Below are 112,825 nucleotides of genomic sequence, written 5' to 3' on the forward strand. Positions count from 1 at the left end.
CCTTGACCTTGAACGTCACCTTCACGTGGTCGCCGTCGAGGTCGACGCCCTCGACCTTGCCGACCTTGACGCCGGCGATCCGCACCTCGTCGCCGGGCTTGAGTCCGCCCGCCTCGGAGAAGGCCGCGTCGTACGTCTCGCCGTCGCCGATCAGCGGCAGGCTGTCGGCGTTGAACGCGGCGACGGTCAGCAGGGCGAGAGTCAGGAGGCCCACGGCACCGACCACGACGGGATTGCGCTCGCGGAACGGCTTCAGCCGTGGCCGGCGCAGCCGGATCGCGGGCAGCTTCGGCGGCAGGACGTGCACCTTCACCAGGGGTTCGGGGCCCCGGGTCCGGCGAGGCAGGGGGCGGGCCGCCCTCGGCAGCTTCGGGGGGAGGACCCGCACCTTCACGAGAGGCTCCGGACGGCTCGGCCTGCGGGGCAGGCGGACCGTCGGCAGCTTCGGGGGCAGGACCCGCACCTTCACCAGGGGCTCGGGACGCCGGGACCTGCCGGGCGTGACGGGCGTCCTCATGCGCCGCACCTCGCCTGCGCCACATGGAAGTCGGGGGTGATGATCTGCTTCGTCCTCGGCAGCACGATCCGGCCGTCGAAGTCGCACAGGTAGAAGTTGAACCACGAGCCGTACGACGCCGTCCCCGTCAGCGCGTTCAGCTTGTTCGGCAGCCGCTGCAGCACACCCTCCACGGTCTTCTCGTTCCTGTTCAGCGTTCCGGTGAGCCGGTTCAGCCCGGCGATGTCGTCCTTCAGCGGCGGACGCGCGTCCCGCAGCAGCCCGGAGGTGGCCTCGGTCAGGTCGCCGATGCTCACCAGGGAGTCCCCGATGGGCTTGCGGTCGGCGGACAGCCCGGAGATCACCCGCCGCAGCTGGGTGATCAGCGCGGAGAAGCGCGCGCCGCGCCGGTCCAGCGTGTCCAGCACGGTGTTGAGGTTGTCGATCACCGAGCCGATCAGCTGGTCCCGGTCGGCGAGTGTCGTGGTGAGCGACGCCGTGTGCGCGAGCAGGCTGTCGACGGTGGAGCCCTCGCCCTGCAGGGTCTGGATGATCTCGGTGGCGAGCTGGTTGACGTCGCCCGGGCTGAGCGCGGCGAACAGCGGCTTGAAGCCGTTCAGCAGCGCGTTCAGGTCCAGCGCCGGCTGGGTACGGGACAGCGGGATGGTGCCGCCCGGCCGCAGCCGGGTGCCGTCGCCCGCGCCCTCGGTCAGCGCGATGTACCGCTGCCCGACCAGGTTGCGGTAACGGAGGACCGCGTGGGTGCTGGTGAGCAGCGGCCGGTCCGCCTCCACGCTGAAGGTGACCTCCGCCAGCGTCCGGTCCTTGATCCGGATGCCCTCGACCTGGCCGACCCGCACTCCGGCCACCCGGATGTCGTCACCGTTCTCCAGGCCCGTGACGTCGCTGAACACCGCGTGGTAGGTGTCCTTGGGGGTGAAGGAGACATTGACGATGGTGGCCGCGAGCAGGGCCGTCGCCGCGATCGTCACCAACGCGAACAGGCCGAACTTGATCAGCGGTGCCGCGGTCTGCCGGGCTCCTGCGGTCCTCATGCGACGCTCACCGCCGTTCCGCGGGCCAGCGGCCCGAACAGCAGGGTCGCGACGGGCGGCACCTGGTCGGCGGGCACGCCCATGACGGGAGCCACGAGCGAGCCGACGGCCCGCTGTTCGGCCCGGGTGGCGGACACGTCGACACCTCCGGGAAGAGCGCCGCCGCCCGAACCACCGGACGACGTACCGTCGTTGAGCTTGGGTTTCGGCCCGGGCACCGCCGGATGGGGCAGTCCCCGGCAGTCGGGCCCCGACCGGTCCGCGTAGCGCGGCCCCTCACCGGGCCTGTACGCGCCCTGCGGACGGACGACCTCGAGGGTGATCCTCATCTCGCCGCCCCGGAACGCGTCCTCGGACACCTGCTCCTGATGGACCAGGCCCTGCAGCAGGCACGGGTACTCGGGGGAGTAGCGGGCGAACAGCTCCAGCGTGGGGCGGGACACCCGGCCGAGGGTGATCAGCCGGTCGCCGTTCTCGTCGAAGAAGTCCCGCCCGGTGTCCGCGACGGCCGCGGTGGTGCGGAGCGCGGCGGCCAGCTCGTCCTTCTTCTCGACGAGGGTGCGGCTGGTGGTGACGGTGTTGCGCAGGACCGCCATCAGGTCGGGTGCCGCGTCCCCGTACACCTGGGCGACGTCGGCGAAGCGCGAGATGTCCTCCCGCAGGGACGGCAGATGCGGATTCAGGCGGCGCAGATACGCCTCCACCCGGGTCAGGTTGTCGCCGATCCGGTCGCCGCGGCCCTCCAGCGCGGTGGCGAACGCCGAGAGCGTGGCGTTGAGTTCGCCGGGCTGGACCGTGCGCAGCAGCGGCAGCAGGTCGTTCATCAGCCGCTGCAGCTCGATACCGGTCTTCGTGCGGTCCTGGGTGATGACGTCCCCGGCGCGGATGGGCCGAGCCGACGACTGCGCAGAGCCGGCGGGCGGCACGAGGTCGACGTACTTCTCGCCGAACAGCGTCTTGGGCAGCAGCCGGGCATGCACGTCGGACGGGATGAACGTGACGTACTGCGGCTTGAGGGCGAGGTCGAGCGTCGCCTTCGTGCCGTCCGCGTGCACCGCGCGCACCTCGCCCACCAGCAGCCCGCGCAGCTTGACGTCGGCGCGCGGCTCCAACTGGTCGCCGAGGCTGTCGGCCTGGAGCGTCACGCGCACCACGGAGGTGAACGCCTGCTGGTAGACCGCCACCGCGAGCGACAGCAGCAGCGCCAGCACGGCGATGAACGCGACGCCGTACAACCTCAGTCTCAGTGCTCGCACCGGTTCACCCCGCGATCCGTACGGTCGTGTTGGCGCCCCAGATCGCGAGGCTGAGGAAGAAGTCCAGGACGTTGATCGCCACGATGGAGGTGCGCACCGCCCGGCCCACCGCGACACCGACTCCCGCCGGGCCGCCGCTCGCGTGGTAGCCGTAGTAGCAGTGCACCAGGATGATCAGCACCGCGAACACGATCACCTTGCCGAAGGACCACAGCACGTCGACCGGCGGCAGGTACTGGTGGAAGTAGTGGTCGTACGTGCCCGTCGACTGCCCGTAGTAGCCGGTCGTGATCGTGCGGGCGGCCAGGTACGACGACAGCAGCCCGATCACGTACAGCGGGATCACGGCGACGAACCCGGCGATCATCCGGGTCGTCACCAGGAACGGCAGCGAGGGCACGCCCATCACCTCCAGCGCGTCGGTCTCCTCGCTGATCCGCATCGCGCCGAGCTGCGCCGTGAAGCCGGCGCCGACCGTCGCGGACAGGGCGAGCCCGGCCACCAGCGGGGCGATCTCCCGGGTGTTGAAGTACGCCGAAAGGAACGCCACGAAGTTGGAGGTGCCGAGCTGGTTGAGGGCCGCGTAGCCCTGCAGGCCCACCTCGGTGCCGGTGAAGAACGACATGAAGGCGATCACGCCGACCGTGCCGCCGACGACGGCGAGCGCGCCCCGGCCGAAGCTCACCTCGGCGAGCAGCCGCAGGATCTCCTTCTTGTAGCGGCGCAGGGTACGGCCCGTCCACGCCAGTGAACGGCCGTAGAAGGAGAGTTGGGCGCCCAGGTCCTCCAGGGAGCGCAGGGGCCGTTCGAGGAGCCACAGGGGTCGTGGAGGTCGCATCGCTCAACCCCTCTGCGGGACGATCTGGAAGTACACGGCGGTCATCACGAAGTTCGTCACGAACAGCAACATGAAGGTGATCACCACTGACTGGTTGACGGCGTCCCCGACGCCCTTCGGGCCGCCTTTCGCGTTGAGCCCCTTGTAGGAGGCGACGATCGCGGCGATCGCCCCGAACACCAGCGCCTTGATCTCGGCCGCCCACAGGTCGGAGAGCTGCGCGAGGGTGGTGAAGGACGCCAGGTACGCGCCCGGCGTGCCGTTCTGGAGGACGACGTTGAAGAAATAGCCGCCGGCGACACCGACGACGGACACCAGGCCGTTGAGCAGGACGGCCACCACCATGGACGCCAGCACCCGGGGCACCACGAGCCGGTGGATCGGGTCGATGCCGAGCACCTGCATCGCGTCGATCTCCTCACGGATCTTGCGCGCCCCGAGGTCCGCGCAGATCGCGGTGCCGCCCGCGCCCGCGATCAGCAGCGCGGTGACGATCGGCGACGCCTCGCGCAGCACCGCCAGCACGGAGGCGGCACCGGAGAAGGACTGCGCGCCCAGCTGCCGTGTCAGGCTGCCGATCTGCAGGGCGATGACCGCCCCGAAGGGGATCGACACGAGTGCCGTGGGCAGGATGGTGACGCTCGCGACGAACCACGCCTGCTGGATGAACTCCCGTGCCTGGAACGGCCGTCGAGGCAGCGTCCGTACGACGTCCAGTGCCAGCGCGAACAGGTTGCCCGAGTGGCGCAGCGGCGCGGTGGGGGACAGGCTCATGCGCCGGCGGCCTCCTTCCGGTGCAGTGCGGCCTCGCGCCTGGCGATGGCGTCCCAGCGGGGCGGGCGGGTGATGCCCGGGCCGGGTAGCAGCCGGGGAGTCATCTCCTGGGGCGCGCTGTCGTCCAGACGCGCCAGCTCCTGCTCGACCTGGGCGGCGTCCTTCTCCTCCGCCATGCCGATGGGCCCCTGCATCCGGCCGTTGAGGAACTGGCGCACCACCGGCTCGTCGCTGGTCAGCAGCTTTTCACGGGGCCCGAACATCACCAGTTCGCGGCGGAACAGCAGTCCGATGTTGTCGGGGACCTGGCGGGCCGAGGCGATGTCGTGGGTGACGATCAGGAAGGTGGCGCCGGTCTGCGCGTTGAGATCGACGATCAGCTGGTTGAGGTAGGCCACGCGCACCGGGTCGAGGCCCGAGTCCGGTTCGTCGAACAGGATGATCTCCGGATCGAGCACCAGCGCCCGGGCGAGCCCGGCCCGCTTGCGCATACCGCCGGAGATCTCACCGGGCAGCTTTCCCTCGGCGCCGAGCAGGCCGACCATGTCCATCTTCTCCAGCACGATCCGCCGGATCTCGGACTCCGACTTACGGGTGTGCTCACGCAGCGGGAAGGCGATGTTGTCGTACAGGTTCATCGAGCCGAACAGCGCGCCGTCCTGGAACAGCACGCCGAACAGCTTCCGCACCTCGTACAGCTCGTGCTCGCGGAGCCTGGTGATGTCCCGGCCCGCTACCTTCACCGAACCGCGCTCGGGTCTGAGCAGCCCGACGAGTGTCTTGAGGAACACGGACTTGCCCGTCCCGGAGGGGCCGAGCATCACGGAGACCTCCCCGGCGGGCAGCGTCAGCGAGACGTCCTGCCAGATGACCTGGTGTCCGAAGGACTTGGTCAGCCCTTCCACACAGATCTCGACACCCATCCGCGCTCCAACCCTTCGCCCGCGTGAGCAGCTCCGACATCTGCTCTACGGGGAGGGGCGGGGAGTCCGTCGCGAGGAAGCGGAAATTTTTTCGGACGCGTCGGCAGCGCCCACGGCGGCGTTGCCGACGGGCCCTACGGCAGCTTCACGGAAGGCGTGCTCGGGGTGGGCACGGGCAGCGAGGCGGACGGCAGGGAGGGAGTGTTCGTCGGTACCGACGGAAGCGAGGGGACGGCGGTGGGGACCGGCAGCCTCGGCACCGTGGGCACGCCGGGGACCCCGGGCGCCGACAACGTCGGAAGCGGGGCCGACGAGACCCCCGGGAGGGACGGCACCGACAGGGGCAGCGGTGAGCCGGTGCCCGGTGTGCGGGCCGTCTCCCGGCCGGCCGGCGTCCGCGTCCCGACCGAGGCGGTGCGCGCTTGGGGCGGACGAACCCGGCCGGTGCTGGCCGTGCCGTCCGTCTCGAGCGGCTGGGTGCTGTGCGTCACCGCCGGACGCGGGACCGGCGCGTCGGTGGAGCCCCCGCCTCCGCCCAGCGTTTGCGGCAGGACGAACCCGGCCACCACCAGCGTCGCCGCCGTCGAGGTGACCGCCACCGTCTGCGCCTTGCCGGCCCCGCGCGGCCGTCCACGCCCGAGCAGGAAGAGCACGGCGCCGAGCGTCCCGGCCAGCGAGGCGCGCAGCGTCCGCCGGGCCCGGGCCAGCAGCGACTCGACGGTCCGGTAGCTCAGGCCCATCCGCACGGCCACCTGACCCACGTCCAGGTCCTCGGACTTCAGCCGCAGGGCCTCCGCCTGGCGCGCCGGCAACTCCCCGCTGCGCACGGCGAGCCACCGGGCCTCGGCCCGGTCGCACACCGCCTCGTCGACGGGCACCGGGCCCGGTGTGAGGAGCGTGGGGCTGCTGCGTACCTCGGCCTCCCGGTTGACCTGCCGGTACCGGTCCACGCACAGCCGCATGGTCACCGTGGTCAGCCAGGCGCCGAGGCGCTCGTCGTCGAGATCCGGGCGCTCCGCCGCACGCAGCATCGCCTCGTGCACCGCGTCCTCGGCGTCCTCCAGGCTCATCGACCGGCGCCTGGCCACCTTGAGCAGGTGCTCCCGGTGGCTCCACATGCGCTTCCAGCGGTCCTGGGCCGCCTGTGTCTCCGCGTCCCCGGCCTCCCCTGTCTCAGCAGGCATGTCCGTCGCCATGAGGGCCCCTTTGCGCTCACCCGCCGGTCCTGTGCACCCGGCGGGTGGCGACATTACCGCCCAGTATCCGGGGTTGGGGAGGGGGTGGAGCCCATCGTGTCCGCACCGTTGCTGGTCAGCGGGCCGCCACTGGGCAGCACCCCGGTGCCGGGCAGCCCGATGCTCGGGGTGGGCACGGGCAGCGACGGCGGGGCGTCCGTCTGCTGCGGCACCCCGGCCGTACGGGACGGGGACGGGGTGGGGGAGGGCGCGGAGACCGTGGCCGACGGAGCCGGGGACGGTGTCGCGCCCGGGTGGTGCCCCGACGGCTTCGGCGAGGGGTGCGCCGTACTGCCCTGCCGGGGCGGCTTCGGTCCCTGCGACGCCGCGGCGCCCCCGGGCAGGTCCGGCACCACGCGGTGCCCTGCCAGGAAGTACGCGTACCAGGCCCTGACCGTCCGCAGATAATCCTGCGAGGCGTTGTAGCCCAGGATCGCCCGGTCCAGTTGCGCGGGGTCCGACAGGTTCCGGCCGCCCGCGCACAGGTAGCGGCCCGCGGCGAGCGCCGCGTCGAAGACGTTGTTCGGGTCGTCCCTTCCGTCACCGTTGCCGTCCGCGCCCCAGCGGGCCCAGGTGGAGGGGATGAACTGCATCGGCCCGACCGCGCGGTCGTACACCGGGTCCCCGTCGTAGGCGCCCCCGTCGGTGTCCCGTACGACGGCGTAGGGCCCCCCGGTCAGCCGCGGTCCGAGGATCGGCGTCACCGTCGTACCGTCCGCCCGCACCCGGCCTCCCCACGCCTGCCCGGACTCCACCTGACCGATCGCGGCCAGCAGCTGCCAGCGCAGATGGCATCCGGGCGCGGTGCGCGCCAGCTCCGCCTCGGCGTGCCGGTAGGCGGCGAACACCGTCGCGGGCAACGCCCCTGCGCCGCCCGCCGCCGCCCGCCCGCCCTTCTGCGGCTCTTGCGTGCGCAGCGGTGGCAGTTGGGTGCGGTACGGGGTGTCGCCGGACACGCTCGGCCCGTGTTCGGCGGGTGCGTCCGGCCGCACCGGCTCGGAGGCCCGTGCCGCCACCGCGCCCGGCGCCTGGGAAGCCGTGAGCGCCGCCATGGCCGCCGCCGCGACCGCCGTCCCCCTGACCCCTCTGAACGCACCCCCGAACGCATGCCTGAACACTCGCCCTGCCACGGAGCACTCCCCTCCCTGTACGGATCCCTTCCTCTGCTCTACGCGGCAGGGAGGCGGGTCCGTCGCGGGAGGCGGGGCCGGCACCGGGCACCGTCAGGACGTATCGGCGGGAACCATCCCGAACCAGGTGAAACTCACGGTCCAGTACACGACGTACAGGGCGAGCAGCGCGAAACCGTGCCGGCGCCTGAGCCGTCCGGTGGAGATGACATACGCCCCGAGCCCGTTCACCACGAGCAGCGCGGGCAGGTGCCAGGTCAGGACGCTTCGGTCGATGACCACGCTGCCCGCCAGCAGCACGATGCCGAGCTTGCCCGTGACCGAGAAGACGACGCTGCCGATGACGTTGCGTGTTTCGGGTAACCGCCGCCGCATGACGAAAAACGCTCCCGGCCTATTTCAAGCGATTTCCCGAGATTATTGCGAATTCCCACTCGAAGGCCCATAACATGCAGCACGAATTCCGGGTCGGGCGGTGCTGCCCGGGGTGGTCGGCGCCGCCCCCGGAGTGGCGATCACGGTCTTCCGGCGGTGGATCTTCCCGCCTGGCGTGGGGGCCCGTGTCCCCTGGGTATCTCCTTTGCGGCCCATGTTTTCGATGTTGTGATTCGCGGCATAATGGGGCTACGGCAAACGGCTGGAAGCATGCCCTCCGTGAGGGAAGTGATCGCGGTGGCCGTCGCCTGGGACGACATCGGCGGTCTCGTCGATGCCCATGAGCGTTTCCTGGCCGGCGCACGAGTCGAGACAGACGTCCGGCTCTCGGTCCTCGAGTCCTGGAAGCGGTGCAGGTCCGAAGGCGTGCAGCCGCACCGCCTCCTGGTGCCCTACGCCGCCGACCTGTCGCTGGACGACCGGTTGCTGCGCGCGGCAGACCCCGTGCTGAAGGGCCTGACCGCGTCACTGGCCAACGTGAACATGGCGATCGCGTTCTGCGACGCGCGGGCCCACATGGTCCAGCGGCACGGCGGTGACCTGCAGTTGCGCCGACGTCTCGACTCGGTGAACTTCGCCCCCGGCTTCGACGCCTCGGAGCGGGCCGCAGGCACCAACGGCGTCGGTACGGCGCTGGCCGGCCGCAGCCCGATCTACGTGGTCGGCCGCGAGCACTTCGCCGACTGTCTGCAGCCGTTCGCCTGTGCGGGCTCGCCCATCCGCGACCCGCTCAGCGGGCGGATCGAGGCCGTCCTCGACCTCACCTGCCTGCGCGAGGACGGCGACCCCGCCATGCTGCGGCTGGTGCGGCAGGCCGCCCGCGACATCGAGGGGCGACTGCTGGAACAGGCCACGGAGCGGGAGCGGGCGCTCCTCTCCGCGTACCAGCGGACCTGCGGCGACACGGGCGGCGCACCCGCCTGGCCGCGGCAGCCCCAGCACGTGGGCGGCGAGTTCGGCTTCGACGGAGACACCCTCACCCGTATCGACCTGGCCGTGCTGCGGGAGAAGGCCGAGGAACTGATCGCCTCGCCGCAGCGCACCCTCGACGAAGTGGCCGTGTCCGGTGGGCGCGTCGCCACGCTGATGCGCCGCCAGGTCAAGGGAGCGGCCGGTGAGACCGGTGTGGTCGTGGAGGCCCGTGTCGCCGGGGGCCCGCACCTGCGTCATGTCGAACTCGCCCCGCCGGCGCAGTCGCTCGCACCACCGCCACCGCTGGCACCACCGCCACCGCTTGCACCACCGCCACCGCTCGCACCACCGCCACCGCTCGCACCACCGCCACCGCTCGCACCACCGCCACCGCTCGCGCCGGCGCCACCGCTCGCGCCGCCGCAGACCGTCGCGCCCGCCCTGCTCACCTCGCAGGCACCGCCGATCACCGCACCGGCACCGCCCCGCGCCCCCGCGGGACCGAACGGAACCCCTCCGGTCGTCCTGCGCACCGTGGCACCGCCGTCCCCGGCCACCGCGCCCGCGCCGCCCGAGGCCGCCCAGCAGCGCACCCGGCCCGAGACGACCGCGGACGACGGCGACAGTGGCGCCGAGGGCTGGCTGCTGCTCGTTGGTGAGCCCGGCGTCGGCCGCCTGGCGGTCCTGGCCCGCAGGCGCCTGGAGCTGCTGCACGACGCCGGCGTGCGCATCGGCACGACCCTGGACGTCACCCGCACCGCGGAGGAGCTGGCGGAGGTGACCGTCCCCCGCTTCGCCGACCTTGCGGTCGTCGACCTGCCCGACTCCGTGCTGCTCGGCGAGGAGCCGGGCCCGCTCGGCGGGCACACTCCGCTGCGACGGGTCGCTCTCGGCAGCGTGCGCGAGGAACTGCCCGTGTACGGCATCGGCGACCTCGTCCAGTACGTGCCCTCCACCCCGCAGGTCCGCTGCCTGGAGACCGGCCAGTCCGCGCTCGAACCCGTCCTGTCCGAAGCCGACGGTTGGATCGCCCAGGACCCGGCGCGGTTCGGGCAGGCACTGACGAAGGGCATCCACTCCCTGATCACCGTGCCCCTGCGGGCCCGCGGCACGATCCTCGGCGTGGTGAGCTTCTACCGTTCCGAGAAGCCCACCCCCTTCGAGGACGACGACCTGTCCCTCGCCCAGGAACTGGCCGCCCGCGCGGCGATCTCCATCGACAACGCCCGCCGCTACACGCGCGAGCACAACACCGCCCTCGCCCTGCAGCGCAGCCTGCTGCCCCGGGGCCGACCCGAGCAGAACGCCGTCGAGGTCGCCTACCGCTACCTGCCCGCGCAGGCCGGGGTCGGCGGCGACTGGTTCGACGTCATCCCGCTGTCCGGCGCCCGGGTGGCCCTGGTGGTCGGCGACGTCGTCGGGCACGGACTGCACGCCGCGGCCACCATGGGCCGGCTGCGCACCGCCGTACACAACTTCTGCTCCCTGGACCTGCCGCCCGACGACCTCCTCACCCACCTCGACGACCTCGTCGGACGCCTGGACCGGGGCGAGGGCTGGGCCGCGGAGCCCACCTACCCGGACGCCGGGATCGTCGGCGCCACCTGTCTGTACGCCGTCTACGACCCGGTGTCCCGGCGGTGCACCTTCACCCGGGCCGGCCACCCGGTCCCCGCGGTCGTCGGCCCCGACGGCAGCGTGGACTTCGTCGACCTGCCGTCGGGCCCGCCCCTCGGGCTCGGCGGGACCCCGTTCGAGACGGTCGAGCTGGAGCTGGCCGAGGGCAGCCAACTGGTGCTCTACACCGACGGTCTGATCGAGGACCGGGTCCGGGACATCGACACCGGCCTGGACAAGCTCCGCAGCGTCCTTGCCTGCCCCGGCCGGGCGCCGGAGGACACCTGCGAGGCCGTCCTCGACGCCCTGCTCCCGTCCCGGCCGAGCGACGACGTGGCCCTGCTCGTGGCCCGGACGCACGCGCTCGGCCCGGAGCGGGTCGCCGAGTGGGAGCTGCCCAGCGATCCGGCGGTCGTCTCCCGCGCGCGTGAGGCGGTCACCGGCCAGATGTCCGCCTGGGGCCTGGACGAACTCGGCTACACCGCCGAGCTGGTCGCCAGCGAGCTGGTCACCAACGCCATCCGCCACGCCACCGGCCCCGTCCAGCTGCGCCTGCTTCGGGACCGTGCGCTGATCTGCGAGGTCTCCGACGGCAGCAGCACCTCGCCCCGGCTGCGGCGTGCACGCAACGAGGACGAGGGCGGGCGCGGACTGTTCCTCGTCGCGCAGCTCACCGAGCGGTGGGGAACCCGCTACACCACCGACGGCAAGATCATCTGGACCGAACAGTCCCTGGAACAGCCCCTGGCCTGACCGCCCTCCGCGACCGCCGTCCACGGCGGCCCCGCTTCCGTTAGAGTCGCTGCCGGGCGTGCCTCCGCAACGGGCGGTCCTGGTGAAGGCGCAGGTCAGGCGCAGGTCAGTCGGTGGTTGGGGGCAGTATGCGTTTGAGGGTGGAGTTCACGACCGAGCCCTTCGACCTCGATGAGGCGCCCGCGCACGCGCTGGTGGCCCGCGATGTCCTCGGGGCCGCGGATCTGGACGCCGTGGACGTCGGCCCGTTCGGCAACACCGCGGAGGGCCGCGCCGACGCCGTGCTCACCGCCGTCGACGCGCTGCTGCGCAAGACCCTCCAGGCCGGTGCCACCCGGATCTCGCTGCAGGTCAACGTGATCGGGGAGGGCAAGTGACCGGCAGGTGGGACGAGCCGTTCATCACGGCCGTGAAACCGCTGGTCGACGCCATGGGGGGTGAGATGCTGCCCCCCGACCAGGCCGGCCCCGACGACGTGGTGCTCGTCTGGGAGGGCGCCGACGTCGTCGCCGTACGCCTGCCGCAGCTCGCCGACTCTCTGGATCACATCCTGGCCGCCATGGAGCGCAAGCGCGGCAAGCCCTTGTCCGAACTGGACCGCAAGGCCAAGCAGGAGGTCGTACGGGCGCTGGAGGCGCGCGGCGCCTTCTCCGTGCGCCACGGAGTGGAGACCGTCGCCGGCGCGCTCGGCGTCAGCCGGTTCACCGTCTACAACTACCTCAACCGCGAGAAGGAGTCCTGACGGGCCCTTGCGCCGGTGAGCGGGCTCGCCCCTTGCACCGCCGGTGAGCGGCTCGGCCCCTGCGCCGGGGGGTGGCTCACCCCGGCTTGGCACCCCGAATTTTCAACAAACTGTTGACCGCGTGCGGGTGGAGGGCGTTAGCTGTTCGCAGCCCGCTCAAGGACCAAGGCCACGGAGGCACCCGTGACGTCCACTCCCACGCCGCCGGGCCTCGCCCGCTTCAACGCCCTGGAAGAAGCCGCGGCCCGCCTCGCCCTTCACGAGGTGTGCACGTCCACGGCCTGGGCCGCACGGCTGCTCGCCGGGCGCCCCTACGCCACCGCCGAGCACCTCTACGCCTCGAACGACGCCGCCATGGCGGAGCTGACCACCGCGGATCTCGAGGAGGCCATGGCCGGGCATCCGCCGATCGGCCGGCCCGAGCCGGGTGATCCCGCCTCGGCACGGGAGCAGCGGGGCATGGCCGGTGCCTCCGACGAGCTCAAGGCGGAGATGCTCGAGCTGAACCTGGCGTACCAGGAGAAGTTCGGCCACGTCTTCCTGATCTGCGCGACCGGGAAGAGCGGCGAACAGATGAGGGACGCGGTCAAGGAGCGGATCGGCAACGCGCCGGAGCAGGAACGGGAGATCGTCCGCGCCGAACTGGGCAAGATCAACCGCATCCGGCTGGCACGCATCGTCGAAGAGGGCGACCACGCATGAGCAATCGCACCACCGCCTCCGTGTCCACGCACATCCTGGACACCGGCATCGGCCGCCCCGCGACGGGCGTCGCCGTCCGCCTCGCCGCCCGTCCCGGCCGGGACGCGGACTGGCAGGCACTCGGCGGCTCCGCGACCGATGCGGACGGCCGGTGCAAGGACCTTCCGGCCCTGCCGGAAGGGACGACCCACGTACGGCTCGACTTCGCGGTCGAGGCGTACTTCGAGAGGTCCGACAAGAAGCAAGCCGATGCGCAGCAGGACGCCCCCGCGAATCGGGACAGCGGTGCGCAAGGAGCGTTCTTCCCGGAGGTGACGGTCACCTTCGCCGTCGTGCCGGGCGAGCACTACCACGTACCGCTGCTGCTCACCCCGTTCGGCTACTCCGTTTACCGAGGGAGCTAGCACACATGGCAGCAGTCAATTCCCGCCCGGCCCGCCCCGTACTGGGGCAGAACCAGTACGGCAAGGCCGAGAACCGGGTCGTCAGGATCACGCGGGACGGCGCCACCCACCACATCAAGGACCTCAACGTCTCGGTGTCGCTGAGCGGGGACATGGACGAGGTCCACTACTCCGGCTCCAACGCCAACGTGCTGCCGACCGACACCACCAAGAACACGGTGTACGCGTTCGCCAAGGAGCACGGCGTCGACTCCGCCGAGCAGTTCGGCATCCACCTCGCCCGCCACTTCGTGACCTCGCAGGAGCCGATCCACCGGGCCCGCATCCGCATCGAGGAGTACGCCTGGGACCGGATCGAGCACTCGGGCAAGGGCGCGCACTCTTTCGTCCGCACAGGCCAGGAGACCCGCCTGACGCAGATCACCTACGACGGCTCGTCCTGGGAGGTGGTCTCCGGCCTGAAGGACCTGACGGTGATGAACTCCACCGACTCCGAGTTCTGGGGCTACGTCAAGGACGAGTACACGACGCTGCCCGAGGCCCACGACCGCATCCTGGCCACATCCGTCACCGGCCGCTGGCGCTTCAACTGGACCGATGACGCCCAGCAGACGCCGAACTGGGAGACGTCCTACGAGCAGACGAAGAAACACCTGCTCCAGGCCTTCGCCGAGACCTACTCCCTCTCCCTGCAGCAGACGCTGTACCAGATGGGCACCCGGATCATCGAGCATCGCGCCGAGATCGACGAGGTCCGCTTCTCGCTCCCGAACAAGCACCACTTCCTGGTGGACCTGGAGCCGTTCGGGCTGAAGAACGACAACGAGGTGTACTTCGCCGCCGACCGCCCCTACGGCCTGATCGAGGCCACCGTCCTGCGGGACGGTTGCGAGGCGCGGATCCCGGTGGACCTCACCAACCTGTGACGGAAGCGAGAACCACGAACCATGACAGCCCAGCGCATCGTCATCGAGAACTGCGCCCTCGCGACCGTCGACGCGCACGGCACCGAGTACGCGAGCGGACACGTCGTCATCGCCGGCAACCGCATCGAGGCGGTGGGTCCGGGCGCGGCCCCCGAGGGCCTGGAGAACGTCGTGCGCCGCATCGACGCGACGGGCCACCTCGTCACTCCGGGCCTGGTCAACACCCATCACCACTTCTACCAGTGGATCACCCGGGGCCTGGCCACCGACCACAACCTGTTCGACTGGCTCGTCGCCCTGTACCCGACGTGGGCCCGCATCGACGAGCCGATGGTGTACGCGGCGGCCCAGGGATCGCTCGCGATGATGGCCCGCGGCGGCGTCACCACCGCCATGGACCACCACTACGTCTTCCCGAGGGGCTCCGGCGACCTGTCCGGCGCGATCATCCGCGCGGCCCGCGAGATGGGAGTCCGCTTCACCCTCGCCCGCGGCTCGATGGACCGGGGCGAGTCAGACGGCGGTTTGCCGCCGGACTTCGCCGTCGAGACGCTTCAGGGCGCGCTGGCCGCCACGGAGGCGACCGTCGACGAGCACCACGACTCCTCCTATGACGCCATGACGCAGGTGGCCGTGGCGCCCTGCTCGCCCTTCTCGGTGTCGACCGAACTCCTGCGGCAGGGAGCGGAGCTGGCGCGCAGCAAGGGCGTACGGCTGCACACCCACGGCTCGGAGACGGTGGAGGAGGAGAAGTTCTGCCACGAACTGTTCGGCATGGGCCCGACCGACTACTTCGAGTCCACCGGCTGGCTCGGCGAGGACGTGTGGATGGCGCACTGCGTGCACATGAACGACTCCGACATCGCCGCCTTCGCCCGGACCAGGACGGGGGTCGCCCACTGCCCGTCCTCCAACGCCCGCCTGGCGGCCGGCATCGCCCGCGTACCCGACATGCTCGCCGCGGGTGTCCCGGTCGGCCTCGGTGTGGACGGCACCGCCTCCAACGAGTCCGGCGAACTCCACACCGAACTGCGCAACGCGCTCCTCATCAACCGCCTCGGCTCCCACCGGGAAGCCGCCCTGAACGCCCGCCAGGCGCTGCGCCTCGGCACCTACGGCGGCGCCCAGGTGCTGGGCCGCGCACGGGAGATCGGCTCCCTGGAGCCGGACAAGCTGGCCGACCTGGTGCTGTGGCGGATGGACACGCTCGCCCACTCCTCGATCGCCGACCCGGTGACGGCGCTGGTCTTCGGGGCGCCGGCGCCGATCACCGCCTCGTTCGTGAACGGCCGTCAGATCGTTGAGAACGGCAGGCTGCTGACCGCCGACGAGGACGCCGTCGCCCGCTCCACGCGGGACGAGGCCCGGCGCCTGGCGCGGATCGCCGAACAGGGCTGACCGGCGGTCTAAGACTCCGGCCGGGAGGGACGGCTCCCGTCCGGTGGCCGCGGACCGAACGGGGTCCACGGCGACCGTCCCCGGGGCGCGCAGGGACGTGCGCGCCCCGGGGACGGCATGTCGGGCGCCTATGCGGGGCCGGGCCACCTCATGAGGTTGGCGAGCAGTTCGGCCTGCTCGATGGCGTCGTCCAGGGCATGGTGCGTGTGGCGGCGCTTCGACAGCAGGTGCCGAGGCATCGTGCCCTTCGCCACCGCCCGCAGCGGCAGCCCGGCCTTCGCCGCGTACAGCGTCTTCATGTCGAGGCAGCCCGAGTGCCCGAAGGGACTCCCGCCGGTGAAGCGGATCAGGTACCAGTACAGGAACGTCCAGTCGTACGACGCCGGATACCCGCACATCACCGGCTGCGCGCCCGCGCTCACCCGTCGCACCCAGTCGCCGAACTCGGCGAGCGCGACGGCCGGTTCGGCCCCCTCCGTCGTCAGCCTGTCCCGGTCGAGGCCGCTCACCGCCAGCGCCTCGGGCACGAACTCCTCACTGATCGGCCGCAGCTCCCGGTAGAACGTGTCCCGCTCCGGGTCGGCGGCCGTGAACCCGTCCGCGTCCTGCACGCCGGCGACCGCCGCGCCGAGGCTCAGCATCGAGTACGGGCCCGGGATGGGGCCGTCCGCCTCGATGTCTACGGAGATGCAGAGGCTGGGCTTGATGCGTCGTGCGGCCATGGGCCCGCAGCATCCCAGGTCGCCGGACGCCTCGCATCCCTGTTCCGCCAGGACCTGGTGCTCACAGCCCGAACAACTCCGGCCTGCCCGCCAGCGCCCGGAAGCAGCCCTGCGGGTCGGCCACCAGCCTGCGCTCCCTGAGGTCCAGCAGACCGCCGACCGAGGCGATGTCGGCGGAGACCGTGCCGTCCGCCTTCCGGATCGTCTGCACCACCCGGAACGTCTTGCCCTCGCCCCACTCGAAGGCGCACGTCACGTCCACCTCCTCGCCCGCGCGCAGTTCCCGCTGATAGCGGATGGTCGTCTCCAGGACGACGGGACCGACCCCCTTGGACAGCAACTCGGACTGGCCCACCCCGGCCTCCTGGAGCACGCACCACCGGGCGTGTTCCGCGTACTGCAGGTAGACGCTCTGATTGAGGTGCCCCAGGGCGTCGGTCTCATAGCCCCGGACGGTGACGCGGACGGAGAACGGTTCGGTGACGTGCTCGGCCACGGTGTTTCCTCCACAGCGACGCAGGTGACGGCATCGGACGACATACAGATGTACGAATGTACGGCAGCGGTCGGCGCGCGATCGTCAACTCCCGCCCGGGCGCGGGACGGTGAGTGGAACAACTCATGACGCCTGCCGTGCACGGCCGCAGCCGCTGCCAAGGGCTCACGGCCGTCGCGCGCGTCAAGCACTCGCTCGAACCGCTGTGCAGGCGCGGCGACTTCCACCCGGAGAGCACTCGCACAGCGCTCATCGGTCTCGGCTACCGCAGCGCGCAGTCCTACGGCGACCTCGCGGTCCGGCGTCCGTCACATGCGTCTCGGCGACGCCAGCACGTACCGCTCCCGCGTCCGCGGCTCGGTGTGCTCGCCGACCTGCCAGCCCGTCCGCTCCAGCGTGGCCGCGCAGGCGCGCAGTGCGGCGAGGTCCGGCTCGTGCACCGCGACCGCCTCCGGCTGCGGGGTCGCGCGCACCCGGTAGCCGCTGCCCTGGCCGCCGGTCGCGGGCCGGTGCCCGGCCGCCTCCAGGGCGAGCGCGGCGGCCCGCACCAGATGCTGCCGCTCCCAGCCGCACGGGCGGTCCGAGGCGCCGCCCGGATTGGTCATCCGGCGCAGCTCCAGCAGCCCCTGCCAGGCGCTGTGCACCTCGCGCATCCGGGCGGGCCCCGCATCCGCGGTCTCCTCGCCGCCGACCCGCGCCGCGAACACGCCCGAGTCCGCCACGGCCGGGGCGCCCGGCGCCGATTCCTCGGCGGGTGTCTCCCGTATGCGATGCCCCGCCGGGGTCAGGAAGTGGTCGTGTGGCGGACGCGGATGCCGGAAGGCCAGCCCCCGCTTCACCAGCGCCGCCAACTGGGCATCCGTCCCCCGCAGCCGCCCGGTCACGGGATCGGCGGCCTCGATCAGGCGCCGCTGCGCGGCGGTCGGCGGTCGGATCACGGCCCCTCCCCTCAGCGTCTCAGTGCCCCTCGGACGGCCCCGCCTCCCCCGTGGGGAGGGACCCATGGGAACAGTACGCGTCGGGTCGGACATTCCAGCCGGCCACGACATGACGGCCGTGCTCCGTACTCAGCCGGCTCACCGTCCCCGTCGAGAGCTGGAACAGCGCCCCCGCCGAGGCGGGCAGCCCGAGCCGCCGCGCGGTCAGTACCCGCAGGAAGTGCCCGTGCGAGACGACGACCACGCTGCCCTCCGACTCCGCGAGCGCCGCGTCGATCTTGGAGAGCACCCGCTCCGCCCGCGTCCCGACCTCCTCCGGTCTCTCCCCGGGACGCTCGGGCGGCCCGGGCGCGACACCGTCCGTGAACAGGAACCACTCCGGCCGCGTCCGGTGGATCTCCACGGTCGTGACCCCCTCGTACCCGCCGTAGTCCCACTCCGACAGGTCCGCGTCGACCCGCGCCCCGCCGATCCCGGCCAGCCGTGCCGTCTCCCGGGCGCGCTGCATCGGGCTGACGAACGCGGCGGTCACATGATGCCGCGCGATCAGCGGAGCCAGCCGGCGCGCCTGCTCGCGGCCGCGTTCGGTCAGCGGGACATCGGTCCGCCCGGTGTGCCGGCCGGACAGGGACCATTCGGTCTCGCCGTGCCGCACGAGCAGGAGGTCACCCATCGCCGTCCCCTTTCCGTTCCTCGTACGGTGACACCTGCGGGCGGCGCCCGCACGACCGACCGCGTCGGCCGCCCCCACCCGACAACGGCCGGGGCCCGAAAACCGCACCGGTCCGCCGGTCACCCGGGCGGCCGTACGACGCCACCCCATCGGCCCACCCCGGCGGGCCGATGGGCGGGGAGCGCAGGAAGGCTCGCTGACGAAGTGACCCTCGGAAGGAGGACGCCCATGAGCGCCATCCGACGCTCCCGGTCCCCGCTGAAGCCCCTGTCCGGTCTCACGGCGCTGCTCACCACCGCAGCTGTCGCTGTCGTCCCGGCCCTGGCCACCCCGGCCGCCGCCGCCACCCCCAAGGCGCCCTGCGGCGACCCCAAGATGACCCTCGAGCCCGGCGCCCAGGCGTTTCTCGACAAGCTCGCCGCGGCGGACGGCCCGCCGATCCAGAACCAGACGCCCGCCGCCGCCCGCCAGTCGCTCCTGAACCTCCAGGCCGCCTACCCGGTGTCCAAGCTGCCCGCCGACATCACCACGCGGACCATCGCCGGCGGTCCCACCGGTTCCGTCTCCCTGCACATCGTGCGGCCGCACGGCATGACCGGCAGGCTGCCGGCCGTCATGTACTTCCACGGCGGTGGCTGGGTCCTCGGCGACTTCTCCACCCACGACCGGCTGGTACGGCAGATCGCCAACGGCGCCAAGGCCGCGGTGATCTTCGTCGACTACACCCGGTCGCCGGAGGCCAAGTACTCCGTCGCGAACGAGCAGGCCTACGCCGCCACCCAGTGGGTCGCCCAGCACGGCAACGACATCGACGTCGACGGCTCCCGGCTCGCCGTGGCCGGCGACAGCGTCGGGGGCAACATGACCGCCGCCGTCACCCTGATGGCCAAGCAGCGCGGCGGCCCCAAGCTGGCCCAGCAGGTGCTGTTCTACCCGGTCACCAACGCCGACTTCACCACCGCGTCCTACCGGCGGTTCGCCACCGGGTGCTGGCTGACCGCCGCGGGCATGAAGTGGTTCTGGGACCAGTACGCACCGGACACCTCGGTCCGCAGCCGGTCCACCGCCTCCCCGCTGCGCGCCACCAACGCCGAGCTGAGCGGCCTGCCCAAGGCGCTGGTCATCACCGACAGCGACGTGCTGTCCGACGAGGGCCGCCAGTACGCCGCCAAGCTGAGCGCCGCCGGCGTCCCCGTCACCGCCACCCACTACCCGCGGATGATCCACGACTTCGTGATGCTCAACGGCCTCGCGAACACGGAGGCCGCCAAGTCCGCCGTCGCGAAGGCCACCACGGCCCTGCGCCAGGCCCTGGGCAGCTGAGAGGCCGAGGGACTCGGACCGATGCTCCGCGTCCGGTGAAGAACTGGACGCGGGGCGCGGACCGTTCCCGTCCATGGACATTCGGCAGGGATGACGGACGCCATCCGCGAGCTGTACGACGGAGCCGCACAGGTGACGGCCGAGGACGGGTCCTTCACCGCGGTGCGGGAGCTGTTCGCGGAGAACGACGGGCTGCGGACGCCGAGGACGGTGACCTCCCTCGCCCCGTTCAACGGCCCGAGCGAGGTCACCCTCCGTGGCTGACGGTCGTCCGGCAGGAGAGCCGAAGCCCCCTGCCCGCAGGGCCGGCCGCGCTACTGCCGGTAGCCGCTGAGGAACCGTCCGATCCTGCTGATCGCCGTGTCCAGGACATCGGCGTGCGGCAGGGTCAGGATGCGGAAGTGGTCCGGGGTCGGCCAGTTGAAGCCCGTACCCTGGACCACCTGGATCTTCTCGCGCAGCAGCAGGTCCAGGACGAACTTCTCGTCGTCGTGGATCTTGTGCACCTTGGGGTCGAGGCGCGGGAACGCGTACAGCGCGCCCTTCGGCTTCACGCACGTGACGCCGGGGATCTCGTTGAGCTTCTCCCAGGCGCGGTCCCGCTGTTCGTGCAGACGGCCGCCCGGGGTGGTCAGCTCGTCGATGGACTGGCGGCCGCCGAGGGCGGCCTGGATGGCGTACTGGGCGGGCGCGTTGGCGCACAGGCGCATGGAGGCCAGCATCGTCAGGCCCTCCAGGTAGTCCTTGGCGTGCTGCCTGGGCCCCGTCACGACCAGCCAGCCGGAGCGGAAGCCCGCCACGCGGTACGTCTTCGACAGGCCGCAGAAGGTGAGGACCACGAGATCGGGGGCGAGCGCGGCGGTCGAGTGGTGGATCGCGTCGTCGTAGAGGATCTGGTCGTAGATCTCGTCCGCGAAGACCATCAGGCCGTGGCGGCGGGCCAGGTCGAGGATGCCCCTGAGGATCTCCTTCGGGTAGACCGCGCCGGTCGGGTTGTTGGGGTTGATGATGACCACGGCCTTGGTGCGGTCCGTGATCTTCGACGCCATGTCGTCCAGGTCCGGGTACCAGTCGGACTGTTCGTCGCACAGGTAGTGGACCGCCTTGCCGCCCGCCAGGGTGGTCACGGCCGTCCAGAGCGGGAAGTCGGGGGCGGGGATGAGGATTTCGTCGCCGTCCTCCACCAGCGCCTGTACGGCCATGGAGACCAGCTCGGAGACGCCGTTGCCGAGGAAGACGTCGTCGACACCGACCTCCAGGCCCCGCTCCTGGTAGCGCTGCGCCACCGCGCGGCGCGCGGAGAGGATGCCGCGCGAGTCCGTGTAGCCGTGCGCCTGCGGCAGCATCCGGATCATGTCCTGGAGGATCTCCTCCGGCGCCTCGAAACCGAACAGCGCGGGGTTGCCGGTGTTCAGCCGCAGCACGCTGTGGCCCGCCTCCTCCAGCGCGTTGGCGTGCTCGATCACCGGGCCGCGGATCTCGTAACAGACCTCGCTGAGCTTGCTCGACTGCCGGAACTCCATGGCCGCTTCCCCTCCGGTGATTTGTGTTGCTTGGTTTTACCAAGTGGCAGCTTGGAAAGTCCAACAACACGTCTAGACTGCGTCGCATGTCACCTCGCCGAAGCTACGACCAGTACTGCTCCACGGCCCGCGCGCTCGACGTCGTCGGCGACCGCTGGACCCTCCTGATCGTCCGCGAGCTGCTCGCCGGTCCCCGCCGCTACACCGATCTGCACGCGGACCTGCCGGGCGTGAGCACGGACGTGCTGGCCTCCCGGCTGAGGGACATGGAGCGCGACGGGCTGACCACACGGCGTCGGCTGCCACCGCCCGGTGCCGCCTACGTGTACGAACTGACCCCTCGTGGACGTGAGTTGCTGCCCGTGCTCCAGGTGCTCGGCACCTGGGGCGGCCCCGTGCTGGGGGAGCGCCGGCCGACGGACGCGGTGCGCGCCCACTGGTTCGCGCTGCCGCTGCTGCGCACGCTGGAGAACGAGAGGGCGGGGGAGGGCCTGGTGGAAGTCCGGCTGGAGGAAGGAGAGTTCCATCTGTGGCTCGGGGCCGAGGACGGCCCGGTCTACGGCGAAGGGGCCGCCCCGGAGGAGCCCGATGCCCGGCTGGTCCTCGACGCGGAGACGTGTTCCCTCCTGAGCCGGGGCTGCATGACGCTCCGTCAGGCGGTCGGTGACGGGCGCGTGGAGGTGTCGGGGGACGGCGCCCTCGCCAAGCTGCTGCGCGGGGACTGACGGCGGCGCGGCCGGGTGACAAGACAGCGGCCCGCCGCGCTGAGGGATTGCGCGGCGGGCGTCGGCCTTGACGGCGGCCGGTGACGGGGCCGGTTCTCAGGCGCCCGGCGGGACCCGGGACGGGCGGCCCGAGCCGCGGGTCAGCGCGTAGCCGCCGATGCCCGCGAGCGCTGCGAGGATGCCGCCGACTCCGGTCCACACCCAGCGGTCGGACCACCAGGCGGAGGCGTCGGGCCTCAGCTTCGAGAGTGCGGCCGTGTCCGTCTCCGAGTCCGACTTCTCGGACCTCGTCGCTATCCCCGGCACCAGCGGCTCCGCCAGCGAACCGTCCACCGCCGCCGAGCCGCCGATGTCCGTGGAATCCACCCGGACCTCGGCGTTCACCGGCTGCCCGAGGTCGGCGGCGCCGACCCCCACGACGGTGAGCCGTATGTAGTACGTGCCCGGCAGCGGGTCGTTGGCCCACGGCTCCGCCCAGGCGCGAACCGTGCGCAGCGTGCAGGACAGGTTCACCGACGACGCGTCCTGGGCGGCGGTCCGGGTCTGTACCCCGTACTGGCACGCCTGGCGGCGCCGCAGCCCGTCGTACACGTCCAACTGCCAGGTCTGCGCCGAACTCCGCGGCGACGACGGCAGCTTGACGGTTGCCCGCACGGCGGGCCGCTGCTGCTCCTCCGCCGGGAACTGCCAGTACAGGTAGTCGCCCGTGGAGGCGCTCGCCGTGGCCTGCTGCCCCTGCTGGATCTCCGTGGCCGTACGGAACGACGTGCCGGCCGAGGTGGGCGCGGCGCTGTCGCCGGACGGGCTCGCGGAGGGCGAGGAGTCGGCCACCGCCGGGGAGGCGGCGACGCCCAGCAGCAGGGCCGCCGCGGTGAGCACTCGTGCGATACGCATCAGTTGGTCCTCCAGACGGCGATCCGCCAGCGCGACAGCCAGCCCCACAGCAGACCCGCCAGGAAGCCGGTCAGGACGAGGGCGCCGAGCAGCCACCAGCCGCGCCCCAGGCCGAAGGCGGCCACGTCGCTCGCCGTTCCGGGGCCGTCGACCACGTCGACCGTCAGCTCCAGCGGCAGCCCGGGCGTGGTCTTCACACCGGCCGCCGGGGAGAAGGAGTTGGCCACCTGGAGACACACCGTCTCGGCGGGCGCCTCCTCGTCGTCGCTCTCGGCCTTCGGATAACGCAGGCCCGTCGACAGCACGTCCGTGCGGCCCGAGCCGGTGGCCTCGCCGCGCACGATCTCCCGCCCGTGCACCGTGACGGCCCGCAGCGTCACGCCGTAGTCGGGGTCGACCTGCCGGTCGTCGGAGACGCTGACGGAGGCGCGCAGTTCCTGGCCCGGCTTGACGTCCACACGGTAGAAGCGGTGCTGCCCGAACTCCTCTCGGTCGGTGTAGAGGCCGGACTTCAGCGAGGGCGCCGTCGCGCACTGGCCGGTGCCGTCCACGGCGACCGGGGTGACCGTACGGTCCGCCGTGCGGTTCACCAACTGGTTGACCTTGTCGGACAGTTGCTCCTTGTGCTGCACCGACGTGTACGTCCCGCCGGTCGCCTCCGCGATACAACTGAGCTGCTTGTTCAGCTTGGCGTCCGGCACGAGCCCCAGGGTGTCGATGGTGAGCCCGATGCCCTTGGCGGCGATCTCCCGGGCCACCTCGCACGGGTCCAGCGGGGCGCAGGTGTCCTCGCCGTCGCTGATGAGGACGATGCGCTTGGAGCCGTTGCCGCCGTCCAGGTCGTCCGCCGCCTTCAGCAGGGCGGGGCCGATCGGCGTCCAGCCGGTGGGCTGCAGCGTGGCCACGGCGGTCTTGGCCTCGGTCCGGTTCAGCGGGCCGACCGGGTAGAGCTGCGCGGTGTCCTTGCAGCCCGTCTTGCGGTCGTTGCCCGGGTAGTTGGCGCCCAGCGTCCGGATGCCGAGCTGCACCTCCTCCGGCGTCGCGTCCAGGACCTCGTTGAAGGCCTGCTTCGCCGCGGCCATCCGCGAACCGCCGTCGATGTCCCGCGCCCGCATCGAACCGCTGACGTCGAGGACGAGATCGACCTTGGGCGCGTCCTGGGCTGTCGTCTCGTCGGCGACGGCATCGGCCGGAACCGCGATCCCGGCCGCCAGGGCGGCGAGCAGGGCGCAGACTCCCGCCGCCAGCCGTTGTCTTGTGATCATCGGCGGATCTTATTGATCAATGGGGCCGTGCTTCAAAACGATCAAGGGCCGAGCGGATGGGACTGTGTGGACAGCGGGTTCGGGAGCCGTGTCCACAGGTCCCCGGACCGCTCGGGGGACAGCCACATCAGCGTCAACGCCTTGGTGGGCAGCGGCTCTTCGCGCAGAACCGCCAGATCGGGGGTGTCCGGCAGATCCCGTACGACGGCCTCCAGCGCCCCCCGCAGTGCGGGCGCCGAACCCGCCGTGGAGGCCAGCGCGCCCGCCACGAGCGAGCCGAAGAGCTTGCGGCGCAGCGTCGTCTCGTCGTCCGTGACGATCCGGTCGGCCACCTCGGGGGCCTTGACGCCGTGCCGGGCCAGCCGGGCCGGGCTCACCCGGATGTCGGCCAGGTCCCGGTAGACCAGCCGCACCGGCTCGCCCGTGGGCGCCAGCACCACCAGGAGGTTCTGTCCGTGCGCCTCCAGGGCCACCCCCAGGTCGAGCATCCGCAGGCCGACGGTGAGGGCGAGCCGGGTGAACCCGGCGAGCCAGGCGGGGGAGGAGGGCAGCCCGGTGAGCGGCAGGGCGGCCACCGGGACGATCCGCTCGCCGGCCGCCGTGTCCGCGTACGTCTCCGGAGGCTCCCGCAGCACGGCGGCGAGATCGGGGGAGTGGGCGCCGGCCGCGCCCAGGGTGCGGGTGACGTGCAGCAGACCGTCCGTGCGCGCGGCCATCGACTCCAGGAAACCGGACACCGCGAGGGCCGTCTCGATCGAGGAGACCGAGATGTCCCGCACGGAGGACGTCAGCCGCGCGCTGACCGCGGTCTTCACATGCGGACCGCCGTCGGGCAGCGCGAGGGTCCGCAGGGACATCAGCGGACGAGCGGCCGGACCGTCCTCGGCCGCCACACCGAGCACATGCGCCGTCTGCCAGGGGTGGACCGGGACCAGCACCAGCTCGCCGTCCCGCAGCCACGCGGGCCACTCGCCCCGTACGAGGGCGTCACCCACGGGGACGAGCCCGAGTCGTACCAGCGGCCGGTGCTCGGGCCCGTACGCCAGCTGCTCGGCCACCGAGAAGCCGGGGCGCGAACGACAGTTCGGGTGATAGGGGTGCCCGTCGACCACCCGCTGCTCCCACGCCCAGCTCGTCACCGGTACGGGAGCCTCACGGGGCTGGCCGGCCCGCGACAGCGCCAGCGAGGCGGTGCTGTGGCCGAGTTCGGCGGCGAAGGCGTCTCCGTGCGGCACGCCGAGTGCCGTGACCAGCGCCGCCGCGTGGTCGTGGGCCCGCCCGTCGAGCAGCACCTCGGTGACGTACGCGGCGGTCGTGTACGGGTCCGCGGGTGGGCCGTGCAGCCGCCGCCCGTCGCCCAGGCACAGGGTGAGCCCGTCGGCCGTCCGCTCCCGGCGTGCGATCCACGGCAGCGGCTCATGGGCCAGCGCCCGCCACAGACGCGTGAGGACGGCGGCCCGGGCGCCGGGGAGCGCCGCCGCGTAGGGGGCCGACAGATCGGGCCGCACGGCGTCCAGCTCGGCGGCGAGCGCGGCCTCGGCGGAAACCTCGGCAGGAGAGGAAGGGGGCACGGTCGGAGCTCCTCGGGGACGGGGCGATGCGTCGTGGCGCGGGTCCACGACAGACATACTGATCGCCAGTGCACCGTACGGAACGAATGGATCGCGTGGACCCCATGCACCCCAGGGACGACGTCCCCGCGCGCGCCGACGCCCACGCGGCGGCGCCGCTGCTGAACTGCCTGCTCCGGGAGGCGGCCGAGCCCGCCGGCGAGCTGGGCGTCCACCGCCTGCGGGCCGGCGGTCGGCTGCTGCGCGTGCGCGGCACACGCCGCCCCCGCGACCCCGAGCTGTACACGGGCGGCTCCTGGCACCCGCTCACCCACGCCGAGCTGGTCAAACTCACCGCCGACGAGCTGCGCCGCGCCACCGGCCTGTCCAACCCGGAACTGCCCGGCGAGATGCTCGACAGCCGCGACGCGGTGGCCGCGATCCTGGCCGCACGCGCCCGTCTGACGGCTCCGGACGACCCGTACGTACGCTCCGAACAGTCCCTGGTCACCGGGCACCCCCACCACCCGGCCCCGAAGGCGCGCGGCGGCGGACCCCTCGCGAGCTGGCTGCCGTACGCGCCCGAGGCGTACGGCCGCTTCCCGCTCACCCTTTTGGGCGTACGTGAGGACACGGTCGTCGAGGAGGGCGACACGACGGCACTGGACGCGCTCGGCACCGCCCCGCGCGGCTACCGGCTGCTGCCCGCCCATCCCTGGCAGCTCGCCCTGGTCGGCGCCCGCCCGGACATCGCGGAGGCGTTCGAGGACGGGCGCCTGATCCGGCTCGGCGAGACCGCTCGGCCCGTGTGGCCCACGGCCGCCATCCGTACGGTGTACGCCCCCGAGGACGACCTCTTCGTCAAGTTCAGCCTGGACGTACGGATCACCAACGACATCCGCCGGCTGTGGCGCCACGACCTGCTCGAGCTGCGCCGTACCGACGCGGCGGCGGCCGCCGCGTTCGCGGCGCACCGGGGTCCGGCGGTCTGGCTGAGCGACCGGGGCTGGCGCACGGCCGCCTTCGCCTTCGAGGAACTGGCGGTCCTGGTCCGCGACGGCCTGCGCCCGCACCTGCTGCCCGGCGCCACCCCGCTGCTCGCCGCCGCCCTGGTGGAGGGGTTCGACGGCAGCCCGCTCGACGTGCTCACCGACCCCGCCGCCTGGTGGACGGCGTATCTGCGCCAGGTCGTGCCCCCGGCCCTCGAGGCGTTCGAACGGCACGGTGTCGTCCTCGAGGCGCACCTGCAGAACACGCTGGTCGCGGTGGACGGCACGGGACGGCCCGTGCAGGCCCTGTTCCGGGACGCGGAGGGCGTGAAGCTCCTGGCGGACGTGTCCCGCGAGAAGGGCTGGGAGCGGCTGGTGTACTGCCTGGTCGTCAACAACCTCATCGAGGTGGCCGCCCTGCTGTCCGAACGCCACCCCGGCTGGAACCCCTGGCCCGCCGCCCGCGCCGAGCTGTCCCGCCACCCCGTGCCCGAGATCCCCGCCCTGCTCGCCTCGCCCACCCTGCCCGGCAAGACCAACCTCCTGCTGCGCTGGACGGGCGCGGACGGCGCGGACGCGCGCTATCTGCCCCTGCCGAATCCGCTGGCCTGCCGCTGAGAGCCGTTCAGCGAAGTGCTTCCAGTCCCTGCTCTTCGGAGACAAGGCGGTCGACGCCATCACCGCACCCCAGAGGATGACTCACTGCCCCTGTACGGGCCGTTCGATGGGCATGGAGCCCGGAGCGCGGCTGACACAGCACAACTCATACGCATGTGCGACGTGATCACTCGGACGTGAGTTCATCCCTTCATGTGCCCGGTGGGGCGCGATCCTGGGTCGGACGGCGCATGACCGGCGCCGCTCGGACGTGCTGTGGACGGGAGGGGGGACGGGCGTGACGCAAGGGGCGGGTCGCCGCGGGGGCCTGGACGAGCAGGCGGTGCTGCTGGTGGCCGGATTGGCCGATCTGGCGGTGAGCACACTGGGGTCGGCTCTGGGGACGGTGCGGGGGATGCTGCGCCGCTCGGACGCCACGGAGCTGGTCGCGGAGGCCGAGCAGGACCTGAGGGCGCGCGGGCGCCTGGTGCTGGACCGGTACGCGACTGTTCCCCCGGCCCATCTGGAGATCCTCGCCCGGCAGGCCCTGTCCCGGCGGGCCGCCGGCGATGTCTGAGCGGTGGGAGCCGGCCGCGTTCAAGAGCCGCGTCGATGAGGTCCTGCGCGACTTCGTCGCGCAGGAAGCCGACCAGTTGGCGGCGATCGACCCTGCCCTGGGGCCGGTGGCCGAGCAGCTGGAGGAGGCGGTCGCGCAAGGCAAACGGCTGCGGGCGGCGTTCTGCTACTGGGGCTGGCGTGCGGCAGGGCAGCCGGACAATGACGCGCTGGTGCGGGCCGCGGCCTCCATGGAGCTGGTGCATGCCGCTGCGGTCGTGCACGACGACCTCATCGACGACAGCCCGCTGCGGCACGGCAGGCCCACCGCGCACATCGCGCTGCGCGGAGCGGTACGTTGTCGCCCGCATGCCGTCTCCGCCGCCCGGTCGCTGGCGATGCTGGTCGGGGATCTGCTGATGTCGCTGGCCGGGCAGCTGTTCGCCACCAGCGGTCTGCCCGCGGCGTATCTGGCCCGGGCCCGCCCCTTTTGGTCGGTGCTGGCCCGGGAACTGATCGCGGGCGAGTGCCTGGAGATCCTGCGCACCGGAGCCGATCCGGACACCGCGGCATCGCTGAAGGTGGTCCGGTACAAGACCGCCAAGTACACCGTCGAGCAGCCCCTGCTGATCGGGGGCGTGTTGGCGGGGGCCGGCGGGCGGCTGCGCGAGGGCTACTCCGCCTACGGGCTGCCGCTGGGCGAGGCGTTCCAGCTGCGGGACGACCTGCTCGGTCTGTTCGGAGACCCGGAACGCACCGGCAAGGCCAACGCCGACGATGTGCGCGGCCACCGGCCCACCGCCCTGCTGGCGGAGACCTGGCGTATCGCCGGTGAGGACGAGCGTGAGCAACTGCGCGCCCTGCTCGGTCGACGCGACCTGGACACCGACGGTCTGGACGCGGTCCGCGAGCTGATGCGTCGGCTGAAGACGCCCGACCGCATCGAGGACATGATCACCGCGCGGGTCGAGACGGCCCTTGGTGCTCTGCACGATCTGGAAGCCCCCGCGCACGCCGTCACGGCCCTGACCGCGCTGGCGCATTCCGTAGCGGTCCGCCTGTCCTGACCCTCCCCCCGGGGGGGGCAGCCTGTGCGCTCCTCGGCCGCCGACTCACCTCGTGATATCCCGCCTCAGACAAGGAGTTCTCCCATGACCTGCACCGAGGCATCGATGAACCCTCTGCGACAGGCCGGTGACGACCTCGCCGATGCCGTCGTCGCCGAACTGTTCGAGCGCGGCGAGGTGGGCAAGTTCAACACCCTGATGCGCTACGTCTCCACCGCAGGCGCCCCCCTGCCGGACGGGCTGCCCGACGTCGCACGCGAGTACCTTCAGGCCACCAGCGCGCCACCGGCCTGGGTGAACTGGGCCGAGATGGAAAAGGCCCGGCTGTTCTTCATCGACAACAACGTGCACATCTCCACCGCGCTGTCCTTCGCCTCCATGCCCGCCTGCTACGTCGTCCCGCACGTCGCGAAGCTGCTGTCGGCCACCCACGGGCTGAACTACCCGTCCAAGCGGATGGCGGAGACCGGCCAGTTCACCGTCTACCTCATGCAGCCCGACGCCTTCGAGGCGAACAGCCGCTTCATCCCCGCCGCCCAGAAAGTGCGCCTGCTGCACGCCGCTGTCCGCCACCACCTCAAACGGGAGAACCGTTGGGACACCGAGACGATGGGGACGCCGATCTGCCAGGAGGACATGATCGGCGGGCAGATGTTCTTCTCCCTCCTGGTCCTGGACAGCCTCCATCGGCTCGGCATCCACATGAGTGTCGAAGGAGCCGAGGCGTACTTCTACGCCTGGCGTGTGGTCGGCGCGATCCTGGGGGTCGACCAGGACGCCGTCCCCAAGACCCTGGAAGAGGCCCGGCAGTTCCTCGACCTCTACATGGTCCGGCACATGGGCCCCTCGGAAGAAGGCGCCCACCTGACCCGGCAACTCATCGATCTCTACGAGGAGGTCGTGCCCGGCACCTTGTTCGACCCCATCGTCTCCGCCCTCATCCGCTACCTGATCGGCGACACCTGCGCCGACTGGCTTCGAGTTCCCCGTACCCCGTTCGACACCGTCGTCAAGACCGTGCCCCAGCTGCTCGGCGTGCTGGAGACCATCGAGGACCGCTCCCCCCTCGGAGCCTGGGCGCTGGACCGCCTCGGCCACCTCACCACCATCTTCGAGCTGTCCTCCCTCACCCGCGGACGCGTCATGCACTACGCCATCCCCGAACAACTGAAGAAGGACTTCGGCGTCAGCGGCACCGTGCCCCGCACCCACCGGTGGACACCGCCCGCCGCCACCTTCTCCCGGTCACAGCGGGGACGCAGCCAGGGCTGAACGGTTGACGTCCGTTCCGTTGCCCTCTGGGAATGCGGCGGGTCAGACGATCACGGTGACACGTACGCCGCACAGCGCCATGAGGTCCTCGGGAACCGAGGTGGGGACCGTGACGGGGCCCGGGGCGGCGAGGGCGGTGGCGCTGAGCATGGCGTCGATGGCGTATCTGCGGGCGTGCGGGTGGCTCGGGCACTCCTCCCCAGCGGTCACCCCCGGTTACTATGCTCACTTCATGCCGGAGGCCGGAAGCAAGGGGCGGACGGCCATCGATAAACCGTTGGGGGGAGAGAGGGAGATCCGCATGCCGGTCGAAACCCCCGGATTCTCCCCAGGGCTGACGATGGGCGATTCCCGCTGTTGTGTACCTCTGAGGCCGATCGTGGATTTCAAGGCTGAAGAGACGGGTGGCCTGGGAAAATGCTGAGAGAGGTCTTCGCAACCCGCTACATCGAGCCCCTGCGCTCCGGCGGCTCCGTCCCCGGAGTCGTCGAGGCCGACGACCTGGGGACGTACGTCGTGAAGTTCACCGGCTCCGCACAGGGCACGAAGGCCCTGGTCGCCGAGGTCATCGTGGGGGAGCTGGCGCGCCGGCTCGGGCTGCGCGTCCCCGAGCTGGTCCTCGCCCACTTCGACCCCGCGATCGGCGCGCAGGAGCCGCACCAGGAGGTGCGCGACCTGCTGAACGCCAGCCCCGGCCTCAATCTCGGCATGGACTACCTGCCGGGCGCCCGGGACTTCACGCCCGAGGTCGCCCAGGTCTTCCCCGTCGACCCGGTGGAGGCCGGCAGGATCATCTGGCTCGACGCGCTGACCGTGAACGTGGACCGCACGGTGCACAGCTCCAACCTCATGGTGTGGCCCACCTTCGGCATCGCACCGCCGCGGCTGTGGCTGATCGACCACGGTGCCGCGCTCGTCTTCCACCACCGCTGGGACGCCTCGGCACCCGAGAAGGCCTACGACTTCCGCCACCACGCCCTCGGCCACTTCAGCCCTGACATGCGGGCCGCGGAGGACGCCCTGGCGCCGCTCGTGACCGAGGAGTTGCTGCGCGAGGTCGCCGCGGAGGTACCGGACGCCTGGCTGGCGGACGAGCCGGGCTTCGCGACGCCCGGCGACGTCCGTGACGCCTACGTCGACTACCTCACGGCCCGGGTCAAGGCGTCCGAGGCATGGCTACCCACCGACTTCCCCACCCAGGAGGAGCGCGCAGCCGAGGAGGCCCAGCGCGCGGCGCGTACACAGCAAGGCCGGCCGGGCTGGCTCAAGCGGGTCCCGGACCTGCACGGCAAACCGGCCGCGGAACAGGATTGGTCGGTGCACCTGGGATGACCCACCGTGTCCAGATCGAGTACTGCACCCGGTGCCGCTGGCTGCCCCGGGCGGCCTGGCTGGCGCAGGAACTGCTGACCACCTTCGAGGCGGAGCTGACCGAGCTGTCGCTCAAGCCCGGTACCGGCGGTGTGTTCGTCGTCCGGGTGAACGACGAGGTGGTGTGGGACCGGCGGGAGCAGGGCTTCCCGGAGCCGACGGCCGTGAAGCAGCTCGTACGCGACCGTGTGGCCCCGGGAAAGCCCCTGGGCCATTCGGAGAAGTGAGAGTTCAGCCCTCCAGCTGTTCGTAGGCCGGAAGCGTCAGGAAGTCCGCGTAGTCCTCGTCCAGCGCGACCTTCAGCAGCAGGTCGTGGGCCTGCTGCCACTTGCCGGCCGTGAAGGCCTCCGCGCCGAGCTCCGCCTCGATGTTCTGGAGTTCCGCCGCGGCGACCTCCCGGGCGAGCTCGGCGGTGACCCGCTCGCCGTTGTCGAGGACGACACCCGCGTTGATCCACTGCCAGATCTGGGAGCGGGAGATCTCCGCGGTGGCCGCGTCCTCCATCAGGTTGAAGATGGCGACCGCGCCGAGGCCGCGCAGCCAGGCCTCGATGTAACGGATGCCGACCTGGACGGCGTTGACCAGGCCCGCGTACGTCGGCTTGGCGTCGAGGGAGTCGACGGCGATCAGGTCGGCGGCCTTCACGTCGACGTCCTCGCGCAGCCGGTCCTTCTGGTTCGGCTTGTCGCCGAGGACCTTGTCGAAGGACTCCGTCGCGATAGGGACCAGGTCGGGGTGGGCGACCCAGGAGCCGTCGAAGCCGTCGTTCGCCTCGCGGTCCTTGTCGGCGCGGACCTTCTCGAAGGCGACCTTGTTGACCTCCGGGTCCTTGCGGGACGGGATGAAGGCCGCCATGCCGCCGATCGCGTGCGCGCCGCGCTTGTGGCAGGTGCGGACGAGGAGTTCGGTGTACGCGCGCATGAACGGGGCCGTCATCGTGACCGCGTTGCGGTCCGGCAGGACGAACCTGGCTCCGCCGTCACGGAAGTTCTTCACGATGGAGAACAGGTAGTCCCAGCGGCCCGCGTTCAACCCGGAGGCGTGGTCGCGAAGTTCGTAGAGGATCTCCTCCATCTCGTACGCCGCCGTGATCGTCTCGATCAGGACCGTGGCGCGGATGGTGCCCTGCGGGATGCCGACGTGGTCCTGGGCGAAGACGAAGACGTCGTTCCAGAGGCGGGCCTCCAGGTGCGACTCGGTCTTCGGGAGGTAGAAGTACGGGCCCTTGCCGAGGTCGAGCAGCCGCTGGGCGTTGTGGAAGAAGTACAGGCCGAAGTCGACGAAGGCGCCCGGGACCGGCTGTCCGTCGACCTGGAGGTGACGCTCGTTCAGGTGCCAGCCGCGCGGGCGCATGACGACCGTCGCCAGCTCCTCGTCCGGGCGCAGGGCGTACGACTTCCCGGTCGCCGGGTCGGTGAAGTCGATGTTGCGGGTGTAGGCGTCGATCAGGTTGAGCTGGCCGAGGACCACGTTCTCCCAGGTGGGCGCGGAGGCGTCCTCGAAGTCCGCGAGCCACACCTTGGCGCCCGAGTTGAGGGCGTTGATGGTCATCTTGCGGTCGGTGGGGCCGGTGATCTCGACCCGGCGGTCCTCGAGCGCTCCGGGGGCGGGCGCCACCCTCCAGGTGCCGTCAGCGCGGATCGCGGCGGTCTCGGGCAGGAAGTCCAGCGTGGAGGTGCGGGCGATCTCGGCGCGGCGCTCGGCGCGGCGGGCCAGCAGCTCGTCGCGGCGCGGTGTGAACCGCCGGTGCAGCTCGGCCACGAAGGCGAGCGCCGCGTCGGTGAGGACCTCCTCCTGCCGGGGCAGGGGCTCGGCGTCGACGACGGCCGCCGGGGACGGCGCTGGTGCGGACATGAGGCTGTCACTTCCTTCGACGAGCTGGCATGAGGGCGTTGCGGCACCGCGTGCCAGGGCCCCGTACGCGGCCGGTGGCGCCTGGGGAGCGGTCGAGCGCTTCTGATCAGTGGATACTAGTTTCCTCATAGTGGAAGTTCAATGCTTTGTTGATGTCGAGAATCTCCGGATCGAGGCAAGGTGGCGCTCGGTGCCGCTCCGCTCACTCGAGGTGGGTCAGGTCCGCCGCCGTGTCGATGTCGTACGCCTGTGCCACGTCTCCGCACTCGACGCGCGTGATCGCGTCGTCGTGCGCCTTCAGATAGGCGCGTGCCCCACGGTCGCCGGCCGCGGTCCGGGCGACACCGGCCCAGTGGGCCGAGCCGAGCAGGACCGGATGCCCGCGTACCCCCTCGTACGCGGCCGAGGCGAGCGACTCCTCGTCCCGGAACGCACAGAGCACCCGAGCCGCCGCCTTGGGCCCGATGCCGGGCTGGTCGACGAGCAGGACCAGGGCCGCCCGCGCCCCCGTCCCGGCGAGCGATGCGAGTCCGACCCGCAGCGAGGAGCCCATGCCCTCTTCCCAGTCCGGGTTGTCCACCAGTACGCAGCCGGTGAGGTCGGCACGCTCCCGTACGGCGGTGGCCCCCGCTCCCAGTACCACGTGGACGCGGCCGCATCCGGCCGCGCGCAGCACCTCCGCCGCGTGCTCCACCAGTGGGCGCCCCCGGTGTTCGAGCAGTGCCTTGGGCTGCCCGCCGAGCCGCCGCCCCCCGCCTGCCGCGAGCAGCAGCCCGGCGATCCGCCCTTCGTTTCCTGTCACACGTCCTGCTTACCTGACCCGGTGCCGATCGCACGGTCTCCCGGGGCTGAATTTCCGTCCGCACGGTGGCGCCCGGCGCGCCCGGTGGCGTTTACTGGCCCGCGTCCCCGGCGCCCGACCACGCCCCGGGGCCCCGGGGGAGGTACGAACACAACGGCGTTTCGAGGGGGACGGCTGTGGTGCGGAGCTTGGGGCAGAGGCCGGTGACCGGCAGCGAAGAGGATCCGAGAGTGGCGGAACTGCGTACCGCCGTGTCCCGGTTGCGCCGTGAACTCGCCGCACATCCGGCCGAGTTCCCCGACCGGGCGATAGCCGAGGACGAACTGGCCGCACTCGCCGCGATGGCCACGGGTGGCGTCCCCGAGATTCCCCGCCTGCGCCGCTCCCTGCTGCTGATCGCGGGAGCGATCGGCTCGGTCAGCGCACTGACCAGGGGTTTGACGGAGGTCCGCAAGGCGGTCGAACTGTTCGGGGAGCCGCCGCGGGGCAGGCGGGAGCTCGACGGCAGGGCCTAGGGAGTGCCTGAGGGTTGGATCGGCCGAGGGGTGTGGGTGATGCCGGGTCGCCTCAGGCGGTGGGGCCGCCCGAGGCCGCCAGAGTCCGGGACAGTTCCGCCGCCACCTGCTGGAGCACCGGCACGATCCGTTCCGTGGCCGCCTCGGTGACGCGGCCCGCCGGGCCCGAGATGGAGATCGCGGCGGCCGTGGGGGAGTCGGGCACGGACACCGCGAGGCAGCGGACGCCTATCTCCTGCTCGTTGTCGTCGATCGCGTACCCGAGCCGGCGCACCTCCTCCAGCGCGGCGAGGAACGCGTCCGGCGTGGTGATCGTCTTCTCGGTCGCGGCCGGCATGCCCGTACGGGCGAGCAGGGCGCGCACCTCGTCATCCGGCGTGCTCGCCAGCAGAGCCTTGCCCACGCCGGTGGAGTGCGGCAGCACCCTCCGGCCCACCTCGGTGAACATCCGCATCGAGTGCTTGGAGGGCACCTGCGCCACGTACACGATCTCGTCCCCGTCGAGCAGCGCCATGTTCGCCGTCTCGCCGGTCTCCTCCACCAGGCGCGCCAGATGCGGACGGGCCCAGGTGCCCAGCAGCCGGGACGCCGACTCGCCGAGCCGGATCAGCCGGGGGCCGAGCGCATAGCGGCGGTTGGGCTGCTGGCGTACGTAACCGCAGGCCACCAGGGTGCGCATCAGGCGATGGATCGTGGGCAGCGGCAGGCCGCTGCTCGCGGACAGCTCGCTCAGGCCGACCTCGCCGCCCGCGTCCGCCATCCGCTCCAGCAGGTCGAAGGCGCGCTCGAGGGACTGGACGCCACCGCTCGCGGCGGACTTGGCGGGGGCGTCGCTGGCACTGGACGTCGACGGCGGCACGGCGCGTTCCTTTCGGCTGTGTTCTGTGTTTTGGAATTCTAATTCCGCTAGGCGGAAACGTCCAGGGTTCGCCGGAGCCGGTACAGCGAGGGGCGCCAGGAGGAATTGTGCCCTTGACGGCACGGGTGCGGGAGGGAAGACTCCTTCAACAGAACGTTGAATTCCGTTACGCGGATGTAAATCCCGTCATCCGGAAGTCGACCGGAGCGGGACGGCGGCAGAGAGGGGCCCGGGTGTCCGACGCTGAACTGGTGCTGCGCTCCAAGCGCGTGATCACCCCCGAGGGCACGCGCGCCGCGTCGGTCGCGGTCGCCGGGGGCACGATCACGGCCGTCCTGCCGTACGACGCCGCCGCGCCGGCCGGGGCCCGGCTGGAGGACCTGGGCGACGACGTCCTGCTGCCCGGCCTCGTCGACACTCACGTGCACGTCAACGACCCGGGCCGCACCGAGTGGGAGGGCTTTTGGACCGCCACCCGCGCGGCGGCGGCGGGCGGCATCACCACGTTGATCGACATGCCGCTCAACTCGGTGCCGCCGACCACGACGGTCGCCCACCTCCGCACCAAGCAGGAGGTCGCGGCCGGCAAGGCCCACATCGACGTCGGCTTCTGGGGCGGCGCGCTGCCCGACAACCTCAAGGACCTCAGGCAGCTGCACGACGCGGGCGTCTTCGGCTTCAAGGCGTTCCTGTCACCGTCGGGCGTGGACGAGTTCCCGCACCTCGACCAGGAGCAACTGGCCCGCGCCCTGGCCGAGATCGCCGGGTTCGACGGGCTGCTGATCGTGCACGCGGAGGACCCGCGCCACCTCGCCGCCGCCCCGCAGCAGGGCGGTCCCCGGTACGCGGACTTCCTCGCCTCCCGGCCCCGGCGCGCGGAGGACACGGCCATCGCGCACCTCATCGACCGGGCGAAGCGGTTCAACACGCGCGTGCACGTACTGCACCTCTCCTCCAGCGACGCGCTGCCCCTGATCGCCGCCGCCAAGGCGGAGGGCGTACGGATCACGGTGGAGACCTGCCCGCACTACCTCACCCTGACGGCTGAGGAAGTCCCCGACGGGGCCAGCGAGTTCAAGTGCTGCCCGCCCATCCGCGAGGCCGCCAACCAGGACCTGCTGTGGCAGGCGCTGGCGGACGGCGTGATCGACTGCGTCGTCACCGACCACTCCCCGTCGACCGCCGACCTGAAGACCGACGACTTCGCCACCGCCTGGGGCGGCATCTCGGGCCTGCAACTGAGCCTGGCCGCGGTGTGGACCGAGGCGCGCAGGCGGGGGCACGGCCTGCAGGACGTGGTCCGCTGGATGTCCGAGCGCACGGCCCGGCTCGTGGGGCTCCAGGGTCGCAAGGGCGCCATCGCGGCGGGCCACGACGCCGACTTCGCCGTGGTGGCGCCCGAGGAGACGTTCACCGTGGACCCGGCGGCCCTCCAGCACCGCAACCGGGTCACCGCATATGCGGGCAGGACCCTGCACGGCGTCGTCAGGTCCACCTGGCTGCGCGGCGAACGCATCGTGGCGAACGGCGAGTTCACCGGACCGAAGGGACGACTGCTCGGCAGGACCGACTGAACCGCCCGCATCGACTCCGGCGCCCGCAGTGGGCGACCCCGAAAGGAAGAACTGATCACCGTGACGGCGATTCCGAGTTTCACGGGCGACGCGAACCCCTACCGGGGCGGCGACCCCTACGCGGACTACCGCACCGCCGACTTCCCCTTCACCCGCTACGCCGACCTCGCCGACCGCCGGCTCGGGGCCGGGGTCATCGCTGCCAACGACGAGTTCTTCGCCGAGCGCGAGAACCTCCTGGTGCCCGGGCGCGCCGAGTTCGACCCCGAGCACTTCGGGCACAAGGGCAAGGTCATGGACGGCTGGGAGACACGCCGCCGCCGGGGCGCCTCGGCCGGGCACCCGTGGCCCGCACAGGACGACCACGACTGGGCCCTGGTGCGCCTCGGCGCACCCGGCGTCGTACGGGGCGTCGTCGTCGACACGGCCCACTTCCGGGGCAACTACCCGCGGGCGGTGTCCGTCGAGGGCACGTCGATCGCCGGCTCCCCGTCGCCGGAGGAACTGCTCGGGGACGATGTGAAGTGGACGACGCTGGTGCCACGCACGCCGGTCGGCGGTCACGCGGCCAACGGCTTCGAGGTGGACGTGGAGCAGCGCTTCACCCACCTCAGGCTCAACCAGCACCCCGACGGGGGCATCGCACGCCTGCGCGTCCACGGCGAGGTGGTGCCGGACCCGGCGTGGCTGGAGGTGCTCGGCACCTTCGACGTGGTGGCCCTGGAGAACGGGGGGCAGGTGGAGGACGCCTCCGACCTCTTCTACTCACCCGCCACCAACACCATCCAGCCGGGCCGCTCCCGGAAGATGGACGACGGCTGGGAGACGCGGCGCCGTCGCGACCGGGGGCACGACTGGATCCGCTACCGGCTGGCGGCGCAGGCGCGGATCCGGGCGATCGAGATCGACACGGCCTACCTGAAGGGCAACGCGGCGGGCTGGGCGTCGGTCTCGGTCAAGGACGGTGAGGACGGCGACTGGCGCGAGATCCTCCCGCGCGCCCGCCTCCAGCCCGACACCAACCACCGCTTCGCCCTCCCGGACCCGGCGATCGGCACCCACGCGCGCGTGGACATCCACCCGGACGGCGGCATCTCCCGCCTGCGCCTGCACGGCTCCCTGACACAGGACGGGGCGAACCGGCTGGCGGCGCGCCACCAGGAGCTGGGCGGCTGACACACGCCTCGCGCGCGTGGGGCGCACCGGCCACTGCTGGGGCTGTCGGGGCGCCTGGGGCGCCGCCGGGCTGACGACACCGGTGCGCGCCCGCGCCCCACACCGCGTGCACCTGTACGACCCCGGCCGGAGCGTCGGCGGGCCGGCGGCGAACGGGAACCGTCCTCGGGCGGCCGGAACTCTTCGCCCCGCCCGCCGCGTTCTCCTCGCGTGACTCTTCAGCAAGAAATCGTCGGCAACGCCATGCAGATGGCGGTCGTCAACCTGCACCCGGGCCAGACCGTGTACTGCGAGGCGGGCAAGTTCCTCTTCAAGACCACGAATGTCACCATGGAGACCCGCCTGTCCGGCCCGTCGAACGGCGGCGGCCAGCCCCAGGGCGGAGCCGGCGGCATGGGCGGGTTCCTGCGCCAGGCCATGGGCACCGCCATGCAGGTCGGTCAGCGCGCGCTCGCGGGCGAGTCGCTGGCGTTCCAGTACTTCACCGCACAGGGCGGCGAGGGCACCGTCGGCTTCGCGGGCGTGCTGCCCGGCGAGATGCGGGCGCTGGAACTCGACGGCAGGCGCGCGTGGTTCGGGGAGAAGGACGCCTTCGTGGCCGCCGAGTCGACCGTCGACTTCGGCATCGCCTTCGCCGGCGGACGCACGGGCATGAGCGGCGGCGAGGGCTTCATCCTGGAGAAGTTCACCGGGCACGGCACCGTGATCATCGCCGGCGCGGGCAACTTCATCGACCTCAACCCCGCCGACTTCGGCGGCCGCATCGAGGTCGACACCGGGTGCGTCGTCGCCTTCGAGGAGGGCATCGAGTACGGCGTCCAGCGCGTCGGCGGCCTCAACCGCCAGGGGATCATGAACATGGTCTTCGGTGGCGAGGGCCTGTCCCTGGCCACCCTGGAGGGCAACGGCCGCGTCATCCTGCAGTCCCTGACCATCGAGAGCCTCGCCAACGCCCTGAAGAAGGCGCAGGGAGGCGACAAGCAGGGGCCGACCGGCGGACTGTTCTCCACCCACGCGGGGTGAGCCCGGCCACCGGGCTCCCAGCGGGCGGCTGACCGCCGCTGTCCGCAATCGCCCACCGCCCCGAGAGCCCGGGGCGGCGGGTCGGCCCGGGCGGCGGGCGGCAGGTTAACTCGACGAAAACAGATGGCACTTGACGTGGAAATCTCGTTGATTGTCATTGACATGCCACGCTCTACGCGCGTCATCATGCCGCCATGAGAACCCCCACACGCGCCACCCGGATCGGCGCCGCAGCCGCGCTCCTGTCCGCCCTCCTCATGGGCGGTACCGTCTCCGCCACCACGGCGGACGCCGCCGCCACCTCGGTCGGCAGCATCTGCTACAGCAACCTGCCGTCCCAGGCATACGACACCCTCGACCTGATAGACCAGGGCGGCCCCTTCCCGTACTCGCAGGACGGCACCGTCTTCTCCAACCGCGAAGGCGTACTCCCCGGCCAGTCCTACGGCTACTACCACGAGTACACCGTCGTCACCCCCGGCTCCTCCACGCGTGGCGCCCGCCGCATCGTCACGGGCGAGGAGTACCAGGAGGACTACTACACCTCGGACCACTACGCGACGTTCGACCTGATCGACTTCGGCTGCTGACCGGAGCGGTCACCACGAGCCGGGGTCCGGTCCGCACTCGGCCGGACCCCCGGCTCCCCGGGGCGGCCGAGAGGCGGCCGCCACGGCGAGCGGTGCCGTAGGGCGCACGGTGCCCGGCGTGCGGGCCCCGGGAGGAGATCGCCGGGTGGCGGCGCGATCGCGGCCCGGTCACTGCGGCATCGCGTCGGACCGGGGAGGCGCGAGCGCCGATCACCGGGACGGCACCCAGCGCGCGGACCGCTTCCGCGGAGCGTTCGCTGCGGGCCAGTGCCTCGACGGCGTGTCCGTGCCGGATCAGCGCGGTGATCGTCGCCTTGCCCAGGTAACCGGAACCACCGGTGAGGAAAACCTTCATCGCCTTGCCTTTCGTTCGGTCCAGAGCGACGCGTTCAGCGTGCGCCGGACCCGAGACAGGCGTCCAAGACCTGTTCGGTCGGCTGTGATGCCCTACGGGTATCAGTGCGGCAGAGGCCGCCTCGGGCCCTGGTACCCGGCCGCGGTCGACTCGGCGCGGCGCGTCGCGGCCGGCGCCCCGGTCCTTGCCCGCCGTCAGCCGCCGGTCGAAGGCGCACACCGCCGGCGCCGGGCCCGACACCCGGCGCGCCACCGCACGCGGACGGGGCCCGGCCCGGCCGCCGGTCAGTCCCGGGCGCCCGGGATCTCCCCGAGACGCACCGGGCGGCGCTCCGCGCGGGACAGTTCGCACGCCTCCGCGACGCGCAGGGCCTGCAATGCCTCGCCGCCGTCGCAGGGGTTGGCGCGCTCGCCGCGCACCACCTCGACGAACGCCGCGACCTCGGCCACATACGCGGGCGCGAACCGCTCCAGGAAACCCCTCCACGGCTTGTCCGCGGCCGGCGGACCGGCGAGCTCCGTGGACGCGATCGGCGTACGGTCGTCCAGGCCCACGGCGATCGTGTCCAGCTCGCCCGCCAGCTCCATGCGCACGTCGTAGCCGGCACCGTTCGTACGTGTCGCCGTGGCCGTGGCGAGTATGCCGTCCTGCAGTGTGAGCACGACCGCCGCCGTGTCGACGTCGTTCGCCTCCCGGTACATCGCCCCGCCCGCGTCGGACCCGGTCGCGTACACCTCGGCCACCTCCCGGCCGGTCACCCAGCGCAGGATGTCGAAGTCGTGGATGAGGCAGTCCCGGAAGATGCCGCCGGAGAGCGGCAGATACGCGGCCGGCGGCGGTGCCTGGTCGGCCGTCAGCGCGCGGACCGTGTGCAGCCGTCCGAGCCGACCCGAGCGCACGGCCTCCCGCGCCGCCGCGTAGCCCGCGTCGAACCGCCGCTGGAAACCCATCTGCAGCACCGTCCCGGCGGCGTCGACCTCGGCGAGCGCGGCCAGCGTGCCCGGCAGGTCCACCGCGATCGGCTTCTCGCAGAACACGGGGAGCCCGGAGCGCGCCGCCCGGCCGATCAGTTCGGCGTGCGCCGCGGTCGCCGCGGTGATGACCACCGCGTCCACGCCCCAGGTGAAGATCTCGTCCACGCCGGGCGCCGCCGTCGCACCCAGCCGGTCCGCGAGCTGACGGGCCCGCGCGGTGTCGACGTCCGTGATGATGAGCGAGCCCACCTCATGGTGACGGCTGAGGGAAGTTGCGTGATATGTCCCTATACGCCCCGCTCCGATCAGTCCGATGCGCATGGGACCAACGTGGGGGTGTACTCCCCACTATGTCAATGCTTTGTCCGGACAACCGGACTACACAACTTCCCGTCAACAAGCGCCGGAGCTACGCTCGCCCCGTGCCGAAACCAGATGTGGACCCCACCGTCCCGCTCCAGCTCAGCGTCGACCGGAGCAGTCCGGTGCCGCTCTACTTCCAGCTGGCCCAGCAGCTGGAGGCCGCGATCGAGCACGGCGAGCTGACGCCGGGCAGCCTGCTGGGGAACGAGATCGAACTGGCCGGGCGGCTCGGCCTGTCCCGGCCCACGGTCCGGCAGGCCATCCAGTCCCTGGTCGACAAGGGCCTGCTCGTACGCCGCCGCGGCGTCGGCACCCAGGTCGTGCACAGCCAGGTCAAGCGCGGCCTGGAGCTGAGCAGCCTCTACGACGACCTGGAGGCGGCCGGGCAGCGCCCCGCGACCCGGGTCCTCGTCAACACCTTCGCGCCCGCCTCCGCCGAGGTCGCCGCCGCGCTCGGTGTCCCCGAGGGCATGGAGGTGCACCAGGTCGAACGGCTGCGCCTCGCGCACGGCGAGCCGATGGCGTACCTGTGCAACTACCTGCCGACCGGCCTGCTCGACCTCGACAGCGACCAGCTGGAGGCCACCGGCCTCTACCGGCTGATGCGCGCCGCCGGCATCACCCTGCACAGCGCCCGGCAGTCCATCGGGGCCCGCGTAGCCGGCCGGGGCGAGGGCGAACGACTCGGCGAGCCCGAGGGAGCCCCGTTGCTCACCATGCAGCGCACCACATTCGACGACACGGGTCGTGCCGTGGAGTTCGGCACCCACACCTACCGCGCCTCGCGCTACTCGTTCGAATTCCAGCTGCTCGTACGCTCCTGAGCCAGCCGGGGCGCACGGTCCCCCCGCCCCGCCACCCGCACCCCGTTCCTCCCTGCACTCCATCCCTCCCTGCCCCTTCCCCGGCCCTACCAGGCCCTGACCTGCGGCGTCGATCAGCGGTCGGCGATACTTGGTCATTCCAAGCAACTGCAGGGACCATGCAAGAAGGGCACGGCCACGTGGCACGGACCAGAACCTGGGCAACCATCGCGCTCGCAGGAGCGCTCGGCCTCTCGCTATCGGGGTGCAGCAGCCACGGCGGCAAGCGCGCCGAGGACGCCCGGGAGGCCGCGGCCCTGGGCAGGGCAGCGGTGAACACCCCCCGCTGGACCTTCGCGATGATCACTCACTCGGGTGATGGCGACACCTTCTGGGACATCGTGCAGAGCGGCGCCGAGCAGGCCGCCGTCAAGGACAACATCGACTTCCTGTACTCGCACAGCGCCGAGGCGCAGCAGCAGGCGCAGCTCGTGGACGCAGCCGTCGACCAGAAGGTGGACGGCATCATCGTCACGCTGGCCAAGCCCGCCGCGCTGAAGGCCGCCGTCACCCGGGCGGAGAAGGCCGGCATCCCGGTGGTCACCGTGAACTCCGGATCCGCTCAGTCCAAGGCGTTCGGCGCGCTCGCCCACATCGGCCAGGACGAGACCATCGCGGGCGAGGCCGTCGGCGACGAGCTCGACAGGCGCGGCAGGAAGAAGGTCCTGTGCGTGCTGCACGAGCAGGGCAACGTCGGCCACGAACAGCGCTGCGCGGGCGTCAGGAAGACCTTCCACGGCACGGTCGAGAACCTGTACGTCAACGGCACCAACATGCCCGACGTGCAGTCCGCCGTCGGCGCGCGGCTCCAGGCGGACCCGTCCGTCGACGCCGTCGTCACCCTAGGCGCCCCCTACGCCGACACCGCGGTGAAGGCCAAGGCCGACGCCGGCAGCCGGGCGGAGATCGACACCTTCGACCTCAACGCCAAGGTGGCCGGAGAGCTGAAGGACGGAATCCTCGGCTTCGCCGTCGACCAGCAGCCCTACCTCCAGGGCTATGAGGCGGTCGACCAGCTCTGGCTCCACAAGTACAACGCGAACGCCCTCGGCGGCGGCAAGCCGGTGCTGACCGGACCGCAGATCGTCACCAAGGACCAGGCCGCCGCCCTCGAGCAGTACACGAAGCGGGGGACCCGATGACCGCCACCGCCCCGGCCTCCGCCCCGGAGCGCGCCGCGGAACCGCGCCCCGGCCGGCCCCGGGACGAACGGCTCCTGAAGACCTCACCGCTGAAGAGGCTCCTCGGCCGGCCCGAGCTGGGCTCGGTGGTCGGCGCACTCGCCGTCTTCCTGTTCTTCTCGATCGCCGCCGACAGCTTCCTGCGCGCCTCCAGCCTCAGCACCGTTCTGTACGCGGCCTCCACGATCGGCATCATGGCCGTCCCGGTCGCGCTGCTGATGATCGGCGGCGAGTTCGACCTGTCCGCGGGCGTCCTGGTGACGTTCTCCGCGCTCGTCTCGTCGATGTTCAGCTACCGGATGACCGCGAACGTCTGGGTCGGCGTCGGGGTGTCGCTGCTGGTCACTCTGGTGGTCGGCGCCTTCAACGGCATCATGCTCAGCCGTACGAGGCTGCCGAGCTTCATCGTCACGCTCGGTACGTTCCTGATGCTCGCCGGCATGAACCTCGGCTTCACCAAGCTGATCAGCGGCACGGTCTCCACCAAGTCGATCTCCGACATGGACGGCTTCGCCTCGGCGCGGGCCGTGTTCGCCGCCACGCTCACCCTCGGCGGCGTCGGCTTCAAGATCACCATCCTGTGGTGGTTCGCCCTGGTCGCCCTGGCCTCCTGGATCCTGCTGCGCACCCGCGCCGGCAACTGGGTCTTCGCGGTCGGCGGCAACAAGGACGCGGCCCGCGCGGTCGGCGTCCCGGTCGCCAGGACGAAGACCGGCCTGTACATGGGCGTGGCGCTCGGCGCCTGGATCTCCGGGCAGCACCTGCTGTTCTCGTACGACGTCGTGCAGTCCGGGGAGGGAGTCGGCAACGAGCTGATCTACATCATCGCTGCCGTCATCGGCGGCTGCCTGATCACCGGCGGCCACGGGTCCGCGGCCGGCTCGGCGGTCGGCGCGTTCATCTTCGGCATGACCAGCAAGGGCATCGTCTTCGCCGAGTGGAACCCCGACTGGTTCAAGTTCTTCCTCGGAGCGATGCTCCTCCTCGCGACCCTGCTCAACGCCTGGGTCCGCAAGCGTGCGGAGGCCGGCAAGTGACGCGGACCCAGGCGCGCACGGCACTCGTGGAACTGTCCGGCGTCGGCAAGCACTACGGCAACGTCCGCGCCCTCGAAGGCGTATCCCTGGAAGTGCACCCGGGCGAGATCACCTGTGTCCTCGGGGACAACGGCGCGGGCAAGTCCACCCTGATCAAGATCATCGCGGGGCTGCACCGGCACGACGAGGGCCTGCTGCGCATCGACGGCGAGGAGACCCGTCTGTCCTCCCCGCGCGAGGCCCTCGACCGCGGTATCGCCACGGTCTACCAGGACCTGGCCGTCGTGGGACTGATGCCGGTGTGGCGGAACTTCTTCCTCGGCTCCGAGCCCCGCAGGGGCAGGGGGCCCTTCAAGCGCCTGGACGTCGACCTCATGCGCCGCACGACACGCGAGGAACTGCTGCGCATGGGCATCGACCTGCGCGACGTCGACCAGCCCATCGGGACCCTCTCGGGCGGTGAACGCCAGTGCGTGGCGATCGCCCGCGCGGTGTACTTCGGCGCGAAGGTCCTGGTCCTGGACGAGCCGACGGCGGCACTCGGCGTCAAACAGTCAGGTGTGGTCCTCAAATACGTGGCCGCCGCACGGGACGCGGGCCTTGGTGTTGTTTTCATCACCCACAACCCCCACCACGCGTACCTGGTGGGCGACCGGTTCGTCCTCCTCAAGCGCGGCACGATGATCGCCAACCACGTCCGTGAGGAGATCACCCTGGAGGAGCTGACACGCCAGATGGCGGGCGGTGAGGAGCTGGACGATCTGCGCCACGAGCTGGAACGCGCTCCGTAGGGGGCGCCCCCCGCCGGGCTCGGTCCAAGACCCCGGTGCGGCGAAGGGGCCCACAGTGCAGGCCAACGTGCGCGTGCGGCAGAATCGGGCCGGTGAGCACCTACCGCGACTTCACCCACCGCGGCTCCGCCCGGGCCACCGTCCTGCGGACCGTCGGCACGCGCGAGCGCCGTTCCCATCTGTCGGCGCCGCGCGTCCCCACGGTCGGCATCGACATCGGCGGCACGAAGGTGATGGCCGGCGTCGTCGACGCCGACGGCAACATCCTGGAGAAGCTCCGCACCGAGACGCCCGACAAGTCCAAGAGCCCCAAGGTCGTCGAGGACACCATCGTGGAGCTCGTCCTGGACCTGTCCGACCGGCACGACGTGCACGCCGTCGGCATCGGCGCGGCCGGCTGGGTGGACGCGGACCGCAACCGCGTCCTGTTCGCCCCGCACCTGTCCTGGCGCAACGAGCCCCTGCGCGACCGTCTCGCCGAGCGGCTCGCCGTCCCGGTCCTGGTCGACAACGACGCCAACGCCGCCGCCTGGGCCGAGTGGCGCTTCGGCGCCGGCCGCGGCGAGGACCACCTCGTCATGATCACTCTGGGCACCGGCATCGGCGGCGCCATCCTGGAGGACGGCCAGGTCAAGCGCGGCAAGTACGGGGTCGCGGGCGAGTTCGGCCATATGCAGGTCGTGCCCGGCGGCCACCGCTGCCCGTGCGGCAACCGCGGCTGCTGGGAGCAGTACAGCTCCGGCAACGCCCTGGTCCGCGAGGCCAGGGAGCTGGCCGCCGCCGACTCCCCGGTGGCGTACGGGATCATCGAGCACGTCAAGGGCAACATCTCCGACATCACCGGCCCGATGATCACCGAGCTGGCGCGTGAGGGCGACGCCATGTGCATCGAGCTGCTCCAGGACATCGGCCAGTGGCTCGGCGTCGGCATCGCGAACCTCGCGGCTGCCCTCGACCCGTCCTGCTTCGTGATCGGCGGCGGCGTCAGCGCGGCCGACGACCTGCTGATCGGCCCGGCCCGGGACGCCTTCAGGCGCCACCTCACCGGCCGCGGCTACCGCCCCGAGGCGCGTATCGCCCGCGCCCAGCTGGGCCCCGAGGCCGGCATGGTCGGCGCCGCGGACCTCGCCCGGCTGGTGGCCCGCCGCTTCCGGCGCGCCAACCGGCGCCGGGTGGAGCGGTACGAGCGGTACGAGCGGTATACGGAGTCCCGCCGCACCACCAAGGGACTGCTGTGACGGCCGCCGCCTCACTGCCGCGCCAGTCGTCACCTCCCGGTGAGCCGCCGCGCCCGCCGGAGGACCGTCGGCGCACCATCCGCCGCCGGGCGCTGACCCTGCTGATCATCGTGCTGCTCATCGGCGTGCCCGCCGGGTACCTGATCATCTCCGCCAACCAGTCCCGCAACAGTGGCAAGGACAAGGAGGCGAAGTACGCGGCGACCGGCCTCGTCCCCGGCCGGCCCTCGTGGCTGCAGCGCCACCTCTACCAGGTGTGGATCCCGCCGGACGCGACGAAGATCGCGTCGTACGAGACGAACAACTGGAAGACCAGTCGGCTGTACGTGCAGTTCACGACCAGCGACGACGGACTGAACCGGTTCCTGTCGACCCTCAAGGCCACCCGGTCCTCTCTGAAGGCGAGCGACATCGCCATCAGCACGCGCGACCAGCACGTCGTCAGCTGGTCCTTCACCGGGCAGGGCCCCTGGTACGGCCTGACCCGTGCGCAGAAGAACCCGGCCCCCACGTTGGACGTCGTCGTGAACACGTCCCAGCCGCAGCACCCGACGGTGTACGTGGTGTCGCGGACCATCCCCTGACGGGTGATCCCCCGACCGGTGAGCCCCGGACCGATGGTCCCCTGACGGGCCCGCCCCCGCAGGGCCCGGCCGGCGGCCGGAGCCGATTGTCAGACCCCGCCCGTAGAGTCGAAGACGACTGACACGAACGAGCGGCGGGAGGTGACCGGACGTATGGCGGAGCAGGTGGCCGAGGCGGCCGCGCCCGGGCGGGCGCCCGCATGGGAGAGCCTGGCCGCGGTCTTCCTGCCCGCGCCTCTGCCCCGCCGGAGCCGGGTGGCCTTCTGGGACCCGGACGGCGGCCCGCTGCCGCCGGACGGCACCGAGGAGCTGACGGTCGTCCGGCCGCACGGGTCCGGAGCGCGCAGAAGCACCGTGCCCGCCGTGACCCTGCCCCTCACCGAGGCCCTGCCGCTGCTCGCGCGAGCCCGTCGCGCTCCCGCCGCCCACCCCGCGACCGCCTGCTGGGGCGCGGCCGCCCTGCACGCCCTGCGGCTCGTCGCGCGCGGCCGGCTGCTGCCCGGGCTCACCGCGGACGGCTACGACGCGTGGCGGGCGGGACCCCTGGAGCCGGACGACATCACCCACCTCAGGGCCATCGCCGCCGCTCTGCCGTACGAAGGCCATGCCGTCCCGCTCCCCGGCAAGGGCCCCCTGCTGCTGCCCGAGCCCGAGGTCCTCGTCCGGTCCTTCCTGGACGCGGTCGCGGACACCCTGCCGCGCACCCCGGCCGCCGCCCACACCGCGGGCAGGCCGTTCGCCGCCGAGGAGCCGCAGCGGCTGCCCGAGGCGCGCGAGTGGGCCGCCGAGGTCGCCGCGGGCATGGACGCGGGCGTGCGGATCTCGTTGCGCCTGGACCTGTCGGCGTACGACCTGTTCGACGGCGGCGAGGGAGCCGGCCGCGCCGGTGCGGCGGTCGTGCAGGTGCACAGCCTCGCCGATCCGACGCTGGTCGTGGACGCCGCCGCGCTGTGGGCCGGTGAGGCGGACGCGGCCTTCGGCCCCCGCGCGCGCGTGGACGCGGCCCTCGCGGTCCGTCGCGCGGCCCGGGTCTGGCCCCCGCTGGAACGGCTCGCCGAACAGGAGGTGCCGAACGTCCTGGCGCTGTCCGAGGACGAGTTGAGCGACCTGCTGGGCATCGCCGCCACCCGGCTCGGCGCGGCCGGCGTCGCGGTCCACTGGCCCCGGGACCTGGCACACGACCTGACCGCGACGGCGGTCGTACGACCGGCGCCCGGCTCGGCGACCGACGGCACCGGCTTCATGGACAGCGAACAACTGCTGCGGTTCCGCTGGCAGTTGGCGCTCGGCGGCGATCCGCTCAGCGACGCCGAGATGGACGCCCTCGCGGAGGCTCACCGCCCGGTCGTCCGGCTGCGTGACCGGTGGGTGCTGGTCGACCCGGCGCTCGTCCGCAAGGCCCGCAAGCGGGAGTTGGGCCTGCTCGATCCGGTGGACGCGCTCGCCGTCGCCCTCACCGGGACCGCGGACGTCGACGGCGAGACGGTGGAAGCGGTGCCGGTCGGCGCGCTGGCCGCCCTGCGGGACCGGCTGACGGCCGGCATCGGCCCGGTGGATCCGCCCCCGGGCCTCGCCGCCCGGCTGCGGGACTACCAGCTGCGCGGCCTGGCCTGGCTGGACCTCATGACCTCCCTCGGCCTCGGCGGCTGCCTCGCCGACGACATGGGGCTCGGCAAGACGGTCACCGTCATCGCCCTGCATCTGCGCCGGGCGCGCCGCGAGCCCACGCTGGTGGTCTGCCCCGCTTCCCTGCTCGGCAACTGGCAGCGGGAGATCACCAGGTTCGCGCCCGGAGTCCCGGTCCGCCGCTTCCACGGCCCGGAGCGCACCCTGGACGACGTGGACGGCGGATTCGTCCTGACCACCTACGGCACGATGCGGACGGCGGCATCCCGGCTGGCCGAACAGACCTGGGGCCTGGTCGTCGCCGACGAGGCACAGCACGTCAAGAACCCCTACTCGGCGACGGCGAAGGCACTGCGCACCATCCCGTCCCCGGCCCGCGTCGCCCTCACCGGCACACCGGTGGAGAACAACCTCTCCGAACTGTGGGCCCTGCTGGACTGGACGACCCCCGGACTGCTCGGCCCCCTGAAGTCCTTCCGCGCCCGGCACGCGCGGGCGGTGGAGACCGGCGAGGACCCTCAGGCGGTGGAGAGGCTGGCCCGTCTGGTCCGTCCCTTCCTGCTGCGGCGCAAGAAGTCCGACCCGGGCATCGTTCCCGAGCTCCCGCCGAAGACCGAGACGGACCACCCGGTCCCGCTCACCCGCGAGCAGGCCGCGCTCTACGAGGCGGTCGTACGGGAGTCGATGCTGGCGATCGAGACCGCCGAGGGCATCGCGCGGCGGGGCCTGGTCCTGAAGCTCCTGGGCGCCCTCAAACAGATCTGCGACCATCCGGCCCTCTATCTGAAGGAGGACGCCAGGACCACCGGAGGTCTCACCGCGCGGTCCGGCAAACTCGCCCTGCTGGACGAGCTGGTGGACACGCTGCTGTCCGAGGACGGCTCGGCGCTGGTCTTCACGCAGTACGTGGGCATGGCCCGCCTGATCACCACGCACCTGGCCTCCCGCGCGGTGCCCGTCGACCTGCTCCACGGAGGCACGCCGGTGCCCGACCGCGAGCGGATGGTGGACCGCTTCCAGAGCGGCGCGACCCCGGTCCTGGTGCTCTCCCTCAAGGCGGCGGGCACCGGCCTGAACCTCACCCGCGCGGGCCATGTAGTCCACTTCGACCGCTGGTGGAACCCGGCGGTCGAGGAACAGGCCACGGACCGCGCCTACCGCATCGGTCAGACCCAGCCGGTCCAGGTCCACCGTCTGATCACGGAGGGCACGGTCGAGGACCGCATCGCGGAGATGCTGGAGGCCAAGCGCGCGCTGGCGGACGCCGTCCTGGGCTCGGGCGAGTCGGCCCTCACGGAACTGACGGACCGCGAGCTGGCGGATCTGGTGTCGCTGAGGAGGACGGAGTGAACGGGGCGGGGGAGGAACGCTCCTGGGCGGGCGGGGAACCGAGCGGCGACCACGCGACGCGCCCCGCCGACGCGGCCCGCCGTGCGCTGCGCGCGGCACGGGAGCGCGAGCCGATCCACGGTGGGGCGGAAGGCGTGGAACCTTCTTCCGGGGCCGAACCTTCTGCCGGGGCCGAACCTTCTGCCGGGGCCGAGCCCCCTGCCGACGCTGAGCCTTCTGCCGGGGGAGCGGATGTCGCCCTCCCCGAGCCGGAGGCGAAGCCGACGACCGCCCGGCCGGGCGATGCGGCGCGCGCGGCGCTGCGGCGGGCGAACGCGGAGCGCCGGAGCACCCGCCAGGTGGACGAGCCGGAGGACGAGCCGGAGGAGGAGTCGAAGGAGGGGGAACCGGCGCAAGCGCCGCAGGCCACAGAGCTACCGGCCACAGCGCCCCCGGCCGCCGCGCGGGAGAGCGCGCCGGTCACACGGCCCGGCGACATCGCACGCGAGGCGTTGCGGACGGCACGGAAGGAAGCGGAACGGGAACGCACGGAGAGCCGCGCCACGGCGGCCGAGGTACGGCGCCGGTCCGGCAGCCCGGGGCCGACCCGCTCCCAGGAGGGCGCCGCCGAGCCGTCCGGCGCCGAGGAGACCCGCGCCCTGCGGGGAGTTGTCGCCGCACCGAGGCCGACGGGCGTTCGGGGCCGCCGCAGCGCTCGTCCTCCGGCGGGCGGCCGCGAGGTCCGGGACGTACGGGCGCTCCTGGCCGGTGCCTTCGAACTGCCGGCGTCGGCGGCACCGCCGAGCGGGAGCGCGTCCGTCGCGGGGGAGTCCGGCGAGCGGAGCGGCACATCCTCGCCGTCCTCCCCGCACGAGACGCCGAGCCCGCCCACACGGCCGCGGCAGGGCACACCCGAACCGTCCGCGAGGCCCCGCGGTACGCCGTCCGCCGCGCCCCCGGCCACCCCCCGCTATCCACGGTCCATGGCCGCCCCCGGACGTGACGGCGAGCTGCGGCGCACCTTCGCGGCGCTCCCCGCCCGCCCGGTACGTGACCGCGACCGGTTCGCCGAGACGTGGTGGGGCAACGCCTGGGTGTCCGCGCTGGAGGAAGGGGCCCTCGACGCGGCGCGGCTGGCGCGGGGAAGGGCGTACGCGGGGCGGGGGAAGGTGGACGCCATCACCGTCACCCCGGGGCTCGTGCTGGCGTATGTGCAAGGCAGCCGACCCCGGCCGTACCGCGTGCAGGTGCGGCTCAGGACGTTCTCCGACGAGGAGTGGGACCTCTTCCTGGACGCCGCCGCCGAGCGGCCCGCGCACATCGCCGCGCTGCTGGACAAGCAGATGCCGCAGTCCCTCGCCGAGTGCGGGGTCCGCCTGCTCCCCGGCGCCGGCGACCTCGAACCCCACTGCAGCTGCCCCGACTTCGGCCGCCCCTGCAAGCACGCGGCCGCCGTCTGCTACCAGACCGCCCACCTGCTCGACCGTGACCCCTTCGTCCTGCTCCTGCTGCGCGGCCGTGGCGAGCGCGACCTGCTCGACGCCCTGTCGCGGCGCAACGCGGCCCGCGCGGCCCGGACCGACCGGGACCGCAAGCCCGCCCCCACCCCGGGCATACGTGCCCGGGACGCCCTGGCCCGCCGCACCCGGCCGCCGCTCCCCGCGCCCCTGCCCCCGCCCGCCCACCCCGAGCAGCCGCCGGTATACCCGGACGCCCCGGGCGGCCCCGACTCGTTCGCGCTGGACCAGCTCGCCACGGACGCCGCCGCCCGCGCGCACGCCCTGCTCACCACCGGGCACGACCCGGTCGGCGAGCTGACGCTGTGGCAGGACGCGGTACGGCTCGCCGCCGCCCGCCCCGGCTCGGGCCTCACCGCCGGAAGCCGGGCGCTGTACGCGTCGCTGGCCGCCGCCACCGGGCGGACACCGGCCGACCTGGCGCGGGCGGTCGCCGCCTGGCGGCAGGGCGGGAGGGAAGCCCTCGCCGTACTGGAGGAGCCCTGGGACCCGCCGGCCGGCCGCTTCGACCGTGCCCGCCCCCTGCTCCTGGCCGCGGACCTGCCCGCCTTCCGCCCGTGGCGCAACCGCCTCACCCACCCCGACGGCCATGTCCAGCTCCGTCTCGGCCAGGACGGACTGTGGTACGCGTACGAGTCGGAACCGGGCCGCGACGACTGGTGGCCCCGGGGCACCCCCGATCCGGACCCGGTCGGCGCCCTGACCGGACTCGGGGCGCCGGGGGAGAGGTGATCGGCGTTTGCGCACGGCGCCGTGCCGCACGGCCGCGGTGGAGGCTACGTGAACGTCCCCGGAAAGAGTGAGGGTCTTCGGGAGATGCGCTGGAGGCGGATGTACGGACCGGAGGCCCCACAACCGGAACGAGAGGTTCGGACGTAGTGTCCGGGGGCGCCGTTGCACTCGGGCTCTGCTCTCCAGAGCACCCTCAGCAAGGACGCGGGTCGATCGGGGCCTGGGCGAGCAGTACCCGGGAGCGGTGCAGGAACGCCTGCCCGAGCAGCCGACCCGCCGCACGAAGGCACTCCCCGGTGCGAAATACTCTCCCGATGAGTACACGCACTTCCCCCGTCAGCCAGCCGATCACGATACGGAGGGCCGTCGCGCGGGATGCCAAGCGGCTCACGCGGCTCGTGCGTGGCTCGGGCGCCTACGAGGGTAAGTACGCGGCCGCAGTCGCGGGCTACCGGGTCGGTCCTGATTACATCGAGGCCCACCGCGCTTTCGTGGCCGTCGGCGCCGACGAGCATGGAGGCCGGGTCCTCGGGTTCTACTCGCTCGTCCTCGCTCCACCGGAGCTCGACCTGCTGTTCGTCGCCGACGAAGCGCAAGGACGGGGTATTGGACGACTGCTCATCGCGCACATGCGGTCCGAGGCCCGTGCCGCCGGGCTCGACCGTGTCAGGGTCGTGTCGCATCTTCCCGCGGAGGACTTCTACCACCGCGTCGGTGCAGTGCGGATCGGGACCGCGCTCGCGAACCCGCCCGCCGTGCCGTGGGACCGTCCCGAATTCGAGTTTCGCATTCCTTCGGAATGACGCGGTGTGCCGGTTCGCAGGACACCGGCTTCGCCTGCATGGTGGCCGGCATGCAGGAGCCGTTGGACGCCGCGCGCTCCGTGTGTGCCGTCGTCTCTGCCCTGGCGGAGGGATCGCCCGCGCCAGCGGCCTCTCCCGGCGACTCCCTCACCTCCGGCACTCCCAGGGCCATCGAAATCGAGATGCCCGCGGCGCCACGACCGGAACCGGGGGCCGTGCTGCCGGGCTGTGGCTCAGGCGTCGATGATGACGGGGATGATGAGGGGCTGGCGGCGGTAGGTGCGGAACGCCCAGTTCGCCACGGCGCGGGCGACGAGTTGTTCGAGTTGGCGAGCGTCCCCGACGCCTTCCTGGGCTGCGGTGGCCAGGGTCTTCTCGATGACGGGGATGACCGGCTCGAAGGTGGTGTCGTCGTGGACGAAGCCACGGGCCAGGAAGTCGGGGGCCTCGGCGAGGGCGCCGGTGTCCGCGTCGACGATCGCCACCACGGTGACGACGCCTTCGGCGGCGAGGGTGAGGCGGTCCTTGAGGGACGCTTCGGTCGCGCCGCCGACTTCCATGCCGTCCACGTAGACGTTGCCGGCGGGGACCTTGCCGGTGATGGATGCACGCCCGTCGACGAGGTCGACGACGACGCCGTCCTCGGCGATGACGACCCGTTCGGGGTCGACACCGGTACGGATGGCGAGGTCGGCGTTGGCCCGCAGGTGGCGCCATTCGCCGTGCACGGGCATGACGTTGCGGGGTTTGACGATGTTGTAGCAGTAGACGAGTTCGCCGGCGCTGGCGTGCCCGGAGACGTGCACCTTGGCGTTGCCCTTGTGGACCACGTGGGCGCCCCACCGGGTGAGTCCGTTGATCACCCGGTAGATGGCGTTCTCGTTGCCGGGGATCAGGGAGCTGGCGAGCAGGACGGTGTCGCCCTTGCCGATGCGGATCATGTGGTCGCGGTTGGCCATCCGTGACAGCGCGGCCATCGGTTCGCCCTGGGAGCCGGTGCACACCAGAGTGATCTTGTGGTCCGGGAGCTTCTCCAGCTCCTTCGTACTCACGACCAGACCGGAGGGGACCTTCAGATAGCCCAGGTCACGGGCGATGCCCATGTTGCGGACCATCGACCGGCCGACGAAGGCGACCTTGCGGCCGTGCTGGTGGGCGGCGTCCAGGACCTGCTGGATGCGGTGCACATGGCTGGCGAAGCTGGAGACGATGACCCGGCGCGGTGCGGTGCGCATCACCTGCTCGATCGCCGGGTTCAGCTCACGCTCGGAGGTGGTGAAGCCGGGTACTTCGGCGTTGGTGGAGTCGGTGAGGAACAGGTCCACGCCTTCCTCGCCGAGGCGGGCGAAGGCGCGCAGATCGGTGATGCGGTCGTCGAGAGGGAACTGGTCCATCTTGAAGTCGCCGGTGTGCAGCACCATTCCGGCCCGGGTGCGGATCGCGACCGCGAGGCTGTCGGGGATGGAGTGGTTGACCGCCACGAACTCGCAGTCGAAGGGCCCGAAGCCGCGCCGGTCGCCCTCCCGCACCCGCACGGTGCGCGGCCGGATGCCGTGTTCCTTGAGTTTGGCCTCCAGGAACGCCAGCGTCAGCTTGGAGCCGACGAGGGGAATGTCGGACCGCTCGCGCAGCAGGTACGGCACGCCGCCGATGTGGTCCTCGTGGCCGTGGGTGAGGACCACGGCCACGATGTCGCCCAGGCGGTCCCGGATCGAGGTGAAGTCCGGCAGGATCACGTCCACGCCGGGCTGGGTCTCCTCGGGGAACAGCACGCCGCAGTCGACGATGAGCAGCTTGCCTGCGTGCTCGAAGACGGTCATGTTGCGGCCGATCTCACCCAGGCCGCCCAGGGCAATGACCCGCAGCCCTCCTGCAGGCAGGGGAGGGGCGGCTTTCAGCTCGGGGTGCGGATGACTCATACCTTGACGGTACCCGGAGAGCGGGACGGGATGATCCATTGCCTGTGTGATCTCTCCTTCCCGACGGAGCGGGATACCCGCGGTGGGTGCCGCGGCACGATCGGATCACGCCGACGGCCGGCACAGGCAGTGGTGAAAGTTCCGTGGCCGAACCGTTCGCCCGGTGCTGGAGAAGATCTCGTGCACCCTGTCGTGTTTTCCGGCGTTCGCCACCTCCCGGTGGACCTCGGCACTGGTCCGCTCGCAGTAGTCGACACGCGGGTGCCGTCGGCGCTCAGGAGCGAGTGGGCCCCGAGGCGGCGCTACGCTGCCCGGGAGGTCTTCCACCTGGTCAGGGCCATATGGTCATGCCCCCGTGATAGGGGCAGTGTGAGAGCGGCGTGCGACGCGCGGCCGCATCGCTCCGCTGGCCTGGTAGCGCACAGCAGACAGTCGATCTGAAGGCGTCCCTGGAGGAGCGCGAAGCCGAACTGGCGGCTTCCCCGAAGCCAACCGGCTGCTGACCAGGGCCTTGAACCAGCGCGAGTGACCGGGCCGTCAGCCGGGCGTCACTTCCGAAATCAACACCCGGACGCGTGACTCGATCGCGTCGCTTCCGAGTGCTCAGGCCCGGCGGCCGGATCGGTGTCTCGGACGTCGTCGCCGACGACACCCTCACCGCCGAACAGCGCGCCGAGCGCGGGAACTACGTCGGCTGCATCGCAGGCGCCCTCTCCTTCGCCGAGTACCGCGCGGGACTGGAGGCGGCCGGGTTCGCGGATGTGGAGATCACCCCGACTCACGTGGTTGCCGACGGCATGCACTCTGCCATCGTCCGCGCCGTCAAGCCGCTCGCCGCCGACGCCTCGCCCCAACCGGACGGATCCGCCGACGCGTGCTGCACACCGGCCGAGTCCTCCCTCTCGCCGGGCCTCACCGTCGCACAGGCGAAGACGGCCTCCGGATGCGGCTGCACCGGCTGATATCGCACCCGGCTCCGGACCGCCCCCTGGAGCAGGTTCACCCGGCTCATATATCGTCACCCGATATCGGGAACCGTAATACGGGCGGAGTGGGCCATGAGCAGGGCTTCGACAGCGGCCGGGGTGCCGGATGAGCTGGAGCGTCGGCTAGGAGTGCCGGACGCGGTGGTAATCGGCCTGGGGTCGATGATCGGTGCCGGGATCTTCGCCGCGCTCGCGCCGGCCGCGCGTGCGGCGGGTTCGGGGCTGCTGGTGGGGCTGGCGGTGGCGGCGGTGGTGGCGTACTGCAACGCGACCTCGTCGGCGCGGCTGGCCGCCCGGTATCCGGCCTCGGGCGGCACCTACGTTTACGGGCGGGAGCGGCTGGGCGAGTTCTGGGGGTACCTGGCCGGGTGGGCGTTCGTGGTGGGCAAGACCGCCTCGTGCGCGGCGATGGCGCTGACCGTCGGCGCGTACGTGTGGCCCGGGCAGGCCCACGCGGTCGCGGTGGCGGCGGTGGTGGCGCTGACCGCGGTGAACTACGCCGGGGTGCAGAAGTCGGCGTGGCTGACCCGGGTGATCGTCGCGATCGTGCTGGCGGTGCTCGCCGCCGTCGTGGTCGCCACCCTCACCTCCGGCGCGGCGATGGCGTCCCGGCTGGATGTGGGCGCGGACGCGTCGTTCGGCGGGGTGCTGGAGGCGGGCGGCCTGCTGTTCTTCGCCTTCGCCGGGTATGCGCGGATCGCGACCCTCGGCGAGGAGGTGCGGGATCCAGCCCGGACCATCCCCCGTGCCATTCCGCTTGCGCTGGGCATCACCCTCGTCGTCTACGCCCTGGTCGCCGTCGCGGTCCTCATGGTGCTCGGACCGGATCGTCTGGCCGCGGCGGCGGCGCCGCTGTCGGAGGCGGTGCGGGCGGCGGGAGCGGGCTGGCTGGCCCCGGTGGTCCGGGTGGGCGCGGCGGTGGCGGCACTCGGCTCGCTGCTCGCGCTGATCCTGGGGGTCTCGCGCACCACGCTGGCCATGGCCCGTGACCGGCACCTGCCGCACGCCCTGTCCGCGGTGCATCCCCGGTTCAAGGTGCCGCACCGGGCGGAGCTGGTGGTCGGCGCGGTCGTGGCGGTCCTGGCGGCGGTGGCGGACGTGCGCGGGGCGATCGGCTTTTCCTCGTTCGGCGTGCTGGCCTACTACGCCGTCGCCAACGCCTCCGCCTTCACCCTCACTCCGGAGGAAGGCCGCCCGGTCCGGATCATCCCCGTCGTCGGCCTGGCCGGCTGCATGATCCTGGCCTTCGCCCTGCCCCTGGCCTCAGTGATCTCCGGTGCTGCGGTGCTGGCTGTCGGCGTCGCCGCCTACGGCGTCCGCCGCATTCTCCTCGGCCGGCGCGACTCCTGAACCAGGCTCGCCGCCGTCAGAGGCATCGTCGCCGAGGACCTCGCGGGCCAGCTCCCGCAGCGCCCTGCGGTCCTCGGCCAGTGCCTTCCTCCCGGCTTTGGTCGCCGTGTAGACGCGGCGGGTGCGTCCGTCGACCACGCGCTGCTCGGAGGTGAGCAGGCCGTCGGCCTCCAGCCGGTGCAGCGTCGGATACAGCGTGCCCGGACTGATGTCGTAGCCGTGCCGGGCCAGTTCCTCGGTCATCCACGCGCCGTGGATCTCCTCCTCGGCCGCGTGGTGCAGGATGTGCAGCCGCACCGCACCCCGCTGGAACTCCCGCACCCGCCCCACCTCCACACACCCGCCGAACGGCAGTGACGAAACCGATATCGGCAACCGATCCTACGCCGCAGGCGACCCCTTTTCGGAAAGCCATCGGGCTACAGGGCACAGAACGACGGGGTACGGCTGGTGCGTTGGTCGGCGCGGGCGGGCGGTGCGCAGTGTGTGGCGGGTGATGCGGTCTGCGGCATAGGCGGCGCCGGCGACGAACCGCATCACCGGTCCGAAGGTGGCCGCAGCCAGTGACCTGGTGAAGTACAGCCCCGGCACGCTCGACTCGAAACAGCCCGCCAGATGCGGCGCGGCGCTGCCGGCACCCGCCGTACCTGCTCGCGCAGCGGCGGGATGCCGGACGGTGACGCGGTTACCGGATCGGTCGGGTCACGGTTCGACGGCTTGGCGGATGCGGCGGGACGGGCTGAAGGCGTACAGGTCGAGGACGCCGGGAGGGTCGGCCAGGCCCGGCCCGCCGGCTTCGACCCAGGCCGCGATGTCGTCTGCGGCGTCGCGGTCGTTGACCAGGCCCAGCCAGACGGGCCGTCCGCCGGCAAGACTCCGAAGGAGACAAAGGTCCCCGCGCAGAAGCCTGCCAAGAAGGCGCCGGCGAAGAAAGCGCCGGCTAAGAAAGCCCCCGCCGACAAGCCATAGCTGTCTGACCTGACAGCTGTGTGACTCGGCTCCCGGCCAGCACAGCACGGAGATCGTGAAGGCGCCCTGCGGGAGTTGGAGACGGCCGGCGATCGGGGCGAAGGAGCCGGGCGGCCCGGTCCAGGGAGTGGTCTTGCTCGCCGGGCGGGTCAGGCGGGGAGTCATCAGGGTGGTCACCGCACCGGCTACGAACTCGCCGACGAACGCCTCGGCCACGCGCTCGACGACCTGCGCACCGCCGTGGTCGCCGTCGAGGGCGACCGCACGTGCGTCGATGCCGAGGAGAACGCGTTGACCATGAAGGGGTACGACCACACCAGATCGAGATCTGGTTCGGGATCACCACCCGGCAGTCCATCCGCCGCAGCACGTTCGCGAGCGTCAACGTCCTGGTCAAACAGATCCGCGACTACATCGACTCCTGGAACGAAAACGCGAAACCCTTCACCCGGACCGCCCCACCGACGAGATCCTCGTCGAGGTCCGACTCGTCCAGACCAGCGTGAAGGAACTCGTCAATAACAAGGCGAAGTGACGCAATGAGGATCACGCGACACTAGTTCGCGCACTCAACCCAAATCGGGAGTTCGACGAGACCGTTCATGACCGCAGTATCGTGGAAACGTAGCTCTGACGGCTCCACAGTCAGGCCGAAACTCGTTGTTCCCGAGAGGAACGCGCGCAGAGCTTGCGCCGCAATGAGCCGTGTGACCGGAATGCCCAGGCATGAATGCTTCCCGCGGCCGAACGTCAGGTATTCGAAATCCCGACCGCGAGTGGGGTCGAACCTGTGAGCATCAGGAAGCACTGACGTGTCCCTGTTGCAGACGTCCACCCCGATGACGAGCAAGGTACCCGCGGGAACCGCGTACCCGCCTATCACGGATGACTCCTTCGTCATCCGGTAGATCCCCCGCGCAATCGGGCTCGCGTACCGCTGCACCTCATGGACGAGGCCAGGCAGCAGCGTCTCGTCATCGCGTACGAGACTCTGAGTCCTCGGATCTTGCGCCAGGCAGAGGATTCCATTCGTAATCAGTGCCGCCAACACCTCGACACCCGACAGCGCGAGCAGTCGAGTGTTCGCCGCGACCTGCCGATCGTCGAGAGAGGGGAGTTCCGCCATCAGGTCCGACACGAGGTCATCGGCAGGGTGAGCACGCCTGTCGCGCACCCAGTCGACGAGCGTGGCGTCGAGCTCGCGCACCGGGTATCCCTCGTACACCGCGGTCCTCAGGGCTGAGACGAGGTTCTCGTCGAGCCCGAGCAGGCGCGACATCACGCTGTCGGCGATGGGCACGCCGATCGACGCGACCGCGTCGAGCCGTCCCAGGGCGAGGGCGCTCTCGACCGCGTGCTGCACATCCTGGACCAGCTGGTCCGAGACATTGCGCACGCGGGCGTCGATGACCCTCCGAAGCGCGCGCCGTACGCGACGGTGCTCTTCCCCGTCGGTCTGGTTGACCGCGAAGACCGCCTCGGACGACGCGTCCGGATGCGACTCGTCCGGCTCGTCGAAAACGCTCGCCATGAGTTCGCCCGCGCTGCCGTAGGTCTCGACGTCGGACAGGATGCGGGTGGCTTCGCGGTGATCGTTGACGAGCAGTCCCAGGCCGGCCGTCCCCATGCGCATGGGGACGACGGCGGCGGCCGGATCCCCCGGCCCTCGCGACACGGTCCGCTCGTCGAGCGTCCTGCGGAAGAGGATGTGGCCTTCAGACACACCAGACTCCTTGTCTCACGGCGATGCCAACACCGTGGTCGCCGGCACGAAAGACGAGGTCGTGCAGTTCGAGAGCGTCCAGACTGGCCGCCTCGGCGGGGGTGAGCGTGCGCCCCCAGCGGCTTTCGTCGAGGACGGCCGCCGCCGGTTCCGAGCGGTCGACGTCGATGCGGCGGCGCTCCCCGTGGCGCGTGTCCTCGACGGCCAGGAACGTCGGACCGCGCCGGACGACAAGGGATCCTCCCTGCTGCGCCGACCACGCGAAGGAGCCGTCCGGCCGCCGCGGCGGGTCGAGGTGGCGGAGGCCCCCGACCTCCAGGGCGCCGCAGTCGCCGCTCCACGAAACCCGCAGACCGACCCCGCGGGCGTCACGGAGCAGCGCGATCAAGGAGACGAGTTCGGCGTCGCCCATCTCCGGCATGGCGAAGTGGCCGGTCAGCCGGATCCCGGCGTATCCCGACCGGGTCAGGGCGACGAGGTCCTCCCTGCTCCGCACCGAGTGGAGATCCACCGGCGCGAAGAGCCTCCGGCGGTTCGACCGCCGCTCTGCTGTCTGCTTCGTCACCAGCGCAATCCCGTCGCGAGCGCCAGATAGGTGGAGTCCTCATGGAAAACGATGCCGAGCTCCGTCCAGTTCTCGACGAGCTCTTCGAGCTGACCTTCCCGCACGGCGATCCCGAGCGAGCGCATCGCGGAAGCGAGCGCGGGAAGCGTCTTGCCCTTGGCCAGCGCCCGGTACGCCTCGGCTTCGAGACCCGGCCGGAGCACCAGCTCACGGGAGGGCCAGGCGGGCCGGTCGTCGATGACGACGAGCGAGTCGTCCGGCGCCGGCAGGGCGACCAGCCGGGAGACCGATGCGGTGGCCTTCCAGTTCGCGACCGCTTCGCGCAACAGCTCGCCCGTCTCGGGGGAGAGGCCAGCGGGCTCGGACTCGAACACGTAGACGAGGTCGTCGAGGCCGTCCGCCACCCCCTCGTAAGCGCTCACCAGGTTGAGCGAGGGGCCGAGAGCCTGGAGACCGAGGGCGGGATCGTCGAAGTAGGGGCTGAAGCGTTCCAGTTTTATCGGGAATGCCCCGGCGGGCGGCGTCAGGTGATGGAGGGCTGGGAGCGAGTCGATCAACGCCTCGTAGTCGCTGTCCTGCTCCCCGGGGAAGCCCACGAGGATGTTCCACGACGGGTAGATCCTGCAGGTGGCGCAGTCCCGCAGGAACCGCACGTTCTGCCACCCGGTCACCCCCTTGCGCATGATGCGCAGGATGGGCGTGCAGAGGCTCTCGACACCCGGCTGCAACTGCGTGAAACCGGCACGCGCAAGGGACTCCAGCTGACTGAAGTTGAGGTTCGACTTCACCTCGGCGAACAGCCGGACGTCCCATTCGGCGGGCAGCGCCAGATCCGTGGTCAGCTGCACGACGTGCTCGGGCGCCAGGATGTTGTCGGAGAACACCAGGTCGAGCACGTTGTGTCGGCGGATGGCCCGGCTGGCCTCCGCCTGCACGCGCTCGGCGGGCTTCGCGCGATGGGTCATGGCCGACCCGTTCAGGCCGCAGAACGTGCAGTGGTGCTTCGCGCCCCACCAGCAACCGCGGCTGGCCTCCAGTGGAATCTTGACGTCGATGAACGGAGCGGCCGGAGACTTCCCCAGATCGCGGAAGTAGTGATCGTAGGTGGGCTCCGGCACCACGTTCATGGAGACGGGCGTCCGCCCGATGGGGTTGCTGACCGTGGCTCCGTCGACGTCGGACCGCCAGCACAGGCCGGGCACGGCACGCAGCAGTCCGTCGTCCTTCTTCCCGCCACCGCTGCGGCATTCCGCGATGTGGGCGATGAGCGGCGCGATCGAGTGCTCCGCCTCCCCCCGGATCACGTAGTCGAACTCCGGGCGGGCGCGGTGGACCGCCGTGCCCTGGACGCCGTCGCAGTTCGCCCCGCCGAGGATCGTCACGACGTCCGGCCGCAGCTCCTTGACGCGGTGCGCGAGCGCGAACGAGGCGATGTTCTGGTCGAAGGTCGTCGTCAGCCCCAGGACGTCGGCGTCCGACGCCACGAGATCCCGGGCCAGCTCGTCGATGAAGGCGGGCGCCGCGCGGAACATCGCACAGTAGGCTTCGACGTGCTCGCTGTCGCGCACGAGGTCGTAGAAGCTCGTGTGGCGTGGGTCGATACCGGGGCGGAAACAGCTGGAGAAGACCCATTCGCCGACCCCGAACACTTCAGCATCGACGATCAGTTCGTAGTGTTCACGTTCGAGGCCCGCCTCCCGGACCAAGAAGTCGAGCCACCGAATATTGGCGTAGACGACGTCGAGCTGCTCAACTTCTCCGCGCCGTTCGAACAACGGAGCGATCGTGCTCAGCGCGAGTGAGGGCATGTCAACCACGGCCCAGGGCATGCAGACCAACGCAACCGAAAGGGCATCCTCGTGCACGACCGGCGGGGTTAGATCCAGCACCGGTCGTTTGTGCCCGATCTGCATCAATTCCACTTCGGCTCCTCATCGATAAGGGGCGTTGATCGAGACGGTCTGTTTCAGGATGCCTTTTGGTCGGCGGGCTTCTCGATCTCGGTGGTCACCCGTGCCCGTCGGAAGAGCACCGGGAGCCACAGGAGACATGCCAGCAGGGGGACCGCGGCGTAGGTGGCCATGCCCACACTGGAGCCCAACCCGTCCATGAGCGCGCCGAGGACGAGATAGCCGGTGCCGATGAGCGCCGACTCCACGAATGCGATCATCGACAGCAGGCTCGCCCGGTGGCGCGACGGCACTGCCTCGTGGAACACGTTGTCCACGAGCACGGCGGTGATCTCGGGAATTCCGACCAGGACGAGGAACGCGGCGATGGTGACCCAGACAAGGCCGAGGCCGCTCAGGCCGAGCGCCACGGCGAGCGTCAGGAGAGACACCGGGACGATGACCCGATACCCGATGCGCCGGTTCGCGCGGTCCGACAGCAAGGGAGTGAGTCCGCCGACGAAGAATCCCGCCGATATGACCACGCTGACCAATGCGGTGCCCGCTCCCTGATCGGAGAGGGTCTTCTGCGTAAAAATGATGTACGGCGTCAAAGTCGCATGCATCAATCCGGACACCACGACAAGCGTCACGAGCGCCGGCGTGGCGACCCGAAGCATCGCCCGCCATGCTGTGGCGTCGCCGTGGTGCTTCTCGGCTCCGCCCTGCTCGTCTACCGCGTCCGCACCGCGGATCTCGGGCACCCGTGACATCAGCACCACCACGGCCAGGACGAGACACGACGCCGAACCGACGTAGACGACTCCCCAGGAGATCCGCTGCAGTTGGCCGCCGAGGACGATGGCGACTCCCGAGGTGACCGTCCCGAGCATGGTGAACCGGGAATTGATCTTGACGTAGCTGGCCGTTGCACCACGACGCACGAGCAGGTCGTACAGCAGGGCGCGGTCCGAACCGGACACACATGCCATGCCCACGCCCTGCCCGATGAACAGCGCCAGGAACACCCAGTAGTTGGAGAACGTCCCCTGGCCGAGCAGACATCCAGCTACCAGCATCTGGCCGATCACGACGCTGGCACGCCTACCGATTCGGTCGGCGATGACTCCCGTCGGCAACTCCGCAAGTCCGCCGACCAGGTAGATCAGGGTCTGAAGGAGGGCCACTTGCCCGGCGGAGAAGCCTCGCTGCTGAAGGAAGAGGACGAATACGCCACGCTGGAACAGCGAGTTGGCGAGCACGGCGTACACGTAGAACGGGCGCGTGACGCTTCGTACTGCATCGTCGACTGCTGCCGACCCGCCAGGGGCCTCCGTGGTGCTGGTCATGCTGCGGGCTCCCCCTGGCGACTCTGGTGATCAAGGACGTCCTCCACCACCACTGGCGGACTCGGCTCCTGCTCCGGCCGGATGTGCCCGACCTGCGACAACTCCACTCCGCCTCCCGCCACCGGTTCGACCTCGTTCACTTACCAGCTCACCGGCATTTCCTTGAGGCCGTACCCGAGCCCGTCGTCCATGAACGGGAGGTCGCCGAGGTCGACGGCCAAGGCCAGTGTCGGAATGCGCCGGAACAAGGCGGCGAACACGACCTGGAGCTCCAGGCGGGCCAGCGGTTGGCCGGTGCACTTGTGCACACCGAACCCGAAGGCGAGATGCTGGCTGGCGTCGCGGCGCAGATCCAGCGCCCCGGCGCCGGGGAACACGCTTTCGTCGCGGTTGCCGATCTCCTCCGGGAGGATCAGGCCCTCGCCAGCGCGAATCAGCTGCCCGGCGAGCTCGATGTCCTCCACGGCCACGCGGCGACGGCCGGGCTGGACAGTGGTCAGGTACCGCAGCAGCTCGTCGACGGCCGCGGCGACCCCGGGTTCGTCGGCATCCTTCAGCACGGCGATCTGGTCGGGATGGAGCAGCAGGGCCAGCGTGCCCAGCGCGACCATGCTGGCTGTGGTCTCGTGCCCCGAGATCAGCAGGAACAGAACCAGCATCACCAGTTCGTGCCGGTTCAGCTGGCCGGTGGCCAGCCGTTCGGTGGCGAGCTGGGACAGCAGGCCGTCATCGGGGTGGGCGAGCTTGCGGCCGATCAGCTTGGCCAGGTAGTGGTACAGCTCGCGCTCGGACTTGCTCGCGACGTCGGCCGGGACGTCGCTCTCGGTCACCGCCCTGATGGCGTGATGGAAGAAGTCGTGGTGCTGGTAGGGGACGCCGAGCACATGGCAGATGACCCTGGACGGGATCGGCAGGGCGAACTCCGACACGAAGTCCGCCGGCTTCGGGCCGGCCAGCAGGGCGTCGATGCGGTCGTCGACGACCTGCTGGATCGTGGGCCGCAGCTTCTCGACCATGCGAGGGGTGAACGGCCGGGCGATCATCCGGCGCAGCCGGAGGTGCTCGGGGCCCTCCATGGCGGTCAGGAACTGGCCTTCGCCGTGGTGGTCGCGCAGGAACTGGGTGTGGAACGGGTAGCCCGGCTGCATCCAGTCCGCGCTAACCCGGCGGTCCGACAGCAGCGCGCACTGCTCCGCGTGCCGCGTCACCAGCCACGGAGTGCTGCCGTCCCACAGCCGGACCCGGACCAGCGGCGCCCGCTCCTGCAGCTCGGCGAGCTCGGGTGCCGGATCCAGCGGACAACCGGACGCCCGGGGCATCGGAAAGTACGGGATTGCCGTGGATTCCAGATCGGGAACGTTGGCCTGCGAAGACGTCACAATCCTAGCTCCGTTCCGAATGTCCCATAACGGAAGACACATGAACAATCGGGGCCGATGCCCGCTGAATGGTGTGATCGCCGAATCGGCTTCCGCGGCCTGCGGATTCCGGTGCTCGATCTTTTTGCGCCACAGGGTGGAAAACCGGCCATACCCGGCCCTTGCCCGCTGAAGGCAGGCACCGTCGAACGTTGACCTCTCCGTTTGGCACCGTTCCGGACCCGAAGCACCCTACCCAGAATTGATCAAGCCCTACAAGAGGCAGGAAGGCGCTGCATCTGTCGGCCGGCGGAGATCGGGGCACGTGCCTGAAGGGATTTCAGCCATGCGAAATCGCCCAAACCGCTCGGGCCGTCAGCGGTTCCCGCGCCGCGGAATGCCCTCCATCCGGAGCGACTAGGTGCTCCGCCACGCTCCGGCGCGACAAGGGTCCTGGCCAGGGCATTCGTGGCCTGCAGCGCCGACGGCCGGGGAATAAGCGGAATTGATCGGCCGGCGGCGGTCCCTCCGTTCGCCGGCGGGAACCGGGATCGGATGCCGCGCCGGACCATGTGTGCACTCACCATTGACAGGACCTCAAGGTCTGTATGGGATGGGGATGTTGGTGCCAGTTGAGGTGAAGAAAGGAAAACGATGACGCAGGAACTGCAGGAGCGTCCGGTGATCGCGATGACCGAGGCGGAGCCGGACATGGTGCTTTTCACCGATGGCGAAGGGTTTGACCTCGTCGATGACGTGGAGCTCATCTCCCTGTCATCGGCCACCCTGGGCGCCATCGTCGCGCGGCGCTGCTGATCGCATCTGATGGCGACTCCGAAACGACTGGCCCTCTCGTTCGCTGGGGAGGGCCAGGTGTCGGTCCGGTCGTCCACGCGGAATGCTCGCGTGACGCTGGGCCGGCCCCTGATCAATTCCGACGTCAATTCCCCGTTCTTCGTCCCTCTCGGACTTCTCTGCATTGCCTCACCCCTGATGGCGCATGGCCACCCCACCGTCGTCGTCGACCTGGAGTACGAGCACCGGATCGGTGCCTTCGAGCCCGGTGACGCCGACTGGCTCGACCAGACCTGCGAGCGTCTGCTCGCCGCCGATCCCGACGTGCTCGGCCTCACCTGCCTCGCGGACACCCTCCCGTCGTGCCTTCTCATCGGGCGCCGGGTCAAGCTGCTCCGGCCCGATGTCACGGTGGTGCTCGGTGGACCCGGGACGTTCGGTGTCTTCCCCGACGCCCTCCCGCGCTTCGCCGACTGCGTCGACTTCGTGTGCCGCGGCGAGGGAGAGCTCGCGATCACCGCTCTCGCGGACGCCCTCGCCGACGGGACCGACCCCGCCGAGGTGCGCGGCTTCTGGTCGTGCAGGAACGGCCAGGTCGCGTCCAGCGGGCCGCAGCCGACCACGAACCTGAACCTCGTGCCGATGCCCGCGTACGACGCCGTCCCGATGGGCGACTACATCCGGCTCTCGACCCCGCACATCTTCGATGTGCACATTGGCTCCGGGTGCACCTATTCGTGCAAGTTCTGCATGACGTCGACGTTCTGGGACCGCGACTTCCGGATCAAGGACCCCGCGGTCATCCTCGACGAGCTGCGGTTCCTGCACCGCACCTACGGGGTCACCCAGTTCAACTTCCTGCACGACAATTTCGCCAACAAGCGCACGTATCTCGACGAGTTCGTGTCCTATTTCGCCGAGCACAACGACATCTTCGAGTGGGGCTGCGCGGTCCGGCCGGACAACGTCAATCCGTCCCTTCTGCGGCGTATGGCCGATGCGGGGTGCTTCAACATCTTCTGCGGCACGGACGCGGGATCGGAGAAGATCCTCAAGTCCATGCTGAAGATGCCCTCGACGAAGCGGACCTACGAGTTCTTCCGGTCCGCCCAGGAAGTCGGCATCCAGTTCGAGACGAACACGATCGTCGGTTACCCGGAGGAAGCCGCCGAAGACCTCGAGAAGTCCCTGGAGGTCGTGTTCGACGCGATCGCCTACGGGGCCGTCAACAGCGACCTCAGCGTGCTCCAGCCGCTTCCCGGTGCCGAGATCACCGATGAGTACCGGGCCGAACTCGAACCGCTCAAGGGCGAACTCGACGTCATGGGGACCTTCCTCCCGCCGGACGTCCGCGCGCTCATCAAGGAAGAGGCGGAGATCTTCACCGGCTTCAGCTTCATCCGCAGCGGAAACCGGGAATACGAGTACTACCAGGACGTGCTGCGCCTTTCGCGGTACTTCACGCGCCGCTACTACCACCTGCTGCGCTTCCTGAAGCAGGGCGCGGGGCTCACGTACGTGGAAGTCATCGACGCACTGCTGGAGCGGTCCGCCATGCCGGTCGAGGAAGCGCTCGACGAGATTCTGGCGAAGCTGGACGGCGCGCACGCGCAAACCGCCAGGGCGCTGTTCACGTACGACTCGATGCTCGCGGAGTTCCGCGGCGACGAGGTCGAGGAAGAACTCGTCAACGTGTACCGGCGGCCCGTCACCGTGAGGGAGAAGCCGCATTTCCTGACCGCGGACCTCGACCTCGACGTCGTCGCGATGGTCTCCGACCCGCGGGAGATAACCTGGGAGCCGGAGCTGGACCGTCCGACCGTCGTGGTCGTGTACCGCGCGAGCGAGGCCGAGGTGTCGACTCTCCGCCTGACTCCGGCGCAGGCCAAGATGTTCAAGGCCCTCATGCCGCGCGGGCCCGAGGAACGCGAAGCCCTCCTCGCCCAGGTCGCCCCCGGCCGGCTGCGCGAGGTCGCGACGGCGGTGGCGGGACTGTGTGCCCGGATCGACGCCTCGCCGGACGCCCCCGAGCGGACTCCGCCGGCGGCCGACAGCCCCCTCCTGACCACATGAGCGCCATGCGCCCCGTCGTCGTCGAGGTGGACGACGACCCGATCCGATGGCACGGACCCACGGGAGGCGACTACTTGAGCCGCTGGTTCGCCTCGGCGAGCCAGCACAGCCGGCTCGACCTCCTCTGGGTCACGGACGACGGGCTCAGCCAGCACTACCGCGTCCAGCAGGGCGCGTCCTTCTCCGACGGGAGCCCGGTGCGTGCGAGCGATCACGCCCGGGCGATCCGGACCGCGCTCACGGTGCCGTCGCTCCAGCGGTTCCTGCTCGATATCCGCGCGGTCCGCACCTCGAAGGACACGCTCGTCATCGAGCTCCGCCGCCCGGTGCCGCACCTCCCCAGCCTGCTCCAGAGCGTCGACCTCGCTCCGATCTCGTCGTGCGGACAGCTGTCCTCCGGCGCGTACGAGCGTGCCGTGCGCACCACCGATGACGAGTACTGGCTCGAACCCGTCAGGGCCGGCACGCCCCCCGTGCGGGTGCTCGTGCGCCGGGATCCGCACGGTGCCCCGGAGCGGTTCCGGCGGGGCGAGGTCGACGTGACGTGTGCGACGGCGTTTCCGCTCGACCGCGTCCCGGACTTCGCGGACAGCCGGGCGTTCCACACGGCACCGACCGCGATCGAGATGTGCCTGGAGGTAGTCCCCGACGGCCGGTCGGCGGTGGGCGACGCGGAGTTCCGCCGTCGGCTCCTCGGCGCGCTCCGCTACGACCGCCTGGTCGCCCGGTGCTGGAACGGCGCGGAGTCGGCGGCGCCCGACCACCACGTCGAAGCACCACCCAGCACCGCCGGCGCCGGTGAACGGCTGCGCCTGGGGTACTGGGACTACTACCCCAACCTGGACGTGGCCGAAGAGGTCGCGGCCCAGCTGACCGAGAACCTCGGCGTCGAGGTCGAGCTGGCACCCGCCGACTTCGTCTCGGGCTCGGCCCAGTCCTTCGACCTGCTCCTCGCCCTGCGGGGCCCGCTCTTCGAGGATCCGATCGGCGCCCTGGACCTGCTCGACCCGGCACGCCGCGACCCGGTCCTCGCGCCGCTGCTGCGCCGGCTGTCCGAGGACCCGGACGACGAGGACGCGGCCGACGAGCTGCGGCGAGCGGTGCGCGAGCAGTGCCCGGTCCTGCCGCTGCTGCGGCTCCGGGGCCACTGGCTGCAGCACGAGGCACTGGCGGGCCGGCCCTGGCCGTCGATGGACGCCGTGCGCTTCCCCCGGTTCAGCTGGAGCGCCGATTCTCCCTGACCCTCGGCAAACGGTGATCTCGCTAAGGAGGAAGGCCAGGGATGGCTGACGGAAGCGACCGCTACGTGCTCTCGCCTGCGGCGACCTGGTCCCGCGACGGCGACGAGCTGCGCGTCTTCTCTGACGAGGTACTGCTGGTCCGGCGCTGCCCCGAAGCGATGTTCGCATGGCTCGAAGCGGTCTCCGACGACCCGCTCGGCCTCCCGGTGCCGAGCGGAAGGAACATGGACGCCATCGTGCGCACGCTCCTTCGGCTCCGCCTCGTCGTCGCACCGTTCGACCGCTCGTGGCAGTCGTCTGCCTGGCGGAACCAGGTCGAGTACTTCGCGGCCCTGGGTCTGGAAGCCGGCGCGGCACAGGAACGGCTGCGCGCGGCGCACGTGACCGTCCTCGGCGTCGGCGGCATCGGCGGCGTGGTGCTGGCCGAGCTGGTGGGCGCGGGCGTGGGCGGACTCACGCTCGTGGACGGCGACCGGGTCGCGCTGGAGAACCTGAACCGCCAGTACCTCTACCGGCGTCGTGACGTCGGACGGCCAAAGGTCGACGCGGCCGGCGAGTGGGTGCGTGAGCGCCTCCCCGAAGCGGAGCTGACCACCGCCATGGAGACCATCACGACCAGCGAGGCGCTGGTGCCGCACCTGCGCGAAGGCGGGTTCCTCGTCGTGGCGGCCGACCGTCCCGCGTCGCTGCCGGAACTGTCCGCCCAGGCGTGTCTGGATCGCGGAGTGTCGATGATCACGGGCGGCTGCGGCCTCCGGGTGGGATCGAGCGGCCCGCTGATCCGGCCCGCCGACGTCCCGGCCTTCCTCGCGTCGCTCCAGGAGGCGAAGGCCGCGGCCGGAACCGCGGTCACGCCGATGGCGGCCTCGTTCGGCCCGGTCAATACGCTGGTGGGCGCGACGATGGGCCGTGATCTCATCTTCGGCATACTCGGTGTGAGCACCCGAACGACTTCGCATCGCGTCGAGCTGCTAGGGACGGCCTTGACCTGAGAGTGCGGAAGGTGAGCTCTGGCCTCGATCTTTCGTGAGGGTCCGTCAGGTTTTGGCGGACCTTTCGGTTTGTTCGGGTGGGGTTCTTGGCACGCTCCGCAGCTGCTCGAGGTGGTGGGCATCGGTCCGGACACCGCCGTCACTTTGCTGATCACGATCGGGGACGACCCGGAACGCCTGGGCACTGAGGCGTCGTTCGCGGCGCTGTGCGGGGTCAGCCGGTCGAGCACTCCTCGGGCAGCCGGCAGTACCGTCGCCTCAACCGCGGCGGCGACCGGCAAGCTAACGCAGCCCTGCACCGGATCGTGCAGACCCGCCTGCGCGTCGACCCGCGCACCCAGGACTACTACGAACGCCGCAGCAAAGAGGGCAAGACCCGGCGCGAGATACTCCGAAGCCTCAAGCGCTACGCGGCCCGGGAGGTCTTCCACCTGATCAGACCTGTGCAGCCGCAACCCTCGTTATAGGGGCAGTCGTGAGACGTGAGAGGGTCTGGGGCGTGAGTGAGACACCGTCGAACACCCTGCAATACCGCTTTGACGGGCCAGAAGAGGCTCCCGTCCTGATCTTGGGTCCCTCACTGGGTACCACATGGCACAGGTTGTAGAGACCGTCCGTGGGCGTCCAGGCCAGTCCAAGATGAGCGCGTAATGCCAGGTCAGGGCATTCCGGTCCGGTGGAGTCGATCCAGTCGGTGATAGGCGTGTGAGAGCGGAGGGCGACGAGAAGCCCCGCAGGCGCGGCCCGGCGGGGCTTCCGCGTAGGTGCGTTTCAGTGTCCGCCGTAAGCACCGTTGCACTCGGCTCTCCTCTCTCGAGCACCCGAAGCAAGGACGCGGTGGCGACACGCGTCTTACGGCCGACGCGCAGAATCCGACCCGGGAACTCTTCGCGCCCAATCAGGATGTAGCCTTCACCTCTGCAAAGCTCAATGCCTTTGGAGGCGCCTGCGGCACTGCCTGTTCCCTCCAATGTTGCGCGGACCGCGTGGAGCGACCGCTACGGCATTGCCGGTGGCGACGGTCGCCAGCCTGCCACGCGTCACCGCCGAGGACGCTGCCTTGTCGCGGTCGGCAGGCTCCCGGCCGACCGCGTCTGGCGGCATGTTGGCCTCGACTGAGGACCCTGCTGTGCGCCGAGGGCGCCCTGCCGGTGACGACTGTGCTGACGCCGACCGGGCCTGCCTGCGTGCAGGGTGGGCTTCTTCTGGCAGGAGGAGTCCATTTCGGGGATGTAGACCCCGGAGCCGCCGCTTGTCACCCGACCGCCCACGCCGGTCACCGTTCGCCGCCTGACGTCGCCGCTGCGCCGACGGTGGGAGATGGTGTCAGGACCTGGCACCGTCGGGGTCGGAGGAGACGTTTGTTCGGGCGAGATTGGTGCAGACGATGAGCTGACACAGCCTTTATATGACGAAGTGGAGAGGCACCATGGGCATCATCGCGTGGATCATCATCGGCCTGCTCGCCGGCGCCATCGCCAAGGCTTTGATGCCGGGCAAGGACCCGGGCGGCATCATCATCACCATGCTCATCGGCATCGCCGGCGGTCTGCTCGGCGGCTGGCTCGGCAAGGTCATCTTCGGCGTCGACTCCATCGACGGGTTCTTCCACCTCTCCACCTGGATCGCCGCGATCATCGGCTCCGTCATCCTGCTCGCCCTCTACCGCCTCGTCACCGGCAACCGGCATTCGCACCGTCACGCATGACCCGCTGAAGGCATAACGCCTCCGAACACACCCGGACGGCTCCCCTCCCTGTTCGTAGGACGGGAGCCGTCAGCATGTAACGGCCGGGCCACCCGGTGGCTCACCCGACGGTTGCCGTCGTCCGGGGGCCGCCGCGTCCTGCCCGCCGTCCGAACAGGCGCCTGTGCAGTTCGGTGGCATGATCGCCCTTCTCGTGGGCAGGCGACCGGCGTGTCGTGCGCCCCGGCTGAACTCGTGTCCCGGGTGAGCTCTTGCCTGGTCCAGGCCGGCTTTCAAGTGCTGGGTGACGCGGACAGCGGGGTTCCGGGGCTGCGGGTGACTGAGGTGTCCGCCGGCGCTCTGGTCAGCTGGACGGCCTCGGACGGGTTCACCGCGCTCGCCCGTGACCAGGCAGGCCGGGCAGCAAGCAACGACAGCATGAGAGTAATCGTGCAGACCGCAGTAGCAGGGCTGCTGATCCAGCTCGGACACACCGTCACCGAAACGCCTGATGGCTGTGGCCTGGTGGTATTCACCGAAGCGGTTCTGCTACGGGGCGGCAAGGGCAGCTAGGGACCGGCCCGCCCGACGCACTGGGCGCCGGCAGTGTGCGTATACGGGGCGAAGTCGGCGTCGCTCGCGACGGTGCCAGTCGGCGGCGCTCACCCCGGACGCCGGCACCGTGCCCCACCTCGACCGCTCTCCGCTGAATTCGCCCCTGTAGCGCCCCGCTTCACGGCAGATCGTCAGGGAAGGCGGTGAGGTCGACCGTGAGCGCAGGCTGTTACTGGGGGCGGCGTCCGGTGATGTCACCGCCGGGGTCGTCAGGTAGGGCGATGCGGGCAGTGATGCGTTTGCCGACCGGCTCCGGCTGGACCTCGAAGCCCTGGGCGACGGCCATGACGATCTCCAGTCCGTGCTGCCCGACCCTGCCCGCATCGGAGGCCCGCGCCACTGGCAGCACGGGATCGCTGTCCCACACGACAACTTCCACCACGGCGCCGTGAACGCGCAGTTCCATCAGCACGGGGCCAGGGGCGTACTTGCGGGCGTTGGTGACCAGCTCGCTTACCACCAGCTGGGTCAGGTCCATCGCGCGAGCGGACACCGGCAGGCCGTGCTCCGCCTGGACACGGGTGAGGAAGTCCACTGCCCGGTGGCGTGCCTCAGCGATCACGTGCCCGTCACCGTCCAGCGCGACGGTGTCCTGTATCTGAGGGACGTCCGGCATTACGCTGCCCTCCCCCTCGGGGACTGATACAGCCGGGTCCACCCTTGTTCCCCCTTCACACGTCCTGCGCGTACCCGGCACTATGCCTCACATGCCCCGTGAGAACCGCATAACGGGCCGCACACGTGTTCGCCGTAGCATCGAGGCAGGTTACCGGCGTTCGCGCCGGGGCCTTGAGGTTCCATCAGCGAGAACAGTCGAGGAAACGGTGACAGACACTCACAGAGCAGCCCGGCCCGGCCACCTGTCGATCGGCCACACCGCCATCGACGGCATCCGGGTGGTCACCGTGCATGGCGAGATCGACCACGCCGTCAAGGACATGCTCAGCGAGGCCCTCATGTCCTACGACGGCGCCGCGCCCCTGCGGACCGTGGTGGACCTCAGCGGCGTGACCTTCATGGACTCCAGCGGCATCAACGTCTTCGTCGCCGCACACCAGGCCGCGAGTGACGATCAGGGATGGCTGCGTATCGCCGGCGCCCAGGAATCGGTGCTACGGCTTCTTGAAATCGTCGGCCTGGACGAGGTCATCGGCTGCCATCCCACCGTCGACCAGGCACTGACCGCCTGACCCGCGCCGTGCCCGGCCACCGCGTCCTACCCGGCTTCCGCGCCTGGGGCATCCCGCCGGCGTGAGCACCGCTGCACGGCCGCGTACAGCTCCTGCCCCGCCGTTCCGGCAGCGGCTGCCCCAGCGCTCAGGCGATCACCGTCTCGGCCACCGTCTGCAGCTTGGTATTGGTGTGCTGGGACACCTCCCGCAGCACCTCGAACCCGACGGGCGGCGCGAGCTGGTGGCTCGCGGTGAGGACACCGATGGCCTGGTCCACCGTCGCGTGGGAACCGACGGCGTGCCGCAACTGCGCGTTCTCCTGCTCGGCGGGCGATCACGGCGCCGTCAGGTATGCCGTCAAGCGAGGACCGCGGCACGCGAGAGGTCGTCATCACTGGTCTCCATACAGAGGCAAGGCTTCCTGTACACCTCCCCCTGCCGCGACAGCAAGGCACCCTCAGCACGGCAGCGAAAATCACACATGTGGGATGGGCCTCTTCGCCAGCCGAGGCTGGCGAAGAGCCCGAGAGGCTGACACGCTGACCAGCCGTGGTCGGCAGTGGGCACGGAAAGCCCGGGCTCATGGTCGGGCCAGCTGGCCACCCCGGCCACGGCTCGCGGCTGCGTTTCCTGGGCGGCGGCAGCCTTTTCCCGGCCGTCGCGCAGCGTGCCGGTCGGCAACTCTGCTGAGACGTTGAACTCCGAGTGAATCAATATCTGTGCCCGAGGGATCAGATTTTGAGGGGCCGGGCAGCGGGAGTTTTTGCCGCGAAGAGCAGAGAGGAATTATCCACCGCACGCGGGCCGCTCCGGCGTGCTACTGTCTATCTCAGTTGCAGTTGTGGTTCCCGAAACTTCAGGTGCCCCACCAGCTTTCTGCCGGTCGGGAGCGCTTTTGTATTTCCGGTCATTTCCGGGCGGGGTGATCATCGCGGCGACACGGCGTCCGCGTGGTGCGGACGCCGAGGCACTGCCCCAAAGGAGATATGACATGGCTGCTGGTACCGTGAAGTGGTTCAATGCGGAAAAGGGCTTCGGCTTCATCGAGCAGGACGGTGGCGGCGCCGACGTGTTCGCCCACTACTCGAACATTGCCGCGCAGGGCTTCCGTGAGCTGCTCGAGGGTCAGAAGGTAACCTTCGACATCGCGCAGGGCCAGAAGGGCCCGACGGCCGAGAACATCGTTCCGGCCTGACGCTCACGCGCAATCCGTAGCTGGGGCCCGCATCCTTCGGGGTGCGGGCCCCAGCTGCATGCGTTTCCCACAGCGGCTTTCGCCCGCGGGACGCCCCGGAGGAATCCGCAGTACCACCCAAGTGGTTCCTCCCTCAGGAAGCGGACGCATCCTGAAGCGCTGCACCGCAGCCGACGTCCGGATCACAAGGTCCCCATCGCGTCACCCATTTCAGCACCTGTGCCCACGGATGTCTTCGCCGGCCAGATCTGCTTTCTTTTGCCATCGGTCCATACTTGTAATTCTTCGTGCCATTCGTTGCAGCGAAAATTCCTTGATATGTGCCACATCGAGGAAGGTTCCGCATGAACCGCACGTACACGAACGACCGCCCCTCCCGCACCCGTGACGGCCGTGCCGACGCCGGAAGGGGCGGCAGCGGCTACGGCTCGCAGGCACCGCGCCGTACCGGCGGGCCCGTCCGCTCCGGCGGCGGCTACGGCCGTCGGCCCGCCGCAGTGCAAGGTGAGTTCGCGCTGCCCAGGACGATCACCCCGGCACTGCCCGCCGTTGAGGGCTTCGCCGATCTCGACATGCCTGAGCAGCTGCTGGCCGAACTCGGCAGGCAGGGTGTGACGGCACCGTTCCCGATTCAGGGCGCGACGCTGCCGAACTCCCTGGCGGGCCGTGACGTCCTGGGGCGCGGCCGCACCGGTTCCGGCAAGACTCTGGCCTTCGGCCTCGCCCTGCTCGCGCGTACCGCTGGGCAGCGTGCCGAGCCCCGCCAGCCGCTGGGGCTGATCCTCGTACCCACGCGTGAGCTGGCACAGCAGGTGACCGACGCGCTGACCCCGTACGCCCGCTCCGTGCGGCTGCGGCTGGCCACGGTGGTGGGCGGCATGTCGATCGGCCGTCAGGCCAGCGCGCTGCGCGGCGGAGCCGAGGTCGTCGTCGCGACACCGGGCCGGCTCAAGGACCTCATCGACCGCGGCGACTGCCGGCTGAACCACGTGGCCATCACCGTGCTGGACGAGGCCGACCAGATGGCCGACATGGGCTTCATGCCCCAGGTCACCGCGCTGCTCGACCAGGTGCGCCCGGAGGGGCAGCGCATGCTCTTCTCCGCCACCCTGGACCGCAACGTCGACCTGCTGGTGCGCCGCTATCTGACCGACCCCGTCGTGCATTCGGTCGACCCGTCGGCCGGTGCGGTCACCACGATGGAGCACCACGTCCTGCACGTCCACGGCGCCGACAAGCAAGCCGCCACGACCGAGATCGCCGCCCGCGACGGCCGCGTGATCATGTTCCTTGACACCAAGCACGCCGTCGACCGGCTGACCCAGGACCTGCTCAACAGCGGGGTACGCGCCGCCGCGCTGCACGGCGGCAAGTCGCAGCCGCAACGCACCCGCACACTGGCGCAGTTCAAGACCGGGCACGTCACCGTGCTGGTGGCGACCAACGTCGCGGCGCGCGGCATCCACGTCGACAACCTCGACCTGGTCGTCAACGTCGATCCGCCGACCGACCACAAGGACTACCTCCACCGCGGCGGCCGTACCGCCCGCGCCGGCGAGTCCGGCAGCGTCGTCACCCTGGTCACACCGAACCAGCGCCGCGGCATGGTCCGCCTCATGGCGGACGCCGGAATCCGGCCGCAGACCACCCAGATCCGCTCGGGCGACGAGGCCCTGAGCCGGATCACCGGCGCCCAGGCCCCGTCCGGCATCCCGGTCGTCATCACCGCACCGGTGGTCGAACGCCCCAAGCGCAGCGCCACCTCCCGAGGCCGCCGCCGCCCCGCCTCGGCGACCAGGCGCACCGCCGTACGCCAGCCCGTCCTCGACACGGTGGCCTAGAACCTTCGCGATCAGGAAGCCGGCCCAACTCTGCAGGAGGCACCTTTTGACGCTGATTCAGACGCAGCCCCGCCCGGCGGACACCGACCCCGCGCCCAGGACGGCGGTGGAGGGCATGGACGAGGGCGAACCGCAGGTCTGTGACGACATGAGCGTCGAGGTTGCGCTGGCCGTCATGGCCGCCGCCCGCACGGTCCGACTGGTCGTCTGCGACCAGGACGACCAGTGCACCGGCCTGGTCACCCGTACCGAACTCGCCGCCGTCCGTGACAGCTCCGACTACACCGACCGTGTCCGCCTGCGCGACCTCCTCGACGACCACGGTTCGTTCGCCTCACCCGTCACCACGATGGCCGAAGCCGAGCACGCGATGCGCACCCGTCGACTCGGTGTCCTGCCGGTGGTCGACGAGCCAGGCAGCGCCCTGGGCATCCTCACCCTCTCCCGCTGAAACACCCACCGCCGGTCGGGCCGTTCTCCCCTCTTCTCTCTGTGAGGCCACATGCGCTGCGTCATCGCCCGCTTCCCCTTCGAACTCACCAAGGGCGGAGTGCTGGAATCGATGAAGGGCATCAAGCCCGAACCGGTCACCGGAGAATCGGTGATCATCGGCCGCCGCCACTACCCCCTCAAGCAAGTCGGCCAGGTCATCACCCGCCAGGACCGCCGTGACTTCAGCACCGCCGAAGTCCTGCGGGCCATGACTGCGCTCGGCTTCACCTGCCGCGCCGTTCCCAAGACAGCGTCCCCGGGCATTCTCAGCCCGGTGCAGCACGCCTCCGCGATGCTCGGCACCCCCGTCACGGTCTGACCGGGTAAACAGACGCGAGCCGTCGCCTGAGCAGCAGTGTGGGCCCGACCGGTACGCCGGTCGGGCCCACACTGCGTGCAGCGGGTTCCCGTCGCCGTCGCTCAGTGGCCGGAACAGCTGAAGTCGCCCACGGTCCAGGCGCTGACGTCCTCGATCGCAACCCGGTACCTCCACCCGTCTCCGGACCTCCAGGGTGCCCTGCAGGATCCGGGCGACATGGAAGTGCAGACGCGTGGGCGGCCCGTCCTTCTTCGCTGGGGAGTCGAAGACGGCGGCGACTCGTCCAAGCGGGCGGATCCGTCAGCACATCCGACACCCTCTGCCTTCACGTGGCTGCGAGAGAGCCAATCGACCGGTGATGACAGCGCCACTGGTGACCACGGTCAGGGACTCCGATCGCTCTGGTCGCACTCCACCCGGGGTGCCGACGCCAGCGAGCAACTTGTCAGGCTGCGACATGAGGCGGACCATATTCGCCGGCCATCCGGCTGCCTGAGCGGTGACGCTACCGGGCAAGGAAGGCGCTCACGGTCTTGCCGCCGGAGGCCCGGCGGGTTTCCGCCGTGGCGCGCGCGAGGCGGGTGACTGTGGGCCAGCCGAAGCCCCCGGTGCCGCCGTTCAGGTCAGGCGTGCGCATGCGCGGCACATGCCGGCCGGGATCGTGAACGGCGACCTCGATGGTGTCGGGGTGCGCAGCCAGTTCCAGTTGCAGCGGCCCCCGCCGTGGCGCAGGGCATTGGTGACGAGCTCGGACACGACCAAGACCACAGTGTCCGCCGCGTCAGGGGCCACGGCCGGCTGCTGCAAACCTTAGAGGAAGGCCCGTGCCGTATCGCGTGCGTCGGCAATGGCTGTGGTGGAACGGACGGCTGCGGCGCTGGCCATCACCGTGATCATCAGGGTCACCACGGTCTCTGAATAGTCCATGCCCCTGCCCGTGCGTACCCAGCCCCTGTGCCCTCCACCCGCCAACCCTGCGGAGCCACAGTGCTTGCCTGAAGGGTACGGAGGACCACAGTCGACGCATGACAGGCACCTGCTGCCGTGAGCCCGTGTCTCCGCAGCCCGCGGTCTGCTCGAGTCAGAGGCTGTGCTGGTTCGCCACGAGCTGCTCGATCATCCCGGGATCGTCGAGGGCGGCGCAGGGACTCCTGCCGCGCTCGTCAACGGCCGACCTGCGGGGAGTCACGGCTGGAAACGCCCGTCCCGGCCAGTGGAGTTCTCCACGAGACGCAGTGTTGGCCGGTGCCGCCGACGGTAGCCGCGGCGCAGTCGGCGACGTCCCGCTCAGCCCGACGTGCTGCGCGGCGGGGGATCCCTGCGCGCCGGACTGAGTCCCGAAGCTGCTTGAACCGTACGTGGACCGGTCGAGGCAGACTGGTCGAGACGGATTACCTCATCGTCGAGTGCACGGAAATCTATGCCAGCCGAAGTAGACATTCGTCGGCGGTGTGGTTATGGTTTCTCTCGTAGCCGAGATCAAGAGAGGCCCGGCAGAGATGAACTGCCGGGCAGTAGTACGCAGTTGTAGTTCGCAGGACGGTGCGGTGGTGGAGTTCCGAAGCCAGAGCGGTTGCAGGACGGCGACGGGACTGACGACCGGACCGGGTGGCCCGCAGTGATCAGGGGCCGCCATGAGCAGCACCGCAGTGGCAGTACTAGTAAGTGAAGGTTCGCAGTACCCAGCAGTGAAGTCAGTGAGCAGTACCTCGGTGAAGGCGTCGGCTGCGGACGCGCGCACCGGGAAGTTCGGCAGTGGGGTTCCAAGCCAGAGCAGACGCAGGATGGGCGACGGGGCTGGCTGCCGAAGAGTGGCGCTGTTCGAGGCCACCAGCAGTTCGCAGTTTCCGTAAGTGAGTAGTTGATCAAGAGGGAAGAACGGAGGAGCCGAGCGCCATCAGGATCGCCCGGGTGGAAGTCTTGGATCCGGGTACCGCAGGACATCGATAGTGAGGTGGTCTCCGGTCGAGCAACCGCGATCCCCGCGCCCCCGACAGCGTCTCGGTCGGGTTTGCGGAAACAGAGGGCCGGTGCAGTATCAGGGCCGGCAGATGGTGTAGTAGTTCCTTCGGGGCCCTGGTGCCAGTACGGCGCCAGGGCCCCTCCACGCGTTCCACAGAGAGGTGCGATGACAGCAGACGACACGTTCGGCCGTCTCGATGACGACGACTACCCCGCCTACACCATGGGCCGGGCCGCCGAACTGCTCGGCACCACACAGGGCTTCCTCCGGGCCATCGGCGAACACCGCCTCATTACCCCGCTGCGCTCCGCAGGCGGACATCGCCGCTACTCCCGCTACCAGTTGCGCGTTGCCGCCCGCGCCCGGGAACTCGTCGACCACGGGACCCCTATCGAGGCCGCCTGCCGGATCGTCATCCTTGAAGACCAGCTTGAGGAAGCCCAGCGCCTCAACGCCGAATACCGCCGGGCCGCCGAATCAGCGAACCCGACGGCAGCAGCATGAGATGAGCGTGCCCGTCAGCGTCGGCGGGCACCGCACGTACGGTCTCGTGTGTGGCGTGATCATTTCCTGTGGTGACCCGGTGCGTGGGCGTGTAGCGTCTGCGTCAGCTGTCGTGGTTCGGAATTCCCTGCCCACGCCTTTGGTGTGGGCGTTTTGCTGTGCTGTGCCGCAGGGACCAGGACGATCACCTCCGTCTGCCACATGGAGTGGGAGGCGTTCATTGACTGGAAGGCATGGGCATGGCAACGGGAACTGTGAAGTGGTTCAACGCGGAGAAGGGCTTCGGCTTCATCGCCCAGGACGGCGGCGGCCCGGATGTCTTCGCGCACTACTCCGCGATCAACTCCACCGGCTTTCGTGAGCTCCAGGAGGGCCAGGCCGTGACGTTCGACGTCACCCAGGGCCAGAAGGGCCCGCAGGCCGAGAACATCAACCTGGTCTGACCTCGCAGACCTGGCCGAGAGGTTGCGCACGCCGCGTCAGGCGGCCGGCGCCCGTGCAGGCCCTGCCTGCTGTCGCGCCGGGCCGGTGCAGGATCAGGGGGCCGCGCAGCAATGGCTGCGCGGCCCCCTGATCTGTGGAAGCCCGGGGCCGCTGCCACTTCGGCTTGAACCTTCCTGACCTCAGTCGCTGCAAGCGTCGTCGCCACGGGAGCCGCATGTCTGGCGCGGCTACGGTGCAGCTCGGAGGAGCCGACGTTCAGACGCTCGTCCAGGCGTCGAGGAAGGCTTTCCGTCCAGGCGGATCGTCCGACCTGCGGTCTGCGTGCAGGACGCGCCAGGCGGTGAGCTCGAGATCTCGGAGCCACAGTTCTCCGATGACCTGTGTCTTGAGGTCGGGCAGATGGTCGGACTCGACGAGGGCCTGACCGATCACCTCCCCGGCCGCGAAGCGCTGGGGCGGGGTCATCTCATCGACGGCCGAGAGGATCTGCCGGGCCAGGGCAGTTCCCTCTCCTGCCAGCGAACGCAGCACCGCATCCTTGATGTTGACCGGCAGCAGGTACGCGGTGCCCGAAGACCTCCACAGGTCCGACCAGAAGTGCTCTCCTGCAGCGGTGGGGGCAGGCAGCGCGGCCAGCAGCCCGAGGAGATGGCCGGTGGCCGCATAGCCATCGGAGTGGGCGGCTGCGACCACTGCGACGCCGGCGACGCCCTCCACATCGAGCTGGCCCGCCTCGAGATGCGGAGCCAGGTCCAGTTGGTGTTCCAACTGGTCCGCGAGCGCGGTGGATACGTAGGGGCGGACCTCAGGAAGCATCGGCGATCCTTGCGCGTAGGCGAGCGGAGATGCCCGTTCGTAAGCACTGATCGTTCCCAGGACCAGCCGTTCTACTCGGCTTCGGCAGGCCCAATTGGCGGTAGGCCAGCGGGGCCGGAGTTCCCACGGTGGCGAACCGGCTCAGATCCGGCGACGTGGCTCTGTTCTGGACCGACCTCCCGTCATGTGTCCGGGTGAGGTTTCCTAGCATGACCGCATGGTTGCCAGTGACACCCAGGAGCCCGGGGCAGGACGAGAAGCTGTGTCCCGCGACGCCGCTGAAGTCGAATGTGGTCACGTCGTGTCAGCGCGTGGAGGGCGCCGGGCAGACGGGCTACCCGACGAATCACCAGGCGGCCAGGCGGGGAAGGGCGCTCACTCGGTTACTGCTCTGGTGGAGCAGGTGGCCGACCTGGCCGAACCGATCAAGCCGAGGTTGCGCGGCTGGCTCCATGCTGGAATGGTCCCCGCCGCACTGATCGCGGGCGTCGCACTCATCTGCCTGGCCGGTACTCAGCAGGCGGTCCTGGCCTGCGCCGTGTACTCGGTCACCGCCTGGCTGCTGTTCGCGACGAGCGCCATCTACCACCGTGGCACCTGGGGACCGCTCGGTGAGGCGCTTCTGCGACGCCTGGACCACGCCAACATCTTCCTGATCATCGCCGGCACCTGCACCCCCCTGGCCGTGCTCCTCCTCCGGCCGGACCAGCGGTCCGTGCTGCTGTGGATCGTCTGGACGGGAGCGTTGGCCGGCATCGCGTTCCGGGTCCTGTGGGTCGGAGCTCCGCGCTGGCTGTACACCCCGTGCTACCTGGCCCTGGGCTGGGCGCCGGTAAGCTACCTTCCCGACTTCCTGCACACCGGCGGAGCAGCAGTAGTCATCCTGATCATTGTCGGCGGTCTCCTGTACAGCGCGGGCGCGGTCGTCTACGCCCTGCAGCGGCCCGACCCCTCACCCCGCTGGTTCGGCTATCACGAGGTCTTCCATGCCCTGACCGTGGCAGCGTTCACCGCGCACTACGCCGCCATCTCCCTCGCCACCTACTGACCGCGACAGGTTCGGGCTCGCGCCGCTCGTCACACACGTTGCCGCGTGTTGCTCCGCGACGGGCGGCGCGGTCCCTGGGCATCCCCTCTGCTTGAAATCCGCCGCAGCCCTGTCTGCAAGTCGGCTGTTTTCCGGGATGCGGCGCTTGGTGGGGCAGGGTAGGGACAGAGGAGCGAGAGAAGGCGAGTCAGCGGTCTTCAGCTGACCTGCGATGGTAGGCGCCCCGTGTTCGAGGCGGAAGACATGAGGGAATGGCGGGACCACGACGTGCTCGACCATCAGCGGCAACACACACGTTCAGGGAATCCGAGCACGCCGTGATCGATACCGGAGGGGACCCTGACAGCTGCCCCGAGAAGCTCTCAGTCCTCGTTCTTGTACATGCTGCTCCGCCCCGCATGCCAATCTTCGGCGCCGTCGACTTCAGCCAGGCCGCATGCTTACTCGGGTACCGCGTCACCGTCTGCGACGCCCGACCCGTCTTCGCGACCGTCGCCCGCTTCCAGTACGCCGACGGAGTCGTCGTGGCGGGTTCCGCAGCACCCTCTTCGTGCGCGGTGAAGGTAACCGGCGACGAGATCACCACCCTGGACATCAATCCTGCCGAGCAAGACGTCGGTGATGCGGCGGCCTTCCTCCGGACACCACCGAGTCCCCCTGGGCGGAACCGACGCTCGGACGCCGCAGTGGGCATGGCGTCCTCCTCCGGCGCTGCATGGACAGGCGGCCATGTGCATGACTGTGGGTGTGCGGTCTCGACGGGGAGCTTCCGGGGGGTGCTCGCTCGTCCGACGAGTCTGCTTGTTTGTTCACAGGCGGATGACGACCAGCGCGACGAGCGCATGCGAAAGTCGATTGGGTCGATTCCGATCGGTGCCGTACAGTTCACCGTACCGACGCGGGGTGGAGCAGCTCGGTAGCTCGCTGGGCTCATAACCCAGAGGTCGCAGGTTCAAATCCTGTCCCCGCTACTCAAACGTGAAGGCCCGGCATCCACCGGGCCTTCACTGTGTGTGTGCCGGTTCGGACCTGGCTCTCGGCGAACAGGGCACCGCGGTCGCAGAAGGCGTCAACGCACTGGGCTGCACCGGGGCCGTACGCCGCCTCAGCCACCGTGAACCAGCCAGGAAACCAGCGGTGCCCATGTCCCTCCCGTCTGTCCATGGTCGGCGGGGTCTGATCCATCGGAGAACAGTAGGTGGGTGCTGTCCTGCGGCGGAGTCTGACTCCTGAGATGCCGCGACCACCGGCCGGTGTTGCGCTGGGCGCCGGTGGAGCCGCAGCCGGTCAGCACCACCTCCTTGCGTGACGTCTCCCTGCCAATACGGGTCAGGAGCGGACGAGAGTCAACGCTTTGTCAGCCCGCTCAGTCAGATTGAGCATCGGTTCGGCCGAAGTCATCCGGCAGTGATCGAGTCATACAGCTGTACCGGGATCGATGGGACGGTTGTGCAGTGCCGTCCCGGGCGGGGGTCTGACTCGTGAGATCTATGACCGAAGTGTCCAGTCACGGACCTGTCGACTGCCGTTGCGGGACGCTGCCTGCCACCGAGCCACAGGGCGTGTCCCGATAGGGGTCTTGCCGAGTTCAGGCGCCATCACGGTTCAGACCGCCCGAGCAGGCCGGTGCCATCCACCCAGCACGTCACCACGCCGGAGTCGAACCACCATGACGACCAGACAGCGCAGCACCTCCTCGAGCACGGATCCGCCCGTTCGGCGCGAGGTCGTCCTGGGCGTGGACACGCACGGCGAGGTGCATGTTGCTGCCGTGATCTCCCCGCTCGGGAAGATCCTGGGAACGGAGTCCTTTCCCGCGACGGCGGCCGGCTATCGGCAGCTGCTCGTGTGGGCCCGCAAGCTGGGTACGGTGCGCCGTGCCGGTGTGGAGGGCACCGGCACCTTCGGCGCGGGCCTCTCCCGCTACCTGCTGGCTCAGCACGTCGAGGTGTACGAGGTGAACCGGCCTGACCGCTCAGCCCGCCGGCTGCTGGGGAAGTCGGACCCGCTCGACGCGCAGGCCGCCGCGCGAGCCGTGCTCAGTGGCCGCGCCCGGGCTCGGGCCAAGTCCGGCGACGGTCCGGTGCACAGTGCCCGGTTGTTCAAGCTCGCCAAGGACTCTGCAGTCAAGGCCCGTACCCAGGCGATCAACCAGCTCAAAGCCGTCCTGGTCATCGCCGACCCCGCACTTCGGGAACAGCTGTCCAGCCTGGGCAACCTTGAGCTGTTCCGCACCTGCGCACGCCTCGGCGGTGGGGGAGACGAGGACGCGGTGACCCAGGCCACCCACTTGACGTTGCGCATGCTCGCCGAGCGCATTGAGCAGCTCAGCGGACAGATCAACGAGCTGAACCAACGCCTGACCCGGCTCGTCGAACGTCACGCCCCACAGCTGCTCGTACCGGTGGGCATCGGCCCGGACAGCGCCGTCACTCTCCTGATCACCATGGGGGACAATCCCGAGCGACTGAACACTGAGGCGTCCTTTGCTGCCCTTTGCGGAGTCAGCCCCATCGAGTACTCCTCTGGCCGGCGGCGCACGCGCCGGCTCAACTACGGCGGCGACCGCCAGGCGAACGCGGCCCTCCACCGCATCGTGTTCACCCGCCTGCGCCACGACCCTCGCACCCGGGCGTACTTCGAACGCCGCACCCAGGAGGGCAAGACCCGACGCGAGATCATCCGATGCCTCAAGCGATACGCAGCCCGCGAGGTCTTCAACCTGGTCAGACCGGTTTCCCGCGCCCCCGCGTTATAGGGGCGTCCGTGAGACGTGAGAGGGTCTGGGGCGTGAGTGAGACACCCCCGAACACCCTGCAATACCGCTTTGACGGGCCAGAAGACGCTCCGGTCCTGATCCTGGGTCCCTCACTGGGCACCACCTGGCACATGTGGGACCGGCAGGTTCCGGAGCTCGCCCAGCAGTGGCGCGTCTTCCGCTTCGACCTGCCCGGTCACGGCGGCGCACCCGCCCACCCGGCGGGTGCCGTCGCCGACCTCACCGCCCGCCTGCTCGCCACCCTCGACGCGCTCGGTGTGCAGCGCTTCGGCTACGCGGGCTGCGCCCTCGGCGGCGCCGTGGGCATCGAACTGGCCCTGCGCCACCCCGAGCGCCTCGCCTCGCTCGCGCTGATCGCCGCCTCGCCCCGCTTCGGCACGGCGGACGAGTTCCGCCAGCGCGGTGTGATCGTCCGGACGAACGGACTGGACCCGATCGCCCGCACGTCCCCGGAGCGCTGGTTCACCGGAGGGTTCGCCGCCGCACAGCCCGCGATCACCGAGTGGGCCGTGCAGATGGTCCGCACCACCGACCCCGGTTGCTACATCGCGGCCTGCGAGGCGCTCGCCGCCTTCGACGTACGGGCCGAGCTGGGCCGTATCGGCGTGCCCACCCTGGTCCTCGTCGGCTCCGAGGACCAGGTCACCGGACCCGCCGAGGCACGCACCCTGGTCGCCGGAATCCCGGACGCCCGGCTCGCGGTCGTCCCCGGCGCCTCCCACCTGGTGCCCGTGGAACAGCCCGCGGCGGTCACCGACCTGCTCGTCCACCACTTCGCGACCGCGTGGCAGCCCGCCTTCGACGCGACCACCGGTCAGATGGCGGCGATCGCGGCGCCCCCGGCGAAGCCGGTGCCGGTCGCGCCGCCGCCGGTGGCCCCCGTGGCCGAGATCGCCCCGGCCGCGGCCCCGCCACAGCCCTCGGCCCCGCCCGATCCGTACGACACCGGGATCAAGATCCGCCGCGAGGTGCTCGGCGACGCGCACGTCGACCGGGTCCTGGCCTCCGCGGACGACTTCTCCGGCGACTTCCAGGAGTTCCTCACCCGCTACGCGTGGGGCGAGATCTGGAACCGGCCCGGCCTCGACCGGCGCACCCGCAGCTGTGTCACCCTCAGCGCGCTGGTCGCGGCCGGCCATCTGGACGAGCTCGCCGCCCACACCCGGGCGGCCCTGCGCAACGGCCTGACCCCCGCCGAGATCGGGGAGGTGCTGCTCCAGACCGCGGTCTACTGCGGCGTACCGGCCGCGAACCGTGCGTTCAAGGTGGCGCAGCAGGTCATCCGGGAGGAGACCACCCCGCAGGAGTGATCGCCAGCCGGGTACCAGGAACACCATGCCCGGCAGGCCCACGTCCCCCGGGGCGAGGGCAGGATGGACCCATGAAGCTCACGAAGAAGTCGCACGCCTGCATCCGGCTCGAGAAGGACGGGCGGACGCTCGTCATCGACCCCGGCACGTTCAGCGAGGAGGACGCCGCGGTCGGCGCGGACGCCATCCTGGTCACGCACGAGCACCTCGACCACTTCAACGAGGACCGGCTGCGGGCCGGCATGGAGGCCAACCCGGGCGCCGAGATCTGGACCCTGAAGTCGGTCGCCGAGCAGATCTCGGCGGCCTTCCCGGGCCGCGTGCACACCGTCGGCCACGGTGACACCTTCACCGCCGCGGGCTTCGACGTCCAGGTGCACGGCGAACTGCACGCCGTGATCCACCCGGACATCCCGCGCATCACGAACGTCGGCTATCTGATCGACGGCGGCAAGGTCTTCCACCCCGGCGACGCCCTCACCGTCCCCGACCACCCCGTCGAGACGCTGATGCTCCCGGTGATGGCGCCCTGGAACAAGATCGCCGAGGTGATCGAGTACGTCCGGGAGGTCAAGCCGCAGCGCGCGTACGACATCCACGACGCCCTCCTGACCGACCTGGCCCGCCCGATCTACGACCACCAGATCGGCGCCCTGGGCGGAGCCGAGCACCTGCGGCTGACGCCGGGCGGATCGGCGGATCTCTGAGGCGGGCGCAAGCCTCGGGAGACAGGGCGGGGGCCGGTTGTCGTACCCGCCGGGTAGGTTGTGAGGCATGCGCATCGCGACCTGGAACGTGAACTCGATCACCGCCCGCCTCCCGAGGCTCCTGGCCTGGCTGGAGAGCAGCGGCACGGACGTGCTCTGCCTCCAGGAAGCCAAGATCGCCGAGGACCAGTTCCCGTACGACCAGCTGCGCGAGCTGGGCTACGAGGCGGCGGTCCACGCGGACGGCCGGTGGAACGGCGTCGCGGTGCTGTCCCGCGTCGGCCTGGAGGACGTGGTCAAGGGCCTGCCCGGCGACCCGGGCTACGACGGCGTGGAGGAGCCCCGCGCCGTCTCCGCGACCTGCGGCCCGGTCCGCGTCTGGTCGGTGTACGTGCCGAACGGCCGCGAGGTGGACCACCCGCACTACGCGTACAAGCTGCAGTGGTTCGAGGCGCTGAAGGCGGCCGTCGCGGGCGACGCCGCGGGCAGCCGCCCGTTCGCGGTGCTGGGCGACTACAACGTGGCGCCGACGGACGACGACGTCTACGACGTCACGGCCTTCGAGGGCTCGACCCATGTCACCCCGGCCGAGCGTGCCGCCCTGGCCTCCCTGCGTGAGGCGGGCCTGGAGGACGTGGTGCCGCGCCCGCTGAAGTACGAGCACCCGTTCACGTACTGGGACTACCGCCAGCTCTGCTTCCCCAAGAACCGCGGTATGCGCATCGACCTGGTGTACGGCAACAAGCCGTTCGCGAAGGCGGTCAAGGACGCCTATGTGGACCGAGAGGAGCGCAAGGGCAAGGGCGCCTCGGACCATGCGCCGGTGGTGGTGGACCTGGAGCCGTAGCCGCCGGGGCGTGACGGCGGCCTCTGCGCGCCTGTGGTGTCTCGCAGCGCGTCGGTGTCACGCTGGGCGTATGAACATCTCCTTCCTGGGCAACTGGCGCAAGAAACGCGGTCCCGCCTTGGGTGTCGCGGTGTTCTCCGACGGTGGCGCCGACACGGACGCTGTCACCGGACTCCTGTCCGAATGCGAGCTGTTGCGTTCCCACGCCGAACAGGCGGGCGTCGAACTCGACGACTCCACCGCCTCGTTGGAGGCGCTGGACCAGCTCCTGCCGCGCTGGCGCGACGACGAGGAGACCCTGCCCTGGCTCGGGAACGACGCGGGCCTCTACCTGGGCACGGTCATCGTGCGCACGGTCCCCGGCGCCGCGTGGGAGATCTGGCCGAACGGCCACCCCGTGGTCCGGCTGGCCTCCGGCCGCGAGATCGACGTGGTCACCGACGGCCACACCTGGGCCTCCACGGGCGCCCCCGAGCTGTCCCAGGTGTATGCCGAGGCGGCGGAGCTCTAGTGACCTGAGACGTCGGCGGCCACCTGGGCGCGCACCGTGGCCAGCAGCGTCCGTGGCGCGGGCTCGGCCTGGAGGGCCGGAAGGAGCAGCAGCCACAGGTCGGTCAGGCGGTCCTCGATCAGCAGGCGGTCGTCGAGGGCGTCGGAGAGGGTGTGCAGCCCGAAGAACGCGGCGACCAGGGTGGGGGCGTCGCGGTTGGGATCCGCCCCGCGCGCGAGGTCTCCGTCGGCGCGTGCCTGGGTGAGCATTCGCTCGACCGTGGCGATCCAGTCCACGAAGGGCGGAGGCATTTCGACGTCGATGGACTTCCGCTCGGCCCACAGCCGGGCGCCCGCGCGGACGAGGACGTCGTCCCGGAATGCCCGGGCGACGGCGAAGCTGAGGCCGACGAGCTTCTCCAGGGCCGGCTTCGCGGCGGCCTCATGGCGCGCGATCATGGCCGGCCAGGTCGCGAAATGTGCCTTCACCACGGCAAGGGCGAGCTGTTCCTTGTTGGTGTAGTGGAAGTAGATGGCTCCGCTGGTGCGGCCGGACCGTTCACTGATGTCACTGATACTGGTGGCCACGTACCCACGTTCGAAGAACAGGTGAGCCGCGGCCAGTAATACGGCTTTGCGGGTTTCTTCCGCCCGATCCTGCACGCGTTGCCCCTTGTCCGTCGATGGGTCGCGAGGAGGAATGTAGCCGTCCCGCGGGAAGGTCAGGAGGGTCGCGCATGCGAAAGCAGCAATAGTCTTATTAGCTTTTTTCATGGATTCCCGCTTCTGTTGTTCGTCCTTGAGCTGGTCCAGGACCGTCGAACGCGAGGTGGTGCACCGGATCTCGGTGGCCGAGGTGCTGCTGACGGACGTCCGCTCGTGCGGGCCGCTCACCTTCTGCGCCGCCGCCGCGTGGACACGCTCGCACCCCACGTTCCCCCGCGGTCGTGACGACCGGCACAGTCCCTGGATGCTCGTCGAGACCCTGCGCCAGCTCGGCATCTGCGTTCCGCTGCGCCACTTCGGCGTGCCGGCCACGGCGCACTTCCTGATCGATGACGTCGCCTTCCGGCTCGACACGAGCGCGGAACCCACGGCACCGCACGGCGCCAGCGAGGTCACCTGCCGGGTGTCGGTCGGTGACCTCCGCGCCGACCGGAACGGAAAAGGGGTGCACGCGCTGCGGATGCGGGCCGAATTCCTGGCCGGAGGCCGCACGTTCGCACACGCGGCGGGCGGGGCACGGATTCTCGACGCCCGGCGGTACGCGGAAATCCGCTCCGGGCCCGCTGCGGCGGCCCTGGCTCCGGCGCCGGGCCGACGCCCCCGGCCGCAACCGGCCGTTCTGGGGGTCGAGTCGAGCGCCGACGTCCTCATCTCCCGTCAGCAGGACGACATCCTGGTGGACCCGGCCGATCCACGTCACCCCTACTACTTCGACCACGGCACCGACCATGTGCCCGGGATGGCCCTGCTGGAGGCGGCGCGACAGGCGATCGCCCTGCGCAGCGGAGGAATTCTGCCGCGGCCGGTTTCCGGCCGTATGACGGCCCTGAAGTTCACCGAACACGCACCGTCCGCGGTCATCCACTGCTTCCCGCGCGGCCGCACCGGCTTCTTCTGCATTCGGCAGGGCGGCGAGCGTACGGCCGAGGGTGTGCTGCGTTATCGATGAGGCGTCACCCACACGTGGGTATTGCGGTGGCAAATCTTCACGACTGCTCCAAAAGAGCGTAGCGTTCATTATGTTTCTGGTTCCGGATGCGGTCAGGACCACCGCAGACCGCGATGTGTGACCCGTGCATGCGTGAACCAGTCATCTCGGCCTGCGATGTCACGCTTTCCCGACGCTTTCCCGAAGCGAAGAAAGCGCAGCAGGCGCACACCGGCATTCCCACCGGCGGATCGTGCCGCCTTCCGGCCGTTCCGTCCTGCGCCAAGAACGGCACACACATGACGACCCATCGTATTTTCGACTGGACTCCAGCGGCCGTCGTCTTCGATTGCGACGGCACACTGGTGGACTCCGAACGGCACTGGCAGCAAGCGCGGGACACGGTCCTGCGCGGCCACGGCGTCGTACCCGACGCGGAGTTCACGCACCGCAGCAAGGGCCTGCACTACACCGAGTGCGGGGCCCTCATGGCCCGCGTCGCCGGCAGACCCGACAGAGCCGAGGAGATGACCCGGCAACTCCTGGCGGCGTTCCGCGCTCTCGTCGCCGAGGATCCCGTGCCGATGCCCGGGGCGCGGGCCCTGGTGACGGCCCTGAGCCGGGCGGTACCGCTGGCCGTGGCCAGCAACTGCCCCGCAGACGTGGTGGAGTTCTCCCTCGAGTCCGTGGGACTGCGGCACCACTTCCGGCACATCGTCGTGCCGGGCGCGGGAGTACGTCCCAAACCCCACCCCGACACCTACGCCGAGGCCGCGCGGCGCCTGGGCGTGGAGTGCGGCAGGGCCCTGGCCGTCGAGGACTCGCTCAACGGGCTGAAGGCCGCCTGTGCGGCGGGCCTGCGGGCCGTCGGAGTGGGGCGGACGCCCGGCGGGGAGGCCGTGGCCCTGGCCGACCTGTGGGTGGACACGCTGGAGGACCCGGGACTGCTCGCCTGGGCGCGCGGTAGGCCCACCGCGCTGTGGGACGAGCCCGGCACCGCACGCCCCGCCCGGCCCCGTCCGACGGTCCCCAGGCAGGGCGGAGCGCCCCAATCGGGAACTAGCGCCGTGCCCCGGCGGCAGACGTGGGACGGATCCGGCTGACCTCCGATCGCGACGCCCGACCCGGGCGCGGACATGGACGGGCCCCGCCGCCACGAGCCGGGTGAACCCGGCTGCGCGGAGTGCGGGGCCCGCCGGATGCCGCCGGTCGCGGCGGCGCCCATCGACCGACCGGCACTACCAGTAGTGCCGTCGCCCGAACACCGCGTGTCCGAGAGAGCCGAGGAGCCACAGTACGGCTCCGATGACGACGAGGATGATCCCGATCGTCCAGAGAATCGCGATGTGCGCGACGAACCCGATGATGAGGAGAATGATCCCCAGGATGACCATGACGCCTCCCGACGAGGGCTGCCGCCGGGCCGTGACCCCTTGAGCTGTGCCCGATAAATCCTATTTTCGGAGTTCCCGGCGTGCCGCGGCCCCAAACCACACCCCGGGAGGTGGTGCGGTGTCACCGCTCAGACGGCCGGAGTCGCGCCGAAACGGTCGCCGACCAGGCGGGACGCCCAGCAGTAAGTCTCGGGTCCGGCTCCGGTCGGCGAGCGCGGCAGACGGCGGCAGACGCACCGGTGCACCTCGGCGAAGCGGTGGGTCCACGGTGATCGCGGGAACGAAGGGGCGGCGGCGGCCGGGCGCGGAGACCGGTCGTGGGTGAGCGGGGGCTCGGCGGTGCGTGGCCGTCCGCCCGGCGCATCCCGCCGGGTCTCGACTACGATGTGCCGTTCGTCCCCGTGGTGTTGGCGGCCGTGGGGATCCCCCCGCGGTCCGTCGACCGCGAGGGGAAGGGGAGTAGCAGCTCAGAGGGCCGGGCCCGGAAGGCGGCAGCCGAAGATCACTGCTCGCGCAGCGGAATCGACACGTAGGACGGGTCGTTCGCGGGCGAGGAGAAGGTCAGCTGTGCGCCGGACGGGTTGTGCTCGATGTACAGCGGGTCGACCGTGTCGATGACCAGCGCGAGGCGGTGCCCTGCCGGGACGTCGTAGGCCGTGGAGAACAGCTCCAGGTCGACGCCGAACGGCGTGCCGGGCGTTCGCCCGTGCCAGGTGTACGGCGCGTTGCTGACCAGCTTGCCGAGGCCGAGCGGGCCCACGTCGTACAGGTATGCGATGAGGGTTCCGCTCTCCTTGGTGGGCGTGAGTGTGGTGTGCAGCTTCGCCGTGCCGCGCACGTGCTGGGCGCTTCCGTACTTCTCCGACCGCCACACGGCGGCCCAGCGGCGCGGAAGCAGCGGGATCGACGCGACCGGCGGGAGCCGGCCCACCTGGTCGAGGATGCTGGAGAGGAAGACGATCCCGCCGTCGGCGCCGGAGTCGACGTTGGCGTGGATGGTCGTGGAGCCGGCGAGCGCGATCTTCCGGCGGGTCGCGGCGATCGACTTCCAGTCCGGGTAGCCCTCGTATCCCCCCGCGCTACGGGACTCCAACTGGACCGGCTGCTCACGGTCGATGCCGTTGTCGACGCCCTTGAGATAGTGGTCCAACCAGCGTTCGGTGTCCGTCCAGACGTCGTTGGGCAGCCCGAACAGGCCGGTCAGTTCGGCGGTCGCATGGTCGCCGGGGCGCAGTTCGAGCCGCTTGGGCACGGTCAGCTTCTGGTAGAAGTCGGCGCACTGGTTCGCCGGGAAGACCGTGTCGCCCCAGGCGTTGGCGAGCATGACGGCCGGGCGGTTCTTGTTCAGCTGGTCGACATAGGTTGCGGCGGAACGTTTCCGCCCCCAGTCGATCATCTCCTGCTCCTTCGAGAGGTTCGAGGAGTACAGGTTGTCGAAGATCTTGCGCAGTTCGGGGCTCTCCCGGCCGGTGAGGGTGGCCGCGCCGTCCAGGACGGCCGCCGCCTGCACGTGCTGGGTGCGGCCCGAGTAGATCGAGTCGATGAGATCCGCCCAGCCGCTGAGGGCGGCCACCGCCTTGATGCGCTTGTCGTGCGCGGCGGCCAGCAGGCTGATCCCGGCGCCGTACGAGACCCCGGCCATGCCGACGTGCGCCGGATCGGCAGGAGTGTGTGCGAGGGCCCAGTCGATGACCTTGGAGGCGTCCGCTATGTCCGGCGGACCGGCCACTTCTATCTGTCCGCCGGACTGCCAGAAGCCGCGCACGTTGTAGGTGAGCACCACATACCCGGTGTCCGCGAGCTTCTGGGCCTGCGTCAGGTACTCCACCTGCGGCAGGCCCCAGCTCGTGGGCAGCACGATGAGCGGGTAGCGGTGCGAGCCGTCGGCGCCGGCAGGCGTGACGACGTTCGCCTTCAGTACGGTGCCGCCGTCGCCGGAGATGTCGACGAAGCGGACGCTGCCGGCCTGGGCGGCGGGCGCGAGGCCGACGACGGTACCGGCGACCAGCGCCGCCGACACGGCTCCTGCGGCGGCTGTGCGCAGAGGGGTGCGACCGTGTCCCATGGGTCACTCCTTCACTCGTGTCAGTGCAAAGTGACCCGACGGTAACCGTGCGTCCTTACCGCAAGTAACCCGTCGGTAAGTTACGTACCGGTAAAGTTTGTTGAACCGCTAAGCGGTCGTGTCGGCGGAGGCCGGCTCGGGCATAGGGGTCCGCGCCGCCCGCGTCACGTCCGCGACCAGCTCGACCACATCCGGGCCATACGCCTGCGAATTGACCACCTTCAGCAGCAGCACGAAGGACCCGGTGCCGTACCTGCGGTGCAGCCGCTCGTGGTGACGGGCGAGATAGCGGGTCGCGGCCTGGTTGTCGACGGCCCGCTGACCGCAGAAGAGGAACACCGGGCGGGAGTCCTCCTGCCCTTCCGCGGTGAGCCGGGCCAGCAGGACGTACTCGCTCCGGCCGCGCTCCATGCGGTAGTGCTCGCCGCCGATCCTGAACGTGCCCCGCTCCGCCGCGGGTTCGGGGTCCGTGTTGACCCACACACCCGGCAGCAGCGAGGAAAGGTGGGCCGCCATCCGGCGGTTGGAGTAGGGGCCGCCGACGCAGAACTCCGTCCGCCCGCCGAAGCCCTGCTGGGTGGCGTCGTGCGCCACGACCTGGGCACGCGCGTGGCAGTCCTTGATCAGAGCGGAGAGTTCGAGCAGGGCGAACACGTCGTAACGCTTCACCGACAGCTCCGGTCCACCTGCCGCGCGGTTGACCACCAGCAGCGACTCCGAGTGATCCGGCAACCCGAAGAACGCCTGTTTGCGGCGCAGCTTGCGCCTCCACAGGTACGTACGGGCGAGCCAGCCGAGCGCGGCACTGATGCCGGCGGCTATCACCCCGAGGACGATGTTGCGCACGTCGTCGTTCATGGCCGCGCATGCTAGTCCCCCATTCGGACCGCTGGTCGAGGCGGTGCTGACGGGGCCATGGCAATGTGGTTACCCTGCGTGGACGCACGCCACTGGAGGTACGAATGCGTCGCCCTGTCGCGCGGAAACTGGCGGTTTCGGCGGTCTCGGCCGCCCTGGTGTCGGTGGGAGCGGCGGCGCCGCCGCACGCCGCCACGGGGCCGGGGAGAACGACTCCGGCGAAAGTGCCCGTGGCCGTGGGCTACGGCGGGGCCGTGGCCAGTGTCGACGCCGACGCGTCCGCCGCAGGCATCGAGGTCCTCAAGAAGGGCGGCAACGCGGTCGACGCGGCCGTCGCCACCGCCGCCGCGCTCGGCGTCACGGAGCCGTACTCCGCGGGCGTCGGCGGAGGCGGCTACTTCGTCTACTACGACGCCAGGTCCCGTACGGTGCACACCATCGACGGCCGCGAGACGGCACCGTTGAACGCCGACTCGAACCTGTTCGTGGAGAACGGCAAGCCGCTCGCCTTCGCCGACGCCGTCAGCAGCGGCCTGAGCGTCGGCACCCCCGGCACGCCCGCCACCTGGCAGAAGGCGCTGGACGAGTGGGGCACCAAGCGGCTCGGCACGGTGCTGAAGCCGGCCGAGCGGATCGCCCGCGACGGCTTCACCGTTGACGACACCTTCCGCTCCCAGACCGCCTCCAACGAGACCCGCTTCAGGTACTTCCCGGACACCGCCAAGCTCTTCCTGCCGGGCGGCCGACTCCCCGTCGTCGGCTCCACCTTCAAGAACCCCGACCTCGCCCGCACCTACGAGGAGCTGGGCCGCAAGGGCATAGGCGCGATCTACCACGGCGACCTCGGCGAGGACATCGTCGCCGCGGTCGACAAGCCCCCGGTGGACCCGGCTTCGGGCTGGAACGCCCGCCCGGGCAAGCTGTCCGAGAAGGACCTCGCGGCCTACGGCGCCAAGCTCCAGGCGCCCACGAAGACGTCCTACCGCGGCCTCGACGTCTACTCCATCGCGCCCTCGTCCTCCGGCGGCACGACCGTCGGCGAGGCGCTCAACATCCTGGAGAGGACGGACCTGTCGAAGGCGAGCGAGGTGCAGTACCTGCACCACTTCATCGAGGCCAGCCGTATCGCGTTCGCGGACCGCGGTCGCTGGGTCGGCGACCCCGCCTTCGAGGACGTGCCGACCAAGGACCTGCTGTCGCAGAGGTACGCCGACTCACGCGCGTGCCTGATCAAGGACGACGCGGTGCTCACCAGCCCCCTCGCGCCCGGAGACCCGCGCCACCCGGCGCCCTGCGCGACCGGCGGTACGGCGGCGCCGACGACGTACGAGGGCGAGAACACCACGCACCTCACGGTCGCCGACAAGTGGGGCAACGTCGTCTCCTACACCCTCACCATCGAGCAGACCGGCGGCAGCGGCATCACCGTCCCGCACCGCGGCTTCCTGCTCAACAACGAGCTCACGGACTTCTCCTTCGCCCCCGCCAACCCGGCCGTGCACGACCCCAACCTGCCGGGCCCGGGCAAGCGTCCGCGCTCCTCGATCTCCCCGACGATCGTGCTCGACAAGCAGGGCCGCCCGGTCGTCGCGCTCGGTTCGCCCGGCGGCGCGACCATCATCACGACCGTGCTGCAGACCCTCACCGAGTTCCTGGACCGGCGCCTGCCGCTGGTCGACGCGATCTCCGCACCGCGCGCCAGCCAGCGCAACGCGGCGAGGACGGAACTCGAACCCGCCCTCTACAACAGCTCTCTGCGCGACCGGTTGGAGGCCATCGGGCACTCCTTCACGCTGAACCCCGAGATCGGCGCTGCGACGGGCGTGCAGCGCCTGCCCGGGGGCAAGTGGCTGGCCGCCGCCGAGAAGGTGCGACGCGGTGGCGGTTCGGCGATGGTGGTGACCCCGGCGCCCTGACGGCCGCCGGGAGGTTCACCCTCACCAGGGTGCGGCCCCGCCTTCCGGGGCGCGGGTCGCACCGCCGCCCGGCTCCCCGTCGGCGGAAGCCCGCGCCGAGGCCTGCGGCCCCGGGTGGAACGCGAGTCGGTCGTCCTCCACGTCGACCTCGACCCGGCTGCCGCGTTCGATCCGGCCGTCCAGGAGCAGACGGGAGAGCCGGTTGTCCAGCTCCCGCTGGATCGTGCGGCGCAGCGGGCGAGCGCCGTACTCCGGCTCGTAGCCGCGCTGCGCCAGCCACTGCACGGCCCGCTCGCTGAACGTCACGTCGATGTCCTGCGCCTGCAGCCGGCGCCGGGTCTTGTCGAGCAGCAGGTCGGTGATCTGCCGCAGTTGGTCGGCCGTCAGCTGGCGGAAGACGACGATCTCGTCGATACGGTTGAGGAACTCCGGCCGGAAGTGCTCGCGCAGCGGACGCAGGATCCGCTCCCGCCGCGCGTCCTCGTCCGCGGCGGTACCGCCCGCACCGAATCCGATGCCCGCGCCGCGCCGGGTGATCGCCTCCGAGCCCAGATTGCTCGTCATCACGATGACCGTGTTGGTGAAGTCCACCGTCCGGCCCTGGGAGTCGGTCAGCCGCCCGTCGTCGAGGACCTGCAGCAGGATGTTGAAGACGTCCGGGTGCGCCTTCTCCACCTCGTCGAGCAGCAGCAGCGAGTACGGGTGCCGCCGTACGACCTCGGTGAGCTGCCCGGCCTCCTCGTGACCCACGTACCCGGGCGGGGCGCCCACCAGCCGGCTGACGGTGTGCCGCTCCTGGTACTCGCTCATGTCGAGCCGGACCATGCGCTCCTCGCTGCCGAACAGCGCCTCCGCGAGCGCCCGCGCCAGCTCCGTCTTGCCGACGCCGGTCGGGCCGAGGAACAGGAAGCTGCCGATCGGCCGGTCGGGGCTGGCGAGGCCGGCCCGTGAGCGCAGCACCGCGTCGGCGACCACGGCGACCGCCTCGTCCTGTCCGACGACCCGCTGGTGCAGGTGCTCCTCGAGGCCGAGCAGCCGTTCCTTCTCCTCCTGGGTGAGCCGGCTCACCGGGACGCCGGTCTGCCGCGACACCACCTCGGCGATGGCCTCCGTGGTGACCTCCAGGTGCTGCCCCTCGTCGGCCTCGGACTCGCCGCTCGCCTCCTCGATCCGCTGCTTCAGCTCCACGATGCGGTCACGCAGCCGCGTGGCCTGCTCGTACTGTTCGTCGGCCACCGCCTGGTCCTTGTCCCGGGTCAGCCGCTCGACCTCCCGCTCCAGGGCCCGTACGTCCGTGCCCTTGGTCTTGGCGCGCAGCCGCACCCGGGCGCCCGCCTGGTCGATCAGGTCGATCGCCTTGTCCGGCAGATGCCGGTCGGTGAGATAGCGGTCGGACAGCTCCACGGCGGCCACCAGCGCCTCGTCGGTGTAGCGGACCTGGTGGTGGGCCTCGTAGCGGTCGCGCAGCCCGCGCAGGATCTCGATGGCGTCCTGGACGGACGGCTCGGGCACCAGGATCGGCTGGAACCGGCGCGCCAGCGCCGCGTCCTTCTCGATCCGTCGGTACTCCTCCAGCGTGGTGGCGCCCACCACGTGCAGCTCCCCGCGGGCCAGGGCGGGCTTGAGGATGTTGCCCGCGTCCATGGAGCCGCCCTCCGCGCCGCCGCCACCGGCGCCGACCACGGTGTGCAGCTCGTCGATGAAGACGATCAGCTCGTCCGAGTGCGCGCGGATCTCGCCGACGATGTTGTTCAGCCGCTCCTCGAAGTCGCCCCGGTAGCGGGTGCCGGCCACCACGCCCGTCAGGTCCAGCGAGACGACCCGGCGGCTGAGCAGCACGTCGGGCACGTCGCCGTCGGCGATGCGCTGCGCGAGCCCCTCGACGATGGCGGTCTTGCCGACGCCCGCGTCACCGATGAGCACCGGGTTGTTCTTGCCGCGGCGGGAGAGCACCTCGATGGTCTGCTCGATCTCCTCCTCCCGCCCGATCACCGGGTCGATACGGCCCTGCCCCGCGAGGTCGGTGAGATCGCGACCGTACTTGTCCAGAGTGGGGGTCGAGGTGGGGCGCGGCCGTTCGGGACGCTGCGCCACGTGGTCCCCGGCCTCCGGGGGCAGGGGAGAGGGGGTGAAGCGGTGCGAGTGGAGGATGTGCCCGGCGGCCGAGTCGGGGTTCGCGGCGAGCGCGCTGAGCACGTGCTCGGGGCCGATGTAGCCGGTGCCGCTGGCCCGGGCCAGTTCGTGCGCGTCCAGCAGGGCGCGCTTGACGGCGGGCGTCAGGGAGAGCGAGGTGGGCGGCGGCGCGTCGCCCGAACTCTGCTGGGCCGGGCCGGAGCGTTCGTCGATCTCCGAGGCCAGCGAGTCGGGGTCCGCCCCGGCGCGGCTGAGCAGACTCCGGGTCGGTTCGGTGGCGAGCGCGGCGCGCAGCAGATGCTGGGTGTCCAGATCGCGACTGCCGTGCTCGGCGGCGTAGCGCGCGGCGCCGGCGACCAGTTGCCGGGCCGGCTCGCTCAGGAGCCGCCCCAGGTCGATCTGCCGGGGACCGGGACGCTGTCCACCGAAGATACGTGCGAAGAACTCTGCGAAGGGGTCCGAGCCGTAGCCCTGCGGACCCGTGAATCCGCTGGTCATGGCCTTCCGTTCCGCTGATGTACATGCCGGTCCGTCGCGGGTGCCCGGGGTTGTCCGAGTTACACCTGCGGTGCGTGCGTTTGCACCGGTGGTGCGTGCGCGCACCTGCGTTACGTGTGTTTTCGCCTGTGGTGCGTGCACGTGCGGTGCGTGCCCTGACGCTTAGAACACCATCGCACGATCGTTGTTCAGGGGCATGTGCAACATGGCGGACGCCCTCGGGCGGGCGGGTGGCCGACCCTCGAGTGCGGCGCCGGCGCGGCGGGGCGCGCACAGGGTGCGAAATTCCCCGCGGAGCGCACTGAGTCAGCTCTGAAAACCGCCTGTAGCCCTTCCGTAACACGACTGGTGTTTTCTACCGGACCGGAGTACTCCACTCGGGCGGGAGCTGTGCGATGGCGGTGGATCAACTCCCGGTAGGGGTACGGGAGTTCGCGAGCTACCTGAACGGGCTGCTGGCGCGGCTCGACCAGGGCGGCGGCTGGTGCGGGGTCTTCTGGCAGCGCGACCCCGACGGCATGCGGGCCTGCCTGGAGGGCCGGGAGGTGCCGCCCTGGGATGTGGTGGAGGCGCTGCTGCAGGACCTCGCCGCCGCATACGGGCCCGCCGTCGCCGCGCCGGAGGCCGAGCGGGCGCGGGCGCTGCACGGTGCCTCACTCGTCGCGTACGACGCCCGGCCGGGGGCCCGGGAGGCGCTCGGGGACCGGCTCGACGTGATGTTGCGGGAGAAGCGCTTCGCGGCGGAGCGCAGGGCGGACCTCGCGCGCAGGCTGGAGTCGGCCGCCACCCGCGAGGAGGCCGCGTCGCTCCGGCTCGACCTGGCCTGGGCCCGGGACGACCACGACCGCGCCACGGCCCGCTGCGCGGAGCTGCGTCGCCGTATGGAGACCCTCGATCACCGCGCCCTGCCCGCACAGGGCGAGCGGCCTTCCGGGGCGGCCCGGGCGGGGGAGGTCTTCCGCCTGCGGGAAGAGGCCACGGAAGCTCGCGCGCCCGGGGAGACGGCCGGCAGGGGAACAGCGGCGCCGTCGGGCGGCCGTGCGGAGAGCCGGTCGGCGGAGGCCGCCCGGGCGCGCCGCGAGGGGTGGCCGCAGGGCCCGGACGCGCCGTCCGAACGGCCTCACGGCGGCCACCCGAACGCGCCGTCCGAACGGCCTCACGGCGGCCACCCGAACGCGCCGTCCGAACGGCCTCACGGCGGCTCGGAGCCCGCGGACACGCAACCGGCCGACGACGCTTCCTTCTGGCACCGTACCCGGGCCGAAGACACCCCCGGACCCGGTTCCGAGGGACCGTCCGGCCCGTCCCGGGAATCCGTGAGCCGCGAGTCCGGCCCCACTCCCACCGCAGTGGACGCTCCCGCCAAGCAGCGCTCCAAACGCCGCCCCCGCGGCAGTGCCCGTTTCGCCGGGGTGATGGACGTGCAGGAGCCGCCCACGGGCGCCGTTCCGCCCGTGGCCGCACCCGCGCCGGGGCGTCGGGGCCCCCGTGGCGCCCGGTTCGCCGGGGCAGTGGGTGCCGTCGGTGCCGAGACACCCGAGGGCCCTCAGCCGCGTACCCGGCCCGTCGACGAGGCCGACCGGCAGCTCACCGTCGACACCGTCGCCGCGCTCCTCCGGCTGCGCGCCGAGGGCCGCAGCGGTGAGGCGCACGCGCTGCTCGTCGAGGCCGCCCACTGGCCCGCCGACCGCTACCCCCTGCTGGCCGCCGAACTGCACCGCGCGGGCCTCGGCACCGACTGGGCCACCCTCTTGTGGGAGGCCGCCTCGCTGCCCGCCGACCGCCTCGTCGCCGCCGCGGACGCCCTCACCGCGGCCGGTCGCGGCACCGACGGCGAGGAGATGCTGCGGCAGGGCGTCGCACGGCCCGCGAAGGAGATCGGCGAGGCCGTCCTCGGACTCCACGCCGACGGCCGACACCGCGAGGCCGGCGCCCTCCTCGACGCGTATGTACGCGTCCGTACGCCTCAGGAGGCCGCCCGCAGTGTCGCCGCCGGCCCGCAGCTGCTCGTACCGTTGCTCCTGGAGGCCGCACGGGGCGTCTCCGCCGAACGTCACTGGGACCTCGTCCACGCTCTGAGGGTCGCCGGATTCACCGCCTGACCGGCCCGGCCTTCGTGCGAGCGCTCACCCGCAGGAGTGCGAAACGCGATCGACTCAGCGGGTTGACGACGATGGTCTTGGCAAGGCCGCTGCGGAGGCTTACGTTCGACCCTCTACAGCCCGGCTCTACGGGCGTAGAGGCTCTGACGTCCCTCGGGGACCATCAGGCAAAGGAGCGGCACCATGGCCCACGTCGTACGCGCCGCACTGGTCCAGGCGACCTGGACCGGTGACACCGCATCCATGATCACCAAGCATGTGGAGCACGCCCGTGAGGCGGCCCGGCAGGGCGCGAAGGTCATCGGCTTCCAGGAAGTCTTCAACGCCCCCTACTTCTGCCAGGTCCAGGAGCCCGAGCACTACCGCTGGGCCGAGCCGGTGCCGGACGGGCCGACGGTGCGCCGTATGCGGGACCTCGCCCGCGAGACCGGCATGGTGATCGTCGTCCCCGTCTTCGAAGTCGAGCAGTCCGGCTTCTACTACAACACCGCCGCCGTGATCGACGCCGACGGCACCTACCTCGGCAAGTACCGCAAGCACCACATCCCCCAGGTCAAGGGCTTCTGGGAGAAGTACTACTTCAAACCCGGCAACCTGGGCTGGCCCGTCTTCGACACCGCGGTCGGCAAGGTCGGCGTGTACATCTGCTACGACCGCCACTTCCCGGAGGGCTGGCGGCAGCTCGGCCTGAACGGCGCCCAGCTCGTCTACAACCCCTCCGCCACCCACCGCGGCCTGTCCTCCCACCTCTGGCAGCTCGAACAGCCGGCGGCGGCCGTCGCCAACGAGTACTTCGTCGCCGCGATCAACCGCGTGGGCCGTGAGGAGTACGGCGACAACGACTTCTACGGGACGAGCTACTTCGTCGACCCCCGTGGGCAGTTTGTGGGCGAGGTCGCCAGCGACAAGGAGGAGGAGCTCGTCGTGCGGGACCTCGACTTCGACCTCATCGAAGAAGTGCGGCAGCAGTGGGCGTTCTACCGCGACCGCCGCCCCGACGCGTACGAAGGACTGGTGAAGCCGTGAGTGACCTGTACGACCGCCACAAGGCCGTCCTGCCCGACTGGCTGGCCCTCTACTACAAGGACCCCCTGGAGATCACCCACGGCGAGGGCCGGCACGTCTGGGACGCCGACGGGAAGAGGTACCTGGACTTCTTCGGCGGCATCCTGACCACGATGACCGCGCACGCGCTGCCCGAGGTGACCAAGGCGGTCAGCGAGCAGGCCGGGCGGATCATCCACTCGTCCACGCTCTACCTCAACCGGCCGATGGTCGAACTCGCCGAGCGCATCGCCCAGCTGAGCGGCATCCCGGACGCCCGCGTCTTCTTCACCACGTCCGGCACCGAGGCCAACGACACCGCGCTGCTGCTCGCGACGACGTACCGGCGCAGCAACCAGATCCTCGCGATGCGCAACAGCTACCACGGCCGCTCGTTCAGCGCGATCGGCATCACCGGCAACCGCGGCTGGTCCCCGACCTCCCTGTCCCCGCTGCAGACGCTGTACGTCCACGGCGGGGTCCGCACCCGAGGCCCGTTCGCCCACCTGAGCGACGCCGACTTCATCGCGGCCTGCGTCGAGGACCTGAGGGACCTCCTCGGCCACACCCGCCCGCCCGCCGCGCTGATCGCCGAGCCGATCCAGGGGGTCGGCGGCTTCACCTCGCCGCCCGACGGTCTGTACGCGGCCTTCCGCGACGTGCTCCAGGAGCACGGCATCCTGTGGATCGCGGACGAGGTGCAGACCGGCTGGGGGCGCACCGGCGACAACTTCTGGGGCTGGCAGGCGCACGGCCAGAGCGGCCCGCCGGACATCCTCACCTTCGCCAAGGGCATCGGCAACGGCATGTCCATCGGCGGCGTCGTCGCCCGCGCCGAGATCATGAACTGCCTGGACGCCAACAGCATCTCGACCTTCGGTGGCACGCAGATCACGATGGCGGCCGGGCTCGCCAACCTGACGTACCTGCTGGAGCACGACCTCCAGGGCAACGCCCGGCGCGTCGGCGGACTGCTCATGGAGCGGCTGCGGGCGGTCGGCGCCCAGCTTCCGGGCGTACGGGAGGTGCGCGGGCGCGGCCTGATGATCGGCGTCGAGCTGGTGCGGCCCGGCACCGACGAGGCCGACCCGGACGCGGCGGCCGCCGTACTCGAGGCGGCCCGCGACGGGGGACTGCTGATCGGCAAGGGCGGCGGACACAACACCAGCGTGCTGCGTATCGCCCCGCCGCTCTCGCTCACCGTCGCGGAGGCCGAGGAGGGCGCCGCGATCCTCGAGCAGGCCCTCAGGAGCGCCCGGTGACGATCCACCCCCTCGACAGCACCGTCCCGAGGTGCCTCCGGTAGGACCACAGCAAGGGAACTACAACCATGCCCACCGCCTTGGAACCCGCCCTGTCGGTACGCCAGGTTCTCGCCCTGGACCGGGTGCTCGCCGGAGAGCCCGAGGTGGTGGCCGGCGCCGGGCACCTGGACCGGCCGGTGCGCTGGGTGCACGTCGCGGAGGCACCCGACGTCGGCGTGATGCTCAGCGGTGGTGAGATGGTCCTCACCACCGGGGTGCTGCTCGCCGGTGACGTGGAGAAGCAGGCCGAGTACATCCGGTCCCTGCACCGCGCGGAGGCCGCGGCCGTCGTCCTCGGACTCGGCCGGGCCTTCCCGGCGCCCCCGGACGTGATGCGCCGGGCCGCCGAGCGGTGCGGGCTGCCCATGGTGGTCCTGCACCGGCCCTTCCCGTTCGCCGAACTGACCGAGGAGGTCCAGTCCCGCCTCGTGCGGCGCAAGTTCGCGGCGGTGAGCCTGTCCGAGTCCGTTCGCACGGCCCTGACCGGGCTCATCACCGCGGGGGCCCCGCTGCAGCGGCTGCTCGACGAGATCGCCGTGCACGCGGGCTGCCCCGTCGTCCTCACCAACCTCGCGCACCGCGTGCTCGCCACGGCGGGGGAGCGGCCCGCGGTCGACGACGTCCTGCGCGACTGGGAGCGCATCTCCCGGCAGGCGGGCGGCAGCGAGGGCGACGGCTGGGTCCGCGCCGAGCTGGGCGGGCGCGGGGAGCGCTGGGGCCGGATCGTGCTGTGCGGTTACCGCGGCGACAGTCCGATCGGGCGCCTGCTCGCCGAGCGCGGCGCCGAGGCCCTGGTCCTGCACCGGATGCTCCACGGCTCGGTGCACACCTGGGAGGAGCAGTCCGCACAGAGCCTGCTGACCGACCTGGTCTCCGGGGGCGTCCCGGCCGGCCGGCTGCTGCCCCGGGCGCGGGCGGCCGGGCTGCCCGTCAACCGCCGCACCTTCGTCCCCCTGGTCGTACGCGACGGCGATCCCGCCCAGCTCGATCGAGTCCTCCGGTTGCTGGGCCTGCCCGGGCTCGCCGCCGAGTTGGCCGACGGGGTCACCGCCGTACTGCTCAGCCTCGCCCGTGACCAGGACGCGGAAGCGCTGACCGCGCACTTCGCCACCCGGCTGCGCACGGAATCCCCGGCCGCGCGCGGGACGGCCATCGCCGCCGCCGATCCGCGTACCGCCTGGGAGGACGTGCCCGCCGGGCTGCGCGAGGCCCAGCACGTCGCGGACGCCGTGGCCGGCCACTTGGCCGCGCAGGACCTCCCTGCCGTCGTACGCCTCAGGGACGTCCATCTGCGCGGCCTGATCCGGCTGCTGCGCGACGACCCGCACGTGCAGGCCTTCGCCGAGCGGGAGCTGGACGGGCTGCTGTGCGGGCGTGACGCCGAGCAGGAGCTGCTGCCGGTGCTGCGCACCTACCTCTCCACCGGCCGCAACAAGTCCCGCACCGCCCAGCTCCACCACGTCAGCCGACCGGCCCTCTACCGCAGGCTGGAGGCCATAGAAGCCCGCCTCGGGGTCGACCTCGACGACTTCGAACAAGCCGCCTCGGTACACATCGCGCTGCTCGCGCACGACGCCCAACAAGGGTGACACGCCATGGAAAAGTGCGGGAAACAGGTGTGTACGGGCGGGTATGACACGGTGCAACGCCGCACGCCCCCAGACGTGACACGCTGCAACTCAATCCGGCTGCCCCGGCTTCCTAAGCTCGCCGCACACCGAGCGACCGGAGGTCCCGATGAGCAGAGTGATCCGTGCCGCCGTCTTCCAGACCGCCTGGACGGGCGACAAGGAATCGATGATCCAGGTCCACGAGCAGGCGGCCCGCGACGCGGCCGCGCAAGGTGCCCAGGTCCTGTGCTTCCAGGAGCTGTTCTACGGGCCGTACTTCTGCCAGGTCCAGGACCCCGCGTTCTACGAGTACGCCGAGCGGATCCCGGACGGCCCGATCGTCAAGCGCTTCCAGGCCCTCGCCAAGGAGCTGGGCATCGTCCTCGTGCTGCCCATGTACGAGGAGGAGCAGCCCGGGGTCCTGTACAACACCGCCGCGGTGATCGACGCGGACGGCTCGTACCTCGGCAAGTACCGCAAGCACCACATCCCGCAGGTCAAGGGCTTCTGGGAGAAGTTCTACTTCCGTCCCGGGAACGTCGGCTGGCCGGTCTTCGAGACCGCCGTCGGCAGGATCGGCGTGTACATCTGCTACGACCGCCACTTCCCGGAGGGCTGGCGCGCGCTGGGTCTGGAGGGCGCCGAGATCGTCTTCAACCCCTCGGCCACCTCGCGCGGTCTGTCCGCCTACCTGTGGCAGCTGGAGCAGCCGGCGGCGGCCGTCGCCAACGAGTACTTCGTCGGCGCGATCAACCGGGTCGGAACCGAGGAGCTCGGCGACAACGACTTCTACGGGACCTCGTACTTCGTGGACCCGGAGGCCCAGTTCGTCGGCGAGGTGGCCAGCGACAAGGAGACCGAACTGGTCGTCCGGGACCTGGACCTGGCCAAGCTGCGCGAAGTCCGCGACCGTTGGCAGTTCTACCGGGACCGCCGTCCCGACGCGTACGGCCCGCTGACCGCGCCGTAGAAGGGGGCAGATCACCGCGCCCCTGAATGGGGCGCGGGGCTGTGCTCGACATGCGGCTACCGCAGCGCGGGCGCGACCAGCCACACACAGCCCGCACTTTTCACGTCCGCCGTCAACGCCCGGAGGGTGAGCATGACTCGTACCGTCATCCGCGGTGGCCTCGTCATCACCGCGTCCGACGAGATCCACGCCGACGTCCTGATCGAGGACGGCCGCATCGCCGCCCTCGCCGCGTCCGGCACCCCGGCCGCCGAGGCCTTCACGGCCGAGCGAAGCGAGACGGGGGCACCCCCGTCCGGAGGGTGGGGGAGGATCATTGACGCCACCGGCAAGTATGTGATCCCGGGTGGTGTCGACGCCCACACCCACATGGAGCTGCCGTTCGGCGGCACCTTCGCCTCCGACACCTTCGAGACCGGCACCCGGGCCGCCGCCTGGGGCGGAACGACCACGATCATCGACTTCGCGGTGCAGAGCGTGGGCCACTCGCTGCGTGAGGGGCTGGACGCCTGGCACGCCAAGGCCGAGGGCAACTGCGCCGTCGACTACGGCTTCCACATGATCGTCTCCGATGTGAACCAGGAGACGCTCAAGGAGATGGATCTCCTGGTCGAGGAAGGCGTGACCTCGTTCAAGCAGTTCATGGCTTACCCCGGCGTCTTCTACTCGGACGACGGCCAGATCCTGCGCGCCATGCAGCGTTCCGCCGAGAACGGCGGGCTGATCATGATGCATGCCGAGAACGGCATCGCGATCGACGTGCTGGTGGAGCAGGCGCTGGCCCGCGGCGAGACGGATCCGAGGTATCACGGCGAGGTGCGCAAGGCCCTGCTGGAGGCCGAGGCCACCCACCGCGCCATCAAGCTCGCCCAGGTCGCCGGTGCCCCGCTGTACGTGGTGCACGTCTCGGCGCAGGAGGCGGTCGCCGAACTGGCCCGCGCCCGTGACGAGGGGCTGAACGTCTTCGGCGAGACCTGTCCGCAGTACCTGTTCCTGTCCACCGACAACCTCGCCGAGCCCGACTTCGAGGGCGCGAAGTACGTGTGCTCGACCCCGCTGCGGCCCAAGGAGCACCAGGCGGCCCTGTGGAAAGGCCTGCGCACCAACGACCTCCAGGTGGTCTCCACCGACCACTGCCCCTTCTGCTTCGTGGGCCAGAAGGAGCTGGGCCGGGGCGACTTCTCGAAGATCCCGAACGGCCTCCCGGGCGTCGAGAACCGGATGGACCTGCTGCACCAGGCCGTCGTCGACGGGCACATCTCACGCCGCCGCTGGATCGAGATCGCCTGCGCCACCCCCGCCCGGATGTTCGGCCTCTACCCGAAGAAGGGCACCATCGCCCCCGGCGCCGACGCCGACATCGTCATCTACGACCCGCACGCCGAGCAGGTCATGTCCGCCGAGACACACCACATGAACGTCGACTACTCGGCGTACGAGGGCAAGCGCACCACCGGCCGGGTCGAGACCGTCCTCTCGCGCGGTGAACCCGTCATCACAGAGCGGGAGTTCACCGGACGCGCGGGACACGGCGTCTACACCCCCCGCTCCACCTGTCAGTACCTCAACTAGGAGTGGCGCCCCATGGACTTCGGACTCGTCCTGCAGACCGACCCGCCGGCCTCGCGGGTCGTCAGCCTGATGAAGAGAGCCGAGCGCAACGGCTTCCGCTACGGCTGGACCTTCGACTCCGCCGTGCTGTGGCAGGAACCGTTCGTCATCTACAGCCAGATCCTGGCCAACACCCGGAAGCTGACGGTCGGCCCGATGGTGACGAACCCGGGCACCCGCACCTGGGAGGTCACCGCCTCCACGTTCGCCACCCTGAACGACATGTTCGGCAACCGCACCGTCTGCGGCATCGGCCGCGGCGACTCGGCGATGCGCGTCGCCGGCCGAAAGCCCAACACCCTGGCCCGCATCAGCGAGGCCATGAAGGTCATCCGGGCGCTGGGCAGCGGCCAGGAGGCCGACCTCGGCGGCGGCAGTGTCGTCAAGTTCCCCTGGATCAAACCGGGCGCCAGGCTACCCGTGTGGATGGCGGCGTACGGCCCCAAGGCGCTGAAGATGACCGGAGAGGAGGCCGACGGGTTCATTCTCCAGCTCGCCGACCTGTATCTGACCGAGTACATGGTCAAGGCGGTGAAGGACGCGGCCGCGGCCGCCGGGCGCGACCCGTCCGAGGTGACGATCTGCGTCGCCGCCCCCGCCTACGTCACCGAGGACGACTCGCCCGAGGCGCTGGCGCACGCCCGTGAGCAGTGCCGCTGGTTCGGTGGCATGGTCGGCAACCACGTCGCCGACCTCGTCGCCAAGTACGGCGAGCACTCCTTGGCCGTCCCCGAGGAGCTCACCGACTACATCAAGGCCCGCCAGAGCTACGACTACGCCCACCACGGGCGCAGCGGCAACCCCGACACCCAGTTCGTGCCCGACGAGATCGTCGACCGGTTCTGCGTCATCGGCCCGGTCGAGAAGCACATCGAGAAGCTGAAGGCACTGCGCGGGCTGGGCGTCGACCAGTTCGCCGTCTACGACATGCACGACGCGCAGGAAGCCGTCATCGACGCGTACGGGAGCCAGGTCATCCCGGCCGTCAACGGCTGATCCCCGACGGGTCCCCGGACCCTTCGTCCCTCCGTTCGTCCCCTTCCCGCTCTCCCGGGAAGGGGACCCAGGACGCTCCGGTCGCTTCGTCCACCGGGCGCACCCCCCATCGGCGCCGCACCCGCACGGCCTTTCCCGTCCCACCTCCTGATTGGCCTGCCCCATGACCGACACCGCTCCCACGGCCATACCGCCGTCCGCCCAAGTCACCCTCCCCGACGGGCGCGTGGAGATCGCCACGGACTCCCCGCAGCCGAGCGGTGCGTACGCCAACGAGGACCTGCTGCCGGTCCCCGTCGCCAAGCGCACCTGGACCACGTACAACTTCTCCGCGCTGTGGGTCGGCATGGCCCACAACACGGCGTCCTGGACCCTGGCCTCCGGCCTGATCGCGGTCGGCATGGACTGGAAGCAGGCGGTGTTCACCATCGCCCTGGCCAATGTGATCGTGCTGGTCCCGATGCTGCTCACCGGGCACGCGGGACCCAAGTACGGCATCCCCTTCCCGGTCTTCGCCCGGGCCTCCTTCGGCGTGCGCGGCGCCAACCTCCCCGCGGTCGTACGGGCGCTGGTGGCGTGCGGCTGGTTCGGCATCCAGACCTGGATCGGCGGTGAGGCGATCTACTTCCTCGCCGGTAAGCTCATCGGCGACAGCTGGTCCAACGCCTCCCACGTCGGCGGCTACGCCTGGACCATGTGGCTGTCGTTCGCGATCTTCTGGGTGCTCCAGGTCGCCATCATCTACCGGGGCATGGAGACCATCCGCCGCTTCGAGAACTGGGCGGCGCCCTTCGTGATCGTCGGCGCCCTGGTGATGCTCTGGTGGATGAGCAGCAAGGCGGGCGGCTTCGGCCCGCTCTTCGACCAGCCCTCCAAGCTGGGCTGGGGAGCGGACTTCTGGAAGCTGTTCGCGCCCTCCCTCATGGGCATGATCGGCTTCTGGTCCACGCTGTCGCTGAACATCCCGGACTTCACCCGGTACGGCCGCAGCCAGAAGGCCCAGACGTGGGGCCAGGCGCTCGGCCTGCCCACCACCATGACGCTGTTCGCGTTCCTGTCGGTGCTGGTCACCTCGGGTTCGCAGGCGGTGTACGGCAAGCCGGTCTGGGACCCGGTGCAGCTGGCGGCGAAGACGGACAACGTGGTCGGGCTGCTCTACGCGCTGGTGACCGTGCTGGTGGCGACCCTGTCGGTGAACATCGCGGCCAACCTGGTCTCCCCGGCGTTCGACTTCTCCAACATCGCGCCCAGGAAGGTGAGCTTCCGCACCGGCGCCCTGATCACCTCGGTCCTCGCGGTGCTGATCTTCCCGTGGAAGCTGTACTCCGACCCCCAGGGCTACATCTTCACCTGGCTCGGCCTGGTCGGCGGCCTGCTCGGCACGGTGGCCGGCATCCTCATCGCCGACTACTGGATCCTGCGCCGCACCCGGCTCGACCTCACCGACCTGTACCGCTCGGGTGGCCGCTACTGGTACGGGGGAGGCTGGAACTGGCGGGCCGTGCTGGCCTTCGCCGTCGGCGGGGTGCTGGCGATCGGCGGCGCGGACTTCCATCCGCTGATCGACGGCCGCCCCGTCCCGGCCCTGAAGCCGCTCGCCGACTACGGCTGGGCGGTCGGCCTCGGCACGTCGCTGGTGCTGTACCTGCTGCTGATGCTGGCGCGAGGCCGGGACGACGCCACGGTCTGACCTCCAGCCGGTCGTGCGGGGCGGTCAGTTCTTCTGCTGACCGCCCCCCAGCGCGGCCACCGCCTCTCTGGCGGCCTTGATGGCCCCCTTGTTGATCTCGTCCGTACCGGGCGCCTTCTTCGTCTCGAAGTCGCTGCCGTTGTAGTCGACGGAGACCAGCGCGTTGGACACGCGGACCAGTACCAGGCCCTCACGGGTCTGCTGCTTGTCCTCGGTGGTGAGGTTCACGACGGAGTAGGCGGCGTCGCCGAGACCGGGGACCGCGCCGCCGCCGCTCTTGTCCGTGGTCCGCTCGGTGTACGACTTCTGCACCTGTGCCTGCGAGTCCATGATCTCGAAGGTGACGTCGAGCCAGCGGTAGTCGTAGCCCTTGAGCGCGTTCCAGGAGCAGGTGCGGCGGACCGACCGGTCCGTGGAGGGGATCTCCTTGCCGGCCGTCTTGGCGCCCGGGACGAGGGACGTGATCGTCTTCCCGGTCAGAGCCGCGCACGGTGCGGGTGCGGTGGAGTACGTCTTCGCCGCGGCCGACGGGTCGGAAGCGGAGGAGGTTCCCGCGTCCTGGGGGCTCTGGGCGTCCTGGCTCCGCTGGGCCGACTTGTGCCCGGTGGCCGAGGAGGCGGCCGGACCGGAGGTCAGCGCCCAGCCCGCACAGGCGAGCACGAGGACCGGGCTCAGCCGCGCCGTGAGAGCGAGCGGCAGGGGAAGATCACGCACGGGCGCACTTCTCGTGGGGGACGGACGGTGCGGAGGAAAGGTCCACACTGCGGACGGGACCACAGTTTCACATGACTGCCTGTGAGGCGGAAGGGGCCAACTCGCTCTGTACCCACGCGATGACGCAGGCTGACCGCGCACAGGCCCGTGTGTCCCCTTATGCCCGAACCGGACCCGTGCCGGGCGCGCGCGGCGACCGGGCCGGACCCGCGTGGCGGGCCGGGCGGCCGGGCTGGACCCGCGTGGGCCGGGCGGGGCCGCGGCCGGAGTGCCGGCCCCGGCTCCCGATAAGCGCCCCCCGAAACAGGACCCCGGAACGGTCGGGTTGTCACCGTCCCCGCCCCCGAACGACCGCGAGGCCGCCCGGCGCGCGCTCACCGCATCAGCGATATCGCGTACGCGAGGAAGAACCCGGCCACCAGCACCACCAGCGCGGTGATGGCGATCAGTGGTCCCTTCGCCCAGCCCCGCGTCCGGTCGTAGTCGTCCCGGTGAGTGACCTCCGAAGTGCTGCTCTCGCCCGGCGGCGTCTCTCCCGGAGGCACCCCGCCCGGCTCCACCCCCGGGGTCTGCGACGGCTCGGGGTCGGAACCGTACTGACGGTTCCGCGTCCCCCCTGTCCCGCTGTCCCGGTTCATCTGGTTCATGACCGCCGAGTACCCGCCCGACCGGGCGTCACGCGGACACAAGGGGACGAACGGGGCGACCACTGCCCTGCGTGGGTCCGAGCAGGTGGTGTCAGTGGGCCGGGCGTGAAGGCGACAGCGGGCGGGAGACTCCCATGCGCACCTGCCGTACCCCGTCGGAGAAGTGCACCACTGGCTCGGCTTCGGGTGAGGGAAGTCCCGCGGCCCGGGTCAGGGTCTCCTCGAAGCGCTCGAGGGTCGCGGCGCGCAGCGGCCAGGGCTCGTGTTCGACGGGCGTTTCCCAGAGCATCCCCAGCCGTCGTGTGTACGCGCGCCACCGTGAGGTCAGCCAGATGTCCCGCTGCGTCGGCGTCAGCGGTCGGCCGGGCCGGACGGCCAACTCGTACGAGGGCGAGCCGCCCCGGCGTGCACCCGAGTAGTGCACCACCTCTTCGTCGTGGGACAGACTCAGCCGGCCCGGCTTGTAGGGTGCGCCCACGGCGCGGGCCGCCAGCATGAGGGGGTTGCCCACCTCGATGGACAGGAACCACAGCCCGTCGCGCCCGTCGGGGCCCCGGACGTAGGTGCGCAGGTTGGTCTCCGGAAACGTGGGGAGGCCGGGCGTCGCGCCGGGCAGGACCGCCGGCCGTACGTCGGCCATCAGGAACGGCGTGAAGCTGACCCAGGCCGCGCCCTCGTACTCGTCCACGGTCAGGCCCTCCGGCAGCAGGCGCCGCACCTGGTCGGGGTGGAAGGGCCAGTGCACGAAGGTCTGCGTCAGCCATCCTGCCTCCAAGGCCGGCAGGTGGACGCGCTGCTCCGCCACGAGGGAGACCATGCCGCCCGAGTCCCCGTCGATCA

Annotated in this window: 100 protein-coding genes, 1 tRNA gene and 8 pseudogenes (1 of these 109 running past the window's edge); 66 read left to right on the top strand and 43 right to left on the bottom strand. The window is 70.8% G+C overall.

Annotated elements, in window-relative coordinates:
• The 9 genes from ACZ7L1_RS01945 to ACZ7L1_RS01985 form a co-directional block, all read right to left on the bottom strand.
• Positions 1-256, bottom strand: partial view of an MCE family protein gene (locus ACZ7L1_RS01945; protein ID WP_471433531.1) — the 5' end (the start) only. The gene continues 725 nt to the left of window position 1, outside the view; only the first 256 of its 981 coding nucleotides appear in the window; it begins with the start codon at positions 254-256; its stop codon lies off the left edge, out of view.
• 257 nt (positions 257-513) lie between these two features.
• Positions 514-1,551 carry an MCE family protein gene (locus tag ACZ7L1_RS01950; RefSeq protein ID WP_471433353.1) on the bottom strand — a complete coding sequence of 346 codons (1,038 nt, stop codon included), beginning with the start codon at positions 1,549-1,551 and terminating at the stop codon, positions 514-516.
• On the bottom strand, positions 1,548-2,807 hold the full coding sequence (locus tag ACZ7L1_RS01955) for an MCE family protein (protein WP_471433355.1): 1,260 nt from the start codon (positions 2,805-2,807) through the stop codon (positions 1,548-1,550). The genes ACZ7L1_RS01950 and ACZ7L1_RS01955 overlap by 4 nt, the downstream gene beginning before the upstream one ends.
• Before the next feature lie 4 nt (positions 2,808-2,811).
• Positions 2,812-3,645, bottom strand: coding sequence for an MlaE family ABC transporter permease (locus ACZ7L1_RS01960; RefSeq protein WP_471433357.1), 834 nt, complete (start codon positions 3,643-3,645; stop codon positions 2,812-2,814).
• Between the two features lie 3 nt (positions 3,646-3,648).
• Complete coding sequence (locus tag ACZ7L1_RS01965) at positions 3,649-4,419, bottom strand: MlaE family ABC transporter permease (protein ID WP_200418148.1); 771 nt, start codon at positions 4,417-4,419, stop codon at positions 3,649-3,651.
• A complete protein-coding gene (locus ACZ7L1_RS01970; RefSeq protein ID WP_471433359.1) occupies positions 4,416-5,342 on the bottom strand; it encodes an ABC transporter ATP-binding protein in 927 nt (308 codons plus the stop codon). Before ACZ7L1_RS01970 ends, ACZ7L1_RS01965 begins: the two co-directional genes overlap by 4 nt.
• A gap of 134 nt (positions 5,343-5,476) precedes the next feature.
• The gene (locus ACZ7L1_RS01975; RefSeq protein WP_471433361.1) at positions 5,477-6,538 is read right to left on the bottom strand and encodes an RNA polymerase sigma factor; all 1,062 of its coding nucleotides are present in this window, start codon (positions 6,536-6,538) and stop codon (positions 5,477-5,479) included.
• Between the two features lie 53 nt (positions 6,539-6,591).
• Positions 6,592-7,629, bottom strand: a complete 1,038-nt coding sequence (locus tag ACZ7L1_RS01980) for a lytic transglycosylase domain-containing protein (protein WP_471433533.1) — start codon at positions 7,627-7,629, stop codon at positions 6,592-6,594.
• A 171-nt stretch (positions 7,630-7,800) separates the two neighbouring features.
• Positions 7,801-8,082 carry a hypothetical protein gene (locus ACZ7L1_RS01985; protein ID WP_471433363.1) on the bottom strand — a complete coding sequence of 94 codons (282 nt, stop codon included), beginning with the start codon at positions 8,080-8,082 and terminating at the stop codon, positions 7,801-7,803.
• A 270-nt stretch (positions 8,083-8,352) separates the two neighbouring features.
• On the opposite strand from ACZ7L1_RS01985, the gene ACZ7L1_RS01990 reads away from it, so the two are divergent.
• The 7 genes from ACZ7L1_RS01990 to ACZ7L1_RS02020 all read left to right on the top strand — a co-directional run bounded on the left by ACZ7L1_RS01990 (position 8,353) and on the right by ACZ7L1_RS02020 (position 15,596).
• On the top strand, positions 8,353-11,424 hold the full coding sequence (locus ACZ7L1_RS01990) for a SpoIIE family protein phosphatase (protein ID WP_471433364.1): 3,072 nt from the start codon (positions 8,353-8,355) through the stop codon (positions 11,422-11,424).
• Between the two features lie 128 nt (positions 11,425-11,552).
• Entirely contained in the window at positions 11,553-11,801 is a 249-nt protein-coding gene (locus ACZ7L1_RS01995; protein ID WP_471433366.1) for a YkoF family thiamine-binding protein, read from the top strand.
• Positions 11,798-12,166 carry a helix-turn-helix domain-containing protein gene (locus ACZ7L1_RS02000; RefSeq protein ID WP_471433367.1) on the top strand — a complete coding sequence of 123 codons (369 nt, stop codon included), beginning with the start codon at positions 11,798-11,800 and terminating at the stop codon, positions 12,164-12,166. The genes ACZ7L1_RS01995 and ACZ7L1_RS02000 overlap by 4 nt, the downstream gene beginning before the upstream one ends.
• Positions 12,167-12,349: 183 nt before the next feature.
• The gene (gene uraD / locus ACZ7L1_RS02005; RefSeq protein WP_471433368.1) at positions 12,350-12,868 is read left to right on the top strand and encodes a 2-oxo-4-hydroxy-4-carboxy-5-ureidoimidazoline decarboxylase; all 519 of its coding nucleotides are present in this window, start codon (positions 12,350-12,352) and stop codon (positions 12,866-12,868) included.
• Positions 12,865-13,272 (top strand): hydroxyisourate hydrolase, encoded by a 408-nt coding sequence (gene uraH / locus ACZ7L1_RS02010; protein WP_471433370.1) that lies wholly within the window; start codon positions 12,865-12,867, stop codon positions 13,270-13,272. Before uraD ends, uraH begins: the two co-directional genes overlap by 4 nt.
• Before the next feature lie 5 nt (positions 13,273-13,277).
• Positions 13,278-14,198 carry a factor-independent urate hydroxylase gene (gene pucL, locus ACZ7L1_RS02015; protein ID WP_471433371.1) on the top strand — a complete coding sequence of 307 codons (921 nt, stop codon included), beginning with the start codon at positions 13,278-13,280 and terminating at the stop codon, positions 14,196-14,198.
• 21 nt (positions 14,199-14,219) lie between these two features.
• On the top strand, positions 14,220-15,596 hold the full coding sequence (locus ACZ7L1_RS02020; RefSeq protein ID WP_471433372.1) for an 8-oxoguanine deaminase: 1,377 nt from the start codon (positions 14,220-14,222) through the stop codon (positions 15,594-15,596).
• A 128-nt stretch (positions 15,597-15,724) separates the two neighbouring features.
• On the opposite strand, the gene ACZ7L1_RS02025 is transcribed toward ACZ7L1_RS02020, so the two are convergent.
• The 4 genes from ACZ7L1_RS02025 to ACZ7L1_RS02040 form a co-directional block, all read right to left on the bottom strand.
• Complete coding sequence (locus ACZ7L1_RS02025; protein WP_471433373.1) at positions 15,725-16,318, bottom strand: 3'-5' exonuclease; 594 nt, start codon at positions 16,316-16,318, stop codon at positions 15,725-15,727.
• Between the two features lie 61 nt (positions 16,319-16,379).
• Complete coding sequence (locus tag ACZ7L1_RS02030; RefSeq protein WP_471433374.1) at positions 16,380-16,814, bottom strand: acyl-CoA thioesterase; 435 nt, start codon at positions 16,812-16,814, stop codon at positions 16,380-16,382.
• 308 nt (positions 16,815-17,122) lie between these two features.
• Positions 17,123-17,752 (bottom strand): hypothetical protein, encoded by a 630-nt coding sequence (locus ACZ7L1_RS02035; protein ID WP_471433375.1) that lies wholly within the window; start codon positions 17,750-17,752, stop codon positions 17,123-17,125.
• 19 nt (positions 17,753-17,771) lie between these two features.
• On the bottom strand, positions 17,772-18,425 hold the full coding sequence (locus tag ACZ7L1_RS02040; protein WP_471433377.1) for a histidine phosphatase family protein: 654 nt from the start codon (positions 18,423-18,425) through the stop codon (positions 17,772-17,774).
• Positions 18,426-18,653: 228 nt separating this feature from the next.
• On the opposite strand from ACZ7L1_RS02040, the gene ACZ7L1_RS02045 reads away from it, so the two are divergent.
• On the top strand, positions 18,654-19,748 hold the full coding sequence (locus tag ACZ7L1_RS02045; RefSeq protein ID WP_471433378.1) for an alpha/beta hydrolase: 1,095 nt from the start codon (positions 18,654-18,656) through the stop codon (positions 19,746-19,748).
• A 90-nt stretch (positions 19,749-19,838) separates the two neighbouring features.
• A complete protein-coding gene (locus ACZ7L1_RS02050; protein WP_471433380.1) occupies positions 19,839-20,012 on the top strand; it encodes a hypothetical protein in 174 nt (57 codons plus the stop codon).
• Positions 20,013-20,062: 50 nt separating this feature from the next.
• Here ACZ7L1_RS02050 and ACZ7L1_RS02055 read toward each other — a convergent pair whose 3' ends face one another.
• Positions 20,063-21,271 carry a pyridoxal phosphate-dependent aminotransferase gene (locus tag ACZ7L1_RS02055; protein WP_471433382.1) on the bottom strand — a complete coding sequence of 403 codons (1,209 nt, stop codon included), beginning with the start codon at positions 21,269-21,271 and terminating at the stop codon, positions 20,063-20,065.
• 86 nt (positions 21,272-21,357) lie between these two features.
• Between ACZ7L1_RS02055 and ACZ7L1_RS02060 the strand changes: the two genes are divergently transcribed.
• A complete protein-coding gene (locus ACZ7L1_RS02060; protein WP_471433384.1) occupies positions 21,358-21,996 on the top strand; it encodes a winged helix-turn-helix transcriptional regulator in 639 nt (212 codons plus the stop codon).
• Positions 21,997-22,092: 96 nt separating this feature from the next.
• On the opposite strand, the gene ACZ7L1_RS02065 is transcribed toward ACZ7L1_RS02060, so the two are convergent.
• From ACZ7L1_RS02065 to ACZ7L1_RS02075, 3 genes are read right to left on the bottom strand one after another with little or no spacing between them, the layout of a single operon-like run.
• Entirely contained in the window at positions 22,093-22,890 is a 798-nt protein-coding gene (locus tag ACZ7L1_RS02065) for a hypothetical protein (RefSeq protein WP_471433385.1), read from the bottom strand.
• The gene (locus tag ACZ7L1_RS02070; RefSeq protein WP_471433386.1) at positions 22,890-24,155 is read right to left on the bottom strand and encodes a VWA domain-containing protein; all 1,266 of its coding nucleotides are present in this window, start codon (positions 24,153-24,155) and stop codon (positions 22,890-22,892) included. Before ACZ7L1_RS02070 ends, ACZ7L1_RS02065 begins: the two co-directional genes overlap by 1 nt.
• A gap of 41 nt (positions 24,156-24,196) precedes the next feature.
• A complete protein-coding gene (locus tag ACZ7L1_RS02075; protein WP_471433387.1) occupies positions 24,197-25,783 on the bottom strand; it encodes an IucA/IucC family protein in 1,587 nt (528 codons plus the stop codon).
• Positions 25,784-25,812: 29 nt separating this feature from the next.
• On the opposite strand from ACZ7L1_RS02075, the gene ACZ7L1_RS02080 reads away from it, so the two are divergent.
• The 4 genes from ACZ7L1_RS02080 (at position 25,813) to ACZ7L1_RS02095 (ending at position 30,185) form a co-directional block, all read left to right on the top strand.
• Positions 25,813-27,312 carry an IucA/IucC family protein gene (locus ACZ7L1_RS02080; protein WP_471433388.1) on the top strand — a complete coding sequence of 500 codons (1,500 nt, stop codon included), beginning with the start codon at positions 25,813-25,815 and terminating at the stop codon, positions 27,310-27,312.
• 277 nt (positions 27,313-27,589) lie between these two features.
• Entirely contained in the window at positions 27,590-27,868 is a 279-nt protein-coding gene (locus ACZ7L1_RS02085) for a polyprenyl synthetase (RefSeq protein WP_471433389.1), read from the top strand.
• Positions 27,861-28,913 (top strand): polyprenyl synthetase family protein, encoded by a 1,053-nt coding sequence (locus ACZ7L1_RS02090; RefSeq protein WP_471433390.1) that lies wholly within the window; start codon positions 27,861-27,863, stop codon positions 28,911-28,913. Before ACZ7L1_RS02085 ends, ACZ7L1_RS02090 begins: the two co-directional genes overlap by 8 nt.
• A gap of 84 nt (positions 28,914-28,997) precedes the next feature.
• Positions 28,998-30,185, top strand: coding sequence for an oxygenase MpaB family protein (locus ACZ7L1_RS02095; RefSeq protein ID WP_471433391.1), 1,188 nt, complete (start codon positions 28,998-29,000; stop codon positions 30,183-30,185).
• A 42-nt stretch (positions 30,186-30,227) separates the two neighbouring features.
• Here the strand turns inward: ACZ7L1_RS02095 and ACZ7L1_RS02100 are convergent.
• Positions 30,228-30,362: pseudogene (locus ACZ7L1_RS02100) on the bottom strand (DNA-binding protein); the annotation flags it as partial.
• A 240-nt stretch (positions 30,363-30,602) separates the two neighbouring features.
• Between ACZ7L1_RS02100 and ACZ7L1_RS02105 the strand changes: the two are divergent.
• Both ACZ7L1_RS02105 and ACZ7L1_RS02110 read left to right on the top strand, forming a co-directional pair.
• Complete coding sequence (locus ACZ7L1_RS02105) at positions 30,603-31,517, top strand: HipA family kinase (protein ID WP_471433392.1); 915 nt, start codon at positions 30,603-30,605, stop codon at positions 31,515-31,517.
• Positions 31,514-31,783, top strand: a complete 270-nt coding sequence (locus tag ACZ7L1_RS02110; protein ID WP_103841272.1) for an Rdx family protein — start codon at positions 31,514-31,516, stop codon at positions 31,781-31,783. Before ACZ7L1_RS02105 ends, ACZ7L1_RS02110 begins: the two co-directional genes overlap by 4 nt.
• A gap of 4 nt (positions 31,784-31,787) precedes the next feature.
• Here ACZ7L1_RS02110 and aceB read toward each other — a convergent pair whose 3' ends face one another.
• Entirely contained in the window at positions 31,788-33,410 is a 1,623-nt protein-coding gene (gene aceB, locus ACZ7L1_RS02115) for a malate synthase A (RefSeq protein ID WP_471433394.1), read from the bottom strand.
• A 202-nt stretch (positions 33,411-33,612) separates the two neighbouring features.
• Positions 33,613-34,212, bottom strand: coding sequence for a nucleotidyltransferase family protein (locus ACZ7L1_RS02120; RefSeq protein WP_471433396.1), 600 nt, complete (start codon positions 34,210-34,212; stop codon positions 33,613-33,615).
• 176 nt (positions 34,213-34,388) lie between these two features.
• Here ACZ7L1_RS02120 and ACZ7L1_RS02125 point away from each other — a divergent pair, with 176 nt between their 5' ends.
• Positions 34,389-34,727 (top strand): DUF5955 family protein, encoded by a 339-nt coding sequence (locus ACZ7L1_RS02125; RefSeq protein ID WP_471433397.1) that lies wholly within the window; start codon positions 34,389-34,391, stop codon positions 34,725-34,727.
• A gap of 52 nt (positions 34,728-34,779) precedes the next feature.
• Here ACZ7L1_RS02125 and ACZ7L1_RS02130 read toward each other — a convergent pair whose 3' ends face one another.
• The gene (locus ACZ7L1_RS02130; RefSeq protein WP_471433398.1) at positions 34,780-35,586 is read right to left on the bottom strand and encodes an IclR family transcriptional regulator; all 807 of its coding nucleotides are present in this window, start codon (positions 35,584-35,586) and stop codon (positions 34,780-34,782) included.
• Between the two features lie 233 nt (positions 35,587-35,819).
• Here ACZ7L1_RS02130 and allB point away from each other — a divergent pair, with 233 nt between their 5' ends.
• The 4 genes from allB to ACZ7L1_RS02150 all read left to right on the top strand — a co-directional run bounded on the left by allB (position 35,820) and on the right by ACZ7L1_RS02150 (position 39,949).
• Positions 35,820-37,160 (top strand): allantoinase AllB, encoded by a 1,341-nt coding sequence (gene allB / locus ACZ7L1_RS02135; protein ID WP_471433399.1) that lies wholly within the window; start codon positions 35,820-35,822, stop codon positions 37,158-37,160.
• Between the two features lie 60 nt (positions 37,161-37,220).
• On the top strand, positions 37,221-38,336 hold the full coding sequence (gene alc, locus ACZ7L1_RS02140; protein ID WP_471433400.1) for an allantoicase: 1,116 nt from the start codon (positions 37,221-37,223) through the stop codon (positions 38,334-38,336).
• A 210-nt stretch (positions 38,337-38,546) separates the two neighbouring features.
• Positions 38,547-39,359, top strand: a complete 813-nt coding sequence (locus ACZ7L1_RS02145) for an AIM24 family protein (protein WP_471433402.1) — start codon at positions 38,547-38,549, stop codon at positions 39,357-39,359.
• A gap of 194 nt (positions 39,360-39,553) precedes the next feature.
• Entirely contained in the window at positions 39,554-39,949 is a 396-nt protein-coding gene (locus ACZ7L1_RS02150) for a guanyl-specific ribonuclease (protein ID WP_471433403.1), read from the top strand.
• Positions 39,950-40,588: 639 nt separating this feature from the next.
• Here ACZ7L1_RS02150 and ACZ7L1_RS02155 read toward each other — a convergent pair.
• Entirely contained in the window at positions 40,589-41,599 is a 1,011-nt protein-coding gene (locus ACZ7L1_RS02155) for a Gfo/Idh/MocA family protein (protein ID WP_471433404.1), read from the bottom strand.
• Between the two features lie 116 nt (positions 41,600-41,715).
• Here ACZ7L1_RS02155 and ACZ7L1_RS02160 point away from each other — a divergent pair, with 116 nt between their 5' ends.
• From ACZ7L1_RS02160 to ACZ7L1_RS02200, 9 genes are all read left to right on the top strand, one after another.
• Positions 41,716-42,465: a GntR family transcriptional regulator gene (locus tag ACZ7L1_RS02160; RefSeq protein WP_258053531.1), complete on the top strand. Its 750-nt coding sequence runs from the start codon at positions 41,716-41,718 to the stop codon at positions 42,463-42,465.
• A gap of 179 nt (positions 42,466-42,644) precedes the next feature.
• Complete coding sequence (locus ACZ7L1_RS02165; RefSeq protein ID WP_471433405.1) at positions 42,645-43,646, top strand: sugar ABC transporter substrate-binding protein; 1,002 nt, start codon at positions 42,645-42,647, stop codon at positions 43,644-43,646.
• Positions 43,643-44,722: an ABC transporter permease gene (locus tag ACZ7L1_RS02170; protein ID WP_471433406.1), complete on the top strand. Its 1,080-nt coding sequence runs from the start codon at positions 43,643-43,645 to the stop codon at positions 44,720-44,722. The genes ACZ7L1_RS02165 and ACZ7L1_RS02170 overlap by 4 nt, the downstream gene beginning before the upstream one ends.
• A complete protein-coding gene (locus ACZ7L1_RS02175; RefSeq protein ID WP_471433407.1) occupies positions 44,719-45,513 on the top strand; it encodes an ATP-binding cassette domain-containing protein in 795 nt (264 codons plus the stop codon). The genes ACZ7L1_RS02170 and ACZ7L1_RS02175 overlap by 4 nt, the downstream gene beginning before the upstream one ends.
• A gap of 92 nt (positions 45,514-45,605) precedes the next feature.
• Positions 45,606-46,751, top strand: coding sequence for an ROK family glucokinase (locus tag ACZ7L1_RS02180; RefSeq protein WP_471433408.1), 1,146 nt, complete (start codon positions 45,606-45,608; stop codon positions 46,749-46,751).
• Complete coding sequence (locus ACZ7L1_RS02185; protein ID WP_471433409.1) at positions 46,748-47,335, top strand: sugar kinase; 588 nt, start codon at positions 46,748-46,750, stop codon at positions 47,333-47,335. The genes ACZ7L1_RS02180 and ACZ7L1_RS02185 overlap by 4 nt, the downstream gene beginning before the upstream one ends.
• A 153-nt stretch (positions 47,336-47,488) precedes the next feature.
• The gene (locus ACZ7L1_RS02190; RefSeq protein ID WP_471433411.1) at positions 47,489-50,311 is read left to right on the top strand and encodes a DEAD/DEAH box helicase; all 2,823 of its coding nucleotides are present in this window, start codon (positions 47,489-47,491) and stop codon (positions 50,309-50,311) included.
• Positions 50,308-52,539 (top strand): SWIM zinc finger family protein, encoded by a 2,232-nt coding sequence (locus tag ACZ7L1_RS02195; protein WP_471433413.1) that lies wholly within the window; start codon positions 50,308-50,310, stop codon positions 52,537-52,539. Before ACZ7L1_RS02190 ends, ACZ7L1_RS02195 begins: the two co-directional genes overlap by 4 nt.
• A gap of 314 nt (positions 52,540-52,853) precedes the next feature.
• A complete protein-coding gene (locus ACZ7L1_RS02200) occupies positions 52,854-53,342 on the top strand; it encodes a GNAT family N-acetyltransferase (protein WP_471433415.1) in 489 nt (162 codons plus the stop codon).
• Positions 53,343-53,575: 233 nt separating this feature from the next.
• Here the strand turns inward: ACZ7L1_RS02200 and ACZ7L1_RS02205 are convergent, their stop codons facing one another.
• Positions 53,576-55,261 carry a ribonuclease J gene (locus tag ACZ7L1_RS02205; protein WP_471433416.1) on the bottom strand — a complete coding sequence of 562 codons (1,686 nt, stop codon included), beginning with the start codon at positions 55,259-55,261 and terminating at the stop codon, positions 53,576-53,578.
• 590 nt (positions 55,262-55,851) lie between these two features.
• Here ACZ7L1_RS02205 and ACZ7L1_RS02210 point away from each other — a divergent pair.
• Both ACZ7L1_RS02210 and ACZ7L1_RS02215 read left to right on the top strand, forming a co-directional pair.
• Positions 55,852-56,223: pseudogene (locus ACZ7L1_RS02210) on the top strand (arsenite S-adenosylmethyltransferase); the annotation flags it as partial.
• Positions 56,224-56,319: 96 nt separating this feature from the next.
• Positions 56,320-57,597: an APC family permease gene (locus ACZ7L1_RS02215; protein WP_471433418.1), complete on the top strand. Its 1,278-nt coding sequence runs from the start codon at positions 56,320-56,322 to the stop codon at positions 57,595-57,597.
• Here ACZ7L1_RS02215 and ACZ7L1_RS02220 read toward each other — a convergent pair.
• Positions 57,511-57,918, bottom strand: a complete 408-nt coding sequence (locus ACZ7L1_RS02220; RefSeq protein WP_471433419.1) for an Rv3488 family transcriptional regulator — start codon at positions 57,916-57,918, stop codon at positions 57,511-57,513. The two genes, ACZ7L1_RS02215 and ACZ7L1_RS02220, sit on opposite strands and share 87 nt — an antisense overlap.
• A 381-nt stretch (positions 57,919-58,299) precedes the next feature.
• A pseudogene (locus ACZ7L1_RS02225) lies at positions 58,300-58,467 on the bottom strand ((2Fe-2S) ferredoxin domain-containing protein); the annotation flags it as partial.
• 270 nt (positions 58,468-58,737) lie between these two features.
• Between ACZ7L1_RS02225 and ACZ7L1_RS02230 the strand changes: the two are divergent.
• Positions 58,738-58,851, top strand: a pseudogene (locus ACZ7L1_RS02230) (transcriptional regulator); the annotation flags it as partial.
• 271 nt (positions 58,852-59,122) lie between these two features.
• Here the strand turns inward: ACZ7L1_RS02230 and ACZ7L1_RS02235 are convergent.
• The 5 genes from ACZ7L1_RS02235 to ACZ7L1_RS02255 all read right to left on the bottom strand — a co-directional run bounded on the left by ACZ7L1_RS02235 (position 59,123) and on the right by ACZ7L1_RS02255 (position 65,471).
• A complete protein-coding gene (locus ACZ7L1_RS02235; protein ID WP_471433420.1) occupies positions 59,123-60,289 on the bottom strand; it encodes a cytochrome P450 in 1,167 nt (388 codons plus the stop codon).
• Positions 60,282-60,854 carry a DUF5825 family protein gene (locus ACZ7L1_RS02240; RefSeq protein WP_471433422.1) on the bottom strand — a complete coding sequence of 191 codons (573 nt, stop codon included), beginning with the start codon at positions 60,852-60,854 and terminating at the stop codon, positions 60,282-60,284. The genes ACZ7L1_RS02235 and ACZ7L1_RS02240 overlap by 8 nt, the downstream gene beginning before the upstream one ends.
• Positions 60,851-62,767, bottom strand: a complete 1,917-nt coding sequence (locus ACZ7L1_RS02245; protein ID WP_471433535.1) for a RiPP maturation radical SAM C-methyltransferase — start codon at positions 62,765-62,767, stop codon at positions 60,851-60,853. The genes ACZ7L1_RS02240 and ACZ7L1_RS02245 overlap by 4 nt, the downstream gene beginning before the upstream one ends.
• Before the next feature lie 53 nt (positions 62,768-62,820).
• The gene (locus ACZ7L1_RS02250; RefSeq protein ID WP_471433424.1) at positions 62,821-64,092 is read right to left on the bottom strand and encodes an MFS transporter; all 1,272 of its coding nucleotides are present in this window, start codon (positions 64,090-64,092) and stop codon (positions 62,821-62,823) included.
• Positions 64,093-64,232: 140 nt separating this feature from the next.
• A complete protein-coding gene (locus ACZ7L1_RS02255) occupies positions 64,233-65,471 on the bottom strand; it encodes a cytochrome P450 (protein WP_471433426.1) in 1,239 nt (412 codons plus the stop codon).
• A gap of 633 nt (positions 65,472-66,104) precedes the next feature.
• Between ACZ7L1_RS02255 and ACZ7L1_RS02260 the strand changes: the two genes are divergently transcribed.
• The 8 genes and pseudogenes from ACZ7L1_RS02260 to ACZ7L1_RS02295 all read left to right on the top strand — a co-directional run bounded on the left by ACZ7L1_RS02260 (position 66,105) and on the right by ACZ7L1_RS02295 (position 72,811).
• Complete coding sequence (locus tag ACZ7L1_RS02260; RefSeq protein WP_158707494.1) at positions 66,105-66,266, top strand: hypothetical protein; 162 nt, start codon at positions 66,105-66,107, stop codon at positions 66,264-66,266.
• A gap of 9 nt (positions 66,267-66,275) precedes the next feature.
• Positions 66,276-68,318, top strand: coding sequence for a B12-binding domain-containing radical SAM protein (locus ACZ7L1_RS02265; RefSeq protein WP_471433428.1), 2,043 nt, complete (start codon positions 66,276-66,278; stop codon positions 68,316-68,318).
• Complete coding sequence (locus tag ACZ7L1_RS02270) at positions 68,315-69,559, top strand: hypothetical protein (RefSeq protein ID WP_471433430.1); 1,245 nt, start codon at positions 68,315-68,317, stop codon at positions 69,557-69,559. The genes ACZ7L1_RS02265 and ACZ7L1_RS02270 overlap by 4 nt, the downstream gene beginning before the upstream one ends.
• Before the next feature lie 41 nt (positions 69,560-69,600).
• Positions 69,601-70,551, top strand: coding sequence for a ThiF family adenylyltransferase (locus ACZ7L1_RS02275; protein WP_471433431.1), 951 nt, complete (start codon positions 69,601-69,603; stop codon positions 70,549-70,551).
• 93 nt (positions 70,552-70,644) lie between these two features.
• Positions 70,645-71,018 (top strand): annotated as a pseudogene (locus ACZ7L1_RS02280) (transposase); the annotation flags it as partial.
• Positions 71,015-71,149: pseudogene (locus ACZ7L1_RS02285) on the top strand (bifunctional 3-oxoadipate enol-lactonase/4-carboxymuconolactone decarboxylase PcaDC); the annotation flags it as partial. The pseudogenes ACZ7L1_RS02280 and ACZ7L1_RS02285, both read left to right, overlap by 4 nt.
• A gap of 831 nt (positions 71,150-71,980) precedes the next feature.
• Positions 71,981-72,259 carry a GlsB/YeaQ/YmgE family stress response membrane protein gene (locus ACZ7L1_RS02290; RefSeq protein WP_123545136.1) on the top strand — a complete coding sequence of 93 codons (279 nt, stop codon included), beginning with the start codon at positions 71,981-71,983 and terminating at the stop codon, positions 72,257-72,259.
• Positions 72,260-72,493: 234 nt separating this feature from the next.
• Positions 72,494-72,811, top strand: a complete 318-nt coding sequence (locus ACZ7L1_RS02295) for a hypothetical protein (protein ID WP_471433433.1) — start codon at positions 72,494-72,496, stop codon at positions 72,809-72,811.
• A 211-nt stretch (positions 72,812-73,022) separates the two neighbouring features.
• On the opposite strand, the gene ACZ7L1_RS02300 is transcribed toward ACZ7L1_RS02295, so the two are convergent.
• Positions 73,023-73,469 carry an ATP-binding protein gene (locus tag ACZ7L1_RS02300; RefSeq protein ID WP_471433435.1) on the bottom strand — a complete coding sequence of 149 codons (447 nt, stop codon included), beginning with the start codon at positions 73,467-73,469 and terminating at the stop codon, positions 73,023-73,025.
• Positions 73,470-73,677: 208 nt separating this feature from the next.
• Between ACZ7L1_RS02300 and ACZ7L1_RS02305 the strand changes: the two genes are divergently transcribed.
• Entirely contained in the window at positions 73,678-74,043 is a 366-nt protein-coding gene (locus ACZ7L1_RS02305; RefSeq protein WP_471433437.1) for an STAS domain-containing protein, read from the top strand.
• A 127-nt stretch (positions 74,044-74,170) separates the two neighbouring features.
• Here the strand turns inward: ACZ7L1_RS02305 and ACZ7L1_RS02310 are convergent, their stop codons facing one another.
• Complete coding sequence (locus tag ACZ7L1_RS02310; RefSeq protein WP_471433438.1) at positions 74,171-74,332, bottom strand: ANTAR domain-containing protein; 162 nt, start codon at positions 74,330-74,332, stop codon at positions 74,171-74,173.
• Positions 74,333-75,016: 684 nt separating this feature from the next.
• Here ACZ7L1_RS02310 and ACZ7L1_RS02315 point away from each other — a divergent pair.
• The 4 genes from ACZ7L1_RS02315 (at position 75,017) to ACZ7L1_RS02330 (ending at position 77,872) form a co-directional block, all read left to right on the top strand.
• The gene (locus ACZ7L1_RS02315; RefSeq protein ID WP_023586116.1) at positions 75,017-75,220 is read left to right on the top strand and encodes a cold-shock protein; all 204 of its coding nucleotides are present in this window, start codon (positions 75,017-75,019) and stop codon (positions 75,218-75,220) included.
• Between the two features lie 344 nt (positions 75,221-75,564).
• A complete protein-coding gene (locus tag ACZ7L1_RS02320; protein WP_471433439.1) occupies positions 75,565-77,061 on the top strand; it encodes a DEAD/DEAH box helicase in 1,497 nt (498 codons plus the stop codon).
• Positions 77,062-77,107: 46 nt separating this feature from the next.
• Positions 77,108-77,512 (top strand): CBS domain-containing protein, encoded by a 405-nt coding sequence (locus ACZ7L1_RS02325; RefSeq protein WP_471433441.1) that lies wholly within the window; start codon positions 77,108-77,110, stop codon positions 77,510-77,512.
• A 51-nt stretch (positions 77,513-77,563) separates the two neighbouring features.
• Positions 77,564-77,872, top strand: coding sequence for an SCO5918 family protein (locus tag ACZ7L1_RS02330; protein ID WP_471433443.1), 309 nt, complete (start codon positions 77,564-77,566; stop codon positions 77,870-77,872).
• A 101-nt stretch (positions 77,873-77,973) separates the two neighbouring features.
• Here ACZ7L1_RS02330 and ACZ7L1_RS02335 read toward each other — a convergent pair.
• Both ACZ7L1_RS02335 and ACZ7L1_RS02340 read right to left on the bottom strand, forming a co-directional pair.
• A pseudogene (locus ACZ7L1_RS02335) lies at positions 77,974-78,331 on the bottom strand (hypothetical protein).
• Positions 78,332-78,377: 46 nt separating this feature from the next.
• A pseudogene (locus ACZ7L1_RS02340) lies at positions 78,378-78,769 on the bottom strand (ATP-binding protein).
• Positions 78,770-80,000: 1,231 nt separating this feature from the next.
• Between ACZ7L1_RS02340 and ACZ7L1_RS02345 the strand changes: the two are divergent.
• Both ACZ7L1_RS02345 and ACZ7L1_RS02350 read left to right on the top strand, forming a co-directional pair.
• A complete protein-coding gene (locus ACZ7L1_RS02345) occupies positions 80,001-80,339 on the top strand; it encodes a MerR family transcriptional regulator (RefSeq protein ID WP_102909439.1) in 339 nt (112 codons plus the stop codon).
• 239 nt (positions 80,340-80,578) lie between these two features.
• On the top strand, positions 80,579-80,782 hold the full coding sequence (locus ACZ7L1_RS02350) for a cold-shock protein (protein ID WP_055495910.1): 204 nt from the start codon (positions 80,579-80,581) through the stop codon (positions 80,780-80,782).
• 256 nt (positions 80,783-81,038) lie between these two features.
• Here ACZ7L1_RS02350 and ACZ7L1_RS02355 read toward each other — a convergent pair whose 3' ends face one another.
• The gene (locus ACZ7L1_RS02355) at positions 81,039-81,599 is read right to left on the bottom strand and encodes a hypothetical protein (protein WP_471433445.1); all 561 of its coding nucleotides are present in this window, start codon (positions 81,597-81,599) and stop codon (positions 81,039-81,041) included.
• A gap of 394 nt (positions 81,600-81,993) precedes the next feature.
• Here ACZ7L1_RS02355 and trhA point away from each other — a divergent pair, with 394 nt between their 5' ends.
• From trhA to ACZ7L1_RS02390, 7 genes are all read left to right on the top strand, one after another.
• Positions 81,994-82,647 carry a PAQR family membrane homeostasis protein TrhA gene (trhA, locus tag ACZ7L1_RS02360; RefSeq protein ID WP_471433446.1) on the top strand — a complete coding sequence of 218 codons (654 nt, stop codon included), beginning with the start codon at positions 81,994-81,996 and terminating at the stop codon, positions 82,645-82,647.
• 897 nt (positions 82,648-83,544) lie between these two features.
• Positions 83,545-83,618: transfer RNA gene (locus ACZ7L1_RS02365), tRNA-Met, on the top strand.
• Between the two features lie 698 nt (positions 83,619-84,316).
• A complete protein-coding gene (locus ACZ7L1_RS02370; protein WP_471433448.1) occupies positions 84,317-85,405 on the top strand; it encodes an IS110 family RNA-guided transposase in 1,089 nt (362 codons plus the stop codon).
• A gap of 32 nt (positions 85,406-85,437) precedes the next feature.
• Positions 85,438-86,736 (top strand): bifunctional 3-oxoadipate enol-lactonase/4-carboxymuconolactone decarboxylase PcaDC, encoded by a 1,299-nt coding sequence (pcaDC, locus tag ACZ7L1_RS02375; RefSeq protein WP_471433449.1) that lies wholly within the window; start codon positions 85,438-85,440, stop codon positions 86,734-86,736.
• Positions 86,737-86,807: 71 nt separating this feature from the next.
• On the top strand, positions 86,808-87,443 hold the full coding sequence (locus ACZ7L1_RS02380) for an MBL fold metallo-hydrolase (RefSeq protein WP_471433451.1): 636 nt from the start codon (positions 86,808-86,810) through the stop codon (positions 87,441-87,443).
• Between the two features lie 67 nt (positions 87,444-87,510).
• Entirely contained in the window at positions 87,511-88,290 is a 780-nt protein-coding gene (locus tag ACZ7L1_RS02385) for an exodeoxyribonuclease III (protein WP_471433453.1), read from the top strand.
• A 70-nt stretch (positions 88,291-88,360) separates the two neighbouring features.
• Positions 88,361-88,801 (top strand): DUF6278 family protein, encoded by a 441-nt coding sequence (locus ACZ7L1_RS02390; protein WP_471433455.1) that lies wholly within the window; start codon positions 88,361-88,363, stop codon positions 88,799-88,801.
• On the opposite strand, the gene ACZ7L1_RS02395 is transcribed toward ACZ7L1_RS02390, so the two are convergent.
• Positions 88,798-89,442 carry a ScbR family autoregulator-binding transcription factor gene (locus ACZ7L1_RS02395; RefSeq protein WP_471433456.1) on the bottom strand — a complete coding sequence of 215 codons (645 nt, stop codon included), beginning with the start codon at positions 89,440-89,442 and terminating at the stop codon, positions 88,798-88,800. The genes ACZ7L1_RS02390 and ACZ7L1_RS02395 overlap by 4 nt on opposite strands.
• Positions 89,443-89,578: 136 nt before the next feature.
• Between ACZ7L1_RS02395 and ACZ7L1_RS02400 the strand changes: the two genes are divergently transcribed.
• Both ACZ7L1_RS02400 and ACZ7L1_RS02405 read left to right on the top strand, forming a co-directional pair.
• Positions 89,579-90,454, top strand: a complete 876-nt coding sequence (locus ACZ7L1_RS02400) for a ScbA/BarX family gamma-butyrolactone biosynthesis protein (protein ID WP_471433458.1) — start codon at positions 89,579-89,581, stop codon at positions 90,452-90,454.
• Positions 90,455-90,732: 278 nt separating this feature from the next.
• Complete coding sequence (locus ACZ7L1_RS02405; RefSeq protein ID WP_471433459.1) at positions 90,733-91,536, top strand: HAD family hydrolase; 804 nt, start codon at positions 90,733-90,735, stop codon at positions 91,534-91,536.
• 135 nt (positions 91,537-91,671) lie between these two features.
• Here the strand turns inward: ACZ7L1_RS02405 and ACZ7L1_RS02410 are convergent, their stop codons facing one another.
• From ACZ7L1_RS02410 to ACZ7L1_RS02420, 3 genes are all read right to left on the bottom strand, one after another.
• Positions 91,672-91,827, bottom strand: a complete 156-nt coding sequence (locus tag ACZ7L1_RS02410) for a DUF6131 family protein (RefSeq protein WP_200418053.1) — start codon at positions 91,825-91,827, stop codon at positions 91,672-91,674.
• Positions 91,828-92,329: 502 nt separating this feature from the next.
• Complete coding sequence (locus tag ACZ7L1_RS02415) at positions 92,330-93,892, bottom strand: CocE/NonD family hydrolase (protein WP_471433460.1); 1,563 nt, start codon at positions 93,890-93,892, stop codon at positions 92,330-92,332.
• 108 nt (positions 93,893-94,000) lie between these two features.
• Complete coding sequence (locus ACZ7L1_RS02420; protein WP_471433462.1) at positions 94,001-94,750, bottom strand: hypothetical protein; 750 nt, start codon at positions 94,748-94,750, stop codon at positions 94,001-94,003.
• 104 nt (positions 94,751-94,854) lie between these two features.
• Between ACZ7L1_RS02420 and ggt the strand changes: the two genes are divergently transcribed.
• On the top strand, positions 94,855-96,666 hold the full coding sequence (gene ggt, locus ACZ7L1_RS02425) for a gamma-glutamyltransferase (RefSeq protein ID WP_471433463.1): 1,812 nt from the start codon (positions 94,855-94,857) through the stop codon (positions 96,664-96,666).
• 21 nt (positions 96,667-96,687) lie between these two features.
• Here the strand turns inward: ggt and ACZ7L1_RS02430 are convergent, their stop codons facing one another.
• Complete coding sequence (locus tag ACZ7L1_RS02430; RefSeq protein ID WP_471433465.1) at positions 96,688-99,297, bottom strand: ATP-dependent Clp protease ATP-binding subunit; 2,610 nt, start codon at positions 99,295-99,297, stop codon at positions 96,688-96,690.
• Between the two features lie 395 nt (positions 99,298-99,692).
• Here ACZ7L1_RS02430 and ACZ7L1_RS02435 point away from each other — a divergent pair, with 395 nt between their 5' ends.
• From ACZ7L1_RS02435 to ACZ7L1_RS02470, 8 genes are all read left to right on the top strand, one after another.
• Positions 99,693-101,399 carry a hypothetical protein gene (locus ACZ7L1_RS02435; RefSeq protein ID WP_471433467.1) on the top strand — a complete coding sequence of 569 codons (1,707 nt, stop codon included), beginning with the start codon at positions 99,693-99,695 and terminating at the stop codon, positions 101,397-101,399.
• A 183-nt stretch (positions 101,400-101,582) separates the two neighbouring features.
• Positions 101,583-102,425 carry a nitrilase-related carbon-nitrogen hydrolase gene (locus tag ACZ7L1_RS02440; RefSeq protein ID WP_471433468.1) on the top strand — a complete coding sequence of 281 codons (843 nt, stop codon included), beginning with the start codon at positions 101,583-101,585 and terminating at the stop codon, positions 102,423-102,425.
• Positions 102,422-103,705 (top strand): aspartate aminotransferase family protein, encoded by a 1,284-nt coding sequence (locus tag ACZ7L1_RS02445; RefSeq protein ID WP_471433470.1) that lies wholly within the window; start codon positions 102,422-102,424, stop codon positions 103,703-103,705. Before ACZ7L1_RS02440 ends, ACZ7L1_RS02445 begins: the two co-directional genes overlap by 4 nt.
• A 68-nt stretch (positions 103,706-103,773) precedes the next feature.
• Positions 103,774-105,336, top strand: coding sequence for a PucR family transcriptional regulator (locus ACZ7L1_RS02450; protein WP_471433472.1), 1,563 nt, complete (start codon positions 103,774-103,776; stop codon positions 105,334-105,336).
• Positions 105,337-105,484: 148 nt separating this feature from the next.
• On the top strand, positions 105,485-106,327 hold the full coding sequence (locus ACZ7L1_RS02455; RefSeq protein ID WP_471433474.1) for a nitrilase-related carbon-nitrogen hydrolase: 843 nt from the start codon (positions 105,485-105,487) through the stop codon (positions 106,325-106,327).
• A 132-nt stretch (positions 106,328-106,459) separates the two neighbouring features.
• A complete protein-coding gene (gene hydA / locus ACZ7L1_RS02460; RefSeq protein WP_471433476.1) occupies positions 106,460-107,899 on the top strand; it encodes a dihydropyrimidinase in 1,440 nt (479 codons plus the stop codon).
• A 12-nt stretch (positions 107,900-107,911) separates the two neighbouring features.
• Positions 107,912-108,934 (top strand): TIGR03842 family LLM class F420-dependent oxidoreductase, encoded by a 1,023-nt coding sequence (locus tag ACZ7L1_RS02465; protein ID WP_471433478.1) that lies wholly within the window; start codon positions 107,912-107,914, stop codon positions 108,932-108,934.
• Positions 108,935-109,097: 163 nt separating this feature from the next.
• On the top strand, positions 109,098-110,624 hold the full coding sequence (locus ACZ7L1_RS02470) for an NCS1 family nucleobase:cation symporter-1 (RefSeq protein ID WP_471433480.1): 1,527 nt from the start codon (positions 109,098-109,100) through the stop codon (positions 110,622-110,624).
• Positions 110,625-110,648: 24 nt separating this feature from the next.
• On the opposite strand, the gene ACZ7L1_RS02475 is transcribed toward ACZ7L1_RS02470, so the two are convergent.
• From ACZ7L1_RS02475 to ACZ7L1_RS02485, 3 genes are all read right to left on the bottom strand, one after another.
• Entirely contained in the window at positions 110,649-111,338 is a 690-nt protein-coding gene (locus ACZ7L1_RS02475) for a hypothetical protein (RefSeq protein ID WP_471433482.1), read from the bottom strand.
• Positions 111,339-111,712: 374 nt separating this feature from the next.
• Entirely contained in the window at positions 111,713-111,985 is a 273-nt protein-coding gene (locus ACZ7L1_RS02480; RefSeq protein ID WP_471433484.1) for a DUF6480 family protein, read from the bottom strand.
• Between the two features lie 91 nt (positions 111,986-112,076).
• Entirely contained in the window at positions 112,077-112,802 is a 726-nt protein-coding gene (locus ACZ7L1_RS02485; RefSeq protein WP_471433536.1) for a YqjF family protein, read from the bottom strand.
• Positions 112,803-112,825 lie beyond the last annotated feature (23 nt).

It is taken from the genome of Streptomyces sp. NPDC107546, assembly GCF_055639175.1.

Bases quoted from the DNA above. Each gene is read 5' to 3' on its own strand.
- ACZ7L1_RS01950 (WP_471433353.1), bottom strand. From the start codon at position 1,551: ATGAGGACCGCAGGAGCCCGGCAGACCGCGGCACCGCTGATCAAGTTC.
- ACZ7L1_RS01960 (WP_471433357.1), bottom strand. From the start codon at position 3,645: ATGCGACCTCCACGACCCCTGTGGCTCCTCGAACGGCCCCTGCGCTCC.
- ACZ7L1_RS01965 (WP_200418148.1), bottom strand. From the start codon at position 4,419: ATGAGCCTGTCCCCCACCGCGCCGCTGCGCCACTCGGGCAACCTGTTC.
- ACZ7L1_RS01970 (WP_471433359.1), bottom strand. From the start codon at position 5,342: ATGGGTGTCGAGATCTGTGTGGAAGGGCTGACCAAGTCCTTCGGACAC.
- ACZ7L1_RS01975 (WP_471433361.1), bottom strand. From the start codon at position 6,538: ATGGCGACGGACATGCCTGCTGAGACAGGGGAGGCCGGGGACGCGGAG.
- ACZ7L1_RS01980 (WP_471433533.1), bottom strand. From the start codon at position 7,629: ATGGCGGCGCTCACGGCTTCCCAGGCGCCGGGCGCGGTGGCGGCACGG.
- ACZ7L1_RS01985 (WP_471433363.1), bottom strand. From the start codon at position 8,082: ATGCGGCGGCGGTTACCCGAAACACGCAACGTCATCGGCAGCGTCGTC.
- ACZ7L1_RS01990 (WP_471433364.1), top strand. From the start codon at position 8,353: ATGCCCTCCGTGAGGGAAGTGATCGCGGTGGCCGTCGCCTGGGACGAC.
- ACZ7L1_RS01995 (WP_471433366.1), top strand. From the start codon at position 11,553: ATGCGTTTGAGGGTGGAGTTCACGACCGAGCCCTTCGACCTCGATGAG.
- uraH (WP_471433370.1), top strand. From the start codon at position 12,865: ATGAGCAATCGCACCACCGCCTCCGTGTCCACGCACATCCTGGACACC.
- pucL (WP_471433371.1), top strand. From the start codon at position 13,278: ATGGCAGCAGTCAATTCCCGCCCGGCCCGCCCCGTACTGGGGCAGAAC.
- ACZ7L1_RS02020 (WP_471433372.1), top strand. From the start codon at position 14,220: ATGACAGCCCAGCGCATCGTCATCGAGAACTGCGCCCTCGCGACCGTC.
- ACZ7L1_RS02025 (WP_471433373.1), bottom strand. From the start codon at position 16,318: ATGGCCGCACGACGCATCAAGCCCAGCCTCTGCATCTCCGTAGACATC.
- ACZ7L1_RS02040 (WP_471433377.1), bottom strand. From the start codon at position 18,425: ATGGGTGACCTCCTGCTCGTGCGGCACGGCGAGACCGAATGGTCCCTG.
- ACZ7L1_RS02045 (WP_471433378.1), top strand. From the start codon at position 18,654: ATGAGCGCCATCCGACGCTCCCGGTCCCCGCTGAAGCCCCTGTCCGGT.
- ACZ7L1_RS02050 (WP_471433380.1), top strand. From the start codon at position 19,839: ATGACGGACGCCATCCGCGAGCTGTACGACGGAGCCGCACAGGTGACG.
- ACZ7L1_RS02055 (WP_471433382.1), bottom strand. From the start codon at position 21,271: ATGGAGTTCCGGCAGTCGAGCAAGCTCAGCGAGGTCTGTTACGAGATC.
- ACZ7L1_RS02060 (WP_471433384.1), top strand. From the start codon at position 21,358: ATGTCACCTCGCCGAAGCTACGACCAGTACTGCTCCACGGCCCGCGCG.
- ACZ7L1_RS02065 (WP_471433385.1), bottom strand. From the start codon at position 22,890: ATGCGTATCGCACGAGTGCTCACCGCGGCGGCCCTGCTGCTGGGCGTC.
- ACZ7L1_RS02070 (WP_471433386.1), bottom strand. From the start codon at position 24,155: ATGATCACAAGACAACGGCTGGCGGCGGGAGTCTGCGCCCTGCTCGCC.
- ACZ7L1_RS02075 (WP_471433387.1), bottom strand. From the start codon at position 25,783: ATGTCTGTCGTGGACCCGCGCCACGACGCATCGCCCCGTCCCCGAGGA.
- ACZ7L1_RS02080 (WP_471433388.1), top strand. From the start codon at position 25,813: ATGGATCGCGTGGACCCCATGCACCCCAGGGACGACGTCCCCGCGCGC.
- ACZ7L1_RS02090 (WP_471433390.1), top strand. From the start codon at position 27,861: ATGTCTGAGCGGTGGGAGCCGGCCGCGTTCAAGAGCCGCGTCGATGAG.
- ACZ7L1_RS02095 (WP_471433391.1), top strand. From the start codon at position 28,998: ATGACCTGCACCGAGGCATCGATGAACCCTCTGCGACAGGCCGGTGAC.
- ACZ7L1_RS02105 (WP_471433392.1), top strand. From the start codon at position 30,603: ATGCTGAGAGAGGTCTTCGCAACCCGCTACATCGAGCCCCTGCGCTCC.
- ACZ7L1_RS02110 (WP_103841272.1), top strand. From the start codon at position 31,514: ATGACCCACCGTGTCCAGATCGAGTACTGCACCCGGTGCCGCTGGCTG.
- aceB (WP_471433394.1), bottom strand. From the start codon at position 33,410: ATGTCCGCACCAGCGCCGTCCCCGGCGGCCGTCGTCGACGCCGAGCCC.
- ACZ7L1_RS02150 (WP_471433403.1), top strand. From the start codon at position 39,554: ATGAGAACCCCCACACGCGCCACCCGGATCGGCGCCGCAGCCGCGCTC.
- ACZ7L1_RS02155 (WP_471433404.1), bottom strand. From the start codon at position 41,599: ATGCGCATCGGACTGATCGGAGCGGGGCGTATAGGGACATATCACGCA.
- ACZ7L1_RS02170 (WP_471433406.1), top strand. From the start codon at position 43,643: ATGACCGCCACCGCCCCGGCCTCCGCCCCGGAGCGCGCCGCGGAACCG.
- ACZ7L1_RS02190 (WP_471433411.1), top strand. From the start codon at position 47,489: ATGGCGGAGCAGGTGGCCGAGGCGGCCGCGCCCGGGCGGGCGCCCGCA.
- ACZ7L1_RS02200 (WP_471433415.1), top strand. From the start codon at position 52,854: ATGAGTACACGCACTTCCCCCGTCAGCCAGCCGATCACGATACGGAGG.
- ACZ7L1_RS02205 (WP_471433416.1), bottom strand. From the start codon at position 55,261: ATGAGTCATCCGCACCCCGAGCTGAAAGCCGCCCCTCCCCTGCCTGCA.
- ACZ7L1_RS02215 (WP_471433418.1), top strand. From the start codon at position 56,320: ATGAGCAGGGCTTCGACAGCGGCCGGGGTGCCGGATGAGCTGGAGCGT.
- ACZ7L1_RS02245 (WP_471433535.1), bottom strand. From the start codon at position 62,767: ATGCAGATCGGGCACAAACGACCGGTGCTGGATCTAACCCCGCCGGTC.
- ACZ7L1_RS02250 (WP_471433424.1), bottom strand. From the start codon at position 64,092: ATGACCAGCACCACGGAGGCCCCTGGCGGGTCGGCAGCAGTCGACGAT.
- ACZ7L1_RS02260 (WP_158707494.1), top strand. From the start codon at position 66,105: ATGACGCAGGAACTGCAGGAGCGTCCGGTGATCGCGATGACCGAGGCG.
- ACZ7L1_RS02265 (WP_471433428.1), top strand. From the start codon at position 66,276: ATGGCGACTCCGAAACGACTGGCCCTCTCGTTCGCTGGGGAGGGCCAG.
- ACZ7L1_RS02270 (WP_471433430.1), top strand. From the start codon at position 68,315: ATGAGCGCCATGCGCCCCGTCGTCGTCGAGGTGGACGACGACCCGATC.
- ACZ7L1_RS02275 (WP_471433431.1), top strand. From the start codon at position 69,601: ATGGCTGACGGAAGCGACCGCTACGTGCTCTCGCCTGCGGCGACCTGG.
- ACZ7L1_RS02290 (WP_123545136.1), top strand. From the start codon at position 71,981: ATGGGCATCATCGCGTGGATCATCATCGGCCTGCTCGCCGGCGCCATC.
- ACZ7L1_RS02300 (WP_471433435.1), bottom strand. From the start codon at position 73,469: ATGCCGGACGTCCCTCAGATACAGGACACCGTCGCGCTGGACGGTGAC.
- ACZ7L1_RS02315 (WP_023586116.1), top strand. From the start codon at position 75,017: ATGGCTGCTGGTACCGTGAAGTGGTTCAATGCGGAAAAGGGCTTCGGC.
- ACZ7L1_RS02320 (WP_471433439.1), top strand. From the start codon at position 75,565: ATGAACCGCACGTACACGAACGACCGCCCCTCCCGCACCCGTGACGGC.
- ACZ7L1_RS02330 (WP_471433443.1), top strand. From the start codon at position 77,564: ATGCGCTGCGTCATCGCCCGCTTCCCCTTCGAACTCACCAAGGGCGGA.
- ACZ7L1_RS02345 (WP_102909439.1), top strand. From the start codon at position 80,001: ATGACAGCAGACGACACGTTCGGCCGTCTCGATGACGACGACTACCCC.
- ACZ7L1_RS02350 (WP_055495910.1), top strand. From the start codon at position 80,579: ATGGCAACGGGAACTGTGAAGTGGTTCAACGCGGAGAAGGGCTTCGGC.
- ACZ7L1_RS02355 (WP_471433445.1), bottom strand. From the start codon at position 81,599: ATGCTTCCTGAGGTCCGCCCCTACGTATCCACCGCGCTCGCGGACCAG.
- ACZ7L1_RS02370 (WP_471433448.1), top strand. From the start codon at position 84,317: ATGACGACCAGACAGCGCAGCACCTCCTCGAGCACGGATCCGCCCGTT.
- ACZ7L1_RS02380 (WP_471433451.1), top strand. From the start codon at position 86,808: ATGAAGCTCACGAAGAAGTCGCACGCCTGCATCCGGCTCGAGAAGGAC.
- ACZ7L1_RS02385 (WP_471433453.1), top strand. From the start codon at position 87,511: ATGCGCATCGCGACCTGGAACGTGAACTCGATCACCGCCCGCCTCCCG.
- ACZ7L1_RS02390 (WP_471433455.1), top strand. From the start codon at position 88,361: ATGAACATCTCCTTCCTGGGCAACTGGCGCAAGAAACGCGGTCCCGCC.
- ACZ7L1_RS02405 (WP_471433459.1), top strand. From the start codon at position 90,733: ATGACGACCCATCGTATTTTCGACTGGACTCCAGCGGCCGTCGTCTTC.
- ACZ7L1_RS02410 (WP_200418053.1), bottom strand. From the start codon at position 91,827: ATGGTCATCCTGGGGATCATTCTCCTCATCATCGGGTTCGTCGCGCAC.
- ACZ7L1_RS02415 (WP_471433460.1), bottom strand. From the start codon at position 93,892: ATGGGACACGGTCGCACCCCTCTGCGCACAGCCGCCGCAGGAGCCGTG.
- ACZ7L1_RS02420 (WP_471433462.1), bottom strand. From the start codon at position 94,750: ATGAACGACGACGTGCGCAACATCGTCCTCGGGGTGATAGCCGCCGGC.
- ggt (WP_471433463.1), top strand. From the start codon at position 94,855: ATGCGTCGCCCTGTCGCGCGGAAACTGGCGGTTTCGGCGGTCTCGGCC.
- ACZ7L1_RS02430 (WP_471433465.1), bottom strand. From the start codon at position 99,297: ATGACCAGCGGATTCACGGGTCCGCAGGGCTACGGCTCGGACCCCTTC.
- ACZ7L1_RS02435 (WP_471433467.1), top strand. From the start codon at position 99,693: ATGGCGGTGGATCAACTCCCGGTAGGGGTACGGGAGTTCGCGAGCTAC.
- ACZ7L1_RS02440 (WP_471433468.1), top strand. From the start codon at position 101,583: ATGGCCCACGTCGTACGCGCCGCACTGGTCCAGGCGACCTGGACCGGT.
- ACZ7L1_RS02450 (WP_471433472.1), top strand. From the start codon at position 103,774: ATGCCCACCGCCTTGGAACCCGCCCTGTCGGTACGCCAGGTTCTCGCC.
- ACZ7L1_RS02455 (WP_471433474.1), top strand. From the start codon at position 105,485: ATGAGCAGAGTGATCCGTGCCGCCGTCTTCCAGACCGCCTGGACGGGC.
- hydA (WP_471433476.1), top strand. From the start codon at position 106,460: ATGACTCGTACCGTCATCCGCGGTGGCCTCGTCATCACCGCGTCCGAC.
- ACZ7L1_RS02465 (WP_471433478.1), top strand. From the start codon at position 107,912: ATGGACTTCGGACTCGTCCTGCAGACCGACCCGCCGGCCTCGCGGGTC.
- ACZ7L1_RS02470 (WP_471433480.1), top strand. From the start codon at position 109,098: ATGACCGACACCGCTCCCACGGCCATACCGCCGTCCGCCCAAGTCACC.
- ACZ7L1_RS02480 (WP_471433484.1), bottom strand. From the start codon at position 111,985: ATGAACCAGATGAACCGGGACAGCGGGACAGGGGGGACGCGGAACCGT.
- ACZ7L1_RS02485 (WP_471433536.1), bottom strand. From the start codon at position 112,802: ATGGTCTCCCTCGTGGCGGAGCAGCGCGTCCACCTGCCGGCCTTGGAG.